This is a genomic window from Pseudomonas oryziphila, assembly GCF_003940825.1.
GTDB lineage: Bacteria > Pseudomonadota > Gammaproteobacteria > Pseudomonadales > Pseudomonadaceae > Aquipseudomonas > Aquipseudomonas sichuanensis.
In genome coordinates, this window is sequence record NZ_CP034338.1 from 4,423,269 (window position 1) to 4,536,890 (window position 113,622).

Genomic DNA, 113,622 nt, shown 5'->3' on the forward strand with positions numbered 1-113,622 from the left:
CAGCAGCCACTGCACGATCTGCTCTTTGTGCTGGTCGTGGTCAGCAGTGATGATCTGCTGGCGGGTACCTTCGGCGAGCTGCGAGACACTGTTGAGCATCAGGTGCTCAGGGTCTTTGAGGACCTTGCCGATCATGTCGCGCAGGGCCGCGCCGCCGGTAGTGGCGGAGAACAGCAGGGTCTGCTTGCGGTTCTCGCACTCCTTGCACAGGCGCTCCATGTCTTCGGCAAAGCCCATGTCGAGCATGCGGTCGGCTTCATCGAGGATCAGCACGTCCACATGGGACAGGTCGAGGTTGCCGGCGTTGAGCTGCTCGAGCAGACGGCCCGGGGTGCCGATCAGCACGTCCGGCACCTTGCGCAGCATGGCGGCCTGTTCCTTGAAGTCCTCACCACCGGTGACCAGGCCCGACTTGATGTAGGTGAACTGGGAGAACAGCTGCACCTGCTTGAGGGTCTGCTGGGCCAGCTCGCGGGTCGGCAGCAGGATCAGCGCACGGATTTCCACGCTCGGGCCGCTGCGGTCGACCAGGCGGTTGAGCAGTGGCAGGACGAATGCAGCGGTCTTGCCGCTGCCGGTCTGTGCCGTCACCCGCAGGTCACGCCCTTGCAGGGCCAGGGGAATGGCCGCTGCCTGCACCGGAGTCGGCTCGACAAATTTCAGCTCGGCCACGGCTTTGAGCAGGCGTTCGTGCAGGGCGAATTGGGAAAACACGGGGGTAACCTCGGGCAAGTGCGAAAAATTCAAGTTGCATAGGGTAACGTTTTCCGCCGCCAGAACCGAATTTCTTTTGGCAACTTTGCGCCGATCCACGCTCTAATGCCGTTTCGTACCGCAACACAGACCGTTTCCTACGCTTATGGACCTCCAACGATTCTGGCGCGATGCCCTCGACCTCTGGGGCACCCTCGACCAACACCCGCTGCTGCACGCCGCCCTCGGCCTGGCCGTGCTGCTGCTCGTCTCGCTGCTGATCGGCCGCCTGGCGCGCTTCCTGATCCTGCACACCAGCCGCCTGCTGGGCCGGCAACCGGCGCTCAGATGGCTGGACGACCTGCGCCACAACAAGGTGCTGCACCGCCTGGCCCAGACCACACCCTCGCTGGTGGTGCAGTTCGGCCTGAAGCTGGTGCCGGAACTCTCGGCCACCGCCCAGCATTTTCTCGGCAACCTCGCCCTGGCCATCACCCTGCTGTTCATGACCCGCGCGCTGTCGTGCCTGCTCGATGCGCTGCTGGACATCTACGCCCGCACCGAACATGCCCGCACCCGCTCGATCAAGGGCTACATGCAGTTGGCCAAGATGATGCTGTGGATCTTCGCCGCCATCGTCATCGTCGCCACCCTGATCGACCGCTCGCCGCTGTTGCTGCTGTCGGGTCTGGGTGCCATGTCGGCGGTGCTGCTGTTGGTGTACAAGGACACCCTGCTGTCGTTCGTCGCCAGCGTGCAGCTGACCAGCAACGACATGCTCCACGTCGGCGACTGGATCGAGATGCCCCAGGCCGGGGCCGACGGCGATGTGGTGGATATCACCCTGCACACGGTCAAGGTCCAGAACTTCGACAAGACCATCGTCTCCATCCCCACCTGGCGCCTGATGAGCGAGTCGTTCCGCAACTACCGCGGCATGCAGCAGTCCGGCGGGCGTCGGATCAAGCGCAGCCTGTTCATCGACGCCGCGGGCGTACGCTTCCTGACCCAGGAAGAAGAACAGCGCCTGGGCCAGGTGCGCCTGCTCGGCGACTACCTGGCTGGCAAGCGCCAGGAGCTGCGCGAATGGAACGAGGCCCAGGGCCACAATGCCGGGTTGTCGGCCAACCGCCGACAGCTGACCAATATCGGTACCTTTCGCGCCTTCGCCCTGGCGTACCTGAAGAGCCACCCCAACGTGCACCCGAACATGACCTGCATGGTGCGCCAGATGCAGACCACCGCCGAAGGCGTGCCGCTGGAGATCTACTGCTTCACCACCACCACGGTATGGGCCGAGTACGAGCGCATCCAGGGCGACATCTTCGACTACCTGCTGGCGGTGTTGCCGGAGTTCGGCTTGAGCCTGTATCAGCAGCCCAGTGGCAATGACATGCGCGTGGGGCTTGCGACGCGAGCTACGCGTCAGGAACTGGCCTGAAGCCATCGCGGGGCAAGCCCGCTCCCACAAACACCGTGGGAGCGGGCTTGCCCCGCGATAAGGCCATTAAAGCCTGACAATCAACGCGATGCTGGCTGCACAGTACGTTGCCCGCCCAACCGGCTCATCCACACCGACGCCAGGATGATCGAGCCGCCGATGGCCAACCGCCCCAGCGGTTCGTCCTGGTTCCAGATCAGCAGGTTCAGCAGCAGCCCCACCGGCACATGCAGGTTGTTCATCACCGCCAGGGTGCCGCCGGATACCAGGCAGGCGCCCTTGTTCCACCAGTACAGGCCAAGCGCAGTCGGGCACAGCCCAAGGAACAACAGCACCAGCCACTGGGTGTCGGTGCTCGGCAGGTGCTGGGCGTTGCCGAACAGCAGGAAGGCCGGCAGCACCACCAGCAGCGCGCCAAGGTAGAAATAGCCGAAACGTCGGTAGTGCGGCAGGTCGCTGGGGTGGCGGGCCACCAGATGGCGGTACAGCACCTGGCCGGCGGCATAGGTGAAGTTGGCCAGCTGCAACAGCAAAAAGCCCACGAAGAACTCACCCGTGACACTGTCGAAACGGATCACCGCCGCGCCGGCCACGGCCACCAGCGCAGCCAGCAGCGCCCACGGGTTGAAGCGCCGATTCAGGGCGTCCTCGATCAAGGTCACGTGCAGCGGTGTGAGGATGGTGAACAGCAGCACTTCAGGCACGGTCAGCACGCGGAAGCTCAGGTACAGGCACACGTAGGTAATACCGTACTGCAGCGCGCCGATCAGCAACATGGAACGCATGAAGCGCGGTTCGACCTGGCGCCAGCGGGTCAACGGCAGGAACACCAGCCCGGCCAGCAGCACCCGGGCCAGCACGGCAAAGTAGCTGTCGACGTGGCCGGCCAGGTATTCGCCGATCAGGTTGAAAGAGTACGCCTGGATCAGCGCGACGATTATCAGGTAGCCCATGGTGGCCTCTCGTGGATCAAGGCGGCGACCTTAGCGGGTTGGGCCTGGCCAGTTCAACCATGGGGATTGTGGGGCTGCTGTGCAGCCCATCGCCGGCAAGCCGGCTCCCACACCGGCCGTGCAGTTCTCAAGACCTGTGCTGTATCTGTGGGAGCCGGCTTGCCGGCGAAAGGGCTGCAAAGCGGCCCCGATACAGGACAGTTGCTCCCATGCCGACCGCAGGTCATGCGCCATTTCCTGCCAACTTCCTGCGAGCAAAAAAAACCCGGCCATCGCAATGACCGGGCAGGTACACCCAAAGGAGCAACAAGGTGTCAGGGTTGGGAATTCGTTGAACCTCAGGCCACCGCGGCCAGCTTGGCCTTGGCCTGGTTCAGGCCCTTCTCGTGGAACTCGCCGCTCATGTTCAGGCCTTCGGCGTGGATGAAGTCCACATCATGGATGCCGATGAAGGCCATCACCTGGCGCAGGTAAGGTTCCTGGTGATCGCTGCTGGCGCCGGCATGGATGCCGCCACGGGCGGTCAGGACGATGGCGCGTTTGCCGGTCAGCAGGCCTTGCGGGCCGGTCGGGGTGTACTTGAAGGTGATCCCGGCACGCAGCACGTGGTCGAGCCAGGCCTTGAGGGTGCTGGGGATGGTGAAGTTGTACATCGGTGCCGCCATCACCAGCACGTCGGCTGCCAGCAGTTCGTCGGTCAGTGCGTTGGAACGAGCCAGGGCCTCGAGCTCAGCGGCGCTGCGCTGTTCTTCAGGCTTCATCCAGCCGCCCAGCAGGTTGGCATCCAGGTGTGGCACCGGGTCCACGGCCAGGTCACGGACCTTGATCTCGTCAGCAGGGTGCGCCGCTTGCCATTGCGCAATGAAATCCTGGGTCAGTTGACGGGAAACGGAATCCTGCTGGCGGGCGCTGCTTTCGATGATCAGTACGCGGGACATGGGTGCCTCCATCGGCGGTAAAGGGTGGCGATTCGATGGAGGTGAGATTAAGGGTTGACCTATCGATAAAAAAGCGTAAAAAGTGGGACCAATCTATCGATGAATCCGTTTTATTCCGCTTTGCAGTCCACCTGGATGCGCAACTTGAGAATCTCGCGGTTGAACTTCGCCGTTACATCGACGCTCTTGCCCGCCGGCACATTGACCCGGCGCACGCGCGGCGCCTCGGGGCCATTGCGGAACGTGACCTTGCACGCCGCCGGCACCTGCCCATAGTTGTTGAGGTTGATCGAACCGATGTCATAGGTGGTGTCATAGGCGGTGTAGTCGACCTTGACCCCGTCGGTCTGTTTCTCCACATCGATGGGGTAGGCCATGGCCCCCAGGGGCAGGCACAACAGCAAAGCCGCACAACATTTCTTCATACCGGCGCTCTCCTTGAGAAGAGCGCAGCTTAGGACAACAGGAGCCCTGGATGAAAGCGCCGCGCGTAACCCTGGATCAGTGGCGGACCCTGCAGGCGGTGGTCGATCACGGCGGCTTCGCCCAGGCCGCCGAAGCGCTGCACCGCTCGCAGTCATCGGTGAGCTACACCGTGGCGCGCATGCAGGAGCAACTGGGCGTGCCGCTGCTGCGCATCGACGGGCGCAAGGCCGTGCTCACCGAGGCCGGCAGCGTGCTGTTGCGCCGCTCGCGGCAGCTGGTCAAGCAGGCCAGCCAACTGGAAGACCTGGCCCACCACATGGAACAGGGCTGGGAGGCCGAAGTGCGCCTGGTGGTGGACGCCGCCTATCCCAGTGCCCGCCTGGTACGCGCCCTCAGTGCGTTCATGCCGCAAAGCCGCGGCTGCCGGGTGCGCCTGCGTGAAGAAGTGTTGTCCGGGGTCGAGGAAGTGCTGCACGAAGGCATCGCCGACCTTGCCATCAGCAGCTTCAACATCGGTGGTTATCTGGGCACCGAGCTCAGCCCGGTGGAGTTCGTCGCCGTCGCCCATCCCGAGCACGCCCTGCACCGCATGGGCCGTGAGATCACCTTCCAGGACCTGGAAAGCCAGCTGCAGGTGGTGATCCGCGACTCCGGCCGCGCCCAACCGCGCGACGTCGGCTGGCTGGGCGCCGAGCAGCGCTGGACGGTGGGCAGCCTGGGCACCGCCACCACCTTCGTCAGCAGCGGCCTGGGCTTTGCCTGGCTGCCCCGGCACATGATCGAACGCGAGCTGCGCGATGGCGTGCTCAAGCCTTTGCCACTGGATCAGGGTGGCAGCCGCCACCCGCTGTTCTACCTTTATTCGAGCAAGGAAAAGACCCTGGGCCCGGCCACGCAGATTCTCATCGAGTTGCTGCGCAACTTCGACACCGCGCCGCTGGACGTGCCCTTCGCAGCCCCCCCGCAAGCCTGAGAGGACCGCGCCCATGGCCTGTTTCGAACATGACGGATGCCTGCTGCATTACGAGGAACATGGCCAGGGCGAGCCCCTGGTGCTGCTGCACGGGCTGGGTTCGAGCAGCCAGGACTGGGAGCTGCAGGTACCTGAGTTCAGCCGCCATTACCGGGTCATCCTCATGGACATCCGCGGCCACGGCCAATCCTCAAAACCGCGGCGCGGCTACCACATCAAGACCTTCAGCGAAGACCTGCTGGCCCTGCTCCAGCACCTTGGCACCGGCCCCGTGCACTTCGTGGGCCTGTCGATGGGCGGCATGGTCGGCTTCCAGTTCGCCGTCGACCACCCCGCCTGGCTGCGCAGCCTGTGCATCGTCAACAGTGCGCCGGAAGTCAAACGCCGCACCCGCAGCGACTGGGTCTGGTGGCTCAAGCGCTGGGGCCTGGCGCGTCTGCTCAGCGTCGAAACCGTGGGCAAGGGCCTGGCCGCCAGACTCTTTCCCAAACCCCAGCAGGCCGAACTGCGGCGCAAGATGGCCGAACGCTGGGCACGCAACGACAAACGCGCGTATCTCAAAAGCTTCGACGCCATCGTCGACTGGGGCGTGCAGGAACGCATCGGGCAGATCGCCTGTCCTACCCTGGTGATCGCCGCCGACCACGATTACACACCGATACAACTCAAGGAGCGTTACGTCGCCCTGATGCCGCACGCCCGACTGGCGGTCATCGAGGATTCCCGGCACGCTACGCCCCTGGACCAACCCGCAGTTTTCAACCGTACCCTGCTGCCTTTCCTCGCAGCCGCTTCCACCTCTCAAGGATCTTTGAGCCCATGCTGAAAAAACTCCTGCTGACCGCCTGCTCGGTCGCCTTCGCCACCAGCGTCATGGCCTCCGACAAGACGCCACACGTGTTGCTGGATACCAGCTTCGGCCAGGTCGAGATCGAGCTGAACGCTGAAAAAGCGCCTATCAGTACGAAGAATTTCCTGCAGTACGTCGACAGCGGTTTCTATAACAATACGATCTTCCACCGCGTGATCCCGGGCTTCATGGTCCAGGGCGGCGGTTTCACCGACCAGATGGTGCAGAAGAGCACCAAAGACCCGATCCGCAACGAAGCCAGCAATGGCCTGCAGAACACCCGTGGCACCTTGTCCATGGCCCGTACCTCCGACCCGAATTCGGCCACCAGCCAGTTCTTCATCAACGTGGCCGACAACGATTTCCTCAACCCCGGGCGTGACCGTGGTTACGCGGTGTTCGGCAAGGTCACCAAGGGCATGGAAGTGGTCGACCAGATCGTCAACTCGCCAACCACCGTCAAGAAAGGCATGCGCGACGTGCCGGCCGACCCGGTGTACATCAAGTCAGCCAAACGTATCGACTGACCGCAGGCTTCACAAGGATGTGGACCGCCTGAGGGTCGGATGGAACAGGAGTTACCTCACCCATGCTGTACCGTCGTTTCGAGCAATTGATCGACATCTTCCGCGAGGCGCCGAGCGAGGCGCCGCCCGGCAAGGTCTGGCCCTTCTACCTCTATTACCTGCGCCAGGTGTGGCCCAGCTTCCTCGCCCTGCTGATCGTCGGCCTGTTCGCCTCGCTGATCGAGGTGGCGATGTTCAGCTACCTGAGCCGGATCATCGACCTGGCCCAGGGCACGCCCAACGCCAACTTCTTCAGCGCGCACAGCGCTGAGCTGATCTGGATGCTGGTGGTCATCCTGCTGCTGCGGCCGCTGTTCTTCGGCCTGCACGACCTGCTGGTGCACCAGACCATCAGCCCGGGCATGACCAGCCTGATCCGCTGGCAGAACCACACCTATGTGCTCAAGCAGAGCCTGAATTTCTTCCAGAGCGACTTCGCCGGGCGCATCGCCCAACGCATCATGCAAACCGGCAACTCCCTGCGCGACTCGGCAGTACAGGCGGTGGACGCGCTCTGGCATGTGCTGATCTACGCCATAAGCTCGCTGGTACTGTTCGCCGAAGCCGACTGGCGGCTCATGCTGCCGCTGCTGGTATGGATCGCCTGCTACATCGCGGCGTTGTACTACTTCGTGCCCCGGGTGAAAGAGCGCTCGGTGATCTCCTCCGACGCCCGCTCCAAACTGATGGGCCGCATCGTCGACGGCTACACCAACATCGCCACCCTCAAGCTGTTCGCCCACACCGACTACGAACAGCAGTATGCCCGTGAAGCGATCCGCGAGCAGACCGAAAAAACCCAACTGGCCGCGCGGGTCGTCACCAGCATGGACGTCGTCATCACCTCGCTCAACGGCCTGTTGGTGGTCGCCACCACAGGGCTGGCGCTGTGGTTGTGGAGCCAGTCGCTGATCACCGTCGGCGCCATTGCCCTGGCCACGGGCCTGGTGATCCGCATCGTCAACATGTCGGGCTGGATCATGTGGGTGGTCAACGGCATCTTCGAAAACATCGGCATGGTCCAGGACGGCCTGCAGACCATCGCCCAGCCGGTAACGGTCAGCGACCAGCCCGATGCGCCGGCACTGAAAGTCAGCCAGGGCGCGGTACGTTTCGAGCACGTGGGCTTTCACTATGGCAAGGGCAGCCAGGTCATCGATGCGCTCAACCTGGACATCCGCCCCGGCGAAAAGATCGGCCTGATCGGCCCGTCCGGCGCCGGCAAGTCGACCCTGGTCAACCTGCTGCTGCGCCTGTATGACGTGCAGGCCGGGCGCATTCTCATCGACGGCCAGAACATCGCCGAGGTCAACCAGGCCAGCCTGCGCGCACAGATCGGCATGATCACTCAGGACACCTCGCTGCTGCACCGCTCGATCCGCGACAACCTGCTGTACGGTCGCCCCGATGCCACTGATGAAGAAGTGTGGGAAGCGGTGCGACGGGCAAAGGCCGACGAGTTCATCCCGCAGTTGTCCGACGCCCAGGGCCGCACCGGCTTTGACGCCCATGTCGGCGAGCGCGGGGTCAAGCTCTCCGGCGGTCAACGCCAGCGCATCGCCATTGCCCGGGTGCTGCTGAAGAACGCACCAATCCTGGTCATGGACGAAGCCACCTCAGCGCTGGACTCGGAGGTCGAGGCAGCGATTCAGGAGAGCCTGGAGACGCTGATGCAGGGCAAGACAGTGATCGCCATCGCCCACCGCCTGTCGACCATCGCCCGCATGGACCGCCTGGTGGTGCTGGACAAAGGGCATATCGTCGAAAGCGGCAGCCACAGTGAACTGCTGGCCCAGCACGGGCTGTATGCGCGGCTGTGGCATCACCAGACCGGTGGCTTCGTCGGCGTCGACTGACCGTGCATGTCGCCTCAAGCTCGCGCCCACCCTGCCGACATATGTTGTCGTACAACAACATGAGGGCCCTGGTGGGCCGGCGAGGTGGTAATGCTGTTACGCCAATGGAACATCGCGCCCCGAGCAACATCGGGGTTCGCCTGCATTGCACTGATGGTTGCCTTACTTGGCATGTTCTCCCTTGCCAAGATGGACGACATCCGTGACTCGGCCACGGCCATGGAAGAAAACTGGGTGCCCAGCATCCGCACCGTGGACACCATTCGCGAAAACATGCTGCGGGTACGAACCATCTCGTTGCGCGTTGCTCTCGACCCGAACCCGGCCAACGTCGACACCTATGTCAGCCAGTACGAAGCCCGCAACAAGGTCCTGATGCAGAACATCAAGGACTACGAGGCGTTCGTCGACACCCCTGAAGAATCCCGCATCTACCAGCAGTTCCAGCGCGACTTCGCGACTTACCAGAAAGGCATGGCCGACTCCTTCTCGCTGGCCCGGCGCGGCGACATCGTCGCCCTGCACAAACTGGTGCTGGTCGACATGAAGCCGGTCGTCGACGGCACCGGCGCGCAATTGGCCGAGCTGGGCGAACTTTATGCCAAGAGCATCGAACGCGAGGGTAACCAGGCGGCCGAGCGTTATGACCAGTCCCGAGCCATCGTCATCGGCGTGATCCTGCTGGCCGCACTGTTCACAGTCACCCTGGCCTGGCTGCTCACTCGCAGCATCGTGCAGCCGCTCAAGGATGCGGTACTGGCAGCCAAGCAAGTGGCCGAGGGCAACCTGAGCAATGCCATCGCCGCCAGCGGCAACGACGAAGTCAGCCAGTTGCAGCACTCACTGGCACAGATGCGCGACCGCCTGCGCGACACCCTGGGCGAGATATCCGGCTCCTCCACGCAACTGGCGGCGGCGTCCGAAGAGCTGCACGCGGTCACCGAGGAAGCCGGACGCGGCATCACTCGCCAGCACGACGAAATCGAGCAGGCCGCCACCGCCGTCAACGAAATGAGCACAGCGGTCGAAGAAGTGGCGCGCAATGCCGTGTCCACCTCCGAAGCCTCGCGACAATCGACCCAGTCGGCGCAGCAGGGCCAGGCCCGGGTGTCGCAGACCATCGAGGCGATCAGCGACCTGGCCGAAGAAGTGGCAGCCTCCGCTGCGCTGGTGGGGCAACTGGCCGAACAGTCCCAGAAAGTGGGCACGGTGTTGGATGTGATCCGCGCCATCGCCGAGCAGACCAACCTGCTGGCGCTCAACGCGGCCATCGAGGCCGCCCGTGCCGGTGAGTCGGGCCGCGGCTTCGCCGTGGTAGCTGACGAGGTGCGCGCGCTGGCCCATCGCACCCAGAACTCGACCCAGGAGATCGAGCAGATGGTATCGCTGATGCGCAGCGGCGCCAGCCAGGCACTGACCGCCATGCAGACCAGCAGCACCCGCGCCCGCGATACTCGCGAACTGGCCCAGAGCGCTGGCCACGCGTTACAGGAGATCACCTCGGGGATCAGCGAGATGTACGAGCGCAACCTGGTGATCGCCAGTGCCGCCGAAGAGCAGGCACAGGTGGCCCGAGAGGTGGACCGCAACCTCACCAACATCCGCGACCTGTCGGTGCAGAGCGCCACGGGTGCGCAGCAGACCAATGCCTCGAGCCAGGAGCTGTCGCGCCTGGCAAGCGGGCTCAATGGGTTGGTCAAGCGCTTTACCCTTTGAGGGCCCATGGGGCTGCTTTGCAGCCCTTTCGCGACACAAGGCCGCTCCTGCAGGGGATCGCGTGTACCTGTAGGAGCGGCCTTGTGCCGCGAAAGGGCCGCAAAGCGGCCCTGACAATCTCAAGCCTTGCGATAAGGCAGCGCTGCCTTCGCCTGCTCGGCATACCCCAGCACCCCGGCCCGCTCCTGCAACAGGAAATCCTCCACCGCCCGTCGCAACCCCGGGTGCAGCAGGTAGTGCCACGAACGGGTAATCACCGGCTCGAACCCTCGAATCAGCTTGTGCTCACCCTGTGCCCCGGCATCGAAACGCTGCAGCCCTTCGGCAATGGCAAAGTCCATGCCCTGGTAGAAACAGGTCTCGAAATGCAGGCGGTCGAACTCGTCCAGGCAGCCCCAGTAACGGCCGTAGAGGCTGTCGCCCCCCACCAGGCTCAAAGCCATGGCCACCTCGCGACCATTCTGCCGGGCAATCACCACCCGGATCGCCTCAGGCATGCGCGCGGCAATCAGGCTGAAAAAATCGCGGGTCAGGTAGGGTGAACGGCGGCGCACGGTGTAGGTGTTGGCGTAGCACAAGTAGACGAAGTCCCACTGCGCCTCGCTCAGTTGGTCGCCCCGGTACCACTCGAACTCGATGCCATGCGCCGTCACCTGCTCGCGCTCCTTGCGCATCTGCTTGCGCTTGCGCGAGCTGAGCGTGTCGAGGAAGTCCTGGAAGTCGCGGTAACCCCGGTTGCGCCAGTGGAATTGGCAGCCCAGGCGCTCCATCCAGCCCGGCAGGCCAACCACCATCTCGTCCAAGGCACTGTCGGTGAAGTTGATATGCGCCCCGGACAACCCACCCTTGCCCAGGTATTCCGGCAGTGCCTGCAACATCAGCAGGGCGTCGCCGGGCTCGGTACTCAACAGGCGCGGCCCGCTGACCGGGCTGAACGGCACAGCGCCGAGCAGCTTGGGGTAGTAGGCGATGCCGGCACGTTCGCAGGCGTCGGCCCAACCATGGTCGAACACGTACTCGCCGAACGAATGCCACTTGCGGTAGGCCGGCAGCAACGCCCGCACCTCACCGTCGCGCTCCAGCACCAGGTGTTCGGCGGCCCAGCCGTTGTCAGGCGCGACACTGCCGCTGTCTTCCATGGCACTGAGAAAGGCGTGGCACAGGAAGGGTTGGCCAGCGGGCACCAGTGCATCCCAGGTGGTCGCCGGCAGGTCGCGCAGGTGGGCAAGGCTGTGAAGGCTGATCACGATTGGGACTCGTTGAATTGAAGTGGGCAGTATTGCCAATGCAGCCGCGACACTCAATTGAACTGCCGTTCACTTAACAGCAGTGCCACCAATTGGACATTATTCTGTCATTCCCCCCCGCAATACTGGCGCCTGTTTTTCGGAAGCCAAGAACCTGTCTAGCCAGGGCTTTTCCGAAGGCATGCCAACTCGGGGGCGGCCGCATGAGCCTCCCCACTTTATTCAACAGGGAGAACCTTATGCGTCTTGTTTCTACACTTACTGGAGTGAGCCTCACCGGCATGATGCTGGCTCTGAGTACTCCAGCCAGTGCTGCTGTCGACGCCAAGCTGCTCGAAATGCTCCGCGCCAATGGTTCGATCAACCAGGCGCAGTACAACGAACTGCAGGGCGACCTGGCAAAAGAAACCAAGGAAAAGGCCGACCAGAAAGCTCAGTCCGAACGTATGAGCTCCTTTGAACAAAAAGTGGCATGGGCCGCCAAGACCCAGATCAAGGGTGATGTGCGCCTGCGTTACGAAGACGTCAACGTCGACAACCCGATCGCCCGCAGTGGCAACCAGGACCGTGAGCGCGTCCGTGCCCGGGTCGGCTTCTACAGCGAGATCAACCCGCAGGTCGACGCCGGCGTGCGTGTGGCCACCGGCAGCAGCGCCGATGCCCGCTCGACCAACCAGAGCCTGGACAACTACTTCGAGAAGAAATCGCTGTGGGTCGACCTGGCCTACCTCGACTGGCACCCCACCGCGGTGCCGAACCTGCACCTGATCGGCGGCAAGATGATGCAGCCTTGGGTCAGCATGGGCGACATCATCTGGGACAGCGACATCAACCCCGAAGGCCTGGCCGTCACCTACAAGACCAACCTGGGCCCTGCCGAAGTGTTCGGCAGCCTCGGTCACTACAACCTGAAGGACAACGTCGACGGCGACGGCGTGCAGTTCAAGCACGACGCACAGCTGTACCACGGCCAGTTGGGCACCAAGTTCAACGCCGCCGACACCCTCAAGGTCACCGTGGGCGGCAGCATCTACGGCTACGACAACGACAAGGAATCGGCGGCACTGCGCTCGCTGGGCAACACCACCAACGAGTTCAACCTGGTGGAAGGTTTCGGTCAGCTGGACTTCACCGGCTTCGCCATCCCGCTGTCGGCCTACGGCCAGTTCGTCAAGAACACCGAAAGCACCGACGGCAAGGACAAGGCCTGGCTGGCTGGTCTGAAAACCAAAGTGGGTGCCTGGAGCCTGGACTACAACTACCGCGACGTGCAGCGTAACGCCGTGGTCAGCCTGTTCACCGACTCCGACTTCGGCAACGGCTTCACCGGTTCGCGTGGCCACAAGTTCAAGGTTGGCTACGAGATCGACAAGAACTTCGCCCTCGGCGCGGCCTACATGATGGCCAAGACCGACTACTCCAACCTGCCGAACAGCGATGCTGACGTAGACACGCTGCAGGTGGACCTGGAAGCCAAGTTCTAAGCGACACGCTCCACTGCTTCGCACTCAGGCGGGAAATGCTGACCCCATCCAGCATTTCCTGCCTTTTTTTGCCTGCTGGAAATGTATCGGCCCTATCGCCGGCAAGCCGGCTCCCACAGGGGAAACATTTATCCTGTGGGAGCCGGCTTGCCGGCGATAGGGCCGATACAGGCGAACCCGCAGATCAGCGCTTGCGCAGAATCACGCTACCGATCGAATACCCCGCGCCAAACGAACTCAACACACCCAGCGAGCCCGCAGCCAGGTCATCCTGGTACAGATGGAAGGCGATCACCGAGCCCGCCGAACTGGTGTTGGCATAACGGTCCAGAATCACCGGCGCCTCTTGCTCGGCCACCTCACGCCCCAACAGCTTCTTGACGATCAGGTGGTTCATGCTCAGGTTGGCCTGGTGCAGCCAGAAGCGCTTGACGTCGTTGGGCTGCAGATCGTTCTCTTCAAGGTGCTGGCCGACGATCTCGGCCACCTTCGGGCACACCTCACGGAACACCTTGCGGCCTTCCTGGATGAACAGTTTGTCCGCGGCGCCCTCGCCCTCCTCTGCCGCACGGTTGAGGAAACCGAAGTTGTTGCGGATGTTGTTGGAGAACTCGGTCCACAGCTTGCTGCTGACGATGTCGAACTGGTGCTTCGAGGTGGCCTGGTCGGCACGCTCGATCAGCACGGCAGTGGCGGCGTCACCGAAGATGAAGTGGCTGTCACGGTCACGGAAGTTCAGGTGGCCGGTGCAGACCTCTGGGTTGACCATCAGCACCGCACGCGCCTGGCCCAGCTGCACGCTGTTGGCGGCGGTCTGGATGCCGAAGGTGGCCGAGGAACAGGCCACGTTCATGTCGAAGGCGAAGCCCTGGATGCCCAGCGCCTGCTGCACTTCGATGGCGATGGCCGGGTACGGGCGCTGCAGGTTGGAACAGGCGACGATCACGCCGTCGACATCGGCGGCAGTGCGACCGGCGCGCTCCAGTGCCTGGCGGGCGGCGGCCACGGCCATTTCGCAAAGCACCGAGGGTTCGTCGTTGCTGCGCTCAGCCAGGCGCGGCTTCATGCGCTGTGGGTCAAGGATGCCGGCCTTGTCCATCACGAAGCGGCTCTTGATGCCCGAGGCCTTCTCGATGAAGGCGGCATCGGACAGCGGCGCTGCCTCGATTTCGCCGCGCTCGATGGCTGCCGCGTTGTCCTGGTTGAACTGCTGCGACCAGGTGTTGAAGGATTCCACCAGTTCTTCGTTGGAAATGCTCTGGGCCGGGGTATACAGGCCGGTGCCGCTGATCACGACGTTGTGCACGGTCGTTCCTCTGGTCAAAGGCCATCGCCATGCGGCGCAGGCCGGGAAAAGGGCAACATAATGGCACCTTGGTACCAATTTACAGACGAGGGCTGCGCCCTCGTTAGCGGGTAAATCCACTCCCACAGCGACTGCTTTACCCTGTGGGAGCGGGTTTACCCGCGAACGGCCGCACAGCGGCCGCAAATTCCAGCAAGTTTGCCACAAGTTGCAACGGTTAGGCTTCCACCTGACTCCACTGCTTGCTCAGTCGCTTGTCGGAAACCGGCACTTTCGTTCCCAACTGCTGGGCGAACAACGACACCCGATACTCCTCCAGCAGCCAGCGGTACATCAGCAACTGCTCGTCACGCTTGCCCTCCTGGGCATGCTTGTCGGCACGGGCCTTGTACTGGGCCCAGCAATTGGCCAGTTCGCCACTCCACACCCGATCCTTCTGCACCTGCGACCCCAGCTTCTCCAGGCGCAGTTCCACCGCCTTGAGATAACGTGGCAGTTCCTTGAGCCAGACGCCCGGCGTCTCACGCACGAAGCCCGGGTAGACCAGGTTGGCCAGTTGCTGCTTGATGTCATTCAGCGCCACCGCCTGGCTCAGGTCAATCTTGCCCTTGAAGCGCTTCTGCAGGCCATGCCACAGCTTCAGCACGTCGAGGGTCAGGCGCGCCAGGCGCTCGGCATGCTCGGTCCAGCTGCCGCGCTTGCGCTCGGCCAGTGACGCCAGGCCGGCACCGTCGCGGGGCAAAGGGTCTTCGCCTTCGAGGATGCAACTGTCGAGGCTGGCCAGCAGGATGTCCTCGACCAACGCCTCGACCCGCCCCAGCTCGCGGTACAGCAAGCCCAGTTCAGTCAGCCCCGGCAGCTTGCCGCGCAGGAACTTGGCCGGCTCGGCCAACTGCTGCAGCAACAGGCGCTGCAGTGCGCGGCGGTGCTGGAACTCGGCTTCGGCCTGGGTGGAGAAACGCCCTTCGCGCACCGTGCCGTTGTCCTCGACCAACGCCGGGTAGACGGTCATCGACAGCCCGGCGATCTTCTGCTGGGCGGTCTGCGCCACCTGGGTGAAGGCCTTGGCCTGCACCGGCTGCTCGGCCTTCTCGTTGCGCGGCAGGGCCAGCGCCGCCTGGCTGGCGGCGGCGAAGCGCGCGGTCAGCTCGGCCAGGTCACGGCCCTCACCGAGGAACTTGCCTGCGGCGTCGACCACTTCGATGTTCATGCGCAGGTGGCCTTCCACCAGCCCGGCGGCTTCCGCCCAGGCTTCATCGGACACCCGTGCCCCCGTCATGCGCAGCAGTTCCTGCCCCAGCGCCTGCGGCAGGCCGCCCTGGCCGAAGGTCATGCGCGACAGCGCCGCCTTGACGAAGTCCGGCACCGGCACGAAGTTCTTGCGCAAGGCCTTGGGCAGGTTGCGCACCAGGGCAATGCACTTGGCCTCCAGCAGCCCCGGCACCAGCCATTCCAGGCGTTCGCCCGGCAGGCTCGGCAGCAGCGGCGCCGGCACCCGCACGGTGACACCATCGCGCGGGTGGTTGGGCTCGAAGTGATAGCTCAGCGACAGGCGCAGGTCGCCCACCTGCAGATGGTCCGGGTACTGCGCGGCGGTCACCTCGCTGGCCTCGCGGGCCAGCACATCTTCCTCGCGCATGATCAGCAGGTTGGCATCCTTCTGGCTGGTCATCCGGTACCAGGCGTCGAAGGTCGCGGTCTGGTGAATCTCTTGCGGCAGGCGCGCCTCGTAGAAGGCGTACAGCGTCTCTTCATCGGCAAGGATGTCGCGCCGGCGTGCCTTGGCTTCCAGCTCGTCGAGCTGCTCGAGCAGGCGTTTGTTGGCCGCCAGGCACTTGGCCCGCGACTGGATCTCGCCGCCGACCAGCCCCTCGCGGATGAACAGCTCCCGTGACGTGACCGGGTCGATCGGGCCGAAGTGCACCGGCCGGCGGCCGACCACGATCAGCCCGTACAGGGTGATCTGCTCGTAAGCCACCACCTGCCCGCGCTTCTTCTCCCAATGGGGCTCGAAGTGATTCTTCTTGATCAGGTGGGTGGCCAGCGGTTCGATCCAGTCCGGCTCGATCTTGGCCACCATGCGCGCATACAGCTTGGTGGTTTCCACCAGTTCGGCGGCCATCACCCATTGCGGGCGCTTGCGGCCGATGCCGGACGAGGGATGAATCCAGAAGCGGCGCTGACGCGCGCCCTGATAGTCGCCCTCTTCGGCCTTGTGGCCGATCTGGCTGAGCAGGCCGCTGAGGATCGCCTTGTGCATGCGCGGGTAATCGCACGGGTCTTTGTTCACCGTAAGCTGCAGGTCGCGGCAGATCAGCGCCAGTTGACGATGGGCATCGCGCCACTCGCGCAAACGCAGATAGTTGAGGAAGTTCTTCCGGCACCAGTTACGCAGCGGGTTGGCGGTCAGCGCCTGGCGCTGTTCCTCGAAACCGCGCCACAGGTTGACCAGGGCGGCGAAGTCGGAGTCGACGTCCTTCCACTGGGCATGGGCCTGGTCGGCCGCCTGCTGGCGCTCCGGCGGGCGCTCGCGCGGGTCCTGCACCGACAACGCACTGGCAACGATCAACACCTCTTGCAGGCTGCCCAGGCGTGCGCCTTCAAGCAGCATGCGGCCCAGCCGCGGGTCGATCGGCAAGCGCGCCAGTTGGCGGCCCAGCGGCGTGAGCTGGTTCTCGCGATTGACCGCCGACAGCTCCTGCAGCAGGTTGAAACCGTCGCTGATGGCCTTGCCATCCGGTGGCTCGATGAACGGGAACGCGTCGATGGCACCCAGGCGCAGGTGCAGCATCTGCAGGATCACCGCCGCCAAGTTGGTACGCAGGATCTCCGGGTCGGTGAACGCCGGCCGGCCGTTGAAGTCCTCTTCGCTGTACAGGCGGATGCAGATACCCGGCTCGACCCGGCCGCAGCGGCCTTTACGCTGGTTGGCGCTGGCCTGGGACACCGCCTCGATGGGCAGGCGCTGGACCTTGGCGCGGTAGCTGTAGCGGCTGATGCGCGCGGTGCCGCTGTCGATGACATAGCGGATGCCCGGCACCGTCAGCGAGGTTTCGGCGACGTTGGTCGCCAACACCACACGGCGGCCGCTGTGGGACTGGAAGATCCGCTGTTGCTCGGCCGGCGACAGGCGCGCATACAGCGGCAGGATCTCGGTATGGCGCAGTTGCGCCTTGCGCAGTATTTCGGCGGCATCGCGGATCTCGCGCTCGCCGGGCAGGAACACCAGCACATCACCCGGGCCCTTGCCCTGGCTGCGTTCGTGCTGGGCAATCTCATCGAGGGTGGCGAGGATCGCCTGGTCGACCGAGAGGTCGTCCTCGATCTGGTTGCCCTCCTCGTCCTGCTCGCTGGTCAACGGGCGATACCAGGTATCCACCGGGTACGTGCGCCCGGAAACCTCGATGATCGGCGCGCCGTCGAAGTGCTTGGAGAAGCGCTCCAGGTCGATGGTCGCCGAAGTGATGATCAGCTTCAGCTCCGGGCGACGGTGCAGCAGGGTCTTGAGGTAGCCCAGCAGGAAATCGATGTTCAGGCTGCGCTCGTGGGCCTCGTCGACGATGATCGTGTCGTAGCGCTCGAGGAAGCGATCGTGCTGGGTCTCGGCCAGCAGGATGCCGTCGGTCATCAGTTTGACCAAGGTGTTCGAATCGCTCTGGTCCTCGAAACGCACCTGGTAACCGACCAGCGCGCCCAGCGGCGTGCCGAGTTCTTCGGCGACCCGCGCCGCCACGCTGCGCGCGGCGATCCGCCGGGGCTGGGTGTGGGCGATCAGGCCATGGCTGCCGCGCCCCAGCTCCAGGCAGATCTTCGGCAACTGGGTGGTCTTGCCCGAACCGGTCTCGCCGGCGATCACCAGCACCTGGTGTTCGGCCAGGGCCTTCTTGATCTCGTCACGCTTGGCCGCAATCGGCAGGCTGTCGTCGTAACGGATGCTCGGCACGCTCTGCTGGCGCGCGGTGACCTGGGCAAAGGAGGCCTGGACCTTCTCCACCCACTGCGCAAGCTTGGCATCGTCTGGGCGCTTGCGCAGCTCATGCAGTTGCCGCCGCAGGCGATGGCGGTCGGCGATCATGGCGTGGTCGAGGTTGTTCAGCAGTTGGTCGATGGCGTGGTCTGTCATGGGGCTTTTTAATGATGCAGCGGGCGCTGCTTATTCATGATCGGCATTCGAAGGGGCGGGATTGTCGCAGATTTGCCGTTTTTTTGCTGTCTGCGCTGGCCCTTTCGCGGGTAAACCCGCTCCCACGGGGCCCTGTGGGAGCGGGTTTACCCGCGAAGAAGCCAGCACAAATGTTTAGCCGAACACGGAATGAACGTCGCCATTCACTGCTTTAATCAACCTTACGCACCATGTGAGTATCCAAGGCATGCTCCCCGACCCGCTCATCGCCCGCCCGCTGCCTCGCCCTTCGCTGCCGAAGGCCAGGGCCCGTGCCGGCGAGAATCCGCTGGTGCATGTCATCCTCGCCTTCTGGGCCCTGTGGCACTGCCGCCACGCGCGCCCACCAGACACCTCGCTCGCCACTCACTGACCCGTTGCGGCATCACGCCGACCTTTTCAGTACGACCGACCGAACCATTACGGCGGTCCTGTGCGCCCATGGGCGCGAGCGAATTCCACCATGCACTTTGCACCCGCAGAGCAAGCCAGACGCTTCCTGGCCGACAACCCCGATATCGACCTGATCGAACTGTTCATCCTCGACGCCAACGGCGTGCCACGCGGCAAGCTGCTGCACCGCGATGAACTGCTGGCGGTGTTCGAAACCGGCCGCCCGCTGCCAAGCACCATCCTCGGCCTTACCCTCAACGGCGACGACGTGGAAAACTCCGGCCTGGTCTGGGATGTCGGCGACATCGATTGCCGCGCCTACCCGCTGGAAGGCAGCCTGGTGCGCCTGCCCTGGCGCCGGGTGCCGACCGCGGCGGTGCAGGTCAGCATGCACCCCAGCGAAGGCCTGCCAGCCAGCATCGCCGACCCGCGCCACGTACTGCTGCGCACCATCGATGCGCTCAAGGCCGACGGTTACTACCCGGTGATGGCCTGCGAGCTGGAGTTCTACCTGCTCGACCAGAAGCCTGACGCCCAGGGCCGCCCGCAACCGGCGCTGGACAACGACGGCGGCCGACCGCGCACTACACAGGTCTATGGCCTGCGCGAACTGGAACAGATCGAACCCTTCCTCGCCGACCTCTATGCCGCCTGCAAGGCCCAGGGCATCCCGGCACGCACGGCAATCTCCGAATACGCCCCGGGCCAGGTCGAAATCACCCTGGAACATGGCGATGCGCTGGAGGCGATGGATCAGGCCGTGCGCTATAAACGCCTGGTCAAAGGCGTCGCCCACGCCCACGGCATGCAGGCCTGCTTCATGGCCAAGCCGTTCGCCCAGCTGGCGGGCACCGGCATGCACATGCACCTGAGCCTGGCCGATGCCAACGGCAACAACCTGTTCGCCAGCGAGGACAAGGCCGGCACCCCGCTGCTGCGCCAGGCAGTCGCCGGCATGCTGCGCCACCTGCGCGAATCGCTGCTGCTGTTCTGCCCCAACGCCAACTCGTACCGCCGCTTCCAGGCCAACAGCTATGCGCCGCTGGCGCCGACCTGGGGCGTCGACAACCGCACCGTCAGCCTGCGCGTGCCGGGCGGGCCGGCCAACAGCCGGCATGTGGAGCACCGCATCTGTGGCGCCGACGCCAACCCCTACCTGGCCGCCGCGGCGATTCTGGCCGCCAGCCACCAAGGCATTCGCGAGCAGCTCGACCCGGGCGCACCGGTGCAAGGCAACGGCTATGCCCAGGCCACCGAGCACCTGCCCACCGACTGGCTAACCACCCTCGATGCCCTCGAGCGTTCGGCGTGGGCCCGGGAAGCCTTCGGCGAGGCCTTCCTGGGTGTGTACCTGAAGGTCAAGCGCGCCGAATACCGCCAGTTCATGGCCGAAGTGGGCGAGCAGGACTGGCGCTGGTACCTGCACCAGGCCTGACAGACGAATTACAACAAGGAACACTCATGAACGCAGCAGTGAACAAGGGGCCGGGCCAGCGCGCGCCGTCCTACTACAGCGCCACCCTCAACGACCACAGCGAATACCCCACCCTCAAGGGCACGGTGCAGGTCGACGTGGCGATCATCGGCGGCGGTTTCACCGGCGTGGCCACCGCAGTGGAACTGGCCGAACGCGGCCTGAAGGTCGCCATCGTCGAGACCAACCGCATCGGCTGGGGCGCCAGCGGACGCAACGGCGGGCAGGTGACCGGCAGCCTGTCGGGCGACGAGGCCATGCGCACGCAAATGCGTGAACGGCTCGGTGCCGAGGTGGATGACTTCATCTGGCACCTGCGCTGGCGCGGGCACCAGATCATCGAGCAGCGGGTGGAACGCTATGGCATCGCCTGCGACCTCAAGCGCGGCCACCTGCATGCGGCGATGAAACCCTCGCACCTGAACGAACTGCGCGTCTTCGAGGCCGAGGCCCAGCGCCGCGGCATGGGCGACCAGGTGCAATTGCTCGACCGCGCCGCCATGGCCGAGCACCTGCAAAGCCCGCTGTACATCGGCGCGCTGAAGAACCGCCGCAACCTGCACCTGCACCCGCTCAACCTGTGCCTGGGCGAGGCCCGCGCGGCCCACAGCCTGGGCGCACTGATCTTCGAAAACTCCGAGGTCCTGGACATCATCCACGGCCCGCGCCCGGCAGTGGTCACCGCCCACGGCCGGATCGAAGCGCGGCAGGTGATGCTGGCCGGCGATGTCTACCACAAGCTGGAAAAGCGCCAGCTCAAGGGCAAGATTTTCCCGGCCATGGGCGGCATCGTCACCACCGCGCCACTGGGCGAGCTGGCCGCGCAGATCAACCCTCAGGACCTGGCGGTGTACGACTGCCGCTTCGTCCTCGACTACTACCGCCTGACCGCCGACAAGCGCCTGCTGTTCGGCGGTGGCGCCAACTATTCCGGGCGTGATTCGCGGGATATCGAGGCCGAACTGCGCCCGTGCATCGAACGCACCTTCCCGGCGCTCAAGGGCGTGCCGATCGAGTTCCAGTGGAGCTGCGCCATGGGCATCGTGGTCAACCGCATCCCACAGTTGGGCAAGCTGTCGGACAACGTGTGGTACTGCCAGGGCTATTCCGGGCATGGCATCGCCACCAGCCACATCATGGGCGAGATCATGGCCGAGGCATTGACCGGGACGCTGGAGAAATTCGACACCTTTGCGGCGTGCAAGCACATCAAGGTGCCGATGGGGGACCTGCTGGGGAATCCGCTGCTGGCGGCGGGGATGTGGTACTACCAGATGCTTGAAAAGCTGCGCTGATTTTCACTGGCCCATTCGCGGGTAAACCCGCTCCCACAGGTTCATCGCCGCTTCTGAAAACGGCGCGACTCCTGTGGGAGCGGGTTTACCCGCGAATAAGCCGGTGAAGGCTATCAGGCGATCTTCTTCAGGCCCTGCTTCTTCAGCTCTTCATCACGCAGCTCGCGGCGCAGGATCTTGCCGACGTTGGTGGTCGGCAGTGCATCGCGGAACTCGATGTAGCGCGGCACCTTGTAGCCGGTGACGTTGGCGCGCATGTGCTCCAACACCTGCTCCTTGGTGACGGTCATGCCCGGCTTGACCACGATGAACACCTTGATCACCTCGCCGGATTTTTCGTCCGGCACGCCGATGGCGGCGCACTGCAACACACCCGGCAAGGCGGCGAGCACGTCTTCGAGCTCGTTGGGGTACACGTTGAAACCCGAGACCAGGATCATGTCCTTCTTGCGGTCGACGATGCGCATGTAGCCGTCCGGCTGGATCACGGCGATGTCGCCGGTCTTCAGCCAGCCATTGCTGTCGAGGATCTCGGCGGTGGCCTCCTCACGCTGCCAGTAGCCCTTCATCACCTGCGGGCCCTTGATGCACAGTTCGCCTACTTCGCCCAGCGGCAGTTCCTGACCGTTGTCGTCGATGACCTTGCACAGGGTCGAGGGTACCGGGATGCCGATGGTGCCGACCTGGTTGGCCTCGGACGGGTTGACCGTCGCCACCGGGCTGGTCTCGGTCATGCCGTAACCTTCACAGATGGCACAGCCGGTCACCGTCCTCCAGCGCTCGGCCACGCTCTGCTGCAACGCCATGCCACCGGACAAGGTGATCTTCAGCCCCGAGAAATCCAGGTTGCGGAAGGTTTCGTTGTTGCACAGGGCGACGAACAAGGTGTTCAGGCCGACGAAGCCGCTGAACTTCCACTTGCCCAGCTCCTTGACCATGGCCGGCAGGTCGCGCGGGTTGCTGATGAGTATGTTGTGGTTACCGATCAGCATCATGGCCATGCAATGGAAGGTGAAGGCGTAGATGTGGTACAGCGGCAGCGGGGTGATGAGGATCTCGCAGCCTTCGTGCAGGTTAGAGCCCATCAGCGCGCGGCACTGCAGCATGTTGGCGACCAGGTTGCGGTGGGTGAGCATCGCGCCCTTGGCCACGCCGGTGGTGCCGCCGGTGTACTGCAGCACTGCCACATCGTTGGCCTGCGGGTTGGCCTCGGTCACCGCGCCGCCCTTGCCCAGGGCCAGCGCATCGTTGAAGCGCACGGCATTGGGCAGGTTGTAGGCTGGCACCATTTTCTTCACGTACTTGATGACGCTGTTGACCAGCAAGCGCTTGAGCGGTGGCAACAGGTCGGCCACTTCGGTGACAATGACGTGCTTGACCTGGGTCTTCGGCACGACCTTTTCGGCCAGGTGCGCCATGTTGGCCAGGCACACCAGCGCCTTGGCGCCGGAATCGTTGAACTGGTGCTCCAGCTCCCGCGCGGTGTACAGCGGGTTGGTGTTGACCACGATCAGCCCGGCACGCATGGCGCCGAACACGGCGACAGGGTATTGCAGGACGTTGGGCAACTGGACGGCAATGCGATCGCCCGGCTTCAGGTCGGTATGCTGCTGCAGCCAGGCGGCAAAAGCGCCGGACAGCGCATACAGTTCGCCGTAGGTGATGGTCTTGCCCAGGTTGCTAAAGGCAGGTTTGTCGGCAAAGCGTTGGCAGGATTGCTTGAGAACCGCCTGGATATTGGGGAATTCGTCAGGATTGATGTCCGCCGTGACCCCGGCTGGGTACTTATCCTTCCAAAAATGTTCGATCATGGAAGCCCGCTCCTTCAGCAACAGCGAATTCGGTACGCGTCGATGCGCTTATTATTGATATGCGAAGCCGGCTCATTGCAAACCGGATCCTGGGAAAGCGCGCCGAGAGTAACAGCTTTACCAGGGGTCGCCTAGAGGCCGAAACGGGCCTCTCGGTCACAAAAATGACTCAAAGAAATGTACAGGTCATTTTTAGAGTATTTATCCAAAGTGTCGCAATATCGGCTGAAAATGCCGAAATAGAGCCATTACTGCTGTGGGAGCGGGTTCACCCGCGAACTTGGCAGTGGCCCCGCCTACGCTTTCGCGGGTAAACCCGCTCCCACAGGACCTGCAAAGCCTCAGGCGATATCGCGCAGCTCCCGACGCAAGATCTTGCCCACCGGTGTCATCGGCAACGAATCACGCAGCACGATGTGCTTGGGCACCTTGTAGCCGGTGAAGTTGGCCTTGCAGTAAGCCTTGAGCTCGTCAACGCTCAGCCCCCCCGCGCGCGGCACCACGAACAGCTTGACCGCCTCGCCGGATCGTTCGTCCGGTACACCGATGGCCGCACAGCTGGCCACCTGCGGGTGGTTCATCACCACGTCCTCGATTTCGTTGGGGTACACGTTGAAACCCGAGACGATGATCATGTCCTTCTTGCGGTCGACGATACGGGTGAAGCCGTCCGGGTCGATGATTGCAATGTCGCCGGTCTTGAACCAGCCTTCGGCATCCAGCGCCTGGGCCGTGGCTTGCGGTTGCTGCCAGTAGCCCTTCATCACCTGCGGCCCCTTGATGCACAGCTCGCCGCGCTCACCCAGCGGCTGCTCGTTACCCTCGTCGTCGATCACCTTGAATGCCGTGCCGACCACCGGGATGCCCACGGTCCCCAACCGCGCCAGTTGGCCGTAAGGGTTGGTACTGGCCACCGGGGACGTCTCGGTCAGGCCGTAGCCTTCGACGATGCGACAGCCGGTCAAGGCCTCCCAGCGCTCGGCGGTGGCCTTGACCAGCGCCGTACCGCCGGAGTTGGTGACTTTGAGTGCGGAAAAATCCAGGAATTTGAAGCCGGGGTGGTCCATCAAGGCGACGAACAGTGTGTTCAGCCCCAGCAGCCCCGAGAACCGCCACTTGCCCAGCTCCTTGATGAAGCCCGAGATGTCGCGGGGGTTGGTTATCAGCACGTTATGGTTGCCGGTGACCATCATGCACATGCAGTTCGCGGTGAACGCATAGATGTGATACAGCGGCAGCGGCGCGATCATCACCTCCTGGCCTTCCTTGATCAGCGGCTGGCCGTCGGGGCCGTGCTGGGCGAAGCAAGCCAATACCTGCAGCATGTTGGCCACCAGGTTGCCGTGGCTGAGCATCGCGCCCTTGGCCAGGCCGGTAGTGCCGCCGGTGTACTGCAGCACGGCGATATCTTCGTGCAATTGCGGCACCGCTTTGTGGGTCAGCCCACGCCCCAGGCGCAACACCTGCTTGAACGACACGGCCTGGGGCAACTGGTAGGCGGGCACCATCTTCTTCAGTTTGTCGACCACGGTATTGATCAACCAGCCCTTGGCGGTAGGCAGCAGATCGCCCATCTTCGCCTCGATCAGGTACTCGATGCCGGTGTCGGGCAACACCTCCTGCACGCGGCTGCCGAACATGTTCAGGTAGACCAGCGCGCGGGCCCCGGAGTCCTTGAACTGGTGGCGCATCTCGCGTGCGGTGTACAGCGGGTTGGTGTTGACCACCACCAGCCCGGCGCGCAGGGCGCCGAACACGGCGATGGGGTACTGCAGCACGTTGGGCATCTGCACCGCGATGCGGTCGCCCGGGACCAGGTCGGTATGCTGCTGCAGCCAGGCGGCGAAGGCCGCGGAGTGGCGTTCGAGCTCGGCATAGCTGAGCGTCACGCCCAGGTTGCTGAATGCCGGGCGGTCGGCGAAGCGCTTGCAGGAGCGTTCGAAGACATCGACGACGGACGCATAGGCCGTCAAATCCAGTGTGGAAGGCACGCCCGCCGGGCGCTTGTCGTTCCAGAAATCGGCTTGCATTTATTGTTGTTCCTCTGCCGGGACCTTCCCTGACCTTGATGCCAGGTGGCAAAAAGGCGTTCTGCCGACGTTAGCAGTTCGGCCCAAGGTGGCAAATACGCCAAGTGCTGCCATTAACATTGTGAATCTTATTTAGGCCCTTCCTGCAATTGTGGCCTTTGCGCATACACTGTTCCTCGAACTCCGTGCGCAAGGACCCGCCATGCCCCATGACGCCTTCTGGCTGCCCGCCAGCGAGCATTGCAGCCTGTACGTGCACCAATGGCTGCCGGCCACGCCGGTCAAGGCCGTGGTGTTGCTGGCCCACGGCATGGCCGAGCATGCCGGGCGCTACCAGCGCCTGGGGCATGCCCTGAATGACGCCGGTTACGCCCTGTTCGCGCCAGACCTGCGTGGCCACGGGCGTACCGCCGAACTGGGTCACCTCGGCCTGTTCGCCAGCCACAATGGCTGGAATGCCGTGGTCAACGACCTGGGCTTGCTGGCCCAGCACATCGGCCAGCTGTTTCCCGGCACACCGCTGTTCCTGTTCGGCCACAGCATGGGCAGCTATATCGCCCAGGCCTACCTGCTGCACCACAGCGCCAGCCTGCAGGGGGCGATCCTCAGCGGTTCGAACTTCCAGCCTGCAGCGCTCTACCGCAGCGCGCGCCTGATCGCTCGGCTCGAAGCCTGGCGCCAGGGGCCGCTGGGCAAGAGCGCGCTGATCGACTGGCTGTCGTTCGGTGCGTTCAACAAGGCGTTCAAGCCCAACCGCACCGCCTTCGACTGGCTCAGCCGCGACCCGGACGAGGTGGACAAGTACATCTCCGACCCGCTGTGCGGCTTTCGCTGCAGCAACCAACTGTGGCTCGACCTGCTGCAGGGCCTGGCGCAGATCAGCCAGGCCAAGCACCTCGCGCAGATCGATCCGAACCTGCCAGTGCTGGTAATTGGCGGTGAATGTGATCCGGTGAGTGCCGGCAAGCGTCTCACGGTTCTGGCCGACGCCCTGCGCGCGACCGGCAACCGCCACGTGCAGTTGCGCGTCTATCCTGGCGCACGGCACGAAGTGCTCAACGAAACCCATCGCGACGAGGTCTGCGCCGATATCATCGGCTGGCTGGAACAGGCGCTGGCCCTTGGCCGCCCTGTCCGCAGTGAATGATAGGCAGCCTCGCCCGCCCCACAAGGAAGCCCCGATGACCCAGGTTAGCAACACGCCTTACGAAGCCCTCGAAGTCGGCCAGAAAGCTGAGTACCAGAAGTCCGTGGAAGAACGCGACATCCAGCTGTTCGCCGCGATGTCCGGTGACCACAACCCGGTGCACCTTGACGCCGAGTTCGCCGCCAAGAGCATGTTCCGCGAACGCATCGCCCACGGCATGTTCAGCGGTGCGCTGATCAGCGCCGCGGTGGCCTGCACCCTGCCCGGCCCCGGCACCATCTACCTGGGCCAGCAGATGAGCTTCCAGAAGCCGGTAAAGATCGGCGACACCCTGACCGTGCGCCTGGAAGTGCTCGAGAAGCTGCCCAAGTTCAAGGTGCGCATCGCCACCAACGTGTACAACCAGAACGACGAGCTGGTGGTCGCCGGTGAGGCCGAGATCCTGGCGCCGCGCAAGCTGCAGACCGTCGAACTGGTGAGCCCGCCGAATTTCGTTGCCAGCTGATTTCAGTGCTGGCTTTTTCGCGGGTAAACCCGCTCCCACAGGTTCTGCGCCACTTTTGAAAGCAACGCTTAACCTGTGGGAGCGGGTTTACCCGCGAAGAGTCCTCCCAACCTGCTCAAGCGCCGCTCGATGTGCCGCCGCTCCGGCCCCTGCCGGGTCAGCGCAAGCGCCTGCTGCCAAGCCTCCCGCGCCTGCTCCTCATTACCCAGCTGCCAATGCAGCTCGGCCCGCGCAGCATGGGCCAGGTGATAATCACCCAGCTCGCCACGCGCCAGAATCGCCTCCACCGCCTGCAAGCCCACCTGCGCACCGTCCCGACGGGCCAGCGCCGCCGCACGGTTGAGCTCGACCACCGGTGACGGCCAATGCCGTTGCAGCACCTCGTACAAACCGACAATCTCCCCCCAGTCCGTGGCTTCGGCACTGGGCGCTTCGGCATGCACGGCGGCAATCGCCGCCTGCAGGCTGTAGGGCCCGAACGCCCGGCTACGCAGCGCCTGCTGCACCAACTGGCAACCTTCCTCGATCTGCGCGCGATCCCACAGGCTGCGGTCCTGCTCATCGAGCACCACCAGTTCGCCTTCGGCATCGCTGCGCGCTCGTTGCCGCGAGGCCTGCAGCAACATCAACGCCAGCAGGCCGAGCACTTCGGCATCCGGCAGCAACTGCCCAACCAGCCGGCCCAGGCGAATAGCCTCATCGGTCAACGCCTGGGTCACCACGTCTTCGCCCGTCGAAGCCGAATAGCCCTCGTTGAACACCAGGTAGATCACCCGCAACACACTTTGCAGACGCTCGGGCAACTCGTTCAGGGCGGGCACCTGGTAGGGAATCCTGGCATCACGGATCTTCGCCTTGGCGCGCACAATGCGCTGGGCTATGGTCGTCGGGCTCTGCAGGAAGGCACGGGCGATCTGCTCGGTGGTGAGGTCGCACACCTCGCGCAGGGTCAGCGCCACCTGGGCATCGAAGGCCAGCGACGGGTGGCAGCAGGTGAAGATCAGACGCAGACGATCGTCGGCCAGCAGCTCCTCATCGCCGGGATCGTGCGCCTCGCCTTCGAGCAGCATGATCAGCTCGGCCTGGGAACGGTCGAAACGGGCACGTCGGCGCAAGGCGTCGATAGCCTTGAAACGCCCGGTCGAAACCAGCCAGGCCCGCGGATTGTCGGGGATGCCGTCGCGCTGCCAACGCTCGACGGCAATGAAGAAGGCATCGTGCATGGCCTCCTCGGCCAGGTCGAAATCCCCCAGCAAGCGGATCAGGGTAGCCAGGATGCGCCGCGAGTCGCGGCGATAGACCGCCTCGACCTCCTCGCGTACCTGCGCCTGCGCTTGCATCAGTCCGGCATCCGCTGGGTCACTACCTCCACCAGGCGGTCCAGGCTTTCTCCCCAGCCCTGATGAAAGCCCATTTCTTCATGGGCGAGGCAGTCGGCGGCATTCCAGTGCCAGGCACGCGCGGTATAGCGGGTCTTGCCATGCTCTTCGTCGAATGTGACCACGGCGGTCATGAAGGCCTTCTCCGACGGCACCCACCCAGGGCGGAAGGCGTCGGTGAACACCAGCCGGTGCGGTGGGTGGATTTCCAGGAACACGCCCTGATGCGGGTATTCGCTGCCGTCAGGCGCACGCATCAAGGTGCGGAACAGCCCGCCCGCCCACAGTTGCATCTCGCATTCGGGGGTGGTCATGCCGTGCGGCCCCCACCACTGCATCAGCCATTGGGGTTCGGTCCAGGCCCGGAACACCTTGGCCGGCGGGGCATCGATCAGGCGGCTGATGGACAGCTCGTGCGGGGCCTGTAGCGGTTGCGCCAGTGTCATGCTGGTTGTTCTCCTTCAGGGTTGCAGTTCGCGTACGGGCCGCACTTCAACACTGCCAACCCGTGCTGCCGGGATGCCCTTGGCGATGTTCAGCGCCTCGTTGAGGTCGCGGGCATCGACCAGGTAGAAGCCCGCCAGCTGCTCCTTGGTTTCGGCGAACGGGCCGTCGGTGAGGCTCATGTGCCCCCCGCGCACGCGTACCGTGGTGGCCGTCTGCACCGGCTTGAGCGCCTCGGCGGCGAGCATGCGCCCGGAGCCCTGGATGGACTGGGCGTAGGCCATGCATTCGGCGTCTTCGGGGCTCTCGGGCAGGCTGTGCAACAGCCCTTCATCACAGTAGACCAGGCACAGGTATTTCATGATCGTCTCCAGCGTGAGGTGGCGATGGGCGGTCGACAGGCTTCAGGGCTTGAAGTCGAACAGGGCTTTTTGCGTTTCCATGTCGAAGGGTGCCGACCAGTGCTCATGGATGACCTGCCATTGACCCGCCTGGCGCCGGTACGCCACCGTGACCCGCATGAAGCCGCACTGGCTTTCATCGTCGGAAGGCCCGCAGCGGTTGAGCCAGTGGGCCAGGCCCAGGTCGCCGTCGGCATGCACGGTCAGTTGCGCCACTTCGAATACCATGGGGCCGGTGCAAAACCCCATGCACATTTCCCAGTGCGCGCGGTAGGCGGCCTTGCCCTTGAACTGCAGGGCCTGGATCGCATCGAAGGCGAGGATGTCGTCGGCGTAGGGCGCGACGATCTTGTCGACATCGCGGTCGCGCACGGCCTGGATCCAGTGCTCGATCAGTTGGCGGATTTCATGTTCGGCTGCGCTGTTCATCGATGGTTCCTCCGGACGTTAGGGCGACGGTGTTGATGTTGCGTTCACCTTTGGTCGAACGGGGATCGGGCAAATCGACAGCGCCTGGGAGAATTTCCCGTCGCCTCAGCGGCGCTCGAGCGGAATCCAGATTTCCATGACGGCCTGCGGGTCGGCAGGGTCGAACCCGGCCGGGTAACGCTCGAACACCGCGGCGTTGGCCGAGCGCTCGCCGGAGGCAGGCAGCCACTGCTGGAAAATGCCATCGAAGGTCGCCTTGATGCCCTGCAGGCTGCCGTGGTGTTCGAACACTGCGTAATGCTGCGGCGAGAGCGTCAGGTGAGTGAAGCCGGCGGGCAAGCCGGCAGTCGCAGCGACCTCGACGCCGGCCAGATAGTCGAAGCCACCCTGGCCGTCGGGGTTGTAGCACACACCATAACTGTCATGGCCATGGGCGCCGGGCACATGCCCGATATGCGGCCCGAAGCGCTGCCACAGGCGCGGCAGCCCACTGAGATCGGCCATGCTGAAACGCTCAGCGAAGCCGGCGAGGGTCAGCGCCCGGCCATCTTCGTAGCGAACGGGGATCGGGTTCATCATCATTGGTCTCGCTGAATTGACGTGGCGGCCATTGCACCGGGCCATGCTGGTTCGATAGCGTAGCCCAGATCCGCCAGAGAGAAGCGCCCCATGCCGTTGACCAGCCAACCCCTGCTCGCCTGCGCACAGCTGGAGTTGTCGTGGGTGCACGCGCAGGGCAGTGCCAGTTTTGCTCGCCATACCCACGACGAATACGTGCTGGGTGCCAATTTGCGAGGTGCTGAACAGATATGGCTGGACGGTCGTGAACTAGCTGTACCCGCCCGGCGTGTAACCTTGTACAACCCATTGGCCGTGCAGGCTTCGACCTTCGGCCCGGACGGCGTTGAATACATCAGCCTGCACCTGGCGACCGACACCCTGCGCCAGGTGATCGGTGACAACAATCTGCGCTCGACCGACCAGCCCCCGGCGTTCGAGCAGGGCATCCTCGAGCACCCCGGCCTGTTTGCAGCCCTGCTCGACCTGGCCCGGGCCGACGCTGGCGAGCGCGAGCAGGCATTGCTGTTGCTGGTGGCGCAATTGCTCGAACAACCCACGGCCACGCCCGGCGAGCAGTCGGTCGCGGTCAGTCGCAGCCTGGCCGCGATGAACGCGAGCCTCGACAGCCGCCTGGAACTTGAGCAACTGGCGCAGCTGGCCGGGCTCAGCAAATACCACTACGCGCGCTGTTTCAAGAAAGCCACCGGCCTTGGGCCGCTGCAGTACCACATGCAACTGCGCCTGATCGAAGCGCGCCGCCGCCTACGCGCAGGCCAGCACCCGCAGGACGTGGCGCTCGACCTGGGCTTTTATGACCAGAGCCATTTCATCGGTGCCTTCCGCCGCGTGCACGGGGTAACCCCGCAGCACTACGCGACCCACTACAAGGGTGGCGCGGCCAGGATGAATTCGCGGTAACCGGAGAGGACTACGTACAATTCTTGAGGCATTTAGGTCCGAGTGAGCTGGCAACGCAGCACCAGCCTTTTGCAGTCAATAAAAAATCGTGGCACCCCATCACTCTACCTGCGACCAATGCACGCAATCACTATCCCCGAAGTAGACCAACACGCGTCTTGTAGCATCAAGCAGCCAAAATCTAAACGCCGTAGTTTTGTTTATCAAAAGCTGCAACCCTTCCTTACCCTCAAACTTCCAGGCATGCCACTTTTCATCCACCACCAACAAGTACACAAACTCTTCAGGGTGCTTGGATATGCCTCTCCAGAAATTTTCGTCATAATACCTACAAGCCCTCTGTATATAAAACGAATCAAGATTTCCGCAACCACCATAAAAATTCAAATCTAAATAATCTAGCAAGCCTCGCAACTCCACCTCTTCAACCCGCTCAACCTTAATCGAATTGGCTTTAATCTCTTCCTCAATTTCAATCTTTAAATACTCCATATCACCGTCCCTTCTCAGTGGATATTTTACCCCCACTCACATGGACTCTCTGCACAAGTATGTGACCTCTCACACCAACCATCGGGCGGAAGCTGCCGGGTTCGTACACATAGCTGCGCCAGCGGCTTTGGCAGTGCTCGGCCAGCAGGCGCACGCCTTGCCAGATGAGATAGAATTTCGCAGCAACTCCTCTTCAATCATCACTGCCGTGCATCATCAAAACCCTCGTAGAGCTTCATCAGATTATTACAGGCAGCCATTATCTCCCCCCTCCTAGAACCAAAACCCTTACAGCAGACATTTTTTTCACACCAGTCTCGAATATAACAAGCACCTACAAACATATGACAAACAACATATTCACCCGCGAAATCAAACGACATCTGATGCTTGTCACATCCCAGATACGCAGGAATACCTTCCGAATCACCATCGCACCCCAGATATATTCCAGACATACCTAAACCCAACCCCTTGCACTTCAAGAGGGACTTAAGCACGAGATCAATATAGTCCCCCCTATTCAAACCAGAGCCAACAAGCATATCGAACAAACACTTCTCAGGTATTCCGGTCCGAGTGAGATCACTCATACCACCAAAGAGCCCCACCAGCCTCTTACAACCTTCAATTACTGATTCTCTATCAGCAATCACCTCTCTAATACACCATTCCTGTATATACTTTGCGCCTTCAGCCATTGAGCAGACAACATATTCATCCATATACTCAAACGACATGTCAAAGCCATCAGAGCCCAAATAATCAGGAATACTGAGTATGTCGGCATCACACCCGAGGAAGACTCCCGACATTTCGGTACCAACGCCTTCGAAATCAAGCAACTTCTCAATCAGCACTCCAACCAAGCCCACACCATCAAAACTCTCGGAAAGTGTGAAATCAAGCATACAGGCATTAATTACTTCTTTATCGACTTTACTTAGCATACTCACCACCAACAGAAGGATGAAAATTGGTGACCGCCTTGGTATCCCTATCAAGATACACCCTATACCTCACTCCATTATAACTAGCACTATAAATATTCCTCCCATCCCTGAGAGCCTCTTCATACTTAAGACGCGCGGCCCTCAGCCCTCCAAAACACATTCTATCTGTTGGGTGCTTGACATCATCGTAAACCGTCTTCGGACTTTCAAATTGCTTTACACCAATCACAGTCCCATCCCGCTTCAGCGCATCCCGCCCATAAAAAATCTGAGTAATACCATCCACATCGCCTGGAGCTTCCGAAATAATATGCAACTGCATTTCATCCACTACCCTCACAAATTCACTTCGACTATGCGCCCCTTTAACTCCATGTTTTTTGGAAAAACCATCATACCTCTCCATATGTTGCTTTATACCTTTGTTAACAGGCATCCCCCGGTAGGTAAATATTTCCGGACAACACGCCTCCAACCCCAACGGATCCACCCACCCCGTCGGGTTCACACCATACAAATACCCATTAACCCCACCCGCCAGTCCAATCGGATCCGGCGTCAGGTACCGCCCTGTCTGCGGGTTGTAATAGCGGTGCCGGTTGTAATGCAGCCAGGTTTCTTCATCGTAGTACTGCCCCTGGAAGCGCAGGGGGTTGTCGACCTGGTCCACGTCCAGTCGCAGCCCCCAGCATCACTCTGCTCGTGACCAAACCACCTCATCACTATCACCACAAAACACCAACACTTTTTTCTTCGAATCAATCAGCCAATATATAAACCCACTAGTTTTTCCTAGCAACAACTGCAAATCTTTCGGCGCCTGAAACCTCCAAACATGCCATTCATCATCCAGCACCATCAAATAGACAAAATTTTCCGGCTGATAAACTACCTTTTTCCAAAAATCAGCATCATAACAACCACTGGTCTCTCTAATAAAACGAGGATCCAGCCCGCTATACGAAACATAAAAAACATCCTCTACGTAGTTCAGAAAGTCATCAAGCTCCACACCGAGCACACGAACAACCTCAATGGAGTTACTCAACAACTCCCCTTCAATCTCTTTCTGCAAATAATTCATTTTCTATTGCCACTCCTTTTTTTATCTCGCAGCCCTTCCCTACTCACTGGAACCTCCTGCAGCAGTATATGACCTCGCACTCTCCCCCCTCTCTCCCGCTTTCCTTCTGTTTGATACCCAACATGTGGCACCTTAGGCCCCTTAGTACTACCAACCAACTCTGGATCGTCAATATTTACTTCCGCCCCCGTATTTACCCCCTCTTTAACCTTCCATTCGGTGGGATGTGACTTCCCATACCGGTCTTTACCCCATTTCACCACCTCAAATTCCGACTTCGGTACGCCCGTTCGCCTGAATGCTTCATCCAGTGCCATTCTAACTTGCTCAAAAGGGTTGCCCGGCAGGGATCGATAGTCCAAATCTTTTTCTGGATCGAACTTCCAATCACCGTTCGGACAACACGCCTCCAACCCCAACGGATCCACCCACCCCGTCGGGTTCACACCATACAAATACCCATTAACCCCACCCGCCAGTCCAATCGGATCCGGCGTCAGGTACCGCCCTGTCTGTGGGTTGTAATAACGGTGCCGGTTGTAATGCAGCCCGGTTTCTTCATCGTAGTACTGCCCCTGGAAGCGCAGGGGGTTGTCGACCTGGTCCACGTCCAGCCGCAGCACGTGGCCGTAGGCGCGGTAGCGCGCCGACCAGCGGATGCGGCCATTGACGGCGGTCATCTCCTGGGGAGTGCCGAGGTGGTCGAGGTGGTAGTGCAGGGCCTCGACGGGGGTGTCGCCGTCGCGTAGCAGCATCACCATCGGGCGGAAGCTGCCGGGTTCGTACACGTAGCTGCGCCAGCGGCCCTGGCAGTGCTCGGCCAGCAGGCGCTCGCCTTGCCAGATGAAGGCGGTCTCGGTGCCGTCGACGTCCTTGGACACGCGCCGGCCGAAGGCATCGTAGCGGTAGCGGGCCTGGCGGCCGTCGGGCAGCTGGACGCTGGCGAGGCGGTGCTGGCTGTCGTACTGGTAATTGGTGACCAACTGCTGGCCGTGGCCGCGGCGTTCGCTGGCCTGGTTGCCGAAGCGGTCGTAGCTGTAGTGGCAGTCGCCGTGCATCAGCAGGCGGTTGGCCTGCACCTGCACGTCGCGGGGGTCGCCGCGCAGGCCGCTCTGGGCCAGGAGGTTGCCGGCGGGGTCATGGACGAAGTACTCGGCCAGTTCGCCGCGCACGCTGGTCAAGCGGTCGAGCGGGTCGTAGTGGTAGCTGCGGGTGCCGCGGCGGGTGTCCTCCAGGCGTGCCAGGTTGCCGCTGTCGTCGTAGTGGTAGCGGCGCATGAACACCGGGCCTTCCTTGCGATCGACCCGTTGGCTTACCAGGCGGCCCTGGCCGTCATGCTGGAACTGGCTGAGCAGCTCGCCCTGCTCACGGGCCAGTTCCTGGCCGAGGCCATGGCGGTGGGCGGTGAGGCGCTGGCCGTCGAGGTCGATGGTTTGCAGGTGGCCACCGGGCTGGTAGCGGTAGTCGAGGCGGCTGCCGTCGGGCAAGCGGCAATGGCTGACCTGGCCCATCACGTCGTAGCCGTAGTGCAGGGTCGCCCAGCCCTGGTGCTCGGTAACCAGGCGGTCGCACAGGTCGTACTCGTAGGCCAGCGGCCAGTGGCCGTCGTCCACCCGCACCAGGCGGCCCAGGGCGTCGTACTGGTGGCTGACCTGCTGGCCGTCGGGCAGGGTCTTGACCAGTAGCCGGCCTTGCTTGTCGCGGGTGTAGCGGGTCAACCAGGGCTCGCCGTCGTCGCCCAGCTCGGTCTTTTCCAGTAGCTGGCCATTGAGGTCGTAGCCGTAGCGGGTGACGCGTCCGTCGAAACCGGTTTCTTCGGCGAGCAGGCCGTTGGCGTGGTAGGCCAGGCGGTAGCATTCGTCGCGCTCGTTGATGACTTGCGACAGTTGCAGCTGGCCGTTGTCGTAGCGGTAGTGCAGGCAGCTGCCATCGGGGTTGATGCGCCGCGACGGCAGGTGCAGGCCGCCTTCGTATTCGAAGCGGGTCACCCGGCCCTGCTCGTCGCTTTGCGCGGTCACCCGGCCATAGGCGTTGTACTGATAGCGGCGCACACCGCCGCCAGGCAGCGACACTTCGCTCAGGCGCCCGGCCAGGTCCCAGGTGTACTGGGTGGCCGAGGCATTCTCGCGCAGGCGCATCACCAGGCGGCCGAGGGCGTCGTAGCGGTAGCGCCGCGAACCGCCGCCGGGCAGGGCTTCGCTGACCAGTTGCCCAGAGGCGTTCCAGCCCAGCTCGTGCAGGCCGCCGTCGGCCTGGCGGATGGCGACCAGGCGGCCCTGTTCGTCATAGCGGTAGCCGGTGACCTGCCCGCAGGGGTCGGTCTGGCTGAGCACATCGCCCTGGGCGTTGCGCTGGTACAACCAGCGCGCCTGGCCACGGCGCACCTCGCACACATGGCCGTCGCGATAGTGGTAGTGGGTAGCCTCGCTGTCCTCGGGGCGCACCGACAGCAAGTAGCCGGCGTCGTCGTAGCTGTAGAAGGTTTCGGCACCCAGCGGGTTACGCTCGCCGATCAGCCGGCCCTTGGCGTCATAGGTCTTGTGGTGCTCGGCGCCGTCGGCGTCTACCTGGCGCACCAGCCGGGCCTTGTCGTCGTGCTGATAGAACTGCTGGCTGCCATCGGCGTTGTGCACCGTCACGCCGCCCTGGCCGTCCCACTGGTAGCGAGCCTCCAGGCCCGGCACGCTGGACCAGTGGCGCACGCAGCGGGCGTGCCGGCCCTCGCCTTCCCACTCCCAGTAAAACGCCGCGCCCCCCGCCAGCTGGCGCTCGAGGATGACGTTGGCGGCGTCATAGCGGTAGCGCTCGCGCTCGTCCAGGCCATTGCCGGCTTCGGTCAGTTGCCCGGCGTCGTTGTAGTGGTAGGTGGCCAGGGTCGCCACCCGCACCCAGGGCGCCTGCTCGCGCCCCTTGCTGTCGTACATCGACTGCCAGAACTGCTGCTCCACCGTCACCAGGCGGCCTTGCTGGTAGCTCAGCAGCAGGCGGTTGCCGGCGCCGTTGTCGATGTGCTGCAAGCGGCCGCTGTGATCGTACGCCAGGCTTACGCGGTTGCCGTAGGCGTCGCTCAGGGCCATCAGCCGGCCGTCGATGAAGTGCAGGTAGCGTGGGCGCGCGCCGGCCTCGGCGATCACCAGCTCGCCGTCGGTCTGGCCCAGGTAGATGGCCGCGCTGCACAGGCTGTTGCCGATCACCGGGCGCTGGCTGTCCGGCATCGGGAAGTGGGTGCGGCGGTTTTCGTGGTCGCACCACAGCACGCCCTGGCCGTCGGCCTGCAAACGGTGGCACAGGCTGTGGCTCCAGCCGGGGCCCAGGCCGTGGTCGATTTCAGCCGCACTGGTGCGGTACAGGCGCACCCACTCTACCGGCAGCACGCCGAACAGCTCGGCATCCTTGAGGGTAAGCAGTTCCTCGCCGGTGACCATCGACACCGGGCAGCGGTGGGTGGCGGTCTCGTCGGCGCGCTGGGCGGGTTTGTCGCTGGGGGTGCGCGGCTGGCTGGGGGCATCGGGCAGGTCGAGCTCCTGCTCCACCCGCAGCGTGCTGTGGCGCTTGCCGCGCACCACCGACACGGCATCGTCCACGACCAGGTCGAGGTCCTGCGCGGCGCTCTTGATTGCCAGCGGTACCTTGGCCGCGCTGTTGACCTCGACACTGCCGCCGGTCAAGAGCGGCTGGGCGCGTTTGGTATGGGTCGCCAGGGCATGCTGGCGGCTGAGGTCGATCAGCCGTTGCAGGCCGTCCAGCAAGCCGTCGGCCCCCCGGGCGGTATTGCTGGCGTACTTGAGGCCCTTGGCGGTGAGGCGGAACGCCAGCCCCAGGCCGCCGGACAGCACGATCCCCAACAGCACATCCAGCAACAGCCCGGCATTGAGCATGGCGTAAGCCTGGGCTTGCCACTCGGGCGGGCTCAGGGCCAGCCACTGCAGGATCGCGGTGGCGTAGTAGAACATCAGCAGCTCGTCGTCGAGCATCAGGAAGGCGGTGTGCAGCAGGCTGCCGGCCTGGGCCTTGAGCTTGTCGAAGTCGGCCTCGCTGATGAACTGCAACAGTTGGTCGCGCGCGCCGTCGAGGTTGAACAGCAGCTTGACCAGGGCCTTGAGGTCGTCGAACAGGTTCATCAGCACGCTGCCGACACCCTTGGCCATTGCCTTGTGGATGTCGTTCACGCGCTGCATCGACCCCACCGGCGGCATGCGGTCCCAATGTGGGGCGATACGTTCGGCCCACTCGCCGTCCAGCCAGCCCTTGAGCTGGTCGAGCAGGCTGTCGTACGAGGCGTACAGGGCCTGGACCTCGGCCGGGCTGACCTTGGGGTGGAAGTACAGGCGATAGCGGCGGTTGGCGTGGCAACCGCTGATGGTTGCCTGGCCGTTGGCATCGAGCACCCCTTCGAAGCGTTGCGGGGTCTGGCCCGCCGCCACCTGCTCGACCAGTTGGTAGGGGGTGCCGCCGATGGGCACGAAGGCCAGGCTTTCGAAGCGGTGCACGATATTCAGCACGCCATTGGCCGGGCAGTTGGCGTAGCCGGTGATGCGCCGTTCGCCAAGGCCCTTGGCCTGGCGCATCACCTCGTTGCCAACACTGTCGGTGAAGCGCAGCTCTTGCTCCAGGTCCAGCGCCCAGCCCAGCAAGAAGCTGTCCTGCAGCGCTTCGAAGGTGGCGAGGCTGTGCTGGCGGAAGGCGGCGATGCGTGCCGGGCCATCGGGCTTGTGGGCGTCGAGATTGTCGAGGAGGAACTTGGCGTAGATGATCAGGCTCATGGCGTGATGTCCTTGTTCACGTGCGCCAGCAACCGTTCCAGGGCTGGCGGGTCGAGCGGAGCACCCAGGGCCAGGCGCGCGACCTTGCAGCGCAGATTGGCCTCGGGGAGGGCGAAGTAAAGGTCGGCATGGGCCTCGCGCAGCCATTGCATGAGGTTGTCCAGCACCGGGCCGGGGTCGTGGCGGTGCAGGCGCTCGAGTAGCGCGGCACTCACCTGCCACCAAGGGAAGGGTTCGATGTTCAGGCGCTGCGCCTGGCGCAGCGGACGGGCCTGGCCGTTGCACCAGACGCGGCTGAATACCGGCAGCAGCGGCGCCTCGCCTGGCGCGTGGTGATCGAGCAGGGCCAGCAACTGATGGCCGTCCCACAGACGCAGGAACACCGCGGTGCCGTCGGGCAGCTTCACCTGGGTCAGGCTGCGCAGGTAGTCGAACACCAGGGTCGGTGAATGCGAGGACACCGCCAGCCAGCCCCAGTCAAGGCAGCGCTGGTTGCCGCACCAGGTGAGGAAGTCCCCTTGCGGCGCGGCCTCCACCAGGTAAGGCATGGCCTCCAGCCAGCCGGCATAGGGGGTACCTTTCCACAGCGGCTGGGGCACGTGGGAGCCATCGCGCTGCCGGTAGGCGGCCAGCGTATCGGCCTTTGCAAGGCTGCCGAACACCAGGTAAAGCCGCTCACCATCAGCCAGCGGGCTGGCTGCCAGCCAGTCTTGGGGGGCAAGGGATTCAAAGCTCACAGGCACCCTCCTTGCACCGCTCGCATTCCTCGCAGAACGCGGCATTGCGCCGGAAGGTGTCGAGCTGCGCCTGGGTCAGCGGCAGGCCCGAAACCGAGCGTTCGGCCTCAGCCGTGATACCCGGCAGCACTGGCGCGGCCGGGGTGCCGGCGGCGACCTGGCCACTGGAGTCGACATACAGCGAGCCACCCACGGTTACCCCGCCAGCCGCGATCCGCACGAAACCACCGCCCGCCCGTAGCACCACCTCGCTGCCGGCATCCAGCACCAGGCGCTTGCCGGCCGACAGGTGGATTTCCTGCCCGGCCTCCACCAGCAAGGCCTGGCCCAGGGTGATATGCCGGCTGTTGGCGACGGTCAGGTGGTCGTCGCCGCGCAGCTCGGTCTTGCGATCGCCGTGCACGGTGCGGTGTTGCTGGGCGTGGTACTCGCTGTGTACATCGGCCAGCACAGTGTCGTGGCGCTCATGGCCAACGTGGCTGCGCTGGTCGTGGCCGATACGCTGCTCCCAGTCACGCTGGGCGTGGATGTAGATCTGCTCCTGGCCGGCGCGGTCCTCGATACGCAGCTCGTTGTGGCCTTCGGCGGCGGGCGAGCTGCAGGTCTTGAACACGCTGCGGGTCTTGTTGGCGGGCAGCTCATAGGGCGGCTGGTGCTCGGCGTGGTACAGGCAGCCGGTGACCAGCGGCCGGTCGGGGTTGCCGTCGAGGAAGCTCACCAGCACTTCCATGCCCACCCGCGGGATGACCAGCCCGCCGTACTGGTTACCGGCCCACTGGCTGGCGACGCGCAGCCAGCAGCTGGACTTTTCATCCAGCCGGCCATCGCGATCCCAGTGGAACTGCACCTTGATCCGGCCAAGGCGGTCGCAGTGGATCTCCTCCCCTTGCGGGCCGGTCACCCGGGCGGTCTGGGCGCCGTGTACCCGAGGCCGGGGGCTGGGGGCGGGCGGCCGGTAGGGGGTGCCCCAGGGCAAAGCCTTGAAAGTGTTGCGGTAGCCTTGCCAGGCCTCGCCGGCGGTGCTGGCGGCGGCCTCCTCCAGCACCTGGGGCTGGTGGCCCTCGTGTGTCACCTCCCCCAACAGCCAAAGCGCGTTCCAGGCGGCGCGCGGATGTGCTTCGAGGGTGAAGAAATGACCGCAGCGCAAGGCCGGTTGGTCACTGTTGCCTTCGGCTTGCAGGTAGTCGGCGCGGTGGCCTTCCAGGGCCCGCTGGCTCAGTTGGCGGCCACGCTCGCGGTCGGTGAAATCCCCCGGGTAGCCGTAGTCCTCCAGGTCCGGCTGGGGCACAGGCAGTTCGGGTTGATGCTGGGCTTCGAGCAGCAGCTTGGGCTTGAGCGGGTCGTAGTCGCGCCGGCTGACCCGCCCGGTACGCGCCGCCACCCGCGCGCCGAACTGGCTGACCACCGGCTGCTGCGCGACCTGGCCGCTGTCCGGCGCGAAGGGGGTGGGCCGCGCCAGGCGCGGGAAGGCGCTCTGCTCGTCGCCAAACACCAGCAGGTGGGCGTCGGCACTATGCTCGAAGTGGTAGTGCAGCCCCTCCTCCTCGCACAGGCGCTGCACGAAGGCGAGGTCGGTCTCGTCGTACTGGGTGCAGTACTCGCGTTTTGGGTATGGGGTGGGGCCGAGGCGGAACACGTAGGCGTCGGCGAGAATACCGTGAGCCTTGAGCACCCCGGCGATGATCTGCGGCACGTTCTGCTGCTGGAAGATCCGCAGGTTGCGGCAGTGCGCCAGGCTGGCCAGGCGCGGCACCAGCTCCAGCCGGTAATGGGTCAACCGCCGCCCGCTGTCAGCCTGAGCGACGCTGGCGACCTGGCCGTGGAAGCACTGCTCATCGTTGCCGACCCGCAGCGTGGCCAGTTTGTGCAGCAGGCTTTCGAGGTCGAGCGACGGGTCTTCGCTGACCAGTTCGAGGTGGAATGAATAGGGGCAACTCAGTGCCTCTGCCCCTTTGAAACGCAAAACCTGCAAGTCCGTTTGAACACCATGAACCTGCAAACTGAAAGGGGGTTGATCGCCAGGGCCGGACATTCGCATTCCTTATGACAGGTACGTCCAAAGCTCCCCGCTTGCATTCCGTGCAAGTAAGGGGTCGCTCTAGAGCGATAAATAAGCACCCGAATCATAAGGCAATGAAAATGCGCAAGTTTCTGCGCACCCGCACACAAATCAATGATTTAAAAGAAGAATTACGAAATTACTTCAAATCGTTACTTATAAAAATAACGCAGAATTTTAACTTCCCTGCATTTATCAATTCAGATGCTTCCTATACGCGAATAGGAAGGATCCGAATAATTAAGTAAATATTTAAACAAACTTATAAACAGCGCCCGGCACAACCAGGCCGTTTCAGACGGGAACAGCCAGAATGAACTCGCGATACCCAGACAAGATCACGTACACCGCGAAGTAACAGAAGATCGCCGCCGACAGCAGGTACGACCAGGTCAGCAGCCGGTCGCCAAGCAGGCGCCCACCGTGGCTGGCGATGGTGCACAGTGATACGCACCAGAACAGCCCGGCAGCGAAGAAGCCACCGAGGAACAAGCCCGCATCCAACGCGCTGCCGCCACCGGACCGGGAGATCAGTACACCGCCAACGGCGGCGAACCAAAGGATCGCGGTAGGCGAGGACATGGCCAGGAAGATCCCGCGCAGGAACTCGCGCCAGCCCGACTCGATCACCACCTCGCGGCTGGCCTCCATGTGCCCGCCACGCCAGGCCGCCAGCAGCATCTTCACGGCGAACCACACCAGCAACGCCGAACCGCCCAGCCACAGGGTCCAGCGCACGCTTTCGAACTGCAGCAACACGGTCATCCCGGCCAGGGCGGCGATGGCATAGACCAGGTCGCCGACGCAGGTACCCAAGCCCAGCCAGAAGCCCTTGAGAAAACCGCGTTGCATGGCCAGGGTGATCATGGCGATGTTGGCCACGCCGATGTCCAGGCACAGGGACAGGCTGAGGAGGAAACCGTTGGAAAAAGGCATGGCGCACTCGGTGCAGTGAGAAAGTTGGCCAATTGAACACTCGGCGAGGGGCGCCGGTATTGGAAAAAATTGCGCCTGTTCAGGCCATCGCCGCCTGCTCGAAGACCTCATCAGCCCATTGGTTTAGGCTCTTGCCGGCAGCATGGGCGGCAATACTGGCGGCCGCATGGACTTCCGGGCGGATGCGCAGCATGACTTTGCCAGAGGCTGGTTTTTCAGGGGTGATGCCCTGCTCGGCGCAATCGGCCAGGTAATCGTCCAGCGCCTCGCGAAACGCTTCATGCAGCTCGGGTACGGAGCTTGCGTGGAAGCTGATGATATCGCGCAGGCCAAGTACACGGCCGACGAAGATATCGTCACGTGCGTCGTAATCGATGCGGGCGGCATAGCCCTTGTAGCGCATGCAGCTCATGGTCGGACTCCTGCCCGCAGCAGAAACTCGCGGGCTTCTTCAATCTGATACCGCCTGGCCTCCTTGCCAGGATGTGGGCGGTGGCATCGCCAGCACTGCTCACCCAGCAGGATCTTTACTCGGGAGCCCTGCCGTTCAAGTACCTGGCCGCCGAGGTACAGCACCAATGCCTCGATTTCGGCAAAAGACAGTGATGCCGTGGTCGGCGCTCGGAAAATACTGTCCAGGATCTTGCGATATCCTGTGTTCATCGGAAAATGCTATCAAATTAAGATAGCACTTCCGTCCACAACATTCAGTCAGGATTTTTCATCACCCGCCAACACCCGCGCATAACGCTCACGGTCCACATTCGCCCCGCTCAACACCACCGCCACCCGCTTGCCGGCCTGGCGCCCACGCTCTTGCATGAGCGCAGCCAGCGCGGCAGCCCCTGCCCCTTCGGCGGTGTTGTGGGTAGTTTCGTGATACAGGCGCATGGCGCCGGCGATCTCGTCATCGCTCACCCGCACGATACGTGCGGCATGCTCGCGCACCAGCGCAAAGGCCTGCGGATGGGGGACCCGGCAGGCCATGCCGTCGGCAAAAGTGTTGGCGCTGGCGGTGGTGACGACGCGGCCTTGTTCGAAGCTTTGCGCGTAGGCATCCGCCGCGCCGGAGACCACACCGACGATCTCGGTGCGCAGCCCCAGCAGGTTACGCGCCTGGATCAGCCCGCAAATGCCCGAGCCCATGCCGATCGGCACATACACACAATCGAGGTCGGCGACCGCCTCGAACAGCTCCAGGGCGTAAGTGGCAACGCCCTTCACCAGTTCCGGATGGAACGACGGCACCATGGCATAGCCACGCACTTCGGCCAGGCGGGCCGCCTCTTCACGCGCCACGTCGAAATCGACGCCGTGCTCCACCAGTTCGGCGCCGAGGGCGCGCATGGCGGCGTTCTTCTCCCGCGAGTTGCCTTCAGGCACCACGATCACCAGGGGCAGGCCAGCCTGGCGTGCCGCCAAGGCCATGCTCTGGCCATGGTTGCCACGGGTGGCGGTGACCAGACCACGCGGCAACACAGCCTGCGCCAGCAGCGAGCGCACATAGACCAGCCCGCCGCGCACCTTGAAAGCGCCGGTGGGCGCGTGGTTCTCATGCTTGACCCACAACTGGCAGCCAAGCCGCTCGGCCAGCAGCGGCCAGGCGTGCTGCGGGGTCGGCGGGACGTGCTGATGGACGTAGGTGGCCGCTTCACGCAGCGCGGGCAGGTCGAACATGACGATCATCCTTCATCGGTACGAGGTTGAACCGATCCTAAGCGCCGGGCATTGTATGGGTCCAAAGTTATATTGCATGGGTGGCAATATCGTGTGGACTCCAACCCTGGCCGATGACGGCCAGCCGCGTTACCTGGCATTGGTGGCAGCCATTGCCGAGGCCATCGAACGCGGTGAACTCAAGGTGGGTGAGCGCCTGCCACCGCAACGTCGGCTGGCCTGGACCCTCGGCCTCAACCCCAGCACCACGCAGCAGGCCTACCGTGAAGCGGCGGCGCGGCACCTGGTGTCCGGCGAGGTGGGGCGTGGCACCTATGTGCTGGCGGGAAGCAAGGAGGCCACGCTGTTCCGTCTCAAGCAACCGGACCACCGGCAGGCGATCATCGACCTGTCGACCAACGTGCCGGTAGCCGACCCGCATAACCTGGACCTGCAACACAGCTTGCAGGCCCTGCTCAGCCAGGGTGAAACCGCACTGCTTGAACACTACCTGGGCCCCGAGCAATTGCTGCTCGGCCGTGTGCAGGGTGCCCGCTGGCTGGCCAATCGCGGCCTGACCCTGGCGCCGGATGAACTGCTGCTGTGCGGCGGTGCCCAGCAAGGCTTGACGACGATATTGCAGTCGCTGTGCCAGGCCGGTGAGCCGGTCATGGTCGAGGCGCTGACCGCCCCCGGCATCAAGGCCGCCTGTCGCCAACTGCGCCTGCCGGTGCATGGTGTGGCGCTGGATGAGCAGGGCCTGTGCCCAGAGCAACTGGACCGGGTTGCCCGCGCCAGCGGTGCGCGCATGCTGGTGACCACCCCGACCCTGCACAACCCCACCGCTGCCTGCCCCAGCGACGAACGGCGCCAGGCCCTGGCCGACGTGGTCAGGCGCCACCAACTGCTGGTGATCGAAGATGACGTGTATGGAGCGCTGGCAGACAGCCCGCCGCTGTATCCGTTGCTGGAGGGCCGCGGCATCCTGATCAGCAGCCTGTCCAAGACGGTCGCGGCCGGGCTACGCCTGGGCTGGATCGCCGCCCGCCCGGGCTTGCTCGAACAGATCGACCCCCATGCCCAGGCCACCCACTGGCCGGTTTCGCCGCTGAATTTGCACATTGCCTGCCAGTGGATTGCCGACGGCACCGCCGCACGGCGGCTGGCCTGGCAAAGGCAGGAGATCGGCGAGCGCTGGCGCCTGGCGCGGGCGATATTGGGCGATCACCTCGTGGCCGGTGCAGTGCCTTCACCGCATGCCTGGGTCGCCACGCCTGGCGATGCCGAAACGCTGGTGGGGCGCTGCCGCGCACAGGGTGTCGAGGTGGTCCCGGCGAGTGTGTTCGCGATTGGTACGCAAACGCTGCAGGCGGTGCGGATCAGCCTGTCGGCGGCACTTGGCCGCGCCCAGTTGAAGCAGGGGCTGGAAATTGTTGCCCGGGTGATGGCGCAACAGGCGTAAAGGACCAACGGTTTGCAAGGCCTGTAGGGGCCTCATCGCTGGCAAGCCAGCTCCCACTCTGATCGCGCACGGCTCGAGGTCAGCGCGGTCGAGGTGGGAGCTGGCTTGCCAGCGATGAGGCCCGCACAGACAACACAGGACAGTTGCTCCCACAGGGGAAAGCAGCGGCTTGTCGGCGATGACAGGGCCAGGCTCAACCCTGCTGGCAACCCTCGCCCATGGCACGGTACTGCAGCGTGTGCACCTGCCCTTGATGATCCTCATAGGTCATGGTGGCGGGTACCACTTCACAGACGTTGGGGATGGTCGACAGGTTGATCACGCGCTTGATGTCGAGGTTGGTGGAGTAGTCGTACTGCTCGACCACGGGTTGGCTGGCGGCGGGCTTGGCCTCGTCTGCCAGGGCGAACGAGGACATACCGACCAATGCAAGAATCAGTAGGGCTTTCATGGGCAACGACCTTGATGGTGTTCAAGCTGATCGAGTGACTTCTGATGCCGTCAATGGCGCGGAGAAGTTGTCATCGGCGATGCAGATGACACGAAGTACCGATCCCGCTGTGTCGTACTGCTGGGGGGATGAGGAAAATTCTACTCCCCGCCTGGAATAGTTGAACCCCGAAGTAGGACAATCACCCTTGCCGGTTTTGCAACAATCTGCGACAAAGCCAGGCCCTGATTGTTAGCCGCCATTGCATTGCGTTTGACCATGCCCACCCTGACCTTCACTCACCTCCCTCACCTGCAACGCCGCCTGCTGGACCATTTCTACCGCCAGCACGGTTCACGCATGCGCGCCGCCGGCGAGGGCGAGCAGTGGGTGGCCCGCGCAGGCGACATGATCGCAGGGATGAACCTGATAAGCGTGACGGGCGGCCGCTGGCTGACCGGGCTGTTCGTCGCGCCGGGCTGGCGTGGCCAGCGGGTGGCAGCCCGGCTGATCGAAGCAGGCCTGCAAAGCAGTGCTGGCCCCACCTGGTTGTTCTGTGAGCCGCAACTGGCACCCTTCTATGAGCGTCTGGGCTTCAGCGTTTCCGAGCAGTTGCCCGAAGCCCTGGCCTCGCGCCTGGCCCGCTACCGGCGCAGCAAGCCATTGGTGGCGCTGGTGCGCAATCAGTCCTCGGCCACATCAAGCCCGGGGAATAGCACCTCGGTGTAGCCGAATTTGCTGAAATCCTGGATGCGCGAGGGGTAGAGCCGGCCGATCAGGTGGTCGCATTCATGCTGCACCACCCGGGCATGGAAGCCGTCGGCGAAGCGGTTGATCGGGTTGCCCTGCGGGTCGATGCCCGAATAGCTGATGTGCTTGTAACGTGGCACCACACCCCGCAGCCCTGGCACCGACAGACAGCCTTCCCAACCGTCCTCGACCTCCGTGGCCAGCGGCGTGATCACCGGGTTCAGCAGAATGGTCGTGGGCACCGGCTCGGCGTCCGGGTAGCGCTCGCTGCGCTCGAAACCGAAGATCACCAGTTGCAGGTCGATACCAATCTGCGGCGCCGCGAGCCCCACACCGCCGACATGACGCATGGTCTCGAACATGTCGTCGATCAGCTGTTGCAGTTCGGCGCTGCCGATCATCGCTGCGGGCACGGGCGGGGCGATGCGCAGCAGGCGTTCGTCGCCCATCTTGAGGATGTCACGGATCATCGGGGGCTCGACTCGTGGGGGTGAGGTTCGGGTGTCACCGGGTGTTCATGGCCAAGCACGGTGATGGTTTCCTGCGGATTGTCATGGGCAAAGCCCTTCTCGCCAGGGTTCTTGCCCTCGCTCGACATATGCTCGATCACCGCGTTCATCTCCGCACCCAGCAGCAGCACGGCGGCAGAAATGTAGAAATACAGCAAGAGCACGATGATCGCACCAATGCTGCCGTACATGGCGTTGTAGTCGGCGAAGGTCTTCACGTAATAGGCAAAGCCCAATGACGCGATGATCCACACCACCACCGCCAGCACCGAGCCTGGGGTGATGAAGCGAAATTTCTGCTTCACGTCGGGCATCACAAAATAGATCAGCGCCACCGCCACCATCATCAGGATGATGATCGCCGGCCAGCGCAACACGGTCCAGACGATGACCACCGCCTCCTGCAGGCCTACCTGGGCGGCGATCCACTCCATGACCTGCGGCCCGAGCACCATCAGCGCAGCGGCGGCCAGCAACATGCCGGCGATGCCGATGGTGTAGATCACCGACAACGGAATCCGCTTCCACAACGGCCGCCCCTCGGGCACGTCATACGCGGCGTTCATCGCGCTCATCATCAGGCGCACGCCCGCCGACGCGGTCCACAGGGCAATCACGATACCCACCGAGAGCAAGCCACCTTTGGATTGCTGCAACTGGTCGATCACCGGGTTGACCTGCTCCAGCGCCTGCGGTGGCAGCACCAGCTCCGACTGCAGGCGCAGCCAGGAGAAGAAGTCCGGCAAATGCAGGAAACCGATCAGGGCGATCAGGAACAGCAGGAAGGGGAACAGCGAGAACAGCATCTGGTAGGCCATAGCAGACGCGTAGGTGGACATCTCGTCGTCAAGGAACTCCTTGACGGTGCGCACCAGCACGCGGTGCAGGGGCAGGCCGCGCAGGTCGGGGAAAATCATAGCGTCTCCTTTCGCCGCTTGATCATCTGAGGGTCTGGCTTACTACAGGGGAAGGCCTGTCAATGCAGACAAGTCTAATAGACCCTGCCGCAGCTGTGGTTGCTCAGTGCGCAGGTTAAGAAAAACGCCACACCCGCCCCCACGTCGTGGGAGCGGGCTTGCCCCGCGATCAGCGCTTCAGGGTCATGGTTTCTTCAACGCATCCTTGGCCTTGCCCACCGCCTGCTGCGCCTCGCCCTTGAGTTCCTGGGCCTTGCCTTCGGCGCGCAGCCGATCGTTGTCGGTCACCTTGCCGACGCCTTGCTTGATGTTGCCCACGGCCTCGTTGGCCAGGCCTTTGGCTTTGTCTTTGGTGCCACTCATGGGATCTCTCCTTGCGCGAAAGACACGGGAAATCGTGCCGACAGTGGGTCGACCCGCGCCCCTTTGCCAGAGTTTCAATCGGTTCGATTGCCGCCAGCCGAACGGTAAACAGCGGGCGAATACCGCACCGATTCACCTGCCACGGCGCCGCGAAGCCGAACGGCTGCCCTAGAATCGCCCCCAGACAGCCCGCCCGATCACGGCGTGGCGCATAACAACAAACAGTCAGTGGAATCCCGCACCATGCGCTTGATGCCTGCGCTGGCAGCCCTGCTGCCACTACTCCCCTTGTCCGCCCACGCCGTTGCGCCTGCCCAAATACAGACGCTGACCGTCAACCGCTATGCCGACGACGGCCAACCCGGCACCCTGCGCTGGGCCATCGAAACCAGCAACCTGAACCCCGGCCACTACCGCATCGATATCGCCGCCGTGGGTAAACCGCCCCATGTGATCCGCCCGAATCGAGCGCTACCGGAAATCAAGGGGCCGGTCAGCATCACCGGCCTGGCCTGGGCCCGCGACGGCCAGTACATCACCCTCGATGGCTCGGGTTATATCAAGGACCAGGGCGTACACACCTGCCCTGGCGCCCTGCCCGGCCAGTACGGCACCAACGTGCGCACCACCACCAACCCTGGCCTGGTGCTGCGCGATACCCAAGGCGTGCACCTGCAGGGCCTGGAAGTGCGCAACTTCTGCATCGGCATCCTGATCAACCGCGCCAGCCACAACGTCATCGAAGACAACCGGATCGTCGCCAACAAGGGCGGCGCCGGAATCATGCTGACCGGCGACGACGGCGCCGGCAACCCGACCGCCACCACCACGAACAACAACAAGGTCCTGCGCAACCAGCTGATCGACAACGGCGATGGCCTGGAGCTGACCCGTGGCGCGGCCTTCAACCTGGTAGCCGACAACTTGTTCCGCTCCACCCCTGCCAACCCGGAACCCTCCCAGGGCATCGAGATCCTGCTGGGCAACGACAACAGCGTGGTGCGTAACCGCTTCGAAAACTACTCCGACGGCCTGCAGATCAACTGGGGCAAGCGCAACTACCTGGCCGCCAACACCTTCAGCGGCAACTCCATCGGCGTCAGTGTCACCGGCGAGGGCAATGTCCTCGACGGCAACCTGATCCACGGCAACCGCATCGGCGTGGCGCTGCGCCCGGAGCCGGAGATCACCGCCACTCGCCTCACCGCCAACCGCATCTGGGGCAACAGCCAGGATATACGCCGCTGCGAGGCCGGGGGCTCGTGCGTGGCCGACCAGCGCACCGGCGCCATCGTGTTCGGCGTGCCGGCCCAGGCCCATGCGCTGTACGTGGGCTCGCGCGGCATCGGCGCGCAGTTGGCGACGCAGGACCAAGCCATCATCTGCGACGGCAAAGGAGAACCCAAACCCTGCCAGCCGCTGCCAAACCATAACCAGTAGCCACCGACACTGCTCGCCCTGCAAGGCAATGTACTGCGCGGCGAGGTGCAGGGGCCGGCATCAAGCCTGCTGCGGGTCGAACTGTTCGGTAATGCCCAGGCTGAGGCGACCGAGGCCGAGCAGTATCTGGGTGAAGTGCTGGTGAAAAGCGATGCCCAGGGGCAGGCGCGGTTTGCTCAGGCGCTTGAGCAAAGCGAAGGGCTGCAAAGCTTCACCGCGACCGTCACCACCGCTGATGGCGCCACATCGGCATTGAGCGCCGCACTGCGCCGTTGAGGCCACAGACCTTATCGCCGGCATGCCGACGATAAGGTCACCCCGCGCCCCAGGCAGCCACTACCGATTTCACGTAGCATGCGCACATACCCACCACCACTGCCCATCGCCATGCTGATCCCCTACGAGCAACTCGAAGCCGACACCCTCACCCGCCTGATCGAGGACTTCGTCACCCGCGACGGCACCGACAACGGCGACGACACGCCCCTGGAAACCCGTGTGCTGCGGGTGCGCCAGGCGCTGGCCAGGAAGCAGGCATTCATCCTGTTCGATTTCGAGAGCGAGCAATGCCAGTTGCTGGCCCGGCATGATGTGCCGCCGGAACTGCTGGCACCCTAGGCCTCAGGCCTGTTTCAGGCCCGCGCTTTCGCCTGCTGCTCCTTGATCCGGTTGTACACCTCCACCCGGTGCACATCGACATTGCGCGGCGCGCTGATGCCGAAGCGAACCTGGCCATTTTCGACCGACACCACCTGGATGCTGATGTCGTCTCCGATGAAAATCACCTCACCCACTTCACGTCCGATTACCAACATGCTCCGATCCTCCAGCCTTAGGGAAAACCGGAGACTGCCTTGATGGCTTTATCCTACTCAATCACTCCAGGGTGAAAGAGACCTAGCCTACCAACAGAGGTAAAAGGTCCTACAAAAATGCGGCTCAACCATAATGTCAGCCAGTTAAGCCAATTGGGGCCGCTCTGCGGCCCTTCGCGGGTAAACCCGCTCCCACAGGATTGCGCAAAATCTCAAGCTAGCGCTGTACCTGTGGGAGCGGGTTTACCCGCGAAGGGCTGCAAGGCAGCCCCATTAGTGGCTTTGAAGCGCTATCTGACTGGCATCAGGCTCAACCAGCACTCTTGCCGGCCTTGGCGCGCATCTTGACCGCCATATCGGCCATTTCGTCATACAGCCGCTGGGGCGCCTGGCACTTGAGCTGCCAAGCCTGGCGCCCGGTTTCGTGGGGCAGGATGAGGAACTCGCCGGCGGCCACCTGTGCATGAATGTACTCGGCAATATCGGCAGCGCTGATGGGCGAGCCTTCCAGCAACTTGCCCACCTGGGCTTTCATTGCCGGGGTCGGCCCACGGAACGAATCAAGCAGGTTGGTCTGGAAGAACGACGGGCAGACCACGTGCACCGCCACCCCGACCTGGCGCAGCTCCACCAGCAGGCTTTCCGACAGCGCCAGCACCCCGGCCTTGGCCACGTTGTAGTTGCTCATCCCCGGCCCCTGCATCAGCGCGGCCATGGAGGCAATGTTGATGATCCGTCCGCGGCTGCGTTCGAGCAGCGGCAGGAACGCCTTGCAACCCTTGACCACGCCCATCAGGTTGACTGCGATCTGCCAGTCCCAGTCTTCCAGCGACAGCTCGCTGAAGAAGCCGCCCGAGGCCACCCCCGCGTTGTTGACGATCACGTCGCAGCCACCCAGTCGCTGTTCGCAGGCCTGGGCCAGGGCGGTGAGCTGGCTGTAGTCGCGCACGTCGCAGCGCTGGACAAAACCGTCGCCACCGGCGGCGCGCACTTGCTCCAGTGTCTCGCGCAGGCCTGCCTCGTTGACATCGGCCAAGGCCAGCTGCCAACCCTCGCGGGCCCAGCGCAGGGCAATCTCACGGCCCAGGCCGGAACCGGCCCCGGTGATCATCATTCGCTTGTGCATGGTCGCTGCCTTGTACTGAACAGTGGGAATGCCCGGAGTCTAGCGACAAGCAGGGCTGCGCCGGTGTGGCATCAGGCAGCTGAATGTGGGGGTATCGGGCGACGCCGGGGGACCGGCCTGCGTGTACCGACAGCCGATTGAATTATTACCGGCGTGCACAGGTCGGAAATTGTGAGCGGCCAGCATTGTTCCGCGGCCCTTGACCCCCAACCACGCAAGGACTCCGCCATGACCACGATCCTCATCATCATCCTGATCCTGCTGCTGATCGGTGGCTTACCGGTCTTCCCCCACTCGCGCAGCTGGGGCTATGGCCCTTCGGGCATCGTCGGCGTGGTGCTGGTGGTGCTGTTGATACTGGTGTTGCTGGGGCACATCTGACCTAACCAGGCGGCACCAAGCGCAGGTCACCGCGCAGGCGCCGCAACAGCGCCTCGCGGTCCAGCGGCAGTGCGAGGTAGTCGCCCTGGGCGCTCTCGCAGCCCATCCCCAGCAAGGCCAGATGCTGTTCGGCGCTGGATACCCCGACCACCGTCAGGTGCTGCTCGAGGGCCAGCGCCAAATTCAGGCAATGCTGCACCACAGCACGGCACCGGGCTTCATGGGGCAGGCCACGAATGAAGCGCTCGGCCAGTTTGATCCGGGTGAACGGCAGCTGGCACAACAGCTGGCTGCCGGCCTGGTCGCTGCCGAACTCGGCCAGGCTCAGCTCGCAACCCAGCGCCCGCAGGCGCAGCAAGTTCTCAAGCTCCACCACGGTGATGTGGTAGAGGCTGCGCCCGCTCAGCTCGAAGCACAGGTGACGCACATCGAAGCGCTGCTGGTGCAGCAAGGTACGAATACGCAACACCAGCGAGCGATCCAGCAGTTGCGGCCCCTTCAGGCGCAGGGTGATGCGTAACCGGCGCCCCTCGGCCTGCAGTTCGCTGTGCAGCGCCAGGCCCTGCTCAAGCAGTAACAACGCCAGTTCATCGAGCAAGCCACAACGCTCCACGGCAGGCAGGAAGATCTCCGGCGCCAGCACCCCCATCAACGGATGGTGCCAGAACGGTATCAGGTCAACGCCAGTGATGCGCCCGTCGCGCAAGTCGAAACTGGGTAGGTAGAACGCCGTGAACTGCCCGTCGCGCATGCCGCCGCGCACCCCTTCCTCACCCGGCCAGAAAACCGCTGGGCGAGGTGAGGCCGTATCCGCCGGCTGCGGATTCGGCAGGCACTGGCGCAGCATCTCCACCGACAAGGGTGGCTCCAGGTCGGCGATGAAACGCATGCCAAGCCGCTCCACCAATTGCTGTACGCCGCGGCGCATGCTCGGGCTCAGGCTGCAGGTCAACAGCACCGCCCCCGCCAACCTGGCCTTGCCCAGTCGATGGAGGAATTCCAGGGTATCCATGCTGCCGTCGCTCCCGCCCGTCAGGGCACACACCGCCAGATCGACCCGTCCTGCCTGCTGCAGGCACAGCAGGGCTTCATTGATATCCTGTGCCTGCAACACCTCGGCACACCCCAGGTAACCAAAGGTCTTCACCGCGATCACCCGCTGGAAGCGGTGCTCTTCGACTACCAGCACCCGCAACCCGTCTACCTCCATGTTCCACCTCTCGCTGCTCAATCCTGGCCGACGTGCCTGTCACGCGCGGCGCTGTTCTGTGTGCTGTAGCGCTGCAACACCCGTTCGAGCTCACTCAGCGCCTGGCAAACGGCCTCCAGTTGCCCGGGCGGGAGCGTGCCGCCGGCGCAACTGCGCTCGACCTGCTCGCAGGCTTCGATCACCTTGCGGGCGCGAATGATCCGCGCCCCACCCTTGATCCGGTGAGCCAGCGCAGCAAGTGCCCCCAGATCCTCGTCTTCACCATGGCCGAGCAGTTGGCCAAGGTCTTTGCGGTTGCTGGCCAGCAGGTCATTGAGCAGCGCGTCCAGCGCCTGCTGGTCCCCCCCGGTCAGGCGCTCCAGGCTGCTCAGGTCGAAGCCGTCGTCCACCGCGACGGGCGCGTCGTCACTCACCCGCGGCATGCCCGCCAGAGCCAAGGCCAGGGCCTTGAGCCCCAACGGTTTGAAATGGCAGGCATCCATGCCGGCCCGCTCGCAGCGCTGACGCTCGCCCACCAGTGCATTGGCAGTCAGCCCCAGCACCCGGCATGCCCGGCGCCCCTGCCGACGCTCGTGCAGGCGAATCGCCCGGGCCAGGGTGTAGCCATCGAGCACGGGCATGTTGCAGTCGCTGATCACCACATCGAAATTGCCCTGCAACCATGCGCGCAAGCCTTGGGCACCATCTTCGGCAACGCTGGCGCGATGGCCCAGGTAGCCCAGCTGGTTGACCAGCAACAGGCGATTGGCCGGATAGTCATCGACCACCAGTACCCGCAAGCTCTCACTCTTCGCCAGCAGGGCGTCGGGCGCCTCCTGCGCCGCCATCGTTTCGCGGGCGTCGACTCGCTCGAGCCGCAGTGCCAGATCGATCCGCGTGCCCACGCCCAGGGTGCTGCGCAAGTGCATGTGCCCGCCCATCAACTCGCACAAGGTACGGCTGATCGACAAGCCCAGGCCCGCCCCGCGCCGTGCCGACTGACGGTTGTTGCTGGCCTGCCAGAAAAGCCCGCCAAGCCGTGACAGCTCCGCCTCGGGAATGCCGATACCGGTGTCCTCCACGGTCAGCTCGACCGCCACCGCACGCGCCTGCACGGTGCTGCGCAGGCTTACCCGGACGCTGCCACGGTGGGTGAACTTGATTGCGTTGCTCAGCAGGTTGGCGAGGATCTGCTTGAAGCGCAGCGGGTCGAGCAGCACCTCCGCGTCCGCCGGCCCCTCCAGTTCCAGCAGCAGCTGCAACCCTTTGCTGCGTGCCTGCTGCTCGAACAACTGCACCACCTCGGCCACATGCTGTTGCAGACACCCCGGCTGCGGTGCCAGTTGCAGATGGCCAGTTTCGATGCGGGTAACGTCGAGGATGTCGCCGATCAGCCCGAGCAGGCTGCGCGCCGCGTCCGAGGCGACTTCGATCGACAAGCGGTCGAGCACGCCCTGCTCGGCCTTGCGCAAAGCCAGCTCGAGCATGCCCAGCACGGCATTGAGCGGTGTGCGTATCTCGTGGCTCATGGTGGCAAGGAAGTGGGTCTTGGCCTGGTTGGCACTGTCGGCCTCGTCCTTGGCCGCCTGCAACTGCGCCTGCAGGTGCTGGCGTTCGGTGACATCGATCCAGCCGGCGATCACCCCTGCCTGGCCATCGCGCAGACCGCGGTAAGGCAGCATCCAGTGTGACAGGGTGCGTTGCACACCTTCGCCCAGGCTGACCTGCAGGTCTTCGACATGCACCTGGCCGCTGGCCAGCACCTCGCGCCAGACGCCCTGCCAGGCCAAGGCCTCGCTCTGGCCCAAAGGCTGACCGATGACCGCCGCCTGACTGACCTGCAAGGCCTGCAGGTAGCTGTTGTTGCAGGTCAGCAGGCGGCCGTGCTGGTCGCAGACATAGATCGGATGCGGTGTGCCATCGATCATCACGCGCATGAACGCCAACTGGTCGGCCAGTTCTCGCTCGGCCTGCTCGCGCACCCGCACCAGCCGGCGCAGGTAGCGGACCCAGGCCAGTGCCAGCAGCAGCGACAGGGCGACCGCGGCAAAACCTTGCAGCACCGCCAGCCGATAGCGTTGCCAGAAACTGTCGGCAACGATCACCTCGCTGCGCCAACGGCGGGCCAAGGCGTCCATTTCCTGGGGTGACAGGCTGAGCAGCGCCTTGTTGAGGATCGCCTGCAGTTCCAGCGCGCCCCGTGGGCTGGCGAACGCGAAATAGGCCGGCTCCAGGGTTAGGCTGGCACTGATCTTCAGGCGTGTCGGCGCCAGCCGCTCGGTCAACGCCCGGGCACCGATCATGGGCACCAGCGCAGCATCGGCGCGGCCGCTGGCCACGCGCCAGACCGCATCCACCGGCCCGTCGGACTCGACCAGGTGGATGTCCGGATAGTGCTGGCGCAGATACGCCTTGGGATAGCCGCTGCGGGTCACGGCCAGGCGCAGCCCGGTCAGTTGCTCCAGGGTGGATGCCGCCGTGCCGCTGTCGGCAGTGACCAACACCCGCGCCGAACTGGCAAAGCTGCGGCTGAACGTCAGGTGCTGCTCACGTTCATTGCTGGGCGTGACGCCGGCGATCAGGTCGGCCTCGCCCCTGGCGGTACGCTCGATCATGCGCTCCAGGGTCCCGCCGGCCACCAGGTCGAAGGTCAGGCCGGTGCGCCGGCCTATGCGTTGCAACACATCCACCGCCAGCCCGCGCAGACGCCCCTCGCCGTCGCGGTAGCTGATGGGTGGGTATTGATCGTTGAGCAGCACCCGCAACGGCCCCTGGCCCTGTACCCAACTCAGCTCCTTGTCACTCAGTCGCAGCGGACCGCGCTCAACCAGCCCCTGCCCGCCCCAGCGACGACGGATGCGCGCATGCTCCTGCGGCTCGATGCTGGCCAGCACCGAATCGACCAGGCCGTGCAACGGCGTGTCGTGCGGATGCATGGCAAACCCCAGCGGCTGGCTTTCCAGGTCGGGACTATCGAAGGCTTCCAGCGGCCCGACCAGCCCTTTGCCGATCAGGTACTGACTTTCCAGTGCACCACCCAGGTAAAGGTCGGCCTGGCCAAAGGCCAAGGCACCCAGCGCTGCACGGGTGGAGGGGAATACCTGGACCTGCGCCTGAGGATATCGAGCCAGTATGCTGTCGAGCCTGCGGTAACCTTCGCGCATGGCCACGCGCAAAGGCACATCGGCCGCTGGTTCATCCTCTCGCAGCACCACCACTGGCAGGTCTTGCGCATAGGCATGCGACAACCACAGGCCGGCATCGCTGGCCTGCCGGGCAGTGACACTGGCCAGCAGGTCCACTTCACGCGCCCGCAACGCCTCGATGGCGGCATTGAGCGAGGCATACACATGGATTTGCACGGGTAGCTGCAGTTGCCCGGCCAGCAACCCGGCATAGTCGGCGCTGATCCCTTCGTAGTCGCGACCGGTACCGAGGACGTCCAACGGCGGGTTGTCCGGCCTCACCACTGCCAGCCTGAGCTGCTGTCGCTCCCACAGCCAGCGCAACTGCGCTTCGTCCGGGGTCAGCCGGGGGCCAGAGAAGGTCGAGCGGCCGTGCAACTGCGGCAGTTGATCGGCAGGCAGAAGAGGTGCGTAACACAACAACACAGCCAGCAACCCCCTGTGTATCAGCCCCACGCGATGACCACTAGATCAGCAGGTTGCGACGGGCAACGTCGGCCAGTTCTATCACCGAACCGACCCGTAGCTTGTCCAGCAGCCTGGACTTGTAGGTGCTGATGGTCTTGTTGCTGAGCAGCATGGTTTCGCCGATGGCCTTGTTGCTCAGGCCCCGCGACAGGTGCTGGAGAATGATCACTTCCCGGTCGCTGAGGCCGGAAAGGCGCTGCGCTTCGCTGGCATGGATATCCTGGCGGTTTACCGAGCTCAGCGACACCTCGGGGAAATAGCTGTAGCCCGAGCGCAGGGCCAGCACCGCCTTGCTCAGTTCGCAGAGGTCATCGGACTTCGACACGAAGCCGGCAGCCCCGGCCTTCATGCAGCGCAACGAGAAGCACTCGGCCAACTGCGAGGTGAGCACCAGGATCTTCGGTGGCTGTGGCAGCGCCCGCAACCGCGCCATGACCTGCAGCCCATCCAGGCCAGGCATGATGATGTCGAGGATGACCAGGTCAGGGGTGTGCTCGCGGGCCAGCTGCACGGCATCGACGCCGTTGTCGGCCTGGCCGATGATGTCCAGGCGCTCCTGACGCAACTGCAGGCACACACTGGCGCGGATAAAAGGGTGATCGTCCACCACGAGGGCTTTTTGCATGGCGTTGTCCTCTTCGTTGAGCGGTTTCTTGGCTCGCAGTACGAGTAGACGCGCGAGGCGGCCATTGCGGGCCTTGGGGCACATTGTTCACCCTGCCCCAGGCCCCCGAATGCACGATACGTCCTAAATAAAACAAGAATTTTCCCAAGATCGAGTCGACCTTCCCTGCTTATCACCGCACAAAAAAAACGCCCCGCAAGCGGGGCGTTTTTCACACCAGGGTTGGATCAGTGCGAAACCGCACCACTGGCCCCCAGGCCGGTCTGCGAGCGGACGAACTGCGGGTAGAACAGCGCGCGTTCGTCTTCGGCAGCCTTGGACTTGTCGGTGACCGAGAAGAACCAGATACCGACAAAGGCGATCAGCATCGAGAACAGCGCCGGGTACTCGTAGGGGTAGATGGCTTTCTCGTGGCCGAGGATCTGTACCCAGATGGTCGGGCCGAGGATCATCAGGCCCACCGCGCTGATCAGCCCCAGCCAGCCGCCGATCATGGCGCCGCGGGTGGTCAGCTTCTTCCAGTACATCGAGAGCAGCAGCACCGGGAAGTTGCAGCTGGCGGCAATGGAGAACGCCAGGCCGACCATGAAGGCGATGTTCTGCTTCTCGAACAGAATCCCCAGGCCGATCGCCAGCACGCCCAGGGCGATGGTGGTGATCTTCGATACGCGGATCTCGTCCTTGTCGTTGGCCTTGCCCTTGCGCCAGACGCTGGCGTACAGGTCATGGGACACCGCCGAGGCACCGGCCAGGGTCAGGCCGGCAACCACCGCCAGGATGGTGGCGAAGGCCACGGCCGAGATGAAGCCGAGGAAGATGCTGCCACCCACGGCATCGGCCAGGTGCACCGCCGCCATGTTGTTGCCACCCAGCAGGGCGCCGGCGGCGTCCTTGAAGTCCGGGTTGGTGCTGACCAGCAGGATTGCGCCGAAGCCGATGATGAAGGTCAGGATGTAGAAGTAACCGATGAAGCCGGTGGCGTAGAGCACGCTCTTGCGGGCTTCCTTGGCGTCACTGACGGTGAAGAAGCGCATCAGGATGTGCGGCAGGCCGGCGGTACCGAACATCAGCGCCAGGCCCAGCGAGAACGCCGAGATCGGGTCCTTGACCAGGCCGCCCGGGCTCATGATCGCCTCGCCCTTGGCGTGCACCTTGATCGCCTCGGAGAACAGGGTGTTGAAGTCGAAGCCCACGTGCTTCATCACCATCAGCGCCATGAAGCTGGCACCGGACAGCAGCAGCACGGCCTTGATGATCTGTACCCAGGTGGTGGCGAGCATGCCGCCAAACAGCACGTACAGGCACATCAGCACGCCGACCAGGATCACCGCAACATGGTAGTCAAGGCCGAACAGCAGCTCGATCAGCTTGCCGGCACCGACCATCTGCGCGATCAGGTAGAACGCCACCACCACCAGCGAGCCGGAGGCCGACAGGGTGCGGATTTCCTTCTGCCCGAGGCGGTAGGAGGCAACGTCGGCGAAGGTGTACTTGCCCAGGTTGCGCAGGCGTTCGGCGATCAGGAACAGGATGATCGGCCAGCCGACCAAAAAGCCGATGGAGTAGATCAGGCCGTCGTAGCCCGAAGTGAACACCAGGGCGGAAATACCCAGGAACGAGGCTGCCGACATGTAGTCGCCGGCAATCGCCAGGCCGTTCTGGAAGCCAGTGATCTTGCCGCCGGCGGCATAGTAGTCGGCGGCAGAGTTGTTGCGCTTGGAGGCCCAGTAGGTGATGCCCAGGGTAAAGGCGACGAAGGCCACGAACATGGCGATCGCGGCAACGTTCAGCGGTTGCTTCTGCACCTCGCCAGTCAGGGCATCAGCTGCCCACACGGCGGGTGCGAAAGCGCCGCAGGCCAGGACGGCCAGGGCTTTGGCATGACGGATCATTGCTTGGCCTCCTCGAGGATTGCCTTGTTCAACTCGTCGAACTCGCCGTTGGCGCGGCGTACGTAGATGGCGGTGAGCACGAACGCCGAAACGATCAGGCCGACGCCCAGGGGGATGCCCCAGGTGATCGACGAGCCGGGGCTGAGCTTGGCACCAAGCAGGTGCGGGCCGTAGGCGATGAGGAGGATGAAGGCGCAGTAGAGGCCGAGCATGACTGCCGAGAGGATCCAGGCGAAACGCTCGCGCTTGGTGACCAGTTCCTTGAAGCGCGGACTGTTCTGTATCGATTGGTAAATGCTGTCGTTCATTGTTTTTGTCCTAGCAGCACAGATGTAGGGAGAACCCGACTCCACTTTATGCTGCCGCTGGACGCCAACCAGACGACCTTAGTCTTAGATGCAAGGGTGTTTTACAGATTGCGTAACAAAGTGACGACATATTCGCGGGTAAACCCGCTCCCACAGGTCGCCACGATGTTTGGGTGCGTGGTGATCCTGTGGGAGCGGGTTTACCCGCGAAGGGGCCTTGGCCTAATTGGCCCTTGATGTCAGGTTACTTACCGGTCCACTCCTTGACCCGCTCCGGATGCTTGGCCACCCAGTCCTTGGCCGCCGCTTCCGGCTTGGCGCCTTCCTGGATCGCCAGCATCACTTCACCGATCTCATCCTTGGACTGCCATTGGAACTTCTTCAGGAACTCGGCCACTTCCGGGGCCTTGGTGGCCAATTCCTTGCTGCCGATGCTGTTGACCGTTTCCGCGGCGCCATACACGCCTTTCGGATCTTCAAGGAACTTGAGCTTCCACTTGGCGAACATCCAGTGCGGCACCCAGCCGGTGACGGCGATGGATTGCTGCTTGGCATAGGAGCGCCCAAGCTCGGCGGTCATTGCCGCGCCGGAGCTGGCGGTCAGTTTGTAGCCGGTCAGGTCGTAGTCCTTGATGGCCTGTTCGGTCTTGAGCATGACCCCGGAGCCTGCGTCGATGCCGACGATCTTCTGCTTGAAGCTCTGGTCGGTCTTGAGGTCTTCGATGCTGTTGGCCTTGACGTACTCGGGGACGATCAGGCCGATCTTGGCGTCCTTGAAGTTGGGGCCGTAGTCGACCACGTTGTCCTTGTTCTTGGCCCAGTACTCGCCGTGGGTGACCGGCAGCCAGGCCGACAGCATGGCGTCGAGTTTGCCGGTGGCCACGCCCTGCCACATGATGCCGGTGGCCACGGCCTGCAGTTTCACGTCGTAGCCGAGCTTCTGCCTGATCACTTCGGCGGCCACGTTGGTGGTCGCCACGCTATCGGACCAACCATCCACGTAACCGATGCTGACTTCCTTGGCCATGGCTTGCGCAGTGCTCATGGCCAGTACCACAGCAGTGCCCACGCCCAGGAAACGTCGCATTCTTGTAAAAGTCGCCATCAAAGCATCCCCTCGTCAGGTCTTGGAGATTGCATCATCAACCTGACACAACAGGCGACCTGCTCTGTCAGCGACCTTTAGCGAACGATCAGCGACAGCACTGTGCCATTAGCGCCAGCAGCCCGCGCCGAACTGCGCGATCCTTGCATGCCAAACGCTTGGCGCCGGGCTAATATCACAGGTTCGCCCGCACCGGGCCCATCGCCGGCAAGCCGGCTCCCACAGGGTTCATGCGATTTTCTGTGGGAGCCGGCTTGCCGGCGATGGGCCGCGCAGCGGCCCCTGCTCACGAACCCGACGATGGACCGCCCGATGTTCCGCACGACCTACCTGCTCGCCTGCCTGCTCGCCGTCCTCGGCCTGGGCGCCCTCTGGTACGGCCTCGGCAAGCCGGTGCAGCTGCCAGACGCCGCCAGCCCCACACACAAGTTGCAGTGCGCCTCCTACACGCCATTCGACAAGGACCAGTCGCCGTTCGACCAGCCGTTTCGCCTGCGCCCGGCGCGCATGGACGCCGACCTGGCCTTGCTGGCCGAGCGTTTCCAGTGCATCCGCACTTACTCGATGACCGGCCTTGAAGCCATCCCGGCACTGGCCCGCAAGCACGGCCTGAAGGTGATGCTGGGGGCCTGGGTCAACGCCAACCCGCTGGACACCGACAAGGAAATCGACCTGCTGATCGCCGCCGCCAACGCCAACCCCGACGTGGTCAGCGCAGTAATCGTCGGCAACGAGGCGCTGCTGCGCAAGGAAGTCACCGGCGAGCGCCTGGCCGAGTTGATCAACAAGGTGAAAAGCCAGGTCAAGGTGCCGGTGACCTACGCCGATGTCTGGGAGTTCTGGCTGCAGCACCCGCAGATTGCCCCTGCCGTGGACTTCCTCACCATCCACCTGCTGCCGTACTGGGAGGATGACCCGCGTGGCATCGATGCGGCCCTGACGCATGTCGCCGAGGTGCGCCAGGTGTTCGGCAACCGCTTTGCGCCCAAGGACATCCTGATCGGCGAAACCGGCTGGCCAAGCGAGGGCCGCCAGCGCGAGACGGCGGTGCCGAGCCGGGTCAACGAAGCGCGTTTCATCCGTGGTTTCGTCGCCCTGGCCGAGGCCAATGGCTGGCACTACAACCTGATCGAAGCCTTCGACCAACCGTGGAAGCGCGCCAGCGAAGGCGCGGTGGGCGGCTACTGGGGGCTGTACGACGCCGACCGCCAGGACAAGGGCGTGCTCGAAGGGCCGGTAAGCAACCTGGCGCTGTGGCCACAGTGGCTGCTGGCCTCGCTGCTGTTGCTGCTGGCGACCCTGGCCCTGGCCGGGCGCCCGGCGAATGCCCGCGCCGCCTTGCTATTGCCGCTACTGGCGGCGTTGGGCGCCGGTAGCCTGGGGCTGTGGGGCGAGCTGATGCGCACCAATGCACGGTTTGCCGGTGAGTGGCTGTGGGCCGTGTTGCTGGCGGGGCTCAACCTGCTGGTGCTGGCCCAGGCGGCCTTGGCCCTGGCCCGCCGTGACGGCTGGCGGCAGCGGTTGTTCGCCTGGCTTGAAGGGCATGCTGGCAAGTGGTTGCTGGCTGCGGGGTTCGCGGCGGCGGTGAGCATGCTGGCGATGGTGTTCGACCCGCGCTATCGCAGCTTCCCCAGTGCGGCACTGCTGCTGCCGGCGGTGGTCTACCTGCTGCGCCCGGTGCGCGCGTCTCGGGCCGAGGTGGCGTTGCTGGCGTTCATCGTTGGTGCGGGCGTGGCGCCGCAGTTGTACCAGGAGGGGTTGGCAAACCGGCAAGCGTTGGGTTGGGCGCTGGTCAGCGTGTTGATGGTCGGGGCGTTGTGGCGCAGTTTGCGATTGCGCAAGGCCTGAAGATGCCTGTCAGTCAAGCCAATTGGGGTCGCTGCGCGACCCTTCGCGGGTAAACCCGCTCCCACAGGGCCCGCGCAAGTTTCAAGGGCAGTACCTGTCCTGTGGGAGCGGGTTTACCCGCGAAGGGGCGCAAAGCGGCCCCAGCAATCTCAAGTAAACAGCCTTACTCATCAACCGCGGCTTTCGCACTGCCCGATCGGCTTCAAATGCGCAACAAAGTTGCACGGCCGGTGCCGAGCATCCAACTGCTCGGCCAGAATACCCTCCCACGCCGTCCGGCACGCCCCGGTCGAGCCCGGCAGGCAGCACACCAGAGTGCGGTTGGCCAGCCCGGCCAGCGCCCGGCTCTGCACGGTCGAAGTGCCGATGTCGAGGATCGACAGCGCGCGGAACAACTCGCCAAAACCATCGATGCGCTTGTCCAGCAGGCACTCGACCGCTTCGGGTGTACTGTCGCGGCCGGTAAAGCCCGTGCCGCCGGTGATCAGCACCACCTGCACCTGCTCATCGGCAATCCAGGTGGCGACCTGGGCGCGGATCTTGTACAGGTCGTCCTTGAGCAGTTCCCGTGCGATCAGCCGATGGCCGACCTCCACCGCGCGGCTGGCCAGCAGCTCGCCGGAGGTGTCGTTGGCGTAACTGCGGGTATCGCTGACAGTCAGTACGGCGATGTTCAGTGGCACGAACACCGCATCCGGTTTGACACTCATCAAGTTCTGCTCCGTGATTGGCCTTGCGGCCACGTTAGAGGCAAGCCTCGGACCGCGTCCAATCGATAGGGCGAACCAACCGATCAAGGGCCTCTATCAAGCGGTCACCATTAAAGATTGGCCAGCCCACGCGGAGTTGGTTAAGGTCGCCGAACCCGCCACCCCGCTCGCCAGGCCGCACCATGGACATCAAGCAGCTCAAGTTCCTCATCGCCCTCGACCAGACCCGTCACTTCGGCCAGGCCGCAGCGCTGTGCCATATCACCCAGCCGACCCTGTCGATGCGCCTGCGCAACCTGGAGGACGAGCTGGACCTGGTGCTGGTCAAGCGCGGCCAGCGCTTCGAGGGTTTCACCGAGGCCGGCGAGCGCATCCTGGCCTGGGCCCGCACCCTGCTGGCCGCCCACGACGGCCTGCAGGCCGAGGCCGCCAGCTGCCGTGGCCAGGTGGTCGGCAGCCTGCGCCTGGGCACCGTGCCGCTGGCCAGCTTCAACCCCATGCAACTGCTGCTGCCGCTGCGGGAGAAATATCCCGAGCTGAGCTTCCAGCTGTCGTCGCTGAGCTCCGAGCAGATCATCGACGGCCTGTCGCGCAACCAGCTGGACTTAGGCATCTGCTACCTCGACCAGGTCAATGCCAGCTTCTTCGAAGTGATCGAGCTGAGCACCACCACCATGGGCCTGCTGCACGACACCCGGCACTTTCAGTTCGACGCCGACACCCTGCGTTGGGACGAACTCGGCGAGATTCCACTTGGCCTGCTGAGCAAGGGCATGCACTACCGCCAGTCACTTGACCTGAGTTTGCGCAGCCGTGGCCTTGAACCCAACTCCGTGCTGGAAAGCGACTCGACCTTCCAGCTGATCCAGGCCATCAACGTTGGCGTGTGCTGCGCGATCATGCCGCTGGATTGCGGCCTGGAAGAGCTGAGCACGCACCTGCGGATCATCCCCGTGGCCGACGCCAGCATCCACAGCCCGGTGGGCCTGCTGCTGCGCCGCAGCGAGCCGCGTTCAGCCATTGCCGAACAGTGTTTCGCTGAAGCCAAGGTGCTGTTTCAACCCTCCTGAGCCGTCGCCTGGCGATACTGCCTCGGAGTAAACCCGGTCAGCTGCCGGAACTGGCGGCTGAACGCGCTGTGGTCGGTGTAGCCGCAGCGCAGGGCGACCTCGGTGATCGGCAGGTCCGAATGCAGTAACTGATGGGCGTGTTCCAGGCGGGCTTTGTGGATCATCTGCCGTGGCGTCAGGTGGAACACCCGTTTGCAGTAGCGCTCCAGCTGCGCCACTGAAATCCCGGCGATACGGGTCAGCTCGCCCATGCTGATCGGCTGGTGAAAATGCGCGCGGATATGCGCGTCCACCGCAGCCAGGCGCTGATAAGCGGGGTGGGTGTCGGCGGCGGATTGCAGATCCACGGAAATACCCACCAGGCCGATGATCCTGCCAGCGGGATCGTAGAGCGGGCGCTTGTGGGTCAGGCACCAGCCCGGTTCGCGACTGCCGTACAGGTGCAGTTCCAGCTGGTCCTCCAGCACCAACCCTTGCTCCAGCACACGGCGGTCCTGTTCGGTATAGCCGGGCCCGAGCCGGGCCGGGAACACTTCGGCGCTGGTCTTGCCCAGCAGGGGTTGCAACTGTTTCAGGCCGCAGCGCTGCACCAGGGTGCGGTTGGCCAGCACGTAACGCGCCTGCTCGTCCTTGATGAAGATCGCCGCGTTGGCGATGACGTCGAGCATCGGCAGCAGCCAGACCACCCCGGTGAGCAGCGCCTCCAGGGACTCGGGGCGGTGCTGGTCGAGCTGCTGGTACAGGGTGGCGAGAGGTTGCTGGGGCATCAGTATCTTCGCTCTTGATTGTCGGCCTCTCGCGGGGCAAGCCCGCTCCCACGCATTGCTCGTGGGAGCGGGCTTGCCCCGCGATTGCACACGCACAGCCGGCACAGCTGTTACGGCAAGGCCTGCAGCCTATCCAGCCACATCGCCCTTCACCAGCGCTTTCGAGAACTGTGCCGATTTCGTCATCCCCCTTGCCGAAAACCATCAAGAACCCCCGCCCCGATCGGTCCACTCTATGCCCCACGCAAGCCGCCCCATGACCTACAAGAACGCGGCCCGCAAAGCCGCATCGTGACATCAGACCTGCCTATCCAAAACCTACAAAAAGGCGACCCCATGTCAGGCAAATTCAAGAAACAGCTGTCATTGCTGGACCTCACCTTCATCGGCCTCGGCGCCATCTTCGGCTCCGGCTGGCTGTTCGCCGCCAGCCACGTGTCGGCCATCGCCGGCCCGGCCGGGATCCTCTCCTGGTTCCTCGGCGGTTTCGCCGTACTGCTGCTGGGCATCGTCTACTGCGAGCTCGGCGCTGCGCTGCCGCGCGCCGGTGGCGTGGTGCGCTACCCGGTGTATTCCCACGGCCCGTTGCTGGGCTACCTGATGGGCTTCATTACCTTGATTGCCTTCTCCAGCCTGATCGCCATCGAAGTGGTCGCCTCGCGCCAATACGCCGCGGCCTGGTTCCCCAGCCTGACCAAGGCCGGTTCCAGCGACCCGACCGTGCTCGGCTGGCTGGTGCAGTTCGCCCTGCTCGGGCTGTTCTTCGCGCTCAACTACCGCAGCGTGAAGACCTTCGCCAAGGCCAACAATCTGGTCAGCGTGTTCAAGTTCATCGTGCCGTTGCTGGTGATCGGCGTGCTGTTCACCTTCTTCAAACCGGAAAACTTCGAGGTGCAGGGCTTTGCCCCGTTCGGCATGTCCGGCGTGGAAATGGCCGTGTCGGCCGGCGGCATCATCTTCGCCTACCTGGGCCTTACCCCGATCATCTCGGTGGCCAGCGAGGTGAAGAACCCGCAGCGCACCATCCCCATCGCGCTGATCCTCTCGGTCCTGCTGTCCACCGCGATCTACGCCCTGCTGCAACTGGCCTTCCTCGGCAGCGTGCCGACCGAAATGCTGGCCAATGGCTGGGCCGGGGTGACCAAGGAACTGGCCCTGCCCTACCGTGACATCGCCCTGGCCCTGGGCGTCGGCTGGCTGGCCTACCTGGTGGTGGCCGATGCGGTGGTCTCGCCCAGCGGCTGCGGCAACATCTACATGAACGCCACCCCGCGGGTGATCTATGGCTGGGCGCAGACCGGCACCTTCTTCAAGTACTTCACCCGCATCGACGAGCAGTCCGGTATCCCGCGCCCGGCACTGTGGCTGACCTTCGCCCTGTCGGTGTTCTGGACCCTGCCGTTCCCGTCCTGGGAGGCGCTGATCAACGTGGTCTCGGCCGCCCTGGTGCTGAGCTACGCGGTGGCGCCGGTGACCGTCGCCGCCCTGCGCCGCACGGCCCCGGACATGCCGCGCCCGTTCCGGGTCAAGGGCATGGGAGTGCTCGGCCCGCTGTCGTTCATCATCGCTGCGCTGATCGTCTACTGGTCGGGCTGGAACACCGTGTCGTGGCTGCTGGCCCTGCAGATCGTGATGTTCGTGCTGTACCTGCTGTGCCGCCGCTTCGTGCCCACCGAACATCTTTCCATTGGCCAGCAAGTGCGCTCGTCGGCCTGGCTGATCGGCTTTTACGCCGTGACCATCCTGCTGTCCTGGCTGGGCAGCTTCGGCGGGCTGGGGGTGATCGGGCATCCGTTCGACACGGCGGTCGTGGCTGCTGCGGCGCTGGGTATCTATTACTGGGGCGCGGCGACCGGCGTGCCGGCGCATCTGGTGCGACTGGAAGGTGAGGACGAGAGCGAAGCCAACCATGAGCCCCTGGTTGGTCACCGTCCGGCTGCACTGGCTCCGTGAAGGCTACTGGCCCTATCGCCGGCAAGCCGGCTCCCACAGTTTCAACGCGGTCCCTGTGGGAGCCGGCTTGCCGGCGATGAGGCCCGCAGCAACTGCACAACACTTCGCTTATCGGAAGACGGACAAGCCCATGAAACAGATCCACGTCATCGACTCCCACACCGGCGGCGAACCGACCCGCCTGGTCATGCAAGGCTTCCCGCAATTGACCGGCCGCAGCATGGCCGAACAGCGCGACGAACTGCGCGAGCTGCACGACCACTGGCGCCGCGCCTGCCTGCTGGAGCCACGCGGCAACGATGTGCTGGTGGGGGCGCTGTACTGCCCGCCGGTTTCCAGCGACGCCACCTGCGGGGTGATCTTCTTCAACAACGCCGGCTACCTGAACATGTGCGGCCACGGCACCATCGGCCTGGTCGCCTCCTTGCAGCACCTGGGGCTGATCGAACCGGGCGTGCACAAGATCGACACCCCGGTGGGCCAGGTCAGCGCCACCCTGCATGAGGACGGCGCGGTCACCGTCGGCAACGTGCCGTCCTGGCGCTACCGCCAGCAGGTGGCGGTCGAGGTGCCGGGCTTTGGCCCGGTGCGCGGCGACATCGCCTGGGGCGGCAACTGGTTCTTCCTGGTCAGCGAACATGGCCAGCGCATCGAACTGGACAACGTCGAGGCCCTGACCGACTACACCTGGAAAATGCTCAAGGCCCTGGAAACCCAGGGCATCACCGGCGAGCACGGCGCGCCGATCGACCATATCGAGCTGTTCGCCGACGACGCCCACGCCGACAGCCGCAACTTCGTGATGTGCCCGGGCAAGGCCTATGACCGCTCGCCCTGCGGCACCGGTACCAGCGCCAAGCTGGCGTGCCTGGCCGCCGACGGCAAGCTCGCCGAGGGCCAGGCCTGGGTGCAGGCGAGCATCACCGGCAGCCAGTTCCAGGGCCGCTTCGAACGTGAAGGCGAGCGTATCCGCCCGTTCATCACCGGCCGCGCCCACATGACCGCCGACAGCACCCTGCTGATCGACGAACAAGACCCGTTTGCCTGGGGCATCTGACCCCGCTTTCTTCCCAACGAACACTGCAAGGAGTGACAACAATGACTGACAACATCTTCACCGGTTGCATGCCCGCCCTGATGACCCCGTGCACCGCGCAGCGCACCCCCGACTTCGATGCCCTGGTGCGCAAGGGCCGCGAACTGATCGAGGCCGGCATGAGCGCCGTGGTGTACTGCGGCTCGATGGGCGACTGGCCGCTGCTGACCGAGGCCGAGCGCCAGGAAGGCGTGGCGCGCCTGGTGGCCGCTGGCATCCCGACCATCGTCGGCACCGGCGCGGTGAACACCCGCGAGGCGGTAGCCCATGCCGCCCACGCGGCCAAGGTCGGCGCTGCCGGGCTGATGGTCATCCCCCGCGTGCTGTCCCGTGGCGCGTCGCTGATTGCCCAGAAGCATCACTTCTCGGCGATCCTGGCGGCCGCGCCCAAGCTGCCGGCGGTGATCTACAACAGCCCCTACTACGGCTTTGCCACCCGCGCCGACCTGTTCTTCGAACTGCGCCGCGAGTACCCCAACCTGATCGGCTTCAAGGAGTTCGGCGGCGCCGCCGACCTGCGCTACGCCGCCGAACACATCACCTCCCAGGATGACGACGTGACCCTGATGGTCGGCGTCGACACGCAAGTGGTGCACGGCTTCGTCAACTGCAACGCCACCGGCGCCATCACCGGCATCGGCAACGCCCTGCCACGCCAGGTGCTGCAACTGGTGAGCCTGAGCAAGCAGGCGGCCAAGGGCGACGCCAAGGCCCGGCGCCTGGCGCGGGAGCTGGAAGCCGCGCTGGCGGTGCTGTCGTCGTTCGATGAAGGCTGCGACCTGGTGCTGTACTACAAGCACCTGATGGTGCTCAACGGCGATACCGAGTACAGCCTGCACTTCAACGAGACCGACGCCCTCACCGACGCCCAGCGCCACTACGCCGAGCAGCAGTACACACTGTTCCGCACCTGGTACGCCAACTGGTCGGCCGAACAGAACCTGGCCTGAAGCCCTGCTCGCCAGCAAGCACGGCTCCTGTGGGAGCCGGCTTGCCGGCGATCACCGGCCTGGCCGGTGCCATCCTCCGAATCCTCCGCCCCAAGGACGCCCCCATGCCCCTCACAGGCAACCTGCTGATTGGCCAGCGCGCCGCAACCGGCACCCAGGCCGCGATCCGCGCCATCGACCCGGCCACCGACAAACCACTCGATCCGCCCTACGCCGGCGCCAGCGCCGAGCAAGTGACCCAAGCTTGTGCCCTGGCCTGGTCGGCGTTCGATGAATACCGCGTAACCTCGCTGGCGCACCGCGCCCGCTTTCTTGAAACCATCGCCGAGCAGATCGAAGCTCTGGGCGATGAACTGATCCACCGGGCCGTCGCCGAAACCGGCCTGCCCGCGGCCCGCATCCAGGGCGAACGCGCACGCACCTGCACCCAGTTGCGCACCTTCGCCCGAGTAGTGCGTGCCGGCGAATGGCTGGACGTGCGCATCGACCACGCCCTGCCCGCGCGCCAACCATTGCCACGCGCCGAGCTGCGCCAGCGCCAGGTGGCCCTGGGCCCGGTGGCGGTGTTCGGCGCCAGCAACTTCCCGCTGGCCTTTTCGGTGGCCGGTGGCGATACCGCCTCGGCGCTGGCTGCTGGCTGCCCGGTGGTGGTCAAGGCCCACAGCGCCCACCCCGGCACCAGCGAGCTGGTCGGCCAGGCCGTGGCCCGGGCGGTGCAGCTGTGCGAACTGCCCGAAGGCGTGTTCTCCCTGCTGTACGGCGCCGGCCGCGACATCGGCCTGGGCCTGGTCAACGACCCGCGCATCAAGGCGGTCGGTTTCACCGGTTCGCGCAGTGGCGGCGTTGCCCTGTGCCAGGCCGCCCAGGCACGCCCGGAACCGATTCCGGTGTACGCCGAAATGAGTTCGATCAACCCGGTGTTCCTGTTCGACGCCGCCCTGCAAACCCGCGGCGAAGTGCTGGCACAGGGTTTCGTCGCTTCGCTGACCCAGGGCGCCGGCCAGTTCTGCACTAACCCCGGCCTGCTGATCGCCCGCCAGGGCCCGGCGCTGCAACGCTTCATCGCCGCCGCCGGCGAACAGCTGCAGCGCACCGCCGCGCAGACCATGCTCACCCCTGGCATCTTCGCGGCCTATGCCGCCGGCGTCGCCGCGCTGACCGCAAACCGCAACGCCCAACGGGTCGCCAGCGGCCAGGCGCCGCAGGGGCCGAACCAGTGCCAGGCGCAGCTGTTCCTGACCGAGGCTAAGGCTTTCCTGGGTGACCCGGCCTTGCAGGCCGAAGTGTTTGGCGCGGCCTCATTGGTGGTGGCCTGTGACAGCGATGCGCAGGTGCGCCAGGTCGCCGAGCACCTGGAAGGGCAACTGACGGCCACCTTGCACCTGGACGAGGCCGACTTCGACAGTGCCCGGCAACTGCTGCCGACCCTGGAGCGCAAGGCCGGGCGCATTCTGCTCAACGGCTGGCCGACCGGCGTCGAGGTGTGCGATGCGATGGTCCACGGTGGCCCCTTCCCCGCCACTTCCGATACCCGCAGCACCTCGGTGGGGACGGCGGCAATCCTGCGCTTCCTGCGCCCGGTCTGTTACCAGGATTTCCCCGATGCCCTGCTGCCCGCTGAGCTGCAACACGCCAACCCGCTGCATCTGCGCCGTCTGGTCGACGGCAAACGGGAAGGCTAGGCATGCTCGAAACCCCTGAAACCGATATCGCCGTGGTCGGCGCCGGCATCGTCGGCGTCGCCTGTGCCTTGCAACTGGCCCGCCAGGGCAAGCGGGTGTTGCTGATCGACCGCCAGGCCCCCGGCCACGGCGCGTCCTGGGGCAATGCCGGGCACCTGGCCACCGAGCAAGTGTTCCCCATCGCCGACCTGTCGATCCTCAAGCGCCTGCCGGCCATGCTGCTGGACCCGATGGGCCCGCTGCGCCTGGACTGGAAGTACCTGCCCAGGGCGTTGCCCTGGTTCACCCGGCTGCTGCTCAACCTGCGCCCGGCCCCTTTCCAGCGCAGCGTGGCCGGCCTGCGCGCGCTCAACGAGGCCAGCCTGGGCGCCTGGCAGCGTTTGCTGGGCTCGATCGGGCGTGCTGACCTGCTGCATGAGGATGGTTCGCTGCTGGTATTCGAACGCGCCGAATCGCGCCCGGCACTGCAGGCCTTGCGCGCACGCCTGCAGCAGCAGGCGGTGCCGGTGGACTACTGGTCGGCGCAGGCCGTACAGGCCGCAGCGCCACAGTTGAGCCCGTCGCTTCAGGGCGGCCTGTTCTTCCCGCGTACCGGGCATTTCGTCGACCCGTACCGGGTGGTCGGCGCGCTGTTCGACGCCGCCCAGGCGGCCGGTGTGCGGTTCGCCAGGCGCCAGGTAAGCGGTGGCCGGCTGCACGCTGGCAGGGTCACCCTGCACAGTGACCAGGGCGAGCTGCAGGCCCGCCAGGTGCTGATCGCATGCGGTGCGCATTCGGCAAGGCTGGTGCACAGCTTGACCGGCAAACGCGTCCCGCTGGACACCGAACGCGGCTACCACCTGATGCTGCCCAACGAGCAGCAGCGGCTGCCGTTCGCGGTCACCTCACTGGAGCGCAAGTTCATCATGACGCCCATGGCCGGTGGCTTGCGCCTGGCCGGCACGGTGGAGTTCGCCGGGCTCGATGCCGCACCGAGCATGCAGCGGGCGTGGCAGTTGCATCGGTTGAGCAAGGGGTTGTTCCGGCGCGAGCTGGATGCTGAGGGGGCGACGCCGTGGATGGGGTTCAGGCCGTCGTTGCCGGATTCACTGCCGGTGATCGATCGGGTGGCGGACGGCAAGGTGTTGCTGGCGTTCGGGCACCAGCACTTGGGGTTGACCCAGGCGGCGGTGACGGCGCAGTGGGTGGGGCAGTTGATTGAAGGTTTGCGGATTCCCGAGGCTTACCGGTTGGATCGGTTTTGATAGCGGGGGCCGCTGCGCGCCCCTTCGCGGGTAAACCCGCTCCCACAGGTTCTGCGCCGACCTGAATGTGGGAGCGGGTTTACCCGCGAAGGGCTGCGCAGCAGCCCCCCATTCACTCAGCGATAACGCTCAAGCCAGTGTGCGTAAGGCGCAGGCAGCGTCCACGACGCCTTGTCCACGCCCAGCGCCTTGGCCGCGAAATACGGCCAGTGCGGATCAGCCAGGTGCGCACGCCCCACCGAGACCAGGTCCAGCTGGTTGGCTTGCAGCGCCCCTTCGGCCAGCTCCGGCGTACCGAAGCCCCACGCCGAAGTCACCGGCAGTTTCGCTTCCCGGCGTACACGCTCGGCAATCGGCCCCATGAAGGCCGGGCCCCACGGAATGTTGGTCTCGGGGATGGTGAAGCCGACGCTGACGCTCAGCAGGTCCAGGCCACCGGCCTTGAAACGCCGCGCCAGTTCGATGGACTCCTGCAGGGTCTGCTCGTCACGCCCGTCGTATTCCAGCACACCAAAGCGCGCCGTCAGCGGCAGGTGCTCAGGCCACACTTCACGCACGGCCGCCAGGGTTTCCAGGAGGAAGCGGCTGCGGTTGTCGAAGCTGCCGCCATAGGCGTCGGTACGCTGGTTGGAATGCTCGGAGAAGAAGCTCTGCCCCAGGTAGCCGTGGGCGAAATGCAGCTCGATCCACTCGAAACCGGCATCACGGGCACGGCGGGCGCCGTCGACGAAGTCCTGCTTGACCCGGGCGATGTCATCCAGGGTCATGGCCTTTGGCACTTTCGGCAGGTGGGCACCGAAAGCGATGGCCGAGGGGGCGATGGTGTCCCAGCCGCGTGCGTCGTCGGCGGCGATATGGTCGTCACCTTCCCATGGGCGATTGGCGCTGGCCTTGCGCCCGGCGTGGGCGATCTGGATGCCCGGCACCGAGCCTGCGGCCTTGATCGCCTGCACCACCGGCACGAAGGCCTGGGCGTGGGCATCGCTCCAGATACCGGCGCAGCCGGGGGTAATGCGGCCTTCCGGCGACACGGCAGTGGCTTCGACCACCACCAGGCCGGCACCGCCCCGAGCCAGGCCGGCCAGGTGGACGTGGTGCCAGTCGTTGATCATGCCGTCCTCGGCCATGTACTGGCACATCGGCGGGATGGCGATGCGGTTGCGCAGGGTGACGTCCTTGAGGGTATAGGGTTCGAACAGGGCGGACATGTGGTTACTCCGGGGTGAGTTAACTTACGATTGTTCGATCATATTCGAACTATGGCAATTTGTGAAACCCCCGTTATCATGTCGGCCATGCGAACCTATACCCACCCCTCCCCCGACAACCTCACCCTGGAGCGCCTGCTCTACGCCCTCAGCGACCCTGTGCGCATGGAAATCGTCCGCCACCTGGCCGGTGTGGCCGAGGCCAGCTGCGGTGAACTGGATGGCGGGCGGCCGAAGTCGAGCATGTCCCATCACTTTCGCGTGTTGCGCGAGGCGGGGCTGGTGTTTACCCGCAATGTGGGGACCACGCACATGAATTCGCTGCGCAGCGATGAGCTCGAAGGGCGCTTCCCCGGGCTGCTGGGCAGCATTCTCGGGCAGCGCTGATAGGCGCGCACTCCGTGGGAGCGGGCTTGCCCCGCGATGACACCTCACGCTCGACACGCCAGCCTGAGCTAACAGCATCGCGGGGCAAGCCCGCTCCCAGGCCCGTGTACAAATTTGCAGGCACAAAAAAACCACGAGGCCGCCGGGGGCGACGCTCGTGGTTGGTGTTGCCGGGTTTCCCCGGCAAGCAGCAGGGCCTTACAGGGCCATGTCGTTAGCAGGCTTGCTCTCGACCGCTGCGGCTGGCGCAACGCTGGTGCCGACGCTCTGGTCGATCACTGGCGGCTTCTCCAGCTGCAGTACTTCGGCGGTGTAGTTCCACTCTTTCTGGGTAGCCGCTGCCGAATCGTTCAGCTTGGTACCGTAGCTCGGGACGATCTCCTTGATCTTGGCCTGCCACTCAGGGGTAGCCACCTTTTCCTTGAACACGGTCTGCAGCACGTTGAGCATGATCGGCGCGGCAGTCGATGCACCTGGGGAGGCGCCCAGCAGGCCGGCGATGGTGCGGTCTTCGGAGGCAACCACTTCGGTGCCCAGCTTCAGCACGCCGCCCTTCTCTTCGTCACGCTTGATGATCTGCACGCGCTGACCGGCCTGCCACAGGCGCCAGTCTTCTTTCTTGGCGTTCGGGAAGTAGGTGCGCAGGGCTTCGAATCGGTCATCATCCGACAGCATCAGCTGGCCGGCGAGGTACTCGACCAGTGGGTACTGTTCGATACCGACCTTGGTCATCGGCCACACGTTGTGCATCGTGGTGCTGCCCAACAGGTCCAGGTACGAGCCGTTCTTCAGGAACTTGGTCGAGAAGGTGGCGAATGGCCCGAACAGGATGACGCGCTTGCCGTCCAGAACGCGGGTGTCCAGGTGCGGCACCGACATGGGTGGCGCGCCGGTCGAAGCGATGCCGTAGGCCTTGGCCATGTGCTGCATGGCAACAGTCGGGTTCTCGGTCACCAGGAACGAACCGCCCACCGGGAAGCCTGCGTATTCCTTGGCTTCCGGGATGCCCGACTTCTGCAGCAGCTTCAGCGCGCCGCCGCCGGCACCGATGAACAGGAACTTGGCGTCGGTAGCCGATTCGGTACCGTCCTTCAGGTTCTTGTACTCGACGTGCCAGGAGCCGTCCGCATTGCGGGTGATGTCCTGCACTTCGGTGGACAGCTTGAGGTCGAAGTTCTCTTTGGTCTTCAGATGGCCAACGAACTGGCGGGTGATCTCACCGAAGTTGACGTCGGTGCCGATCGGCGTCCAGGTCACGGCCAGCTTCTGGTTCGGGTCACGCCCTTCCATCATCAGCGGGACCCACTTGGCGATCTGCGCGTGGTCTTCGGAGTACTGCATCGGGCGGAACAGCGGGCTGGTCTGCAGCGCGTCGTAACGCTTCTTCAGGAACTTGATGTTGTCATCGCCCCAGACGAAGCTCATGTGCGGGGTGGTGTTGATGAACGAGTGCGGGTTCTTCAGCACGCCCTGGCGCACCTGCCAGGCCCAGAACTGGCGGGAGATCTGGAACGACTCGTTGATCTCGATGGCCTTGGTGATGTTGACGTTGCCGTCTTTGTCTTCCGGGGTGTAGTTCAGCTCGGCCAGCGCGGAGTGGCCGGTACCGGCGTTGTTCCAGCCGTTGGAGCTTTCTTCGGCGACGCCGTCCAGGCGCTCGACCATTTCCATCGACCAGCTTGGTTCCAGCTCGTTGAGCCAGACAGCCAGGGTGGAGCTCATGATGCCGCCGCCAACCAGCAGCACGTCAACTTTTTTGGTCTCTGCTGCGTGCGCTTGCATGAAGCTCGCTGCAACAGCCAGACCCAGCAAGGTCTTGCCAGCTTTCTTGAACATTGATCAATTCCAGTGTGTAGAACGGAGGGTGGGCCTGTGGCTGGCCCAGGTGTTCCATGTTCTTCAGCGCAGGCTTGTTGTGATCATTGTTCAGCAGCCAGAGAGCATTGGACGCGCCAGCCTTTGGTCGGATTGACCGACAGGGCTGAAACGATTTACGGATTGTATCTGAATTGCCAGCACAAACAAATTGCGGGGCAACCCGCAAGGCGGTGGGTTGTCACGCGACAAGGTGCCACGCCCCAGTGGGCAATGGCGGGCGCCAAAAACAAAAACCCCCAGCCACATCCATGGCCGGGGGTCTTGGATCAGGTCGCAAACGACCCGATCGGGGTGCAACCAAGATTACTGCTGAGGCAGTTTGTCGATCGCGCCGCAGCCGCCGATGATCTTGGAGATGGAAACCGATGGGTGGAACAGGTAGTCGTACGAGCAGTTCTTAGGCTGGTTGTAGACTTGGCCGGTGCAGCCGGACAGCAGGGCAACGCCCGAAACGAGAGCAACGGCAACAGTAGCTTTGATCAGCTTTTTCATAAAAAATCCTTTAGTCCATGATCCGCCATCATTCTGATGGCCGCCGGATGATACGGGAAAAGTTGCCCGAGTAGAAGCCAGATAGTGCATTCGTAATAACTGCCCTGCTCCCGGCAAGTTTTTCGGCAGCGACTAACTCATGTTCAAGCAGCGCATTATTGCGGACGCACAGCGCACTGCATGCAATGAATTCAGTACCAATTGGAATGAACTCGAGCATGCTCTGCCGATGATTTAGCGATAATCGGTAAAGACCCGAATGCCCTGGGTAAAACAAGGTAAATGCTCTACCGATTTTGCTGTACTCCACCTGCCCCCTTGAAAGATAAGCCCGCACAACGGCCAGTTGTAGGGGCCTTCGATCACCTGATCAGAGCTTGAACTGGCCCACCAACGTTTGCAGTTCTGCACCGAGGCGGGCCAATTTTACGCTGGACGCCGCTGTTTCTTCGCTGGCCGCCGCAGTCTGTTCCGAGACTTCGCGCACATTGAGCACGCTGCGATTGATTTCCTCGGCCACAGCGCTTTGCTGCTCAGAAGCGGTGGCAATTTGCAGGTTCATCGATTCGATGGTGGCCACCGAACGGCTGATACTCATCAATGAAGTGCCCGCTCGGCGCGTCAACTCTACGCTGTTGCTGGTCAGTTCGCGGCTGCGCTCCAGAATATCGCCCACTTGCTGCGTACCACGGTGCAGGCCGCCAATCAGCCCTTCAATTTCTTCGGTGGAAGTCTGTGTGCGTTGCGCGAGGCTGCGAACTTCATCGGCAACTACCGCAAAGCCACGGCCTGCCTCACCGGCACGTGCGGCTTCGATGGCTGCGTTCAAGGCCAGCAGGTTGGTCTGCTGGGCAACCGACTTGATCACATCCAGCACCGTGCCGATCTTGTCGCTCTCGCGCTTGAGTTCGGCCATGGCTTGCGTCGAGTGCCCCACCTCGGCATCCAGGTGGGTAATCTGCTCGATGGCCTGATTGACCACCACGTCGCTTTCGCGCGCCTCCTGGCTGGCATTGACCGCCGCAGTCGATGCCTGCTCGGCACTGCGCGCCACATCCTACACGGTCGACGCCATCTGGTTCATGGCCGTCGCCACCTGATCGGTCTCGACCTTCTGGCTGCTGACCCCTGCGCTGGTCTGCTCGGTCACGGTGGACAGTTCCTCGGCTGCACTGGCGATCTGCACCACACCGTCACGCAATCCACCAATAAGACCACGCAGGTTCAGGGTCATGCGCTGCATGCTGGCTTGCAGTTCACCCAGCTCATCACGCCGGGATACCTGGATATCCTGGCTCAGATTGCCATTGGCGACCCGCTCGACGCTCTGCAGCACCTCTTTCAAAGGCACGACGATCAGACGGGTGATCGACCAGGCAGCCAGCGCTCCGAGCAACAGCGCCAGCCCAGCTGCGACGATCAAACGCTGGATAAAGGACTGCACTTCGTTGTCACGCTTGCTCGACTGGCTATCCGATAACTGCCCGAACGCCTCGAGCAGGCTCTTCAGGTTGGCCTCCAGGGCATCGAGGGCCTGGACTGCCTGGGCATCGTTGTGTGCGTCGATGGCGCGGGCATAGTCCTGGAAGTGGGCGCGGTAAAGTTCGACAGCGCTACTTGCCTGCTTGGTCCAGCGCAGGTCGTTCGGGTCGCTGAGCAGTTTGGCGAGCGTATCCACCCGAAGATTGAGTTCATCAAGCGCCTTGACCAAGAGCGTTGCTTGCGCGGCACCAGGAGAGACTGTGTAGTTCAGGCGTGCAATGCGAACCTCGCGTGCCTCTTCATTGACCTTGGCAATACTGCTGAGTTTGGCACTGCGCTCGCCCAGTCCGCTCAACCCTCCCCAGCCAATGCCCGCGATAATGATGGTCAGCAATAAAACCAGTGCAAAGCCCAAGGTCAGTTTCGACCTCACACTCATATCGGCCAGCACCTTCACACTTGCATCGAACATCTGCACAGCCCTTATATCTATGTTCTTCAGACAACCATCGCCGGCCAAACCTGCAGCGGTTGAAGGAGGTAGGGAATACCGTCAGGTCCAGCTGAAGTGACGGCGCAAGAGAAATAGAGCAAGGCCCGTAAAAGATGAATGCGCGCAATTCATGCGCCTTCGCAAACACTAAGGGAAAGCCTGAGGGGATTCGAAGGATTGAAACGACGCGATTCATAGCACTAGGCCATCATTCGCGAAGAAATATACATCTGAGAGAAATTTTCGACAACATAACACCATGCTATTTGTGACCAATAGCACGATTAAATTGTGAACAATATCCAGTTGGCATTCACCACATCGCTGATGCACCGCCCCGCCTCCAAGGGCAAACCGTGCATTAACTGGCTCAGCGAGAGATCTGTCGTCGAAGCATCGCGAAGGGAGGTTGTATTGATAGCACCCAGAAACGACGAAGCCCCCGAAAACTCAAGGTTTTCGGGGGCTTCGACTACTTCGCGTATGGCGGAGAGATAGGGATTTGAACCCTAGGTACTGTTGCCAGTACAACGGATTTCGAATCCGTCCCGTTCGACCACTCCGGCATCTCTCCAATGGCGCGCATCATACCAGCGATTTAGATTCTGGCAAACCTTTTTTTGAAAAAAAATCGCGTGGTATCAGGCGCTTGCGTGAACGTGCCGGTTACAGCGGCACGCCCAGGCGTTTTGCAACTTCTTCGTAGGCTTCGATCACATCACCCAGGCCCTGGCGGAAGCGGTCCTTGTCCATCTTCTTGCGGGTCTCTTTGTCCCACAGGCGGCAGCCGTCCGGGCTGAACTCGTCGCCCAGGACGATCTGGCCGTGGAACACGCCGAACTCCAGCTTGAAGTCGACCAGCAGCAGGCCTGCGTCATCGAACAGCTTGGTCAGCACTTCGTTGACCTTCAACGACAGCTTCTTCATCTCGACCAGCTGCTCGGCGGTGCCCCAGCCGAACGCGACAACGTGGGATTCGTTGATGAAGGGGTCGCCCTTCTCGTCGTTCTTGAGGAACAGTTCGAAGGTGGACGGCTCGAGCTTGATGCCCTCCTCCACGCCCAGGCGCTTGACCAGGCTGCCGGCGGCGTAGTTGCGCACCACGCACTCGACCGGGATCATGTCGAGCTTCTTGACCAGGCACTCGTTATCACCCAGCAGTTTGTCGAACTGAGTCGGCACGCCGGCTTCTTCGAGCTTCTGCATGATGAAGGCGTTGAACTTGTTGTTCACCATGCCTTTACGGTCGAGCTGCTCGATGCGCTTGCCGTCGAACGCCGAAGTGTCGTTACGGAACAGCAGGATCAAGCGATCGGCGTCATCGGTCTTGTAAACCGATTTGGCCTTGCCACGGTAGAGTTCTTCGCGTTTTTCCATGATGGGCTCCGCTTGCTTGAGTTGGTGGGCTAGGCGATCAGGCGCCAGTCGAGCCCATGGTCTTGATTAGCCACCTGGAGCCAGTCCGGGTCGCACCCGAGGGCGTCGACGAAGCACTGGCGGGCCAGGTGTGGCTGGTTGTTCTTGCTGCTGAGGTGGGCCAGCACCAGGTGCTGAAGGTTCTGCCAGCCCAACTCGGCCACCAGGCTTGCGGCCTGGTGGTTGTTCAGATGTCCTTGGCTGCCGCCGACCCGTCGCTTGAGGAACTGCGGGTAATGCCCGCGTGCCAGCAGGTCACGGCAGTGGTTGGCCTCGATCAGCAGGGCGTCGAGGGCCTGGTAACGCTCCAGCAGGTACATGTCGTAACTGCCAAGGTCGGTCAGCATGCCGAAGCGCCGGCGACCATCGCTGATCACGTACTGCAGTGGCTCGTAGGCATCATGCTCGACCCGTGCGGCGCTGACCTGCAGATCGCCGATCTGCAGTGTATCGCCACAGCTGAGAAACCCCGCTACCTCCACCGGCTTGCGCAGGCCACGCAAAGTGCCCTGGCTCATGTAGACCGGTACATTGTAGCGGCGCGCCAGCAAACCCACCCCATGCACATGGTCGGCATGTTCGTGGGTGACCAGCACCGCGCTCAGTTGCGTGGCCGACACCCCGAGCAGCGCCAGGCGCCGCTCGGTCTCCCGCAACGAGAAGCCGCAATCGACCAGGATGAGCGTGTCACCACTGGCGATCAGCGTGCCGTTTCCCTGGCTACCGCTTCCAAGAACCGCGAAACGCACTTAGCCCAGACGGTCCTGGATTGCGCTCAGCACGCGGCGGGCCACATCGGCCGGGGCCACGGTATTGATGTTCTTCTCGACGGTGACCTGGACGTTTTCACCGACCTTGCTCAGGCGTACCTGGTAACGCTCGGCGCGGGCCTCACGCTCTTCCTTGCTCGGTTCGCTGCCGAACAGACGGCTGAGGAAGCCAGGTTCCTTGTGCTTGTCGTCCGGTTTTTCCGACAGGTTGATGTAGTACAGGCCCAGGCTGCGGTTGATGTCCTCGACGCGCCACTCACCCTGCTCCAGGGCACGGCCCACGCCGGACCAGGCACGGTCCAGGTCGGAGCCCAGGTACAGCACCGGGTTGCCGCTGCCGTCCTCACTGAGGCTGACCTGGCTCGGCGCATCAAAATCACGCGCGGCCAGCAGCGACACCGAACCGCCCTTCTCGGCGTTGCGGTTCATGCTGGCGAGCATTTCATCGACCAGCAGCGCGTCGGCGCCAGTGTTGCTCGAAGTGGACGAGAACTCGGGCTCGGCGGTGCTGCCTGCCGGGCGCTCGACGCTGACCACATAGACTTCCGAGGTGTTGCGCTGCACGCCTGGTTCCATGCGCACCCGCACCCGGACTTCGCTGTCGGGGCTGCTGGAGGCGCTGGCCAGACGCTGGCCGAGCGACGCGGAGAGCTCGTCAAAACGCTGCCAGCTGGTGCTGAACTCACCAGTCTGCGGACGCTCTTCGGCAATGCGGAAGCCGTTGTCTTCGAAGAACTGATGGGTCACCGGCCAGACTTCGGCCGGCGAGCGCTGGGCCAGCACCCAGCGGCTGCTGCCACTGCGCTGCAGGCTGAAATCGCTGATGTCGGCTGTTGCCGACAGCGGTTGCGGGCGCGGTACTTCGAACTCGCCAGTGGCGTGATCGTCGGCAACGTTGCGCGGGATCGGCAGCAGCGGGTCCATGCGTTTGACGTTGCTGGCGTCCGGCGGCAGCTGCATCGGCGCGGTGGGCTGCGCCTGCAGGTAATCGCTGCCGCGGTCGCGGAAATAGCCATCCTCGCCCCACAGCCAGCCACAACCGCTGGTGCTGGAGATGATCAGGGCAAGGGTGGAAAGACCAGCCAGTCGCTTCATGCGGTGTACTTCCTCGATTAAACCAGTACGCCGGACTGGCGCAAGGCAGTACGGACTTTTTCGTGACAGCTGTCGCTCAGCCAGGTCAGCGGCAGGCGGATACCTTTGTGCATCAGGCCCATTTCAACGAGCGCCCACTTCACCGGGATCGGGTTGGCTTCGCAGAACAGGTCTTTGTGCAGCGGCATGAGTTTTTCGTTGATCGCGCGGGCCTTCTCGGCATTGCCCTCAAGGGCGGCCTCGCACAGGTCGGCCATTTCGCGCGGGGCGACGTTGGCGGTAACGGAGATGTTGCCCTTGCCGCCCATCAGGATCAGCTCGACGGCAGTCGGGTCGTCGCCGGACAGGACGACGAAGTCGCTGTCAACGCCGTCGAGGATGGCCTTGGCGCGCACCAGGTCGCCGGTAGCTTCCTTGATGCCGATGATGTTCTTGACCTTCGACAGGCGGATCACGGTATCGGCCTGCATGTCGCAGGAGGTGCGGCCGGGTACGTTATAGAGGATCTGCGGGATGTCGACGGCTTCGGCAATGTGCTTGAAGTGCTGGTACAGGCCTTCCTGGGTTGGCTTGTTGTAGTACGGGACTACCAGCAGGCAGGCGTCGGCGCCAGCATTCTTGGCGTTCTGCGTGAGGTGAACGGCTTCGGCAGTGGAGTTGGCACCGGTGCCGGCGATGACCGGGATGCGCTTCTTGCTGTGCTTTACACGCTCGACCACGTGCTTGATGACCAGGATGTGTTCCTCCACATCCAGGGTGGCCGACTCACCGGTGGTGCCGACAGCGACGATCGCATGGGTGCCATTTTCCAGGTGGAAGTCTACAAGTTTGTCGAGGCTGTCCCAATCAAGACGCCCTTGTGCATCCATGGGAGTGACCAATGCCACCATACTGCCCGCAATCATGTAACTGCTCCTGCCGGAAAAAGAGAGCGGTAATGGTACTGGGGGCATCGGCCTTGCACAAGCGAAGCAGGCGGGCGGAGCATTCCCCTTCGCGCCGCTTTTCGCTACCCTTGATCCTTTGATCGGTACAGCGCGGCCCGCCGGGCCGTCGACAGTGCTCCCGGCCTGTGTTCATCGCCATGAAACCGTGGCCGTGCCCCCACGCAAACAGCAGGCTTGTCCCGTCCTGTACCGACCGCTCATCGCTTTAGGAATGCTGCATGTCCACCCCCACCGTTCGCGAACAATTCCTCGTCATCAGCGCCCTGGGCCCCAACCCGATGGAGCTGGCCAATGTTCTGAGCCGCGCAGCTTTCGAAAACCGCTGCGCGGTCGTCACCTCGCGCCTGAGCCGCCACGGCGAAACCAGCGCCCTGGTATTGCAGGTCGGCGGCAGCTGGGATGCCCTGGCGCGCCTGGAGACCACGCTGCCGGGCCTGGCCAAGAAGCACGGCCTGACCCTGGACGTGGTGCGCAGCGCCGAGCAGGAAGTGCGCCCACAGGCCCTGCCTTATGTGGCCTACGTCAGCGCCGCCTATCGCCCGGACATCATCAACGAGCTGTGCCAGTTCTTCCTCGACCACCGCGTCGAGCTGGACGCGATGACCTGCGACACCTACCTGGCCCCGCAGACCGGCAGCAGCATGCTCAATGCCCAGTTCACCGTGATCCTGCCGGCCGGCACCCAGATCAGCTGGCTGCGCGACCAGTTCCTGGACTTTGCCGACGCCCTCAACCTGGACGCGCTGATCGAACCGTGGCGCCCACAGAACCCTGTCTAAGGAAGCCCTCATGGCCGTAGCACTCGACCAACCCGTTGCCGATTTCCAGGTCCAGGCCACCAGCGGCCAGGCCGTCAGCCTCGCCCAACTCAAGGGCCAGCAGGTAGTGCTGTACTTCTACCCCAAGGACAGCACCCCGGGCTGCACCACCGAAGGCCAGGGTTTCCGTGACCAGTACGCGGCGTTCCAGGCCGCCAATACCGTGGTATTCGGCGTATCGCGCGACGGCATCAAGTCGCACGAGAACTTCAAGGCCAAGCAAGCCTTCCCCTTCGAGCTGATCAGCGACAAGGACGAGGCGCTGTGCCAGTTGTTCGACGTGATCAAGCTGAAGAAGCTGTACGGCAAGGAGTACCTGGGCGTCGACCGCAGCACCTTCCTGATCGACAAGGACGGTGTGCTGCGCCAGGAATGGCGTGGGGTGAAGGTACCGGGGCATGTGGATGCCGTGCTCGCGGCAGCCGAGGCCTTGAACAAAGCCTGATACCTCTGTGGGAGCGGGCTTGCCCCGCGATGGCGCCAGCGAGGCCACACCTGTTGCCTGGACAGACGCTATCGCGGGGCAAGTCGCAGCGGCGCACCGCCGCTCCCACGAGTAACCCCTAGAGCATCGCCGTGGCCAGGCATCCAGCACCGCCTTGAACAGCGTCGCCGAGGCCTTGAACAAGGCTTGATACCTGTACTCCGTGGGAGCGGGCTTGCCCCGCGATGGCGCCAGCGAGGCCATAGGTGTTGCCTGGGCAGGCGCTATCGCGGGGCAAGCCCGCTCCCACGAAGCACGCTCCCACGGGTAGCCCCTAGAGCATCGGCGCGACCGATGCCTCCTGCCGCGGCCACGCATCCAGCACCGCCTTGAACAGCGTCGCCAGCGGGATCGCGAAGAAGATCCCCCAGAAGCCCCATAACCCGCCAAACAACAGCACCGCGCAGATGATCGCCACCGGGTGCAGGCTCACCGCCTCGGAGAACAGCAGCGGCACCAGCACGTTGCCATCGAGCGCCTGGATGATCGCGTACACTGCCATCAGGTAGATGAACTGATCGCCCCAGCCCCACTGGAACAGCGCGATCAGGGTCACCGGCACGGTCACCACCACCGCCCCCACGTAAGGCACCACCACCGACAGCCCCACCAGCAGCGCCAACAATGCGGCGTAGTTGAGCCCCAGGCTGATGAAGGCGATATAGGTGGCGACGCCACAGATCAGGATCTCGATGCCCTTGCCACGGATGTAGTTGGCGATCTGCCGGTTCATCTCGTCGCCCACCCGGTTGAGCAGGGCGCGCTCGCGTGGCAGGTAGCCACTGACCCAGCGGCCGATCAGTTCGCGGTCCTTGAGGAAGAAGAACACCAGGATCGGCACCAGCACCAGGTAGATCATCGCGTTGACCAGCAGCGGCAGGCTCGACAACGAGAAGGTCAGCGCCCACTGGCCGAACTTGCCGATTTCACCGCGCACCGATTCGATGGCACGCAGCACCTGCTCATCCGACACCAGGTGCGGGTAGCGCTCGGGCAGCAGCAGCAACAGCGACTGCCACTTGCCCAGCATGCCGGGCAGCTCATTGAACAGGGTGATCAACTGATGCCAGAGCAACGGCACCAGCACCAGCATGAACACCGCCAGGGCGCCCATGAACAGCGCGAACACCAGCCACACCGCCAGCCGTGACGGCACCTTGAAGCGCTCCAGGGCGTTGACCAGCCCCTGCATCAGGAAGGCCAGGACCATGCCCGCCAGCACCGGCGCGAGCATCCCGCCCAACGTCAGCACCACGGTGAAGGCCAGGAACAGCAGGACCGCCAGCACCACTGCCTCCTCATCGGAGAAGTAGCGCTGCATCCAGTCGCGTAGCACTTTGATCATTGCCGATCCTTGAAAGAAAACTCAGGCCTTGCGCAGCCAGTACGTGTACACCCCGGCCTCGGCCGTTTCGTGCAGCAGCGTATGACCGGCAAGCCGGGCAAAAGTGCGAAAGTCGCGTTGCGAGCCTGCGTCGGTGGCGATCACCTTGAGCACCGCGCCACTGGCCAGGCGATTGAGCTCCATCTTCGCCTTGAGCAGCGGCAACGGGCAGTTCAGCCCGCTGGCGTCGAGTTCGGCGTCGCAGGTCAGGGTGTCACTCATCGGGCGCGTCTCCACTGGCAAGGCAAAAAGGGCACTAGGATACCGCCACTGGTCGGCATCGTGCGACCCGGCTACAGTAAGGCTTTTGACCGACGCGAGCTTGTGCATGAATCTACTGCGCCCCACCCTGCTGACGCTGGCCTGCCTGATGGCCCTGCCCGGCCACGCCGACGACCTGCCGTCACTGGGCGATGCCAGTTCCGCGATCGTTTCGCCACAACAGGAGCACCAGCTCGGGCGCGCCTGGCTGAGCCTGCTGCGTGGCAACGTCAACCAGCTGAACGACCCGCAACTCAAGGATTTCGTCGAGACCAGCGTGTACAAGCTGGCCGAGACCAGCCAGGTGCAGGACCGGCGCCTGGAATTCATCCTCATCGACAGCAAGGAACTCAACGCCTTCGCCGCGCCCGGCGGCATCGTCGGGGTCAACGGCGGGCTGTTCCTCAACGCCCAGACCGAAGGCGAATATGCCTCGGTACTGGCCCACGAACTGGCGCACTTGTCGCAGCGCCACTTCGCCCGTGGCGTCGAAGCCCAGCAGCGCATGCAGTTGCCGATGATGGCAGCGCTGCTGGCGGGCATCGTGCTGGCGGCGGGGGGCGGTGGCGACGCCGGCATTGGCGTGATTGCCGGTACCCAGGCGGCGGCCATCCAGGAGCAGCGGCGCTTCTCCCGGCAGAACGAGCAGGAGGCCGACCGAATCGGCATCCAGAACCTCGAAAAAGCCGGTTACGATCCGCGCAACATGCCCAACATGTTCGAGCGCCTGGCGCGCCAGTACCGCTACGACGCCAAACCGCCGGAATTCCTCCTGACCCACCCGGTCACCGAATCCCGGGTGGCCGACACCCGCAACCGCGCCGAGCAGGCGCCGGCGGGCGGCGTCGAGGACAGCCTGCGCTACCAGTTGATCCGCGCCCGCGTGCAGCTCACCTACGAAGGCACCCCGGGCCTGGCCGCCAAGCGCTTCCGCGCCCAGCTTGAAGAGAACCCGCAAATGGACGCCGCGCGCTATGGCCTGGCCTTGGCGCAGATCAAGGGCGGCCAGCTCAACGAAGCGCGGGAGAGCCTTAAGCCGCTGCTGGCCAAGGCGCCCAACGACATCACCTACAACCTGGCGCAAATCGACCTGGACATCACCAACAACCGCCTGGCCGACGCCCAGCAGCGCGCGACACGCCTGCAGGCGCTTTACCCGGGCAACTATCCGCTGAAACAGGTGCGCGCCGACCTGCTGGTCAAGCAGGGCAAGCCGGCCGAGGCGGAGAAAGTGCTGGATGATCTGGTCAAGAGCCGCCCGGACGATCCGGACGTGTGGTACGACGTTGCCGAAGTGCGCGGCCTTTCCGGCAACACCATCGGCCTGCACCGCGCCCGCGCCGAGTACTTCACCCTGGTTGGCGACTTCGACCAGGCCATTCAGCAGCTCGACTATGCCAAACGCCGTTCGGGCAGCAACTTCCCGCTGGCCTCGCAGATCGACCAGCGCCAGCGCGAGGTCATGGAGCAGCAGCGCATGGTCAAGGACATGATGGGGCGCTGATTTACCGCCAGAAAGCATCGCGGGGCAAGCCCGCTCCCACGCCGCCAAGGGTTGGTTTGATGATGCTTCATCAGCCCTGGCTACGTGGGAGCGGGCTTGCCCCGCGATGGTTTCAAGCTTCGGTCAGGCGTTGCCCGACAACTTCAAGCGCGCCGCCTGGGTGAAATCCAGCATGCGGTTGAGCGGCTTGATCGCCTTGGGGATCAGTGCCGGCTCGACGAAGATTTCGTTGCTGCCAGTGCGCAGGCAATCCAGCACACGCTCCAGGGTATTCATGGCCATCCACGGGCAGTGCGCGCAGCTGCGGCAGGCCGCGCCGTTGCCGGCGGTGGGGGCTTCGACGAATTCCTTGTCCGGGCACAACTGCTGCATCTTGTAGAAGATGCCGCGGTCGGTCGCGACAATGAACGTCTTGTTCGGCAGGGTCTGCGCAGCCTTGATCAGCTGGCTGGTGGAACCCACCGCGTCGGCCAGCTCGATCACCGCTTCCGGCGACTCCGGGTGAACCAGGATCGCCGCGTCCGGGTACAGCGCCTTCATGTCGGCCAATTGGCGCGACTTGAATTCTTCGTGGACGATGCAGGCACCGTCCCACAGCAGCATGTCGGCGCCGGTCTGCTTCTGGATGTAGCGACCCAGGTGCTGGTCCGGGCCCCAGATGATGGTCTCGCCGTTGTCCATCAGGCTTTCGACGATTTCCAGTGCGCAGCTGGAGGTCACTACCCAGTCGGCCCGTGCCTTCACTGCGGCGGAAGTGTTGGCGTACACCACCACGGTGCGCTCGGGGTGCTGGTCGCAGAAGTCCGAGAACTCCTTGACCGGGCAGCCCAGGTCGAGCGAGCAGGTGGCTTCCAGGGTCGGCATCAGCACGCGCTTTTCCGGGGTGAGGATCTTCGCCGTCTCGCCCATGAAGCGCACCCCGGCCACGATCACCGTGTCAGCGGGGTGGTTCTTGCCGAAGCGGGCCATTTCCAGCGAGTCGGACACGCAACCGCCGGTCTCCTCGGCCAGGGCCTGGATCACCGGATCGCAATAGTAGTGGGCGACCAGCACGGCATTCTGCTTCTTCAGCTCGGCGGCGATGGCCGCACGGTACTCGGCCTCCTGCGCGGGCGTCAGCGGGTGGGGCTGCTTGGCGTCGAGGTGAGCCTGTACCAACAGGCGTTCGGAAATCTGGGTCATGATCGCAGGACCTGCAGGGCGCGTACGCGCGTCAATCGAGTGTATCACCCGGCCCTGACAGATCGGCTAGCGGTGCCGGACGGCCAGCTGGGCAGGCCCTCGCGGCCCCTCTGCGGGCGCGGATTATTATCGGACGGCGAAGGCTACAGGCAATCGCAGCGATGCAAAAGGGGTTTTTGCGTGGCGGGGCTGAATGCAATCGCGGGGCAAGCCCGCTCCCACAGTGGGAGCGGGCTTGCCCCGCGAAATGGGCCTGGAACCTGCTATCAGCCCTGGGGCTGCAGGGCCGCCAGGTGGCCACTGATGAGCATGGCGAACTCTTCGACGGTCATCTTCTTGCCGTTGAAGTCGACCATGCCATCGGCATACTTCAGGCTCGAAACCACGTCAGTGCCCTGCACCGTGGCCATGCCACTCTGCACCGCCATCATGCCGACCATCTCACCGGCCTGACTGGATTGCTGGGCGATGGCCTGCGCGTCGGTCTCGCCGCCCAGCAGTGCCTGCAAAGTGGCCAGGTCACCGACCATCGGCTTGGACACGCTCAGCTTGCTGTGCAGGCTGCTGACCAACTGCTTGCCCAACTGGTCAGGCGGCAGGTCGAACGAGGTCGGGTTGGCGAAGTCCATGGCCAGGCTGAAGTGGCTCTCGCCGTTGGCAGTCTTGAACGACAGCTTTTCCAGCGCCAACTGCGGCTTGCCGGCCAGCATCTTTTGCAGATCGCCCTGGACCTTGGCCTGTTCTTCAGGGGTCATGTCGAGCGACGGCAGCGCCTGCCCTTCGGCGGCCGCCTGCTGAACCTGCGGCATCTTGGTCTGGTACCACTCCAGCAGTGCCTGCATGGCCTGGATGTCGATGGACTTCATGGTGAAGACCATCTCGCCGCTGCCCACCTTGCGCCCGGCATAGCTGATGTCGGCCACCTTGTACTCCAGGCGCCCGGACAGCTTGTCCTTGGCTTCGCCTTCGGCGCTGTACAGGTTGTTCTGCTGCAGCCCCTTGAGCACCAGCACTTGCTGATCGGCACCGCTGGTGATCTGCGTATCAGCCAGGGCCAGGTCGATGTTGCCGAGGTAGATCATGTCGTGGGCGGACTGACTGAGCTTGCCACCGACCTTGAAGCCGCTGAGCAGGATCTTCACCGGCGTCTCTTGCGCATCGGCGAAATTCAGTTCCAGACGGTCGGCATTGGCGTGAATTTCGGCAGCCTTGCCCTCGCGGTCACCGCTCACCAGCAATTGCATGCCGGAGAAGTCCAGAACCTTTTTGCCATCCTGCTCGAGCTTGACCGGCGCCAGGCGGATATCGCTTTCGACCGTGCCGCCATAGCCCAGGCTGAATTGGCCGGTGACGGGCGCTTTGTCACCCGCCGCAGCGAACCACGACGCGGTGAAATCGTCCTTTTCCAGTGCGCTGTTGCTGGTGGCCATCACCGGCATCAGCTTGAATGCCTTGACCCGCGACCAGGGGAACGGGCCGTGCTCGATCTGGTCGACCACGCCGACGTCGAAGTTCAGCTTCTCGACCTCGCCCAGTTGAATGTCCTTGGCCTTGAGGCGGTAGTGCGCCGTGCTGGTGAAGAAATGCTGCTCCAGCGAAGCCAGTTCGATGGTCATGCTGCCGCCAGTGCCGACCAGGGCTTTCTTCAGCTCTTCGTTACCCTGGGTGATGGAGCGCTCCAGCTCCGCCGGCAGTTGTTTGCCGGTGTACCAGGCGCCAGCGGTGGCTGCGACGGCGATGGCGACGGCCAGGCCGGAAAGGATGCTTACTGATTTCTTCATGAATAGAACCGATTGCTGTCCATAAGGGGCTGCGCGTGGAGGTACGCGAGGACGCGCAGAATACCACTGTCAGGGTGAGCGCATGGCATAGCAGCAGCACACACGCAGGCGAGGCACCGTACCACCGCCCGCCAAATCGTAAATATTTATAGACACGAAAATCCGCACAAAACAGGTAAAGCGCCAAGAAAAGGCCGAAAACCCCTTTCAATGTAGATAAAAAACAACATGACCGGTCAGTCTGTCATGTTTAACTTGACACCCTAATGACCATCGTTTTTTATTTCACCCACCTTGCAAGCGCCCATTCCACGAAGAAGAACAATCGCGCCGCCATCATGCCCAAACGCCCCTGCCCGCACGCGCCGCCTTCCTCGTCCCGGCGCTTGAAGCCCTGACACCCGCGCCCTCTCCGCGCACTTCGCAGCTCCAACATAAAAGGTGAACAACATGGAGCCCACCCGCTCGACCTTGCCGTGCCCGCCGCACGCCGTGCCTGCCGTCCAACGCCAGGAGTACCACGCGCATGCAGCCTGACCACCGCGCCACCGGCAACGGCCAGTTCCGTAAATCCCTGCGCCTCTGGCACGTAGTGATCATCGGCCTGGCCTACCTCACCCCGATGACCGTGTTCGACACCTTCGGCATCGTCTCCGGCATCACCGCCGGGCACGTGCCCAGTGCCTATATCCTGGCGCTGGCGGGCATTCTGTTCACCGCTGTGAGTTATGGCACCCTGGTGCGGCGCTTCCCGCAGTCCGGTTCGGCCTACACCTACACCCAACGCGCGATCAACCCGCACGTGGGCTTCCTGGTGGGCTGGTCGTCGCTGCTGGACTACCTGCTGCTGCCCATGGTCAACGCGCTGCTGGCCAAGCTGTACCTGTCGGCGATGTTCCCCGAGGTACCGGCATGGATGTGGGTGGCCGGCTTCGTCACCGTGATCAGCCTGATCAACATGCGCAGCATCAACCTGGTGGCGCATTTCAACCTGCTGTTCGTGCTCGTCCAGGTGGCGATCATGAGCGTGTTCGTCTACCTCTGCGTGCGTGGCCTGGATCAAGGAGAGGGCCTGGGCACCGCGTGGAGCCTGGTACCGTTCGGCGACGAGCAGACCCAGTTCGCCGCCTTGGCCGCGGGTGCGACCATCCTGTGCTTCTCGTTCCTGGGCTTCGACGCGGTCACCTGCCTGTCGGAAGAAACCCGTAATCCAGGCAAGACCATCCCGCTGGCGATCTTCCTCACCGCGCTGATCGGCGGCGTGGTGTTCATCGGCGTGTCGTACTTCATCCAGGCCTACTTCCCGACCATGCAGCGCTTCCACGACCAGGAAGCGGCGCTGCCGGAAATCGCCCTGTATGTCGGCGGCAAGCTGTTCCAGTCGGTATTCATCGCCTGCACGGTGATCAACACCATCGCTTCGGGCCTGGCGTCGCAGACCAGCGTGTCGCGCCTGCTGTACGTGATGGGCCGCGACAAGGTGATCCCGGCCAGCGTGTTCGCCCGCCTGCACTCGCGCTACAAGACCCCGGTGCTGAACATCGCGATTGTCGGCCTGGTGGCGCTGTCGGCGATCTTCTTCGACCTGGTCACCGCCACATCGATCATCAACTTTGGCGCGCTGGTGGCGTTCAGCTTCGTCAACCTCTCGGTGATCAACCACTGCTACCTGCGCGAGGGCAACCGCCAGGGGCTGGCCAACAAGATGAAGTACCTGGTGCTGCCGACCATCGGCTTCTGCATCATCGTTTCGCTGTGGCTGGACCTGAATGAACACTCGCTGCTGTTCGGCGGTGTCTGGGCGGCACTTGGCGTGCTGTACCTGGGCTGGCTGACCAAAGCCTTCCGGGTTGCGCCACCGAACTACATCGCTGAATGAACCACACCCGACGCCCGCCTGACCGCGGGCGTTCTGTTTTGATCGAGAAGGAAAAGCCCATGTCGCTGCGCCGCCTCTCCATCCAGTGGAAGATCACCCTGCTCGCCGGCCTGTGCCTGCTGGCCATCGTCGCCCTGCTGGTGGCCACCTCGCTCACCCAGGCCCGGCGCAACGCCGAGCAGGTGTTCCAGGCCAACACCGAGCTGCTCGACCGCAGCGCCCGCCTGCGCCTGCAGGCCCACGGCGAAACCCAGGCGCTGCGCATCCAGCGCTACTTCATGGACGCCTACCAGTACGGCAACGGTTTCGCCCGCCTGGTGCAGGCGCTCAAGGCCCGGGGCGGCACCGACCTGCGCAACCAGCTCAACCACGAAGCCCGCGCCGCACTGGCCGGCAACCCCGACCTGATCGGCCTGTACCTGGTGTTCCAGCCCAACGCCCTGGACCAGCGCGACGCCCAGTTCGTCGGCCAGGCCGATGCCGGCAGCAACGACAGCGGGCGCTTCTCGCTGTACTGGTCGCAAAGCAGCCCAGGCGCGCTGGAAACCGAGGCCATGCCCGAGTCGATGCTCGCCGACGCCAGCATTGGCGCCAACGGCTCACCCTACAACCGCTGGCTGACCTGCCCACTGGAAACCGCCAAGGCCTGCGTGCTCGACCCCTACTTCGACGAGATCAACGGCCAGAAGGTGCTGATGACCAGCATTGCCCTGCCGTTGCTCGAAGGCGGCAAGGTGGTGGGCGTGATCGGCCTGGACATCGGCCTGGACAACCTGCAGCAGTTGGCCCTGGCCGGGCGCCAGGAACTGTTCGACGGCCAGGGCCAGGTGAGCATCGTCAGCCCGGTCGGGCTGTTGGCCGGCCATAGCCAGGACGCCCGGCAACTGAGCCAGACCGTGGAGCAGGCCTTCGGCAGCGCCGCCAGCGCCTTTGCCGCTCCCCTGCGCGCCAGCCAGCCGGTCGAGCGCCTGGATGGCGGCATGATGCGCATCTCGCGCCCCTTCACCCCGATCCCCGGCGCCGCGCCCTGGCAGGTGCTGCTGGAGCTGCCGGAGAGCGTGCTGCAAGCGCCGGCGGTAGCCCTCAACCAACGCCTGGACGATCACAACCAGCGCGCCAACCTGACCAGCCTGCTGATCGGCCTGGGCGCTGCCGTACTGGGCCTGCTGCTGGTGTGGCTGACCGCCCGCGGCGTGACTCGGCCAATCCTGGCGGTGGCCGCGCGCCTGAAAGACATCGCCAGCGGCGAAGGCGACCTGACCCGGCGCCTGGACTACGCCCGCGACGACGAACTGGGGCAATTGACCGGCTGGTTCAACCGCTTCCTGGACAAGCTGCAGCCGGTGATCGCCCAGCTCAAAGGCTCGGTGCAGGAGGCCCGTGGCACCGCCGACCAGTCATCGCTGATCGCCAGCCAGACCAGCACTGGCATGCAGCAGCAACACCGGGAAATCGAACAGGTGGCCACCGCCGCCAACGAAATGAGCGCCACCGCCCAGGACGTCGCCCACAACGCCGCGCAAGCCGCCCAGGCCGCACGCGGCGCCGACCAGGCTACCCGCGAAGGCCTGGCCCTGGTCGCGGCCACCCGCCAGGCCATCGACCAGCTGGCCGGCGGCATGGATGCCGCCATGGAGCAGGCACGCTCGCTGGAGAGCCGTGGCGAGCAGATCGGCTCGGTGCTCGAGGTGATCCGCGCCATTGCCGAGCAGACCAACCTGCTGGCACTCAATGCCGCGATCGAGGCCGCCCGCGCCGGCGAGGCCGGGCGTGGCTTCGCGGTGGTCGCCGACGAAGTGCGCAGCCTGGCCCAGCGCACCCAGGTATCGGTGGAGGAAATTCGTCAGGTGATCGAAGGCCTGCAACAGGGCACCCAGGACGTCGTCGGTGCCATGCACGGTGGCCAGCGCCAGGCCCGCGAGAGCGCCGCGCAGATGGAACAGACCCTGCCCGCCCTGCAACGCATCGACCAGGCGGTAACGGTGATCACCGACATGAACCTGCAGATCGCCTCCGCAGCCGAGCAGCAGAGCGCGGTGGCCGAGGAAGTGAATCGCAATGTCGCGGGAATTCGAGATGTGACCGAATCGCTGGCCGGGCAGGCCGATGAATCGGCACGGATCAGCCAGGCGCTCAACCGGCTGGCCAACCAGCAACAGGGCTTGATGGAGCAGTTCCGCGTCTAGGTACGGCTGCGCACTGAAACTTTGAGGGCCGCTCAGCGGCCCAGACAGGTGCCAGCAGACGTTTCTCGAGGCTTTCATTTCCTGTTGACGATCTTTTCACTTCACCTGCTCTAGCGTCGCCTCCTTTAAGCAGCCGCCAGCCTGATGGCGGCTATCTGGCTCCTGAGGCGCACGTGACCACCCCATCCCCCTCCGCTAAAAAAACCATGGACTGGGCAGGCCTCGGCTGGCTCCTGCTGTTTTTCTGGTATTTCTCCGGCGTCACCCAGGCGCTGTTGCTGTTCAGCGGTACCACCGGTTTCGCCGGGTTTCGCGACGCTTTCATCCTCAGCAGCCTGTGGCTGGCACCGGTACTGTTGCTGCCACGCCTGACCCGCGGGCTTGCGGCCGTCATCGGCCTGGTGTTGTGGGCCAGCTCGCTGGTGGGCCTGAGTTACTTCGGCATCTACCATCAGGAGTTCTCGCAGAGCGTGATCTTCGTGATGTTCGAGTCGAACACCGCCGAGGCCAGTGAGTACTTCAGCCAGTACTTCAGTGTTTCGCTGTGCCTGGCACTGCTGCTGTACACGGCGGTTGCAGTGCTGCTGTGGACCCGCATTCGCCCGGTTACCCTGCCTCTGCGCAGCCGCATCCCCGTGGTAGCCTTGCTGCTGGTGTCGCTGCTGGTGCTGCCGTTCTACAAACAGCTCGTCACCCAGCAACGCACCTTTGCCGAAGCCCGCGAGAAGGTCGAACAGCGCATGGAGCCGGCAGTCCCCTGGCAGTTGGTGGTGGGCTACCGGCAATACCGCCAGCAGCTCGACAACATGCAGGAGCTGCTGCAACAGAACGCCGCCCTGCCGCCGCTGCAGAACCTTGCCGACAGCAGCGGCGACACGCCGCGCACCCTGGTGCTGGTGCTGGGTGAGTCCACCACCCGCGAGCACATGCACCTGTATGGCTACAACCGCGACACCACGCCGAACCTCGACGCCCTGGCCGCCAGTGACAAGGGCCTGACGGTGTTCCGCAACGTGGTGTCGCCGCGCCCCTACACCATCGAAGTGATGCAGCAGATCCTCACCTTCGGTGACGAACAGCACCCGGACCGTTTCCTGACCGATCCGTCGCTGATCAACCTGATGAAGCAGGCGGGCTACAAGACCTTCTGGATTACCAACCAGCAGACCATGACCAAGCGCAACACCATGCTCACCACCTTCTCCCAGCAGACGGACGAGCAGGTCTACCTGAACAACCAGCGCAACCAGAACGCCAGCCAGTACGACGATGTGGTACTCGCCCCCTTCGAAAAAGCGCTGCAGGACCCGACGCAGAAGAAGTTCATCATCATCCACCTGCTCGGCACCCACATGGATTACCGCTACCGCTATCCGGCAGATTACGAGCATTTCAAGGACAATGCCGGCGCCCCGGCGGCGCTGTCGCCGGACAAGGTGCAAACCTACAACTTCTATGACAACGCGGTGCGCTACAACGACTACGTGGTATCGAGCCTGATCAAACGGTACGCGGCCACCACGCCGAACGGCTTCTTGCTGTACCTCTCCGACCATGGCGAGGATGTCTACAGCTCCGGCCAGCACGATCGCCTGGGGCGCAACGAAGGCGACCCGACCCGACCGATGTACACCATCCCGTTCCTGCTCTGGACCTCGCCAAGCTGGCAAGCCAGCCACCCACGAGACCTGCAGGCGATGGCCTCGCGCCCTTACAGCAGCTCGCACCTGATCCACACCCTGTCCGACCTGGCCGGGCTGAGCTACGACCGCTACGAGCCCGCCAAGAGCCTGGTGAGCACGCAGTTCAGCCCCAGCCCACGCTGGATCGGCAACCCTTACGTGAAGAACGGCCTGCGCGAATTCGACCAACTGCCCGACAGCAAGGCGCAACACGAGCAAAGCACCGCATCCAGCGACGAGGTAAAGCCTGGCAAAGGCTGACAGAAACAACGCCCATCAAAAAGCCGATACCCGAACAATCAGGTATCGGCTTTTTTGTTGTAACCAGGGCGATGGGGAGAACATTCTCGCGGCAGCGGAAACGAAAAAGCCCGCCATGAAGGCGGGCTTTTCGTACTGCAATATGGTGGGTCGTGTAGGATTCGAACCTACGACCAATTGGTTAAAAGACAATTGGGATCTAGGCCGAAATGTCCACCTAGGGAGGGGTTTTAAGCACCACTCCAGCGCCTAGGCACGCAGCCTCTAATGAAATCCACATTAGAGGCATGGCAATGACACACCCGAAAAAAGCAAAACGCGCAGGTCAGGTTTCCACCAAAGGCGGCACCGGCAAATCCACCGGCTCCACCAACCTGGGCGCATTCATCGCTGACGCAGGCCTGCGTACCCTCCTCATCGATCTGGACCCCGTCCAGCCCTCGGCATCCTCCTACTACCCTCTCGAATACACCGCCCCGGGCGGAATTTTCGAGTTGCTGTCCTACAACGAGACCGACCGGGACAAGATCATCTCCCGCACCTCGATCAAGAATCTCGACGTCATCATCTCGAACGACGCCAACAACCAGCTCAACAACCTCATACTGCAGGCGCCGGATGGCAGACTGCGACTAGCCAACCTGATGTCGGCCTTCGATGCCGATTATGACCTCATCCTCTTTGACACTCAGGGCGCCCGCTCTGCGATGCTGGAGATGGTCGTTCTTGCCTCCGACGTCATCCTCTCCCCCCTCCCCCCGAACATGTTGGCCGCGCGCGAGTTCAGCCGTGGAACCATCCACATGATGGATGGGCTTCGCACATACGCGCGTCTCGGCCTCACCATTCCCCACATCAACATCATCATCAACGGCCTGGATGAAACCGCTGACGCCCGCGAGATCCATCGGACCGTCCGCGAAATTTTCGACGGGAATCCCGACTACACCGTCCTGCAATCCATCATTCCAGACGCTGTCATCTTCAAGAAAGCTGCGAGCCAAGGCGTGCCGGCGCACCGGCTTGAATATCGCCAACCATCGAACCGAAAGTCCCCGTCGGCACTGAGCGTCATCCGCAACCTGGCTATCGAGGCGTTCCCAGAGTGGAAAGACCGCTTCGAGGCAATGACGGAAGAACGTGTCGCCGAGATTGCGAAGGAGGCCCGTCGCGATGAGTAAGCACGCGATTACCGAGGCTGCCGGGATCACGGCTGATGAAGTCCTCAGGATTGGGAAACTCTACAGCTCGAATGAGTTACGCGGCATCCAGAAAAAGCTGACGTCCACGTCTGGAGACCTGCACAAGCTGGCCAACGGTTGGAAAATGCGTAGCGGCTTACTCGGCTCGCTCGGCGACCTCCTGAGCCATGACCAGCGCGAGTTACTGCGCAATGCCGGACAACTCATTGATTCCATCGGCCACAACGTGACCCATGCGAAGGAAAAGCGCGTTCGCTCCGAAAAGGATGCCAAGCGCCGTCAAGATGCACGTTTGGCACGGTCAAAACAGCTGGTTGCCGTAACGTACCCATTGCTGGCCGAGACTAAGGAGCAGTTGCTTGAAATCCTCCAGGCCGCACTCATCCTGAATCGCGCCCGGCAGTTCTACACCTCATACAGCCCCCACGAATTCAATCTTTACCTCCGAAATGACCTCCAAGTTCCAGAGCGGCTCTATGGGATTTCCGTGGAACAATACCGTTCGGGCAACGTACGGTCCCTACGCCATTCCCTCATAGACGAGGTCATTAGCCATCTGGCCTACGACGACGGCGCCTCAGTCGAAGACCGCTTGCGGCTCCTGCAGGAGGAAGTCGCCAATGCGGTTGCTCAGGCTCCCTTGACGACGGAGGAGCGTGAAACGCTGCACCTGTGGAAAGAGGCCCTCCTCCCGAATGATGGAGAGGGGGCAGCCTCATGAAAGGTCAACTCCCCAAAACATTCACGTTGGGCATGCTCCAAGATCGCCTGGCTACGATCCGTCAGCAGCACCAAGTCCCCACCTGGGTGCCAGTGAAAGTGGAGCTGAATGGAATGCCGTTTCAGCTCAATACTGGAAACTTCACAGTCACTGACGAAGGCAGTTTTGCGCTTGAACTGAGTGTTTCCGATGCCGCTGTAGCGGCGATCGCGTATGTCCTAGAACACCCATGTGAGTCTCCCATGGAGTTTCTGCGCTGCTGGAACGAGGGCGATTTTGAGGCACTCCGTACGGAGTGGCCAGATGTGCCCGCCGAGGTGTTCATCGGCGCCGATCCCCTCCACCAGCAGTCTGGAGGTGCTCGATGACCTCAGCCTCCATTTCCCAGTTCGCAGGCTCGCTCTGCCTATACCTCATGAACTGCTCCGTGGCGTTGGCCACCGCCTACGGCTTGGGCTCGATCTTCAAAGCCCCCCATGCCGAGCTTGCTCTGCAGGGAGCGGTCTACTCGGCGTACGCCCTCGGTACCGCCGGGCTGCTGAATCTCCTGGCCTTGATCGTATCTGCAATGCGTGGCCGCCCTCACCGACTTGGGGAGGGCTCCTGATGGACAAGCAGCAGGTGCTCAACAAAGTCATCAAGTTGATGGCCCTGGCCAACAGACCTGAGGCAAACACGAATGAGGCTGCAACTGCCTTGCGCCAAGCCCGGGCACTTATGGTCCGGTACAACATCGAGTCCGATGAGCTTCGAGCTAGTCAGGTCGAAGAAGCCAGTGTTTCTACGCAGACCCGGCGCTCCCCTGCTGACTGGCAGCACTCGCTCGCAGCCGTCTGCGCGAGTGCTTTCGACTGCAGCCATCTGTCGTACTACCACCCCTCGAAGGGCTACTGCTTCAAGTTCCTGGGGAAAGGTGTTGGCCCGGAAGTCGCGGCATATGCCTACAGCAGCCTTTTACTGCAACTCCAGAAGGCACGGCGCGAGCATGTGGCGCAACAGACACGTTGCCAGCTCAAGACAAAACGGCGTCGTGGCCAGTTATTCGCAGAAGGCTGGATTAACGCAGTAGCGCTCAAGGTGAGAGAGTTCGCGGACGACCTGGCACCTGACGCTCAGGCCGATATCACCGCCTACATCACCCTGCATCACCCAGGGCTACGACACTTCAACATCACCCCGACCGAGGCCAAGGGTCACGACCAGGGTTCGTTGGAGGCTGGTTTCAAGCAGGGGAAAAGAGCCCAGCTCCACCGTGGTTTGGGTCGTAGCCAGCAGGTGGCAATCGCCCACGGAGGTAGCAGATGATGAATCTGGACCTCTCCCCTCCCCACTCCATCGAGGCCGAGCAAGGCGTTCTGGGCGGGCTGATGCTGGACAACGAAGCCTGGGATCTAGTCGGGGACCAACTGCAGGCGGATGACTTCTTCCGTGCTGAGCACAAGGCGATCTTCCAGGCCATCCATGACTTGTCCGAGAAGAATAGCCCGTTCGACATAGTGACTGTCTTTGAAGCGATGGCCATCCCTGAGGAAGTAGGTGGCCTTGCTTACTTGGCAGAACTGGCGAAGAACACGCCGTCAGTAGCGAACATCCAGTCGTATGCCGAGATCGTGCGGAACCGCGCGCATCTCCGCCGCATCATGTCCTTGTGCTTCCAGGGTACCCGGGACGCTGCAGAGTTGGCCGCTGACGCCGCCGAGGTACAGGACACGCTCGAGCAGAAGCTATTCAATCTGGGCGAAGGCCGTGTTGTCAGCGAGTTCGCCGATATGAATGCGGCGCTGCTGTCTGTCGTAGACAAGATCGACTCCAACTTCAACGGCCATGTGACCGTGACAGGCGTTCCGACTGGAATCACCGACCTTGATGAGATGACCCGAGGTTTGCAGCCGGCGGATCTGATCATCGTGGGCGCTCGCCCATCGATGGGTAAAACCTCGTTCTGCTTGAGCATCGTCGATGCTGCTCTGGCCAAGACCGCCGACGAGATCGTGCTGGTGTTCAGCATGGAGATGCCGACCGATGCGTTGATCTATCGCATGTTGGCCATCCTTGGTCAGATCGATTTGAGTCGGCTCCTGTCCGGCCAACTGCAGGATGAAGACTGGCCGAAGTTGTCCGCCGCCGTTCATCGCATGAACCAGTACGGTAACCGCCTGGTCATCGATGACAGCGCGAACCTTACCCCTGCCGCGATGCGTGCGAAGGTACGGCGGGCAAGCCGGCGCTTCGGTAAGCCGTGCCTGATCATGGCGGACTATCTGCAGCTGATGCGCAGCCCTGGGCAGGAAAACAGGGTCAATGAGATCAGCGAGATCTCACGCTCGCTCAAGGGCATCGCGAAGGAGTTTAACTGCCCCTTCATGGCTCTCTCCCAACTCAATCGTGATCTGGAGCGCCGGCCGAACAAGCGCCCCGTGAATGCTGATCTGCGCGATAGCGGTGCGATCGAACAGGACGCAGACCTCATCCTCTTCGTCTATCGGGATGAGGTCTACAACGAGGACAGCGAGCTCAAAGGCATCGCCGAGCTGATTATTGGTAAGCACCGCAACGGTCCAGTCGGCCACGTTCGTGCGGCCTTCATCGCCAATCAAACCCGCTTCGCAAACCTCACTGCCGACCACTGGCAAGGAGCCGCCGCATGACGCAACCCCAACTGATTACCCATGACTGCCGCGGCTGTGGTCGGCATTTTCCCCTGCACCAGGTTCGGCAGGTGCACCCTGCCGAGCACACCCCTGAAGGTGAGGCAGAGGTGCTGGTATGCCCGGTCTGCGGTAGCTACGACATCGAGCGTCTTGAAGAGGTGCCCTGTGCAAATTGAGCGTACCTATCCGTCGATACCTGCGATCGCAAACACTGACCAGTCAGCCCTAGCCTTCGCGCATCAGTCTGGCGTCAACGCCGTTTGGCTGGATGCTCTAGGCCAGGTTGTCTCACGGCTCACCCAGTTCGGTGAAACCACAGTGCCTGTTGAGCTGAACGAGGCTCTGCAGGAGTTAGCCGAGCTGCAATATATCGAGCTGGAGAGCAGTGATGCTGGGACGCTGGCCGCAACCCTTGTCGGTCAAGCAGCCCTGCTGACGAACTACTTCTGGTCTGTGTGGGTACCCAGGCACCTGCTGAGATGCGGTCTGAAGGTGGCAGTGACCCCCCACCTGGCCTGCGCCCAGCACGAGGCTCATCACTGCACCGTGGTGTTTCGCATTCCTGGAGCGCGTGAGGTTGCTCGTGAGTTCCTCACTGACCTGGCCACCCAGTACCCAGGTAACAACCCGGAGATCGTGGCCATCCAAGCGGGCAATGCACTCGCCACGGAGGAGACCGCCAATGCGTAACCTCCTTCGCGGCGCGCACGACAGCGTTCGCCGGCTTGCCGAGTTTGCACTCGCCGAGGGCTGGACCCTCAGCCGATCCCACAGCGGTCACCTGAAGTTCAGCAAGGCCGGCTTCGCACCGATCTTCACTTCCTGCACACCAAGCGACCACCGTTCCGAGCGCAACACTCGGGCGCTGCTTCGCCGTGCGGAAGTCCAAAACAACTCCTCCCGGGGGATTCTGTAATGCCGATCCGACATGCAATTGTTCACCAACTCAACAAGCAGCCGGATGGCAGCCCCGCCGTCCTTCACGCCCGTGACACTGAGCTTCCACCCACCGATGCCATCGAGAATCTCCAGGGTGACCTGAACGACAGCTACAACGCCAAGCAGGGCAAAGCGTGGGGCTTCTTCCACCCAGAGTCGGGCGCCTACCCTTTCAGCGGCTGGCTGCGGGAGTACCTGGACGAGCAGCAAGACTTCACCAGTTTCAGCCGAGTGTCGATCGAACATCTGCAGAAGCTCCTTGAAGAGGTCAACCTGTCGACCGGCGGCCACGTGCTCTTCAGCCACTACCAGCAGGGCATGACGGAATATCTGATGATCGCCATCCTGCAGCAAGTCGAGACGGTGGCTGTGGACGGCGACCTGAATGTGGTGGTCTCGCGCTACCTGGACACCAGCAACTTCACCTGCGCTGCCCGGATCAACCTGAGCGAGTGGCGCAATAATCCAAACTCGAAGCAGTACATCTCCTTCGTCAAGGGCAAAACAGGTAGGAAGAGCTCCGACTACTTCCGCGACTTCATCGGCTGCATGGAAGGCGTGAACGGCCCAAGCGAGACCCGTACGCTGCTGAGGGCGTTCACCGAGTTCGTCGAGAAAGAGGACCTCCCTGAAGAAAGCGCTCGGGAGAAAACCCATGCGCTGCTCGACTACGCCACCACCCAGACAAAGCTGGGTCAGCCCCTCTCCCTGCAGGAGCTGTCGGAGGCGCTCGATGATGACCGCCCTCAGGCGTTCTACGACCACATCCGCAACAGCGATTACGGCTTGTCACCCGAGATACCGGCCGACAAGCGCACGCTCAATCAATTCCGCCGTTTCACCGGCCGCGCCGAGGGCCTGTCGATCAGCTTTGAAGCGCACCTTCTCGGTTCCAACGTCACCTACGACGCCGACACCGGCTCCCTGACGATCAAGAACCTGCCCACTCAGCTCACCGACCAACTCAAGCGCCGCCAGTAAGGAGAACACCATGAACGCAACCAAATCCCGCATCGCCGACAAATTCGTAGTTCGCCTGCCCGACGGCATGCGTGAGCAAGTGGCTGAAGTGGCCCGCAAGAATCATCGCTCCATGAACAGCGAGATTATCGATCGCCTTGAGCAATCGTTGGTCAACCCCCAGTTTGAGCCCGCCCAGGCAGACGCCACCAATACAGAAGAGTTGAAATCCGAGCTGACCCGCGCATATCGGATCATCGATCGTCTGCTGCAGAACGCGGTTCCGACACAGGACGACATCCAGGAAGTGCTGCACCTGGTCCGTCACTCTCCTCTGGCTCCCCTCCACATTGCTGCGGTAGGAGCTTGATATGGCCGCTACAGACCTCAGAGCCAAGCTCTTGGCCCCTGGCTTCATCCCGACAGGGTCAACTGCTGCCATGAGCGATCCAATCGCTGATACCGCACTGGTGCTTGGCGTGGACGAGGTCCTCCCTTGGGAGGACAACCCTCGTACCACGCGTAACCCTCGGTATGACGAGCTCAAGGAGTCGATCCGCAACCGCGGCCTCGATACCCCCCCGCCGGTAACCCGCCGGCCTGGTGAGGAGAAATACCGTATCCGTAACGGTGGCAACACGCGGATCACAATCTTGAAGGAGCTGTTTCAAGAAACTGGCGACGAAAAGTTCCAGCGGATCAATGTCCTGTTCCGTCCGTGGGACCAGGTCCGGGGCGAGATCGTAATGCTCACCGGCCACTTGGCCGAAGATCTGAAAGGTGAGCTCAAATTCATCGAGCGTGCCGTGGGTGTTGGCAAGGCAAAAGCACTATACGAGGCCGAAGGTGGCGAAGAGATTGGCGTTCGCGAGCTCTCCCGTCGCCTAACCAAAGATGGGTATCCAATCTCTCATTCACACATCAGTAGAATGATGGACACCCTTCACTACCTGCTACCTGCGGTGCCTGGACTGTTGTACTCGGGCTTGGGTATTGATCGGATCAGCAAGATCATTGCTCTTCGAAAAACGAGCTTGGCCTGCTGGCAGAAGCATTACAGCGGTGAAGCCGTAGACTTTGAGATGCTGTTCCAGGACGTCCTTGCTCAGTTCGAAGGCGAAGCAGAAGAGTTTCTGTTCCAGCGTTTCCAGGACGAGCTCATCGGCACGATGAAGAAATCGCTACCGCTGGGCTATGAGGACATTCTGCTGGAGATCACTCAGCAGCAGGACAGACTTCGTCGCTCAACGCCGGTGGTTGATCTGCCTGCAGTTGCTCCAGCTACTACCCCCCCTCCTCCAGGTGCTGATGGAAACTCAACACCTCCCCCACCACGCCAGGCGCCTGGGGACACCGGAGGCTCGCAGAAGCCCGCATCTGCACCACTCCCTGCAGCTGGTCCGGCGCCGGGCACCGCGCTCACCCCTGAGGAACAACAGGCAAGGATTGCAGAACATATTGCTTCCCCTGCGAACCTCAGCCAGCGTGTGGTTGAGACAAAAGCGAAGTTGGCCGCACTCAGTGGCGAGACGCTGCCCGACTTCAACTCGAACTGCTTAGTCGCGATCCCTGTCCAGGCCGGTGGGCTGCACCCCATCACAGACCTTTGGTACATCGAGCGCCAAATTGACGAGCCTGCTGAGCTGCGCAACCAGGTAGCGCAACTGGCAGTGGAGATCCTCGAGTCAGTCAACGGCCCAGGAGATATCCAGGCGATCGAAGGTGGGATTGGGTTCAAGTACAAACAGCCGGATACCGACGTTGAAATCACTGCAACAACTCAACATACCCTGACGCTGCTTCAGTCCTTGAGCGGTGCCATGGCCATCGCTCTCAATATGTTGAATGAACAACCAGACCCCGCCAGCGCATTGGGCGAGTTTGAATTCGCCGCTGGCCTTGGCCAGTTGCTGCTGGGTCAGCCACAGGGAGTGGGACAAGTGCCTGGCGACGAAGGCCGTCTGAGCGACGGCGCACTGGTCAAGTTGTTCCGCATTATCCGACTGGCACGCCGGCTAATCGACTTGGAAATCGAAGAGTTCAAACAGTCCTCGCAGGACGCCTGAACGCTAGACGAGATGAATGGGAGGGAGTCTCAATGTCCAAGTCAACACTTAACGAAGCAGTCCTGTCGCAGTTACTTGATCTGATGCGCAACGGGCAGCTTCAGCGTTGCCTTGAGATGGGCGTTGGACCTGAGGTGCTGGGCCAGATTCAGCATCCCACGGTTCTCAGCCTGCTTCGCAATACGTCTGTCAGCTGGGTAAATGTGTCTATCAATAGCGAGATGATCCTCAAACTCCTGACGGGTGCAGCCCGTACTGAAGAAGAGGCGCGGCTGACCGAGCGGGCCATTCGCCTTGGCGCCACCACAAATCTGCTGAACAAATTCTTCGGGCTGACTCCACAGGAGATCGCGCTGCAGCGCACCGTCATCGGTGTCCGCGCGCCGCGCGGCCGCTGGCAAGAACTGTCCGAGGATCAGGACCACCACATTTGGCATCGCTGGACCAAGCTGATGGATGAGCACGAGGTCGACCTCGAGGACAGCATGGCCATGCTTGATGTAGCCATGCTGGTTGCCGAGGAACTGCTCACTGACGGCCTAACCCTGGCACAGATTTGGTCCCGTATCACCGGGTGGATCGAGCAAGGCTTGTACCCAGTGGGACAGGAGAAAGCCAAAGCGCCCGAACGTCGACAACTCCTTTTGTTGGAAACCGGGAGCATAGGCCGTGTCGATGAAACCTCCTCCGCTCACCCTGGAGAAGGCGATCGCAGACAATGAAATTCGCACGGTTCCCGATTTCCACGCTCCTAGATTCGGCCTCGGGGCAACTCGAGGCCCATGTGCAAAAAAAGAGAGCTGAGGACACCGCCCCTACTGCTGCACCAGCAACCCCATACGCCGGGATTATTTTCAGTGGCAACCCACATGAAACGGTCCCGCGCCGACTCCTGCTCGACAATCGTCTGACCCCTCTAGAACGCAACTGCTGGCAAGTCTTCCGCCTGCTTGTGAATGAAGACGGCATCACCGCCTTTCCAACCTATGACCAACTTCGCCCTTACCTTGGCATGAGCCCAGGTAAGCATGCGTCGAGAGAGACAGTGGCCAAAGCCTTGACCGTCCTGCGCTTGACCCGATGGTTGAGTCTCGGACGGACTGTGCGCAACGAAATCAGCGGGCAAGTTCAAGGCAACGTCTACCTTTTGCACGATGAACCCGTGACTCCGGCCGAGGCCCTCGAGTTTGACAAGGACTACATGACGCTGCTGATGCAGTCCATGGAACATCAGAACAAAGCTATCAAGGAGATCGCCGCGGTCACCTGGCGAGAGTTCACCAGCGATCCCGATGTAGGCCGCCGGTTGCCTTCACGCATGGACACGCTGAGCGATCGTCTGAATGCTCAAACCTGGGCCGTCGAGAGCCAGCAGAATGCCCTACCTGCCCCTGAGTTCGGAATCCGAACTCAGCCAGACTTGCCCGCGGATGAGCTGAGTTCGGAATCCGAACTCAGTGCGAACTCAGCGAAACAGGGCGCGCTGCCACTGAGTTCGGAATCCGAACTCAGCCAAAAACCACTGAGTACACCCTCAGTTCGGAATCCGAACTCAGCTAGTACGTATACAAATACAGACAAGTCTGTATCTAAAAGCTTTGTACAACCTCGCGAGAGCGCAGGTGTGACGTGGTTGCTTGCTCTGGATCTTCTCAAGCCCGAAGACCGGGTGAAGGCGCGAGAAATCATGGGGCCAGTACCGGAGCATGTCCGAGAGGCAGTGATGAACCAGTGGAAGCATCGATGCACGACTGGGAACGTGGCCAAGCCCCTTGCATACCTGGCGACCCTAGCTGGCAAGGCTATCCGGGGTGAATTCAATGCCCAGTGGACCCCTTCAGCGTCGGCTCCTTCTCCAACGCCAATGCCCCAGACGAAGGCGACTGCACAGCCAGCCCAGCCCTCTGCTCAGAGGCCTGCACCGACAGCAACCGCTATGCAGACAGCCAACTCGGCGCTGAGCTCACTACAAGCGTTGCTGGATCCCCGTCGCCGAATGGGAGGCACTGATGCGTGAGTGGATGGGTGCTGAGGTCACCCTGTCGCTCGGTACCATCGCGCTGGGTATGCTGGTCGGACGTCTGTGCGTCTGGGTTGCCTCTTGGTTGCCGGCAGTCCTTGAGTATCGGTGGCAGCGTGATGCCAGGGAATTGCTTGGGCTGGGTCTCGGCAAGCCTCTCGATCTCCGACTGACCGGAGCATCCCGAACGGAGGTCTGGATCGTACAGATCGGCTGCGCAGGATTGTCGCTCGTGGTGACATTGGACTTTGGGGCATCGCTCCAGACATTGTTTTCCCTGCTATTGACGTGGTGTTTGCTGACTCTGAGTTTGATCGACAGGCAGCACCACCTACTGCCGGATGTCCTGGTAATCCCCGGTCTCTGGGTAGGTTTGGCGCTCAACTCTTTCGGGGTGTTCACGACACTTCTAGAGGCGTTCTGGGGGGCTGTCATTGGCTATGTGAGCCTCTGGTCGGTTTACCACCTGGTCAAGTTTGTAACTGGCAAAGAGAGCCTGGGCGCGGGCGACTTTAAGCTGCTGGCACTGATCGGTGCGTGGGGTGGCTGGCAAGTAGTTCCCTGCACAGTGGCTGGCTCTTTGCTGATCGCAGCCAGCCTCACGGTATACCTGCGTCTCGTAGAAAACGGAGCCAACAGCGTAAACATGCCCTTTGGGCCATCTCTATCGCTCGCGGGTTGGGCGGTCTTTATTGCTGGGACGCTCAGTCACCACGTTCAGCACTGACGTACCGGCCGCCCTAAGCTCATCGCTTCTCAACGGCCACCCAGGTGTTGCCACTGGCAACAGCTCGAAGTGGTGTGAGCTACACCACTCTCAGGCATCACCGACGCTGTCGGCCAAGCCCAGTGGTGTCGCTGCCACCACCTCGAAGTGGTGCGGCCCGCACCACTCACCGGCCTGAGCACCGGCGGTGGCAACCAGCCCAGTGGCGCTGCTGCCACCACCTCGAAGTGGTGCGGCCCGCACCACTCAACGGCCTGAGCACCGGCGGTGGCAACCAGCCCAGTGGCGCTGCTGCCACCACCTCGAAGTGGTGCGGCCCGCACCACTCACCGGCCTGAGCACCGGCGGTGGCAATCAGCCCAGTGGTGGCGCTGCCACCACCTCGAAGTGGTGCGGGCCGCACCACTCACCGATCTGAGCACTGGCGGTGGCAACCAGCCCAATGGGGGTGCTGGCACCACCCCTCCACCGGCTCTATCACTGTCCCCCGACAAATCCAGCACCCTGGGTTCTTCATTTATTGCTGCGCCCCTGCCGGCCGGAAAGCAGCATGGACATCGTTCACCCACCTTATATAAGGAAACCATGTCCATGGCTGACAGCTATCAGCTCAACATCGGCTCCCTCAGGAGCCAGGTACAGCTGACTCTCCACACCCATCATGCTGCTCGAATTTGGCTTGGCCGCCAGAAGAGCGAGGACAAGCACAGCATCCTCGGCCTCGCCGGCTTCTGCCTCAAGATCAACCAGATCGATCGCGCCGCCTCGCAAGACGACCCGTACTCGGACTGGTGGATGATCAGGATCGAGGAAAAGATCCAGGAGGTAGACGATGCTCTCAAGGCCATCGACAGCCGTCTCGATGCCGTGATGGCTCAACTGCCCAAGGCGTTGGAGATCGGTGAAAACCTTTCGATCCACCCACTGAAAATGCCGCTCTACATCGCCAACCCGCTGGGGTTCAAAGGCGTCCACCTGCTGACTCAGTACGACGAAGTCGTCCGCCGCATTTTGCTGGCTCAGCACGTCGCCATGATCGGTCGCCGCGATGGCGAGATCTGGATCGATGAAGGCGCACACCTGCTGCGCAGTCTCTTTGGGCTGGCCCAGCTCCATCGCTTCTCCGGCGCATCGCGTGACGACTTCGCCGCCAACAATGCCCGGGCCGAGAACGCGCGTGAGATGTACCGGCGCCACGGCGATATTCCCCAGGACATCCTGGAAGGCACCCGTCGCTCGAACTTCGCTCCTCCTATCCGCCGTGGCTCGGCAGGCCCAGGCGAAGAGATGGATGACGATCACGAAGACGAGGCCTGAGCCTGATGCGTTCGGACACCCAACCAATGGAGACGCTGCAACAGGGTGCCTTCAAACCGCTGCAACAGGGTGCCTATCAGGGGCTGCAACAGAGTGCCTCACTAAAAGGCCTTTTAAAGCCCTTTAAAGGTAAGGGGGAGCTGGTCCAGTTGGCGGAGCATTGTGCGGCGATGGAGGCAGGGTTGCGCGCCCTTACCCAGGAAGTGCTGGCCCAGGTCCGTCAACATCCATTCGCCCTGCTACCAGTCCGGCTCATCGAGCAAAACACAGCGGCTGGCACAACCTTTCTTCGCTGGCAAAGCGTGCAAGAGCGGCGCATGGGTGTCGGCGTATGGGCTCAGATGGTCCACGCCCCCAAAACACCAACCCACTTGCTGCAGGACCTGTTTGCCCTGGAGCAACACCGAATCACCCTGAACATGCAGATCAGCCTCATCCACTCCATCGGCAAACAGGCCGCCGAGTGCGCAGAAAAGATGGGGCAGGCCGAGGCCGAATATCAGGCTCGACTGCAGCAGGTCATGAACCCACCTCAACACTGAACGGAGATACACCATGGGTACACCAGTAGTTTGGGAAGGCAACGTCGGCAACGCTGCTGAGCACCGGTCGTTCGCCAACGGCAACAAAGATCCGCGGCACATGCTGCGGCTCAACGTGATGTTCGACAACTCGATCCCTGACGGCCAGGGTAGCTACAAGGACCGTGGTGGCTTCTGGGCCAACGTCGAGTGGTGGCACCAGGATGCCGAGCGGTTTGCCGCTCTGTTCCAGAAGGGCATGCGCGTGGTGGTCATTGGCCGCGCGATCATGGACACCTGGACGGATAAGCAGAGCGGCCAAGAAGTGTCCGCCCTCAAGGTCGAAGCCAGCCGCGTAGCAATCCTCCCGCACCGGGTCGAACAGATCAGGCTCGCCCCGCCCAGGAGCGGTGACCAGCGTCCTGCCAATCAACAGCAGACTGGTCAGTCCCAGGGTCAAGGCCAGGGCCAGGGTCAGGGTCAGGCGCAAAACAATCGTGGCCCGGATCAACGCCCACCTCAGCCGATGCCAGAGGGCATGCAGGACTACCCCGGCTTTGATGAAGAACCGTTCTAACCCCCTCCCTTAATTTGGCGCGCGACATCGTGAAGCTCCTGGTGACAAGGATGTCACTTCGAGCTTCCCCTCCCCTCGATGCAGTATCTCCCTTGCAGTCAGGTCATTGGCTAGCAGGCGATTTTTCAGGCGCCATTCGTGAAGCTTCTGGTGGCGAGGACGGACCTTCGTTACCTCACTTTGCTGCGAGGACTACGTGCGATGAACCATGATTTCCCTGAGTACCCTTCCGTCAAAGCGACGGTGGAACTTCACCGCTACCTGGAAGCCGTCGAGGCGCTCAAGGGTGTCCGTCAGGTCTTTTTCGACGGCGAATCGATCCTGCTGCCGGAAGCCGAAGTGGAAGCAATCGAAATGCTTCGCTCCCGGTTCAAGGCCACCCTTCAGTATGGGCAGGCCGAGGAGTATGAGTTTGCGACCAAGGCCCGAGATGCTGGGGTGGCGGCTCAGCTCCTTCGACTTGGGCAGGCAGTTTGGGACATTGCAGATCAGGACGCCGAAGTGATGGTGCGTGCCGCATTGGAGAACCCAAGCGGGACACTGCTGGCTTGGTCGGCCCTCTACCGCTCCAGCATGGTTCCCCACTAACCGTGGCACTCGGGCATTGGCGTGGGGCTTAATTTTCAGGCGCCAGTCGTGAAGTTTCTGGGACCAAGGACAGGTCGTCGCAACCGCCCGCTCTTGACGTAGCGTCAGCTGCCACGCAACTCCGGGCGACAACGACCTGCTGTCTGGGTGCGCGCGCTTCGTGAAGCTCCCGCAACCAGGACGGGAAGTCGTAGCCGAAGGGGCGCTGCAAGCAGCGCTTGCCCAGGTCAGGGGCCCGTATGAAATCATCGCGTTGGCAAATGACCATTTCCTGAAGGCATCTCCGCCCTACAGCTGCTAACTTGTATCGAACTGAGCCGCTGTGGCTGCAAAAAAACGCCTCGACGTGGGATTTCCGGTCTCAAGAACGTTTGAGGCGTGTCTTGCCCGGCAGGAACAGGCGCGCTGATGAGGAGCATTCGATGCAGAATGAAGTTGCCCAGGGGCGAAAAGCGGATAGGCGCCATTTCAATAACCCCCATCCTGCGGTAGAAGCAGCAGGGGTGGAAGCCGCCGAGAAAGGGCTTCCCGTGCATGCCTGCCCTTACAAGCACCCCGCCATGCTGGCCTCCTGGCTGAAAGGGTACAGGCGCGCCCAGCAGCTCACCCTTAATTTTTGACCCTTCCTCCGTAGGCCTGGCCCACGAATTCCCCTCCTTTCAGTTGACCATTTCGCGTTGTGCCGTCTCCGGTCGGCGGCAAGAGTGCTCCCTGATTTAACTGTTCAGGGGCACCCTATGAAACTCATGATCATCGAGGCACCGGGCAAGCTGAAGAAGCTGGGGCCCATGATGAAGAAAATCCGCCCTGGCGAGCAGTGGACAGTGGTAGCCACTGGTGGCCACATCCGAGACCTCCCCGAGAAGGGGCAGGATGAGACGATGATCACCACGGGCGTGCTCAAGAACCTCCGGCCCGTATACGAGATGCTGCCCAAGAGCGCTCGCAACGTCAGCACGATCCGTAAGGCGCTGAAGGATGCCACCGAGGTTTACATTGCCACTGACCCAGATCGCGAAGGCGAGAGCATCGCCTGGCACATTCAGCAGGCGCTGGGCATCAGCGAGTACAAGCGCGTCACCTTCAATGAAATCACGCAGAATCGTGTTCGCGAGGGTTTGGCTAACCCCCGCAAGATCGACATCCAGCTCGTTGCCTCACAGCAATGCCGTAGGGTGCTCGACCGCCTGGTGGGCTACCCCGTCACTCAGGAGCTGCGCCGAGTCATGGGGCAACCCACGTCAGCGGGCCGGGTACAGTCCCCTGCGCTCTACCTGGTCGTGATGCGCGAGCGGGAGATCCGCAACTTCAAGGTCATCCACCACTTCGGCGCAGAACTGACCTTCAGGGACGAAGCGTCCGGCTTGGCCTGGACTGCCGTATGGCAGCCGGTACCGGACTTTGCCAGCAAAGAGAACCCTTACGTCCAGGACGGCACGCTCGCCGCCCGGGTCGGTGCAACCCGCGCAGTTATCGTGGAGTCATGCGAAGACGGCAAGAAGCGGCGTCCGCCGCCGGCACCGTTCATTTCGTCCACCTTGCAGCAGGCCGCCAGCGTGGCGTTGAAGTGGGACCCCGACAAGACGATGCAGGTCGCGCAACGCCTGTACGAGCAGGGTGTCATCACGTACCACCGCACGGACAACCCCAACTTGGCTGATGAGGCCATGCCTGACATCCAGGCTGTCGCACGGCGCCAGGGGCTCGACGTTGTAGACGAGCGCCGGACGTTCAAGGCAGCAGACAGCGCCCAGGAAGGTCACCCTGCGATTGCGCCAACCGCTTGGGATGACGAGGTCGCGGGAGAATCTTCCGATGAACAGGCGCTGTACAAGCTCATTCGGATCCGGGCGCTTGCCAGCCAGCTCGCCGATGCCATCTACGACGTGCGTACCGCAAAGCTGCTGGCTAGGGGGCCGGATCAAAGGCCGCTGCGCTTCGCAGCGACGGGGAGCTCGGTAGCCTATCTCGGCTGGATGAAGCTTCTGCAGCAAGATGACACGGATGAGGAGTCGACCGACCTGCCCAAAAATCCAGTGCCGGCGCTGCAGCCTAAGCAGATCCTCAACGTGCTCCAGGGCGAGGTGTTGAACCAGAAGACCAAGCCCCCGGGGCGCTTCACCAAGGCCAGCTTGATCAAGGAACTGGAACGTCGTGGGATTGGCAGACCCAGCACGTTCTCCGCGATCGTGAAGAACATCACCAGCAAGGGCCTGGTCGTCGAGGAAAAACGCAAGCTGGTCCCGGGACCGCTGGGTGAGACTACCGTCGCCCAATTGGAAGGCCGGTTCAGCTTCCTGGAGCTGGCTTTCACCAGCACGCTGGAGAAGGACCTGGATCGGATCGCCCGCGGTGAAGACAAGTACGGCCCGGTTGTCGCCAAGTTCTACCAGCACCTCCAGGGTGAACTGGAAAGCCTCCGACAGGCACCCACGGTCCCGATGGCACCACGCTCGCTAGGCTCTTCATCCACTGCAGACAGCAACCACGTCTGTGGCAAATGCGGCATGCCACTCGCGCGGCGCCAGAAGCGTGGTGAAGGGGGGTACGATTTCTGGGGGTGTACCGGGTACAAGGTGAAGAACTGCCGTGTGAGCTACCCCTCTGTGAGTGGCAAACCTGATATGTCCAAGCCCAGGGGCATGTAGCCGAAATGCTTCGAGGGCGGTAATCCATTTCTCCTGTAGCCGTCCTCCTCCAACTGACAACCTGCTCGCTCGTACGGGTGCGGGCAGGCGCACCTCGAATGATGACGTGTTGGCTACTCATTCCCCAGGAGGTGCTTGTGGCTCGTTCCAAAAAACTCATTGATCGGCTGAAGGCCGAGCAGGCGGGCAACCCGAAGATTCCCCACTATGAGTCCCGCCCAGGCGAGTCGTGCTGGCCGCTACAACCTGACGACATCAAGACCGCCGGGTACTGGAAGCAGGAGCGCAGGCGTGTGCCGAAGGACGCAGAGCCAGCGGCCTACGTCATCAGTGGCCAGGGAGGATCGCTTCACGGCTCAGTGCTCTTAACCCGCTGGGTGCCTGCCTACCACATCGACCAAACGGTGCCGATGAAGTCCAAGAGCGCGGACACCAATTGAAACGGCCACGCCTCCTCAATAGCCAACCAGTTCTGCTCGAAGCCGCTGTGTTTGACGGCTACGACATGGGCATCCTCATGCCCTACATCGAGGGCGCAAACAAGGTCATGTTCGCCCGCAGCGGGTTCTTCATACGTCGCGGCGACCACCCATTCTGCCGCTATTGGCGAGTGCCTAAAGCCAAGCTTATCGACGAACTGGATCTGGTGTTTCACCAACTGCTCGAGCTGACCGATGGAAAGTTCAGTGACACGTGGCAGGGATTCCGTCAGAAGATCGAGGCAGCGCTGAC

Annotated in this window: 100 protein-coding genes, 1 tRNA gene and 6 pseudogenes (2 of these 107 running past the window's edge); 55 read left to right on the forward strand and 52 right to left on the reverse strand. The window is 63.2% G+C overall.

What is annotated here, in order from left to right; all coding sequences use genetic code 11:
* Window positions 1-714 carry the 5' portion of a DEAD/DEAH box helicase gene (locus EJA05_RS20665; RefSeq protein ID WP_125465075.1) on the reverse strand. 609 nt of this gene lie to the left of the window's left edge, so the window shows 714 of its 1,323 coding nt (coding positions 1-714); its start codon is at window positions 712-714; its stop codon lies beyond the left edge, outside the window.
* Window positions 715-859: 145 nt separating this feature from the next.
* Between EJA05_RS20665 and EJA05_RS20670 the strand changes: the two genes are divergently transcribed.
* Window positions 860-2,134 (forward strand): mechanosensitive ion channel family protein, encoded by a 1,275-nt coding sequence (locus EJA05_RS20670; protein ID WP_125859589.1) that lies wholly within the window; start codon window positions 860-862, stop codon window positions 2,132-2,134.
* A gap of 80 nt (window positions 2,135-2,214) precedes the next feature.
* Here EJA05_RS20670 and EJA05_RS20675 read toward each other — a convergent pair whose 3' ends face one another.
* From EJA05_RS20675 to EJA05_RS20690, 3 genes are all read right to left on the reverse strand, one after another.
* Window positions 2,215-3,087: a carboxylate/amino acid/amine transporter gene (locus EJA05_RS20675; protein ID WP_110995900.1), complete on the reverse strand. Its 873-nt coding sequence runs from the start codon at window positions 3,085-3,087 to the stop codon at window positions 2,215-2,217.
* 338 nt (window positions 3,088-3,425) lie between these two features.
* A complete protein-coding gene (locus tag EJA05_RS20685) occupies window positions 3,426-4,025 on the reverse strand; it encodes an FMN-dependent NADH-azoreductase (RefSeq protein WP_125465078.1) in 600 nt (199 codons plus the stop codon).
* Between the two features lie 110 nt (window positions 4,026-4,135).
* A complete protein-coding gene (locus tag EJA05_RS20690; protein ID WP_125465079.1) occupies window positions 4,136-4,450 on the reverse strand; it encodes a 3-phosphoglycerate kinase in 315 nt (104 codons plus the stop codon).
* Between the two features lie 50 nt (window positions 4,451-4,500).
* On the opposite strand from EJA05_RS20690, the gene EJA05_RS20695 reads away from it, so the two are divergent.
* The 6 genes and pseudogenes from EJA05_RS20695 to EJA05_RS28860 all read left to right on the forward strand — a co-directional run bounded on the left by EJA05_RS20695 (window position 4,501) and on the right by EJA05_RS28860 (window position 10,412).
* Window positions 4,501-5,424: a LysR family transcriptional regulator gene (locus EJA05_RS20695; protein WP_110995903.1), complete on the forward strand. Its 924-nt coding sequence runs from the start codon at window positions 4,501-4,503 to the stop codon at window positions 5,422-5,424.
* Between the two features lie 13 nt (window positions 5,425-5,437).
* Entirely contained in the window at window positions 5,438-6,250 is an 813-nt protein-coding gene (locus EJA05_RS20700) for an alpha/beta fold hydrolase (RefSeq protein WP_125859591.1), read from the forward strand.
* Window positions 6,244-6,801, forward strand: a complete 558-nt coding sequence (locus EJA05_RS20705) for a peptidylprolyl isomerase (RefSeq protein ID WP_125859592.1) — start codon at window positions 6,244-6,246, stop codon at window positions 6,799-6,801. The genes EJA05_RS20700 and EJA05_RS20705 overlap by 7 nt, the downstream gene beginning before the upstream one ends.
* 62 nt (window positions 6,802-6,863) lie before the next feature.
* Window positions 6,864-8,696, forward strand: a complete 1,833-nt coding sequence (locus tag EJA05_RS20710) for an ABC transporter ATP-binding protein (RefSeq protein ID WP_125859593.1) — start codon at window positions 6,864-6,866, stop codon at window positions 8,694-8,696.
* 90 nt (window positions 8,697-8,786) lie between these two features.
* Window positions 8,787-9,557, forward strand: a pseudogene (locus tag EJA05_RS28855) (MCP four helix bundle domain-containing protein); the annotation flags it as partial.
* Window positions 9,549-10,412, forward strand: coding sequence for a methyl-accepting chemotaxis protein (locus EJA05_RS28860; protein WP_407692105.1), 864 nt, complete (start codon window positions 9,549-9,551; stop codon window positions 10,410-10,412). The pseudogene EJA05_RS28855 and the gene EJA05_RS28860, both read left to right, overlap by 9 nt.
* A 119-nt stretch (window positions 10,413-10,531) precedes the next feature.
* Here EJA05_RS28860 and EJA05_RS20720 read toward each other — a convergent pair whose 3' ends face one another.
* Entirely contained in the window at window positions 10,532-11,659 is a 1,128-nt protein-coding gene (locus EJA05_RS20720) for a GNAT family N-acetyltransferase (protein WP_125859595.1), read from the reverse strand.
* 239 nt (window positions 11,660-11,898) lie between these two features.
* Between EJA05_RS20720 and EJA05_RS20725 the strand changes: the two genes are divergently transcribed.
* Window positions 11,899-13,143 (forward strand): putative porin, encoded by a 1,245-nt coding sequence (locus tag EJA05_RS20725; RefSeq protein WP_125465083.1) that lies wholly within the window; start codon window positions 11,899-11,901, stop codon window positions 13,141-13,143.
* A 184-nt stretch (window positions 13,144-13,327) separates the two neighbouring features.
* On the opposite strand, the gene EJA05_RS20730 is transcribed toward EJA05_RS20725, so the two are convergent.
* Together EJA05_RS20730 and hrpA are read right to left on the reverse strand one after the other, a co-directional pair.
* The gene (locus EJA05_RS20730) at window positions 13,328-14,449 is read right to left on the reverse strand and encodes a beta-ketoacyl-ACP synthase III (protein ID WP_125859596.1); all 1,122 of its coding nucleotides are present in this window, start codon (window positions 14,447-14,449) and stop codon (window positions 13,328-13,330) included.
* 217 nt (window positions 14,450-14,666) lie between these two features.
* Window positions 14,667-18,572, reverse strand: a complete 3,906-nt coding sequence (gene hrpA, locus EJA05_RS20735; RefSeq protein WP_125859597.1) for an ATP-dependent RNA helicase HrpA — start codon at window positions 18,570-18,572, stop codon at window positions 14,667-14,669.
* Between the two features lie 502 nt (window positions 18,573-19,074).
* Between hrpA and EJA05_RS20745 the strand changes: the two genes are divergently transcribed.
* Entirely contained in the window at window positions 19,075-20,439 is a 1,365-nt protein-coding gene (locus tag EJA05_RS20745; protein WP_125859599.1) for a glutamine synthetase family protein, read from the forward strand.
* 26 nt (window positions 20,440-20,465) lie between these two features.
* On the forward strand, window positions 20,466-21,773 hold the full coding sequence (locus EJA05_RS20750; RefSeq protein WP_125859600.1) for an NAD(P)/FAD-dependent oxidoreductase: 1,308 nt from the start codon (window positions 20,466-20,468) through the stop codon (window positions 21,771-21,773).
* Window positions 21,774-21,886: 113 nt separating this feature from the next.
* Here EJA05_RS20750 and fadD1 read toward each other — a convergent pair whose 3' ends face one another.
* Window positions 21,887-23,584 (reverse strand): long-chain-fatty-acid--CoA ligase FadD1, encoded by a 1,698-nt coding sequence (gene fadD1 / locus EJA05_RS20755; RefSeq protein WP_125859601.1) that lies wholly within the window; start codon window positions 23,582-23,584, stop codon window positions 21,887-21,889.
* A 341-nt stretch (window positions 23,585-23,925) separates the two neighbouring features.
* Window positions 23,926-25,614: a long-chain-fatty-acid--CoA ligase FadD2 gene (gene fadD2 / locus EJA05_RS20760; RefSeq protein WP_125859602.1), complete on the reverse strand. Its 1,689-nt coding sequence runs from the start codon at window positions 25,612-25,614 to the stop codon at window positions 23,926-23,928.
* A gap of 202 nt (window positions 25,615-25,816) precedes the next feature.
* Here fadD2 and EJA05_RS20765 point away from each other — a divergent pair, with 202 nt between their 5' ends.
* Both EJA05_RS20765 and EJA05_RS20770 read left to right on the forward strand, forming a co-directional pair.
* Window positions 25,817-26,761 carry an alpha/beta hydrolase gene (locus EJA05_RS20765; protein WP_125859603.1) on the forward strand — a complete coding sequence of 315 codons (945 nt, stop codon included), beginning with the start codon at window positions 25,817-25,819 and terminating at the stop codon, window positions 26,759-26,761.
* 34 nt (window positions 26,762-26,795) lie between these two features.
* Window positions 26,796-27,266 carry a MaoC family dehydratase gene (locus EJA05_RS20770; protein WP_125465091.1) on the forward strand — a complete coding sequence of 157 codons (471 nt, stop codon included), beginning with the start codon at window positions 26,796-26,798 and terminating at the stop codon, window positions 27,264-27,266.
* Window positions 27,267-27,334: 68 nt separating this feature from the next.
* Here the strand turns inward: EJA05_RS20770 and EJA05_RS20775 are convergent, their stop codons facing one another.
* The 5 genes from EJA05_RS20775 to EJA05_RS20795 all read right to left on the reverse strand — a co-directional run bounded on the left by EJA05_RS20775 (window position 27,335) and on the right by EJA05_RS20795 (window position 30,498).
* Window positions 27,335-28,606 (reverse strand): RNA polymerase sigma factor, encoded by a 1,272-nt coding sequence (locus EJA05_RS20775; protein WP_125859604.1) that lies wholly within the window; start codon window positions 28,604-28,606, stop codon window positions 27,335-27,337.
* Window positions 28,606-29,091 (reverse strand): SRPBCC family protein, encoded by a 486-nt coding sequence (locus EJA05_RS20780; RefSeq protein WP_125465093.1) that lies wholly within the window; start codon window positions 29,089-29,091, stop codon window positions 28,606-28,608. The genes EJA05_RS20775 and EJA05_RS20780 overlap by 1 nt, the downstream gene beginning before the upstream one ends.
* 15 nt (window positions 29,092-29,106) lie before the next feature.
* Entirely contained in the window at window positions 29,107-29,451 is a 345-nt protein-coding gene (locus EJA05_RS20785) for a YciI family protein (RefSeq protein ID WP_125859605.1), read from the reverse strand.
* A 42-nt stretch (window positions 29,452-29,493) separates the two neighbouring features.
* Window positions 29,494-29,919, reverse strand: coding sequence for a YybH family protein (locus tag EJA05_RS20790; protein WP_125859606.1), 426 nt, complete (start codon window positions 29,917-29,919; stop codon window positions 29,494-29,496).
* 105 nt (window positions 29,920-30,024) lie between these two features.
* Window positions 30,025-30,498: a GyrI-like domain-containing protein gene (locus tag EJA05_RS20795; RefSeq protein WP_323808591.1), complete on the reverse strand. Its 474-nt coding sequence runs from the start codon at window positions 30,496-30,498 to the stop codon at window positions 30,025-30,027.
* Window positions 30,499-30,588: 90 nt separating this feature from the next.
* Between EJA05_RS20795 and EJA05_RS20800 the strand changes: the two genes are divergently transcribed.
* A complete protein-coding gene (locus tag EJA05_RS20800; RefSeq protein WP_125859608.1) occupies window positions 30,589-31,398 on the forward strand; it encodes a helix-turn-helix transcriptional regulator in 810 nt (269 codons plus the stop codon).
* Window positions 31,399-31,497: 99 nt separating this feature from the next.
* Here EJA05_RS20800 and EJA05_RS20805 read toward each other — a convergent pair whose 3' ends face one another.
* From EJA05_RS20805 to EJA05_RS20855, 10 genes and pseudogenes are all read right to left on the reverse strand, one after another.
* Window positions 31,498-31,890, reverse strand: a complete 393-nt coding sequence (locus EJA05_RS20805) for a hypothetical protein (RefSeq protein WP_125859609.1) — start codon at window positions 31,888-31,890, stop codon at window positions 31,498-31,500.
* A 200-nt stretch (window positions 31,891-32,090) separates the two neighbouring features.
* Complete coding sequence (locus tag EJA05_RS20810; RefSeq protein ID WP_190306012.1) at window positions 32,091-32,840, reverse strand: hypothetical protein; 750 nt, start codon at window positions 32,838-32,840, stop codon at window positions 32,091-32,093.
* Window positions 32,830-33,525 (reverse strand): annotated as a pseudogene (locus EJA05_RS20815) (RHS repeat-associated core domain-containing protein); the annotation flags it as partial. The gene EJA05_RS20810 and the pseudogene EJA05_RS20815, both read right to left, overlap by 11 nt.
* Before the next feature lie 9 nt (window positions 33,526-33,534).
* Window positions 33,535-33,927, reverse strand: a complete 393-nt coding sequence (locus EJA05_RS20820; RefSeq protein WP_125859610.1) for a hypothetical protein — start codon at window positions 33,925-33,927, stop codon at window positions 33,535-33,537.
* Window positions 33,924-38,690 (reverse strand): RHS repeat-associated core domain-containing protein, encoded by a 4,767-nt coding sequence (locus tag EJA05_RS20825; protein ID WP_125859611.1) that lies wholly within the window; start codon window positions 38,688-38,690, stop codon window positions 33,924-33,926. The genes EJA05_RS20820 and EJA05_RS20825 overlap by 4 nt, the downstream gene beginning before the upstream one ends.
* Window positions 38,687-39,427: a DUF4123 domain-containing protein gene (locus EJA05_RS20830; protein ID WP_190306013.1), complete on the reverse strand. Its 741-nt coding sequence runs from the start codon at window positions 39,425-39,427 to the stop codon at window positions 38,687-38,689. Before EJA05_RS20830 ends, EJA05_RS20825 begins: the two co-directional genes overlap by 4 nt.
* Window positions 39,417-41,459, reverse strand: a complete 2,043-nt coding sequence (gene tssI, locus EJA05_RS20835; protein ID WP_125859613.1) for a type VI secretion system Vgr family protein — start codon at window positions 41,457-41,459, stop codon at window positions 39,417-39,419. The genes EJA05_RS20830 and tssI overlap by 11 nt, the downstream gene beginning before the upstream one ends.
* A gap of 321 nt (window positions 41,460-41,780) precedes the next feature.
* Window positions 41,781-42,422, reverse strand: a complete 642-nt coding sequence (locus tag EJA05_RS20840) for a LysE family translocator (RefSeq protein WP_125859614.1) — start codon at window positions 42,420-42,422, stop codon at window positions 41,781-41,783.
* 79 nt (window positions 42,423-42,501) lie between these two features.
* Window positions 42,502-42,834 (reverse strand): type II toxin-antitoxin system HicB family antitoxin, encoded by a 333-nt coding sequence (locus tag EJA05_RS20845; RefSeq protein WP_125465099.1) that lies wholly within the window; start codon window positions 42,832-42,834, stop codon window positions 42,502-42,504.
* Window positions 42,835-43,133: 299 nt separating this feature from the next.
* Window positions 43,134-44,099, reverse strand: coding sequence for a threonine dehydratase (locus tag EJA05_RS20855; RefSeq protein WP_125859616.1), 966 nt, complete (start codon window positions 44,097-44,099; stop codon window positions 43,134-43,136).
* Window positions 44,100-44,175: 76 nt separating this feature from the next.
* On the opposite strand from EJA05_RS20855, the gene EJA05_RS20860 reads away from it, so the two are divergent.
* Window positions 44,176-45,540 carry an aminotransferase-like domain-containing protein gene (locus EJA05_RS20860; RefSeq protein WP_223811861.1) on the forward strand — a complete coding sequence of 455 codons (1,365 nt, stop codon included), beginning with the start codon at window positions 44,176-44,178 and terminating at the stop codon, window positions 45,538-45,540.
* A gap of 193 nt (window positions 45,541-45,733) precedes the next feature.
* Here the strand turns inward: EJA05_RS20860 and EJA05_RS20865 are convergent, their stop codons facing one another.
* Window positions 45,734-45,991 carry a DUF2790 domain-containing protein gene (locus tag EJA05_RS20865; RefSeq protein WP_125465102.1) on the reverse strand — a complete coding sequence of 86 codons (258 nt, stop codon included), beginning with the start codon at window positions 45,989-45,991 and terminating at the stop codon, window positions 45,734-45,736.
* Between the two features lie 339 nt (window positions 45,992-46,330).
* Between EJA05_RS20865 and EJA05_RS20870 the strand changes: the two genes are divergently transcribed.
* Window positions 46,331-46,699: a GNAT family N-acetyltransferase gene (locus EJA05_RS20870; RefSeq protein WP_125861384.1), complete on the forward strand. Its 369-nt coding sequence runs from the start codon at window positions 46,331-46,333 to the stop codon at window positions 46,697-46,699.
* Here the strand turns inward: EJA05_RS20870 and def are convergent.
* The 3 genes from def to EJA05_RS20885 form a co-directional block, all read right to left on the reverse strand.
* Window positions 46,654-47,190 carry a peptide deformylase gene (gene def, locus EJA05_RS20875; protein ID WP_125465103.1) on the reverse strand — a complete coding sequence of 179 codons (537 nt, stop codon included), beginning with the start codon at window positions 47,188-47,190 and terminating at the stop codon, window positions 46,654-46,656. The genes EJA05_RS20870 and def overlap by 46 nt on opposite strands.
* Entirely contained in the window at window positions 47,187-48,146 is a 960-nt protein-coding gene (locus tag EJA05_RS20880; RefSeq protein WP_125859617.1) for a YihY/virulence factor BrkB family protein, read from the reverse strand. Before EJA05_RS20880 ends, def begins: the two co-directional genes overlap by 4 nt.
* 183 nt (window positions 48,147-48,329) lie before the next feature.
* Window positions 48,330-48,509 (reverse strand): CsbD family protein, encoded by a 180-nt coding sequence (locus tag EJA05_RS20885; protein ID WP_125465105.1) that lies wholly within the window; start codon window positions 48,507-48,509, stop codon window positions 48,330-48,332.
* 243 nt (window positions 48,510-48,752) lie between these two features.
* Here EJA05_RS20885 and EJA05_RS20890 point away from each other — a divergent pair.
* A pseudogene (locus EJA05_RS20890) lies at window positions 48,753-50,225 on the forward strand (right-handed parallel beta-helix repeat-containing protein).
* Between the two features lie 111 nt (window positions 50,226-50,336).
* Window positions 50,337-50,567 (forward strand): YheU family protein, encoded by a 231-nt coding sequence (locus EJA05_RS20895; protein WP_125466238.1) that lies wholly within the window; start codon window positions 50,337-50,339, stop codon window positions 50,565-50,567.
* Window positions 50,568-50,581: 14 nt separating this feature from the next.
* On the opposite strand, the gene csrA is transcribed toward EJA05_RS20895, so the two are convergent.
* Window positions 50,582-50,764 carry a carbon storage regulator CsrA gene (gene csrA, locus EJA05_RS20900; protein ID WP_110996332.1) on the reverse strand — a complete coding sequence of 61 codons (183 nt, stop codon included), beginning with the start codon at window positions 50,762-50,764 and terminating at the stop codon, window positions 50,582-50,584.
* Between the two features lie 310 nt (window positions 50,765-51,074).
* On the reverse strand, window positions 51,075-51,890 hold the full coding sequence (locus tag EJA05_RS20905) for an SDR family oxidoreductase (protein ID WP_125859618.1): 816 nt from the start codon (window positions 51,888-51,890) through the stop codon (window positions 51,075-51,077).
* A 228-nt stretch (window positions 51,891-52,118) separates the two neighbouring features.
* Between EJA05_RS20905 and EJA05_RS20910 the strand changes: the two genes are divergently transcribed.
* A complete protein-coding gene (locus EJA05_RS20910) occupies window positions 52,119-52,271 on the forward strand; it encodes a DUF3309 family protein (protein ID WP_110996334.1) in 153 nt (50 codons plus the stop codon).
* 1 nt (window position 52,272) lies between these two features.
* Here EJA05_RS20910 and EJA05_RS20915 read toward each other — a convergent pair whose 3' ends face one another.
* The 6 genes from EJA05_RS20915 to EJA05_RS20940 all read right to left on the reverse strand — a co-directional run bounded on the left by EJA05_RS20915 (window position 52,273) and on the right by EJA05_RS20940 (window position 61,043).
* Window positions 52,273-53,481 (reverse strand): EAL domain-containing response regulator, encoded by a 1,209-nt coding sequence (locus EJA05_RS20915; protein WP_125859619.1) that lies wholly within the window; start codon window positions 53,479-53,481, stop codon window positions 52,273-52,275.
* A gap of 17 nt (window positions 53,482-53,498) precedes the next feature.
* Entirely contained in the window at window positions 53,499-57,065 is a 3,567-nt protein-coding gene (locus EJA05_RS20920) for a transporter substrate-binding domain-containing protein (RefSeq protein ID WP_190306014.1), read from the reverse strand.
* A gap of 46 nt (window positions 57,066-57,111) precedes the next feature.
* The gene (locus tag EJA05_RS20925; protein ID WP_125465111.1) at window positions 57,112-57,738 is read right to left on the reverse strand and encodes a response regulator transcription factor; all 627 of its coding nucleotides are present in this window, start codon (window positions 57,736-57,738) and stop codon (window positions 57,112-57,114) included.
* Between the two features lie 227 nt (window positions 57,739-57,965).
* Window positions 57,966-59,630 (reverse strand): cation acetate symporter, encoded by a 1,665-nt coding sequence (locus EJA05_RS20930; RefSeq protein WP_110996338.1) that lies wholly within the window; start codon window positions 59,628-59,630, stop codon window positions 57,966-57,968.
* Window positions 59,627-59,938 carry a DUF485 domain-containing protein gene (locus tag EJA05_RS20935; protein WP_110996339.1) on the reverse strand — a complete coding sequence of 104 codons (312 nt, stop codon included), beginning with the start codon at window positions 59,936-59,938 and terminating at the stop codon, window positions 59,627-59,629. The genes EJA05_RS20930 and EJA05_RS20935 overlap by 4 nt, the downstream gene beginning before the upstream one ends.
* A gap of 244 nt (window positions 59,939-60,182) precedes the next feature.
* Window positions 60,183-61,043, reverse strand: coding sequence for a glycine betaine ABC transporter substrate-binding protein (locus tag EJA05_RS20940; protein WP_125859621.1), 861 nt, complete (start codon window positions 61,041-61,043; stop codon window positions 60,183-60,185).
* Between the two features lie 300 nt (window positions 61,044-61,343).
* Between EJA05_RS20940 and EJA05_RS20945 the strand changes: the two genes are divergently transcribed.
* Window positions 61,344-62,891, forward strand: a complete 1,548-nt coding sequence (locus EJA05_RS20945) for a glycoside hydrolase family 17 protein (protein ID WP_125859623.1) — start codon at window positions 61,344-61,346, stop codon at window positions 62,889-62,891.
* 170 nt (window positions 62,892-63,061) lie between these two features.
* Here the strand turns inward: EJA05_RS20945 and moaB are convergent, their stop codons facing one another.
* Window positions 63,062-63,601: a molybdenum cofactor biosynthesis protein B gene (gene moaB, locus EJA05_RS20950; protein WP_125859625.1), complete on the reverse strand. Its 540-nt coding sequence runs from the start codon at window positions 63,599-63,601 to the stop codon at window positions 63,062-63,064.
* 182 nt (window positions 63,602-63,783) lie between these two features.
* Here moaB and EJA05_RS20955 point away from each other — a divergent pair, with 182 nt between their 5' ends.
* Window positions 63,784-64,671, forward strand: coding sequence for a LysR family transcriptional regulator (locus tag EJA05_RS20955; RefSeq protein WP_125859627.1), 888 nt, complete (start codon window positions 63,784-63,786; stop codon window positions 64,669-64,671).
* Here the strand turns inward: EJA05_RS20955 and EJA05_RS20960 are convergent.
* A complete protein-coding gene (locus EJA05_RS20960) occupies window positions 64,659-65,438 on the reverse strand; it encodes an AraC family transcriptional regulator (RefSeq protein WP_125465117.1) in 780 nt (259 codons plus the stop codon). The two genes, EJA05_RS20955 and EJA05_RS20960, sit on opposite strands and share 13 nt — an antisense overlap.
* 336 nt (window positions 65,439-65,774) lie before the next feature.
* Between EJA05_RS20960 and EJA05_RS20965 the strand changes: the two genes are divergently transcribed.
* The 5 genes from EJA05_RS20965 (at window position 65,775) to EJA05_RS20985 (ending at window position 72,363) form a co-directional block, all read left to right on the forward strand.
* Complete coding sequence (locus EJA05_RS20965; protein WP_125859629.1) at window positions 65,775-67,391, forward strand: APC family permease; 1,617 nt, start codon at window positions 65,775-65,777, stop codon at window positions 67,389-67,391.
* Between the two features lie 130 nt (window positions 67,392-67,521).
* On the forward strand, window positions 67,522-68,448 hold the full coding sequence (locus EJA05_RS20970; protein ID WP_125465119.1) for a 4-hydroxyproline epimerase: 927 nt from the start codon (window positions 67,522-67,524) through the stop codon (window positions 68,446-68,448).
* 41 nt (window positions 68,449-68,489) lie between these two features.
* Window positions 68,490-69,437, forward strand: coding sequence for a dihydrodipicolinate synthase family protein (locus tag EJA05_RS20975; RefSeq protein WP_125859631.1), 948 nt, complete (start codon window positions 68,490-68,492; stop codon window positions 69,435-69,437).
* Window positions 69,438-69,541: 104 nt separating this feature from the next.
* The gene (locus EJA05_RS20980) at window positions 69,542-71,119 is read left to right on the forward strand and encodes an aldehyde dehydrogenase (NADP(+)) (RefSeq protein WP_125859633.1); all 1,578 of its coding nucleotides are present in this window, start codon (window positions 69,542-69,544) and stop codon (window positions 71,117-71,119) included.
* 2 nt (window positions 71,120-71,121) lie between these two features.
* The gene (locus tag EJA05_RS20985; protein ID WP_125859635.1) at window positions 71,122-72,363 is read left to right on the forward strand and encodes an FAD-dependent oxidoreductase; all 1,242 of its coding nucleotides are present in this window, start codon (window positions 71,122-71,124) and stop codon (window positions 72,361-72,363) included.
* 116 nt (window positions 72,364-72,479) lie between these two features.
* Here the strand turns inward: EJA05_RS20985 and xenA are convergent, their stop codons facing one another.
* Window positions 72,480-73,571, reverse strand: coding sequence for a xenobiotic reductase XenA (xenA, locus tag EJA05_RS20990; RefSeq protein ID WP_125859637.1), 1,092 nt, complete (start codon window positions 73,569-73,571; stop codon window positions 72,480-72,482).
* A 51-nt stretch (window positions 73,572-73,622) separates the two neighbouring features.
* Between xenA and EJA05_RS20995 the strand changes: the two genes are divergently transcribed.
* Window positions 73,623-73,958, forward strand: a complete 336-nt coding sequence (locus EJA05_RS20995) for an ArsR/SmtB family transcription factor (RefSeq protein ID WP_125859639.1) — start codon at window positions 73,623-73,625, stop codon at window positions 73,956-73,958.
* 198 nt (window positions 73,959-74,156) lie between these two features.
* Here EJA05_RS20995 and mqo read toward each other — a convergent pair whose 3' ends face one another.
* The 8 genes and pseudogenes from mqo to dapA form a co-directional block, all read right to left on the reverse strand.
* A complete protein-coding gene (gene mqo / locus EJA05_RS21000; RefSeq protein ID WP_125465125.1) occupies window positions 74,157-75,794 on the reverse strand; it encodes a malate dehydrogenase (quinone) in 1,638 nt (545 codons plus the stop codon).
* Between the two features lie 345 nt (window positions 75,795-76,139).
* Window positions 76,140-76,328 carry a YhfL family protein gene (locus tag EJA05_RS21005; protein ID WP_110992320.1) on the reverse strand — a complete coding sequence of 63 codons (189 nt, stop codon included), beginning with the start codon at window positions 76,326-76,328 and terminating at the stop codon, window positions 76,140-76,142.
* A gap of 370 nt (window positions 76,329-76,698) precedes the next feature.
* Window positions 76,699-78,282 (reverse strand): annotated as a pseudogene (locus EJA05_RS21010) (methyl-accepting chemotaxis protein).
* A 505-nt stretch (window positions 78,283-78,787) separates the two neighbouring features.
* A tRNA-Ser gene (locus tag EJA05_RS21015) sits at window positions 78,788-78,877 on the reverse strand.
* Window positions 78,878-78,969: 92 nt separating this feature from the next.
* Entirely contained in the window at window positions 78,970-79,680 is a 711-nt protein-coding gene (gene purC / locus EJA05_RS21020) for a phosphoribosylaminoimidazolesuccinocarboxamide synthase (protein ID WP_103444794.1), read from the reverse strand.
* A 29-nt stretch (window positions 79,681-79,709) separates the two neighbouring features.
* The gene (locus EJA05_RS21025) at window positions 79,710-80,468 is read right to left on the reverse strand and encodes an MBL fold metallo-hydrolase (RefSeq protein ID WP_125465127.1); all 759 of its coding nucleotides are present in this window, start codon (window positions 80,466-80,468) and stop codon (window positions 79,710-79,712) included.
* A complete protein-coding gene (gene bamC / locus EJA05_RS21030; RefSeq protein WP_125859641.1) occupies window positions 80,469-81,584 on the reverse strand; it encodes an outer membrane protein assembly factor BamC in 1,116 nt (371 codons plus the stop codon).
* Window positions 81,585-81,601: 17 nt separating this feature from the next.
* Complete coding sequence (dapA, locus tag EJA05_RS21035; protein WP_125859643.1) at window positions 81,602-82,489, reverse strand: 4-hydroxy-tetrahydrodipicolinate synthase; 888 nt, start codon at window positions 82,487-82,489, stop codon at window positions 81,602-81,604.
* A gap of 260 nt (window positions 82,490-82,749) precedes the next feature.
* Between dapA and EJA05_RS21040 the strand changes: the two genes are divergently transcribed.
* The gene (locus EJA05_RS21040; protein WP_110992325.1) at window positions 82,750-83,310 is read left to right on the forward strand and encodes a glycine cleavage system protein R; all 561 of its coding nucleotides are present in this window, start codon (window positions 82,750-82,752) and stop codon (window positions 83,308-83,310) included.
* 10 nt (window positions 83,311-83,320) lie between these two features.
* On the forward strand, window positions 83,321-83,794 hold the full coding sequence (locus EJA05_RS21045; protein ID WP_125859645.1) for a peroxiredoxin: 474 nt from the start codon (window positions 83,321-83,323) through the stop codon (window positions 83,792-83,794).
* Window positions 83,795-84,107: 313 nt separating this feature from the next.
* On the opposite strand, the gene EJA05_RS21050 is transcribed toward EJA05_RS21045, so the two are convergent.
* Together EJA05_RS21050 and EJA05_RS21055 are read right to left on the reverse strand one after the other, a co-directional pair.
* The gene (locus EJA05_RS21050; protein ID WP_125859647.1) at window positions 84,108-85,178 is read right to left on the reverse strand and encodes an AI-2E family transporter; all 1,071 of its coding nucleotides are present in this window, start codon (window positions 85,176-85,178) and stop codon (window positions 84,108-84,110) included.
* Between the two features lie 21 nt (window positions 85,179-85,199).
* Window positions 85,200-85,439, reverse strand: coding sequence for a sulfurtransferase TusA family protein (locus EJA05_RS21055; RefSeq protein ID WP_110992328.1), 240 nt, complete (start codon window positions 85,437-85,439; stop codon window positions 85,200-85,202).
* Window positions 85,440-85,545: 106 nt separating this feature from the next.
* Here EJA05_RS21055 and EJA05_RS21060 point away from each other — a divergent pair, with 106 nt between their 5' ends.
* Window positions 85,546-86,982, forward strand: a complete 1,437-nt coding sequence (locus EJA05_RS21060; RefSeq protein ID WP_125859649.1) for a M48 family metalloprotease — start codon at window positions 85,546-85,548, stop codon at window positions 86,980-86,982.
* Window positions 86,983-87,105: 123 nt separating this feature from the next.
* Here the strand turns inward: EJA05_RS21060 and nadA are convergent, their stop codons facing one another.
* Together nadA and EJA05_RS21070 are read right to left on the reverse strand one after the other, a co-directional pair.
* Window positions 87,106-88,164 (reverse strand): quinolinate synthase NadA, encoded by a 1,059-nt coding sequence (nadA, locus tag EJA05_RS21065; protein WP_125465132.1) that lies wholly within the window; start codon window positions 88,162-88,164, stop codon window positions 87,106-87,108.
* Window positions 88,165-88,430: 266 nt separating this feature from the next.
* The gene (locus EJA05_RS21070; protein WP_125859651.1) at window positions 88,431-89,945 is read right to left on the reverse strand and encodes a YdgA family protein; all 1,515 of its coding nucleotides are present in this window, start codon (window positions 89,943-89,945) and stop codon (window positions 88,431-88,433) included.
* 526 nt (window positions 89,946-90,471) lie between these two features.
* Between EJA05_RS21070 and EJA05_RS21075 the strand changes: the two genes are divergently transcribed.
* The 18 genes and pseudogenes from EJA05_RS21075 to EJA05_RS21150 all read left to right on the forward strand — a co-directional run bounded on the left by EJA05_RS21075 (window position 90,472) and on the right by EJA05_RS21150 (window position 107,239).
* A complete protein-coding gene (locus tag EJA05_RS21075) occupies window positions 90,472-91,824 on the forward strand; it encodes an APC family permease (RefSeq protein WP_110992332.1) in 1,353 nt (450 codons plus the stop codon).
* Between the two features lie 278 nt (window positions 91,825-92,102).
* A pseudogene (locus EJA05_RS28865) lies at window positions 92,103-93,152 on the forward strand (PDC sensor domain-containing protein); the annotation flags it as partial.
* A 345-nt stretch (window positions 93,153-93,497) separates the two neighbouring features.
* Window positions 93,498-94,010 (forward strand): annotated as a pseudogene (locus EJA05_RS28870) (methyl-accepting chemotaxis protein); the annotation flags it as partial.
* A gap of 173 nt (window positions 94,011-94,183) precedes the next feature.
* Entirely contained in the window at window positions 94,184-95,953 is a 1,770-nt protein-coding gene (locus EJA05_RS21085) for a phosphoethanolamine transferase CptA (protein WP_125859655.1), read from the forward strand.
* A 293-nt stretch (window positions 95,954-96,246) separates the two neighbouring features.
* Window positions 96,247-97,134, forward strand: a complete 888-nt coding sequence (locus EJA05_RS21090; protein ID WP_125859657.1) for a ParA family protein — start codon at window positions 96,247-96,249, stop codon at window positions 97,132-97,134.
* The gene (locus EJA05_RS21095) at window positions 97,127-97,876 is read left to right on the forward strand and encodes a hypothetical protein (RefSeq protein WP_125859659.1); all 750 of its coding nucleotides are present in this window, start codon (window positions 97,127-97,129) and stop codon (window positions 97,874-97,876) included. The genes EJA05_RS21090 and EJA05_RS21095 overlap by 8 nt, the downstream gene beginning before the upstream one ends.
* The gene (locus tag EJA05_RS21100) at window positions 97,873-98,244 is read left to right on the forward strand and encodes a hypothetical protein (RefSeq protein WP_125859661.1); all 372 of its coding nucleotides are present in this window, start codon (window positions 97,873-97,875) and stop codon (window positions 98,242-98,244) included. Before EJA05_RS21095 ends, EJA05_RS21100 begins: the two co-directional genes overlap by 4 nt.
* 238 nt (window positions 98,245-98,482) lie before the next feature.
* Window positions 98,483-99,181, forward strand: a complete 699-nt coding sequence (locus EJA05_RS21105) for a DUF2786 domain-containing protein (protein ID WP_125859663.1) — start codon at window positions 98,483-98,485, stop codon at window positions 99,179-99,181.
* On the forward strand, window positions 99,178-100,524 hold the full coding sequence (gene dnaB, locus EJA05_RS21110; protein ID WP_125859665.1) for a replicative DNA helicase: 1,347 nt from the start codon (window positions 99,178-99,180) through the stop codon (window positions 100,522-100,524). Before EJA05_RS21105 ends, dnaB begins: the two co-directional genes overlap by 4 nt.
* Window positions 100,521-100,703: a hypothetical protein gene (locus EJA05_RS21115; protein WP_125859667.1), complete on the forward strand. Its 183-nt coding sequence runs from the start codon at window positions 100,521-100,523 to the stop codon at window positions 100,701-100,703. The genes dnaB and EJA05_RS21115 overlap by 4 nt, the downstream gene beginning before the upstream one ends.
* The gene (locus EJA05_RS21120) at window positions 100,693-101,217 is read left to right on the forward strand and encodes a hypothetical protein (RefSeq protein WP_125859669.1); all 525 of its coding nucleotides are present in this window, start codon (window positions 100,693-100,695) and stop codon (window positions 101,215-101,217) included. Before EJA05_RS21115 ends, EJA05_RS21120 begins: the two co-directional genes overlap by 11 nt.
* Complete coding sequence (locus tag EJA05_RS21125; protein WP_125859671.1) at window positions 101,210-101,443, forward strand: hypothetical protein; 234 nt, start codon at window positions 101,210-101,212, stop codon at window positions 101,441-101,443. The genes EJA05_RS21120 and EJA05_RS21125 overlap by 8 nt, the downstream gene beginning before the upstream one ends.
* The gene (gene yejK / locus EJA05_RS21130) at window positions 101,443-102,447 is read left to right on the forward strand and encodes a nucleoid-associated protein YejK (protein ID WP_125859673.1); all 1,005 of its coding nucleotides are present in this window, start codon (window positions 101,443-101,445) and stop codon (window positions 102,445-102,447) included. Before EJA05_RS21125 ends, yejK begins: the two co-directional genes overlap by 1 nt.
* Before the next feature lie 10 nt (window positions 102,448-102,457).
* On the forward strand, window positions 102,458-102,796 hold the full coding sequence (locus tag EJA05_RS21135) for an Arc family DNA-binding protein (protein ID WP_125859675.1): 339 nt from the start codon (window positions 102,458-102,460) through the stop codon (window positions 102,794-102,796).
* Window position 102,797: 1 nt separating this feature from the next.
* Window positions 102,798-104,492 (forward strand): ParB family protein, encoded by a 1,695-nt coding sequence (locus EJA05_RS21140; RefSeq protein WP_125859676.1) that lies wholly within the window; start codon window positions 102,798-102,800, stop codon window positions 104,490-104,492.
* A 32-nt stretch (window positions 104,493-104,524) separates the two neighbouring features.
* On the forward strand, window positions 104,525-105,214 hold the full coding sequence (locus EJA05_RS21145; RefSeq protein ID WP_125859678.1) for a DUF2857 domain-containing protein: 690 nt from the start codon (window positions 104,525-104,527) through the stop codon (window positions 105,212-105,214).
* Complete coding sequence (locus tag EJA05_RS28875) at window positions 105,211-106,509, forward strand: STY4528 family pathogenicity island replication protein (RefSeq protein ID WP_407692081.1); 1,299 nt, start codon at window positions 105,211-105,213, stop codon at window positions 106,507-106,509. Before EJA05_RS21145 ends, EJA05_RS28875 begins: the two co-directional genes overlap by 4 nt.
* A complete protein-coding gene (locus tag EJA05_RS21150; protein ID WP_125859680.1) occupies window positions 106,502-107,239 on the forward strand; it encodes a prepilin peptidase in 738 nt (245 codons plus the stop codon). Before EJA05_RS28875 ends, EJA05_RS21150 begins: the two co-directional genes overlap by 8 nt.
* 90 nt (window positions 107,240-107,329) lie before the next feature.
* On the opposite strand, the gene EJA05_RS28285 is transcribed toward EJA05_RS21150, so the two are convergent.
* Window positions 107,330-107,482 (reverse strand): hypothetical protein, encoded by a 153-nt coding sequence (locus EJA05_RS28285; RefSeq protein WP_190306015.1) that lies wholly within the window; start codon window positions 107,480-107,482, stop codon window positions 107,330-107,332.
* A 348-nt stretch (window positions 107,483-107,830) separates the two neighbouring features.
* On the opposite strand from EJA05_RS28285, the gene EJA05_RS21155 reads away from it, so the two are divergent.
* The 8 genes from EJA05_RS21155 to EJA05_RS21190 form a co-directional block, all read left to right on the forward strand.
* A complete protein-coding gene (locus EJA05_RS21155; RefSeq protein ID WP_125859682.1) occupies window positions 107,831-108,556 on the forward strand; it encodes a PFL_4669 family integrating conjugative element protein in 726 nt (241 codons plus the stop codon).
* A gap of 5 nt (window positions 108,557-108,561) precedes the next feature.
* On the forward strand, window positions 108,562-109,098 hold the full coding sequence (locus EJA05_RS21160) for a DUF3158 family protein (protein ID WP_125859684.1): 537 nt from the start codon (window positions 108,562-108,564) through the stop codon (window positions 109,096-109,098).
* A gap of 13 nt (window positions 109,099-109,111) precedes the next feature.
* The gene (locus EJA05_RS21165) at window positions 109,112-109,654 is read left to right on the forward strand and encodes a single-stranded DNA-binding protein (RefSeq protein WP_125859686.1); all 543 of its coding nucleotides are present in this window, start codon (window positions 109,112-109,114) and stop codon (window positions 109,652-109,654) included.
* Between the two features lie 201 nt (window positions 109,655-109,855).
* Window positions 109,856-110,242 carry a hypothetical protein gene (locus EJA05_RS21170; protein WP_125859688.1) on the forward strand — a complete coding sequence of 129 codons (387 nt, stop codon included), beginning with the start codon at window positions 109,856-109,858 and terminating at the stop codon, window positions 110,240-110,242.
* A 422-nt stretch (window positions 110,243-110,664) separates the two neighbouring features.
* Entirely contained in the window at window positions 110,665-110,862 is a 198-nt protein-coding gene (locus EJA05_RS21175) for a CrpP family ICE-associated protein (RefSeq protein ID WP_125859690.1), read from the forward strand.
* A gap of 117 nt (window positions 110,863-110,979) precedes the next feature.
* Window positions 110,980-112,890 carry a DNA topoisomerase gene (locus EJA05_RS21180; RefSeq protein WP_125859691.1) on the forward strand — a complete coding sequence of 637 codons (1,911 nt, stop codon included), beginning with the start codon at window positions 110,980-110,982 and terminating at the stop codon, window positions 112,888-112,890.
* Window positions 112,891-113,027: 137 nt separating this feature from the next.
* On the forward strand, window positions 113,028-113,330 hold the full coding sequence (locus EJA05_RS21185; RefSeq protein ID WP_223811862.1) for a hypothetical protein: 303 nt from the start codon (window positions 113,028-113,030) through the stop codon (window positions 113,328-113,330).
* Window positions 113,327-113,622: the beginning of a DEAD/DEAH box helicase gene (locus EJA05_RS21190; protein ID WP_125859693.1), read on the forward strand. The gene runs 1,672 nt beyond the window's last position; only the first 296 of its 1,968 coding nucleotides appear in the window; it begins with the start codon at window positions 113,327-113,329; its stop codon lies beyond the right edge, outside the window. Before EJA05_RS21185 ends, EJA05_RS21190 begins: the two co-directional genes overlap by 4 nt.

Excerpts from the sequence above, each read along its gene's own strand:
- EJA05_RS21160 (WP_125859684.1), top strand. The coding sequence starts at position 108,562 with ATGCGTTCGGACACCCAACCAATGGAGACGCTGCAACAGGGTGCCTTC.
- EJA05_RS20955 (WP_125859627.1), top strand. The coding sequence starts at position 63,784 with ATGGACATCAAGCAGCTCAAGTTCCTCATCGCCCTCGACCAGACCCGT.
- EJA05_RS20985 (WP_125859635.1), top strand. The coding sequence starts at position 71,122 with ATGCTCGAAACCCCTGAAACCGATATCGCCGTGGTCGGCGCCGGCATC.
- EJA05_RS20675 (WP_110995900.1), bottom strand. The coding sequence starts at position 3,087 with ATGGGCTACCTGATAATCGTCGCGCTGATCCAGGCGTACTCTTTCAAC.
- EJA05_RS20885 (WP_125465105.1), bottom strand. The coding sequence starts at position 48,509 with ATGAGTGGCACCAAAGACAAAGCCAAAGGCCTGGCCAACGAGGCCGTG.
- EJA05_RS21105 (WP_125859663.1), top strand. The coding sequence starts at position 98,483 with ATGGACAAGCAGCAGGTGCTCAACAAAGTCATCAAGTTGATGGCCCTG.
- EJA05_RS20770 (WP_125465091.1), top strand. The coding sequence starts at position 26,796 with ATGACCCAGGTTAGCAACACGCCTTACGAAGCCCTCGAAGTCGGCCAG.
- EJA05_RS20910 (WP_110996334.1), top strand. The coding sequence starts at position 52,119 with ATGACCACGATCCTCATCATCATCCTGATCCTGCTGCTGATCGGTGGC.
- nadA (WP_125465132.1), bottom strand. The coding sequence starts at position 88,164 with ATGACCCAGATTTCCGAACGCCTGTTGGTACAGGCTCACCTCGACGCC.
- EJA05_RS20840 (WP_125859614.1), bottom strand. The coding sequence starts at position 42,422 with ATGCCTTTTTCCAACGGTTTCCTCCTCAGCCTGTCCCTGTGCCTGGAC.
- tssI (WP_125859613.1), bottom strand. The coding sequence starts at position 41,459 with ATGTCCGGCCCTGGCGATCAACCCCCTTTCAGTTTGCAGGTTCATGGT.
- EJA05_RS20925 (WP_125465111.1), bottom strand. The coding sequence starts at position 57,738 with ATGCAAAAAGCCCTCGTGGTGGACGATCACCCTTTTATCCGCGCCAGT.
- EJA05_RS20795 (WP_323808591.1), bottom strand. The coding sequence starts at position 30,498 with ATGATGAACCCGATCCCCGTTCGCTACGAAGATGGCCGGGCGCTGACC.
- EJA05_RS21125 (WP_125859671.1), top strand. The coding sequence starts at position 101,210 with ATGCGTAACCTCCTTCGCGGCGCGCACGACAGCGTTCGCCGGCTTGCC.
- EJA05_RS21045 (WP_125859645.1), top strand. The coding sequence starts at position 83,321 with ATGGCCGTAGCACTCGACCAACCCGTTGCCGATTTCCAGGTCCAGGCC.
- EJA05_RS21165 (WP_125859686.1), top strand. The coding sequence starts at position 109,112 with ATGGGTACACCAGTAGTTTGGGAAGGCAACGTCGGCAACGCTGCTGAG.
- csrA (WP_110996332.1), bottom strand. The coding sequence starts at position 50,764 with ATGTTGGTAATCGGACGTGAAGTGGGTGAGGTGATTTTCATCGGAGAC.
- EJA05_RS20765 (WP_125859603.1), top strand. The coding sequence starts at position 25,817 with ATGCCCCATGACGCCTTCTGGCTGCCCGCCAGCGAGCATTGCAGCCTG.
- def (WP_125465103.1), bottom strand. The coding sequence starts at position 47,190 with ATGATCCGTGACATCCTCAAGATGGGCGACGAACGCCTGCTGCGCATC.
- EJA05_RS20975 (WP_125859631.1), top strand. The coding sequence starts at position 68,490 with ATGACTGACAACATCTTCACCGGTTGCATGCCCGCCCTGATGACCCCG.
- EJA05_RS20745 (WP_125859599.1), top strand. The coding sequence starts at position 19,075 with ATGCACTTTGCACCCGCAGAGCAAGCCAGACGCTTCCTGGCCGACAAC.
- EJA05_RS20700 (WP_125859591.1), top strand. The coding sequence starts at position 5,438 with ATGGCCTGTTTCGAACATGACGGATGCCTGCTGCATTACGAGGAACAT.
- EJA05_RS21095 (WP_125859659.1), top strand. The coding sequence starts at position 97,127 with ATGAGTAAGCACGCGATTACCGAGGCTGCCGGGATCACGGCTGATGAA.
- EJA05_RS21050 (WP_125859647.1), bottom strand. The coding sequence starts at position 85,178 with ATGATCAAAGTGCTACGCGACTGGATGCAGCGCTACTTCTCCGATGAG.
- EJA05_RS21055 (WP_110992328.1), bottom strand. The coding sequence starts at position 85,439 with ATGAGTGACACCCTGACCTGCGACGCCGAACTCGACGCCAGCGGGCTG.
- EJA05_RS20685 (WP_125465078.1), bottom strand. The coding sequence starts at position 4,025 with ATGTCCCGCGTACTGATCATCGAAAGCAGCGCCCGCCAGCAGGATTCC.
- EJA05_RS21115 (WP_125859667.1), top strand. The coding sequence starts at position 100,521 with ATGACGCAACCCCAACTGATTACCCATGACTGCCGCGGCTGTGGTCGG.
- bamC (WP_125859641.1), bottom strand. The coding sequence starts at position 81,584 with ATGAAGCGACTGGCTGGTCTTTCCACCCTTGCCCTGATCATCTCCAGC.
- EJA05_RS20880 (WP_125859617.1), bottom strand. The coding sequence starts at position 48,146 with ATGATTTTCCCCGACCTGCGCGGCCTGCCCCTGCACCGCGTGCTGGTG.
- EJA05_RS20725 (WP_125465083.1), top strand. The coding sequence starts at position 11,899 with ATGCGTCTTGTTTCTACACTTACTGGAGTGAGCCTCACCGGCATGATG.
- EJA05_RS20980 (WP_125859633.1), top strand. The coding sequence starts at position 69,542 with ATGCCCCTCACAGGCAACCTGCTGATTGGCCAGCGCGCCGCAACCGGC.
- EJA05_RS21175 (WP_125859690.1), top strand. The coding sequence starts at position 110,665 with ATGCAGAATGAAGTTGCCCAGGGGCGAAAAGCGGATAGGCGCCATTTC.
- yejK (WP_125859673.1), top strand. The coding sequence starts at position 101,443 with ATGCCGATCCGACATGCAATTGTTCACCAACTCAACAAGCAGCCGGAT.
- EJA05_RS21070 (WP_125859651.1), bottom strand. The coding sequence starts at position 89,945 with ATGAAGAAATCAGTAAGCATCCTTTCCGGCCTGGCCGTCGCCATCGCC.
- EJA05_RS20820 (WP_125859610.1), bottom strand. The coding sequence starts at position 33,927 with ATGAATTATTTGCAGAAAGAGATTGAAGGGGAGTTGTTGAGTAACTCC.
- EJA05_RS20710 (WP_125859593.1), top strand. The coding sequence starts at position 6,864 with ATGCTGTACCGTCGTTTCGAGCAATTGATCGACATCTTCCGCGAGGCG.
- moaB (WP_125859625.1), bottom strand. The coding sequence starts at position 63,601 with ATGAGTGTCAAACCGGATGCGGTGTTCGTGCCACTGAACATCGCCGTA.
- mqo (WP_125465125.1), bottom strand. The coding sequence starts at position 75,794 with ATGTTCAAGAAAGCTGGCAAGACCTTGCTGGGTCTGGCTGTTGCAGCG.
- hrpA (WP_125859597.1), bottom strand. The coding sequence starts at position 18,572 with ATGACAGACCACGCCATCGACCAACTGCTGAACAACCTCGACCACGCC.
- EJA05_RS28860 (WP_407692105.1), top strand. The coding sequence starts at position 9,549 with ATGCGCGACCGCCTGCGCGACACCCTGGGCGAGATATCCGGCTCCTCC.
- EJA05_RS20790 (WP_125859606.1), bottom strand. The coding sequence starts at position 29,919 with ATGAACAGCGCAGCCGAACATGAAATCCGCCAACTGATCGAGCACTGG.
- EJA05_RS20940 (WP_125859621.1), bottom strand. The coding sequence starts at position 61,043 with ATGGCGACTTTTACAAGAATGCGACGTTTCCTGGGCGTGGGCACTGCT.
- EJA05_RS20965 (WP_125859629.1), top strand. The coding sequence starts at position 65,775 with ATGTCAGGCAAATTCAAGAAACAGCTGTCATTGCTGGACCTCACCTTC.
- EJA05_RS20845 (WP_125465099.1), bottom strand. The coding sequence starts at position 42,834 with ATGAGCTGCATGCGCTACAAGGGCTATGCCGCCCGCATCGATTACGAC.
- dnaB (WP_125859665.1), top strand. The coding sequence starts at position 99,178 with ATGATGAATCTGGACCTCTCCCCTCCCCACTCCATCGAGGCCGAGCAA.
- xenA (WP_125859637.1), bottom strand. The coding sequence starts at position 73,571 with ATGTCCGCCCTGTTCGAACCCTATACCCTCAAGGACGTCACCCTGCGC.
- EJA05_RS21145 (WP_125859678.1), top strand. The coding sequence starts at position 104,525 with ATGTCCAAGTCAACACTTAACGAAGCAGTCCTGTCGCAGTTACTTGAT.
- EJA05_RS20970 (WP_125465119.1), top strand. The coding sequence starts at position 67,522 with ATGAAACAGATCCACGTCATCGACTCCCACACCGGCGGCGAACCGACC.
- EJA05_RS21135 (WP_125859675.1), top strand. The coding sequence starts at position 102,458 with ATGAACGCAACCAAATCCCGCATCGCCGACAAATTCGTAGTTCGCCTG.
- EJA05_RS20705 (WP_125859592.1), top strand. The coding sequence starts at position 6,244 with ATGCTGAAAAAACTCCTGCTGACCGCCTGCTCGGTCGCCTTCGCCACC.
- EJA05_RS20810 (WP_190306012.1), bottom strand. The coding sequence starts at position 32,840 with ATGCTAAGTAAAGTCGATAAAGAAGTAATTAATGCCTGTATGCTTGAT.
- EJA05_RS21040 (WP_110992325.1), top strand. The coding sequence starts at position 82,750 with ATGTCCACCCCCACCGTTCGCGAACAATTCCTCGTCATCAGCGCCCTG.
- EJA05_RS20865 (WP_125465102.1), bottom strand. The coding sequence starts at position 45,991 with ATGAAAGCCCTACTGATTCTTGCATTGGTCGGTATGTCCTCGTTCGCC.
- EJA05_RS21005 (WP_110992320.1), bottom strand. The coding sequence starts at position 76,328 with ATGAAAAAGCTGATCAAAGCTACTGTTGCCGTTGCTCTCGTTTCGGGC.
- EJA05_RS20825 (WP_125859611.1), bottom strand. The coding sequence starts at position 38,690 with ATGAGCCTGATCATCTACGCCAAGTTCCTCCTCGACAATCTCGACGCC.
- EJA05_RS20750 (WP_125859600.1), top strand. The coding sequence starts at position 20,466 with ATGAACGCAGCAGTGAACAAGGGGCCGGGCCAGCGCGCGCCGTCCTAC.
- EJA05_RS20905 (WP_125859618.1), bottom strand. The coding sequence starts at position 51,890 with ATGCACAAGCGAATGATGATCACCGGGGCCGGTTCCGGCCTGGGCCGT.
- EJA05_RS20935 (WP_110996339.1), bottom strand. The coding sequence starts at position 59,938 with ATGAACGACAGCATTTACCAATCGATACAGAACAGTCCGCGCTTCAAG.
- EJA05_RS21140 (WP_125859676.1), top strand. The coding sequence starts at position 102,798 with ATGGCCGCTACAGACCTCAGAGCCAAGCTCTTGGCCCCTGGCTTCATC.
- EJA05_RS28875 (WP_407692081.1), top strand. The coding sequence starts at position 105,211 with ATGAAATTCGCACGGTTCCCGATTTCCACGCTCCTAGATTCGGCCTCG.
- EJA05_RS20995 (WP_125859639.1), top strand. The coding sequence starts at position 73,623 with ATGGCAATTTGTGAAACCCCCGTTATCATGTCGGCCATGCGAACCTAT.
- EJA05_RS21075 (WP_110992332.1), top strand. The coding sequence starts at position 90,472 with ATGCAGCCTGACCACCGCGCCACCGGCAACGGCCAGTTCCGTAAATCC.
- EJA05_RS21150 (WP_125859680.1), top strand. The coding sequence starts at position 106,502 with ATGCGTGAGTGGATGGGTGCTGAGGTCACCCTGTCGCTCGGTACCATC.
- EJA05_RS20945 (WP_125859623.1), top strand. The coding sequence starts at position 61,344 with ATGGACCGCCCGATGTTCCGCACGACCTACCTGCTCGCCTGCCTGCTC.
- EJA05_RS21090 (WP_125859657.1), top strand. The coding sequence starts at position 96,247 with ATGACACACCCGAAAAAAGCAAAACGCGCAGGTCAGGTTTCCACCAAA.
- EJA05_RS21170 (WP_125859688.1), top strand. The coding sequence starts at position 109,856 with ATGAACCATGATTTCCCTGAGTACCCTTCCGTCAAAGCGACGGTGGAA.
- EJA05_RS20860 (WP_223811861.1), top strand. The coding sequence starts at position 44,176 with ATGGGTGGCAATATCGTGTGGACTCCAACCCTGGCCGATGACGGCCAG.
- fadD1 (WP_125859601.1), bottom strand. The coding sequence starts at position 23,584 with ATGATCGAACATTTTTGGAAGGATAAGTACCCAGCCGGGGTCACGGCG.
- EJA05_RS20775 (WP_125859604.1), bottom strand. The coding sequence starts at position 28,606 with ATGCAAGCGCAGGCGCAGGTACGCGAGGAGGTCGAGGCGGTCTATCGC.
- EJA05_RS21155 (WP_125859682.1), top strand. The coding sequence starts at position 107,831 with ATGGCTGACAGCTATCAGCTCAACATCGGCTCCCTCAGGAGCCAGGTA.
- EJA05_RS20915 (WP_125859619.1), bottom strand. The coding sequence starts at position 53,481 with ATGGAGGTAGACGGGTTGCGGGTGCTGGTAGTCGAAGAGCACCGCTTC.
- EJA05_RS20870 (WP_125861384.1), top strand. The coding sequence starts at position 46,331 with ATGCGCGCCGCCGGCGAGGGCGAGCAGTGGGTGGCCCGCGCAGGCGAC.
- EJA05_RS20670 (WP_125859589.1), top strand. The coding sequence starts at position 860 with ATGGACCTCCAACGATTCTGGCGCGATGCCCTCGACCTCTGGGGCACC.
- EJA05_RS21100 (WP_125859661.1), top strand. The coding sequence starts at position 97,873 with ATGAAAGGTCAACTCCCCAAAACATTCACGTTGGGCATGCTCCAAGAT.
- EJA05_RS20805 (WP_125859609.1), bottom strand. The coding sequence starts at position 31,890 with ATGGAGTATTTAAAGATTGAAATTGAGGAAGAGATTAAAGCCAATTCG.
- EJA05_RS20895 (WP_125466238.1), top strand. The coding sequence starts at position 50,337 with ATGCTGATCCCCTACGAGCAACTCGAAGCCGACACCCTCACCCGCCTG.
- purC (WP_103444794.1), bottom strand. The coding sequence starts at position 79,680 with ATGGAAAAACGCGAAGAACTCTACCGTGGCAAGGCCAAATCGGTTTAC.
- dapA (WP_125859643.1), bottom strand. The coding sequence starts at position 82,489 with ATGATTGCGGGCAGTATGGTGGCATTGGTCACTCCCATGGATGCACAA.
- EJA05_RS20780 (WP_125465093.1), bottom strand. The coding sequence starts at position 29,091 with ATGACACTGGCGCAACCGCTACAGGCCCCGCACGAGCTGTCCATCAGC.
- EJA05_RS20930 (WP_110996338.1), bottom strand. The coding sequence starts at position 59,630 with ATGATCCGTCATGCCAAAGCCCTGGCCGTCCTGGCCTGCGGCGCTTTC.
- EJA05_RS21060 (WP_125859649.1), top strand. The coding sequence starts at position 85,546 with ATGAATCTACTGCGCCCCACCCTGCTGACGCTGGCCTGCCTGATGGCC.
- EJA05_RS20695 (WP_110995903.1), top strand. The coding sequence starts at position 4,501 with ATGAAAGCGCCGCGCGTAACCCTGGATCAGTGGCGGACCCTGCAGGCG.
- EJA05_RS20800 (WP_125859608.1), top strand. The coding sequence starts at position 30,589 with ATGCCGTTGACCAGCCAACCCCTGCTCGCCTGCGCACAGCTGGAGTTG.
- EJA05_RS20690 (WP_125465079.1), bottom strand. The coding sequence starts at position 4,450 with ATGAAGAAATGTTGTGCGGCTTTGCTGTTGTGCCTGCCCCTGGGGGCC.
- EJA05_RS20855 (WP_125859616.1), bottom strand. The coding sequence starts at position 44,099 with ATGTTCGACCTGCCCGCGCTGCGTGAAGCGGCCACCTACGTCCATCAG.
- EJA05_RS20785 (WP_125859605.1), bottom strand. The coding sequence starts at position 29,451 with ATGAAATACCTGTGCCTGGTCTACTGTGATGAAGGGCTGTTGCACAGC.
- EJA05_RS20960 (WP_125465117.1), bottom strand. The coding sequence starts at position 65,438 with ATGCCCCAGCAACCTCTCGCCACCCTGTACCAGCAGCTCGACCAGCAC.
- fadD2 (WP_125859602.1), bottom strand. The coding sequence starts at position 25,614 with ATGCAAGCCGATTTCTGGAACGACAAGCGCCCGGCGGGCGTGCCTTCC.
- EJA05_RS21180 (WP_125859691.1), top strand. The coding sequence starts at position 110,980 with ATGAAACTCATGATCATCGAGGCACCGGGCAAGCTGAAGAAGCTGGGG.